Origin of the sequence: Calothrix sp. PCC 6303 (assembly GCF_000317435.1) — a bacterium.
Taxonomy (GTDB): domain Bacteria; phylum Cyanobacteriota; class Cyanobacteriia; order Cyanobacteriales; family Nostocaceae; genus PCC-6303.
The window spans coordinates 4,210,018-4,325,360 of sequence record NC_019751.1 but is presented as its reverse complement, the minus strand read 5'-3'; the positions used below and the strand labels follow the sequence as shown (position 1 = coordinate 4,325,360).

Here is a 115,343-nt window from a genome sequence, read left to right as displayed (position 1 = left end):
GAAATACCACTAAAATATGCCAAGCCAAATAGTGCAAACAGACTCAGAATGATGCGTTTATTTGTAAGTTGCTTCATAGTAGTAAATTTCCAAGTAGGAAACATGATTAGTTGATAAAATATAAATCTTGATTTTTATTTGATTTATTTAACAAAGTCTGAGGGTTTAATTACTCTATCTCTACAGGCAGATTTTTTTGTGTCGGGGAGGCAGGTTTACTGAGTCAGATGATCCTGCAAGCCTGCCTTGTAAAATCCCCGTTAAAAACGTACTCATTACTCATTACTTATTTTTTAAAACCAACCTTGACGTTTCACAAAGTAAGTATCAACAAAGTCTTCATGAGATTTATTTAAGTAAACCATTCCCTCAATCAAGCCAACTAATTGCATAATCAAAAAGGGAATTCCATAGGCGAAAAAAATACCCAATACCGATACAATCATCATGATTGAACCTTCCGGACTGTATCCAAGTACAAATTTATGAATACCGAAACCTCCAAAAATAATTCCGGTATATCCAGATAAAAGCTGTTTTGTTGCGTGACTGGGGGTAATATTTGCCATAGTAGTATATTTACTGAATTAATAAGTTAAAAAACACTAACAAATCTCAATTAAAGCTAACTTATATAAAAGTGATAGTCTTAATTAATCAACTACGTAAATAAATAGCTGATACTAACACTTTATTTGTTAACTTTGCTAAGTGTATTCCAAATTTTTATTTTGGGACTGTGGGTTATCAGTACTCTTTTTGCAACTAATTTGATTCGATGGATAGTCAATTTTAACGTCGCTAAAGTTCAGCAGATACCTTAAATTTGCCTAAATATCACCATTAGGTAATGTCCTATGATGTTTCCCCAAAACTATTTAGTTGCTAGCAAAGTTAACCTAACAGAGAGTATCCTGAAAGATCCAATTGACTAAGTAACGTTAACTAGTGTTCCGCAAATCATATAACTCTGGTGCTTTTATTTCGTTGTAATAAGAATTGAAAATAACCAACAATAATCATGATACCTATACTCAGATATAAAAATTTATATCTAAAAGCATAAATAGGTATGCGAAAAATAATATTTCCCTAAATCTATTATGACCTATTAATCTCTTCTACATATTTATGAGAATAATTTCCGGATTTTTTTAATCTTTCTATTATCTACAAAATACCACGTAGATGAATTCACTAAGCTATTCCGCGCTTGACTTGTATCTAAATGCTACTGACTGCTAATTATATTAGGTAGTAACTGTAGAACTTGCATTTGGATTATCGCTTAATTATTCAATAAAGCCACAAAACAAGAGCAAGATTTATTAGTATGTCAAGACAGGAGGATATAAGGAATAAAGCCGATAGAACAAGCTTTATGTCTATTCAGAATTGTTGGCTTATTTCCACCAACCTGTACTAGTACTAAATCTTCCTGAATCTAATTCTTAACTAAGTTAACTCATAGTTATGCTTTTGACTAGGGTCAATTTGAAAATATTTTCTCAAGTCAATTTACAGGCTTCTTAAAATTATTATTAAAAAGTAATTTTACTTAATAATAATATTATTACTAATGCCATGTTCACCCTAAAGAAGACAACTTTGTAACTATGCCGACTATGTTACATATTTAACGGGAAGACTATGGAAAATAATGTATCCTAAATAACAATTTACTGGGTTGGGAGATATAAATTATCGGTAATTTATTTTTCGTAGCAATATAATAAACATATACTAGGTTTTTTTGTCAATAGTATATGCTTAGTTTTATTTGCTGCTACTTCCCAGGACGAATAAAGCGAGGAGTGTGCCACTATTCCAAAGGCTATGAAGTAACATTGAGGCGAGGAGATTGCGCGATCGCGTGTAGACTACACCTAGGATGCAACCGAGAAAAAACAAGGGAATAATCTCCGAAAGGCTCAGGTGGGCGGCGGCAAACAGCAAGCTACTGAGGACTATGGCACCCCACACAGGTAAGTAACGGGTGAGGGAAGGTAATAAAAAGCCACGGAAGAGGAATTCTTCAAATAATGGTGCTGCAATGGCGGCTGTGAAGAAAAAGATACCCAGTGCGACGGAATCTTGACTTTCTAAAGCAAGTTGTAATAGCGGGTTACTACCACCTTGTCCTTGCCAAATTTTTTGATTCAGCAATGAAACAATTAATACAACGGGGACTGCTACACAGTAACCGCCAATTCCCCACAATATCCATTTTCCATTACCGAAATTCAGACGAAACCAGCCTTCGGGTAATGGTAAAAATCTTTTAATGGAGAAATACAGAACTAATAATGCACCAGCAGATAGAAAAACGTAGTTAATTAAGATATAAAATGCTTCAATGCGGATGTCTCCAGAATGGGGAATTTTCAGGAAAGACACAAGCAGAGAAATTGACAAAGGGACAATTATTTGTCCCATCAAGAAAAAGCCAGCAACAAAAACTTCGAGAATTGTCTCACCATCCCAAGGTGTTGTCCAAGTTAAATCACTATTTTGAGATAAAAGTGATTGCTTTCCTTTAATTAGTCGCTGAATAACGAGGAACAGTAGCAGCAGAATTCCAAATAAACCCGCGAGATTTGGTAAAGCTGCAATTAGGGCAAGTTTAATTGCTGCATCTTGGGCAATTTCTTGTTGTGAAGCTTGAAGTAAGACAAGTTTATCTTGAAGTTGTTGAAGTTGATACAGTTTAGTTAAGGCTGTATAGCGAAACCAACCGTCTAATTTAGCTTGAATAAATTCTTGGGCATTTGGGAGTAATTGTGGTGGTTGACTCCAAAGTCCAGACAGCACATCTGCGGCATCTTGTAAACCTACTTCGATGGTGGTATTTTTCTTGAGGTTGTTCCAAGATGCGATCGCATCTTCCACTTTACCCTGTTGTGCCTGTAGAACCCCTAGGCGTAAATCCAGTTCTCCCAATAATTTTTCTAATTCATCAACCGATTTCTCTAACTGTTGCTGTTTAACATCTGGTTGAGGATTGGCAGAATCTAGTTGTTTTTTCGCAGTAGTCAGGCTATCCTGTGCTGATGTCCGCGCATCTTGATACTGTTTAACGGCAGCTTCTAGTGGTTTTGCCCCTAAAATTGCCTTGCTTGCAGTTTGCAAACTGTTACTTGCTTCATCTTCCCAACTTGCAGCTTGGAGAACAATATCAGTTTGATAAAGTTCCAAACGTCCTTGAACTTGTGGTTTTTGCCAACTGCGAAGTAATGAGTCACTAGCCAGGAATATTGCAATCACCGTTAGCAAAGCTAAAACAAACCGCTTGAATGTCATTTTGAATCCTTAACTATTCCACCTCTTGGGATTATCGCAATAAAATAGCAGAAAAAGAAGAAAGATATACAATTGGCAGTGTTTTCGGGGTTTAGGTGAGGGCAAAAAAGACTAAAAAATTATTAAATTATCAAATAAGCATGAAAATACACTGTTTGCTACCATGAGGGCGAGAAAAAGGAAGTTAATTAATAAATTGTCACAGCGTCACTCGCACTATGACTAAAGCAACCGTTCACACCGTTATTTGTACCGAAGGCTTTATTTTGATTGTCTTTTTCACCGAAACTCAGTCTTGGCAGTTTCGCATCATCAGTCCCGAAGGTGGAGTTTTTGGAGAATGCAAAATTTATCAAACAGCATTAGCAGCACATAAAGCTGCACGGCAATGGGTTGCTGTTCTCAAATAATTTAGAATTAAATCTAGAATTAAATCGGATTCGGTGTTAGAGGACTCCACAAAAAAGATGATCCAATATTTTGGGATATTTTTTTATTTGGAAGTCTCTTAAATATATAGGGTAGAGGTTCCACTGGAACGTCCGGGATTTTCGGTTTTTGTTTTGCCCTGGTTTATTTACCTACCATCCACTCTAAAACTAAACCAACACGACTATCTTTACTTTGTCTGGCGTTTTGCTTTTCAATATCTGTAGATATTCGTAAGTTACGTGTCACAGAATAACCAAATGATAACTTAGTCAATCCAACTTCTGCTGTGGAACCTGGTGCAACCCAACTTTGAGTTAGTGATATATCTGCTGCACCTCCACGGGATAAGGATAACTGTAATTTAGCACCCAAATTTATCCCATTACTGGTGTATTTATCACTTTCTAGGTGATGATAGCCTATTACGGGAGCAAAATTAATATAACTACCCAAAGGGCGTAAATAATATTGTAAATTAGCTCCGTATGCCTGATGTTTTCCATTAAATGTAGTTTGGTAGTTACCATTAACTACAAAATTAGTTTTACCAATAAAAACATCTTCAATCCCTAAATTTAGCCCTCCAGCTTGCCCAGATGATGGAAACTGTGAATAACCGAAACGTAAACGAGTCCGGAAGCTGGGATCATTTTTAATATCTTCTAAAACATTGGGAACTTGATTTTGCCAACGTTGTAATACAGGACTATTTTGAATAATTTCTGGGTTTATATCTAACTTTGTTGATGATGGTGTTTCCCCAAAGCTGGGGCTAGCAGCTAATATGATTAAAGTTGTTATTACATGCTTCAGCACTTGGGAAACCTGAAAATCATAATTATATACCTTATACCAATTTGAAAAAACAATGCGACAGATAGATATTTGTAGAGACGTAGCAGTGCTACGTCTCTACCGTTGGATGTGTTGCAATCATTATTTCAATTGGTATTAGAGATTGTTTTAAAAGTCAAAATATATACTAAAGACCTCTCTCTAAATCTCTCTCCTGCAAGGAGAGACACTTTGGAAGCATTATTTTTCCGTTCCCCTAGTAGTCTGTCAATTTTATTTTGACGGTTATATACACATCCACAATTCCGTAGAGACGTAGCACTGCTACGTCTCTACAACGTGTAAAATAAGCGATCGCTAACCGACCCGAACCCATGAAAAATGGTTCTGCACAATAACATGCAGAACCATCATAATCATTACAAAAATTATTCAAATCTAACGGACGGTACCTTCAGCAGCTTCCGTGTTAATTGGTTTCATCAAATACATCCGTAGCAATTGCCAACCATTAGAGACATAGTAAGGCAATTTTTGGATAAATTTGAGCGGTTTAGGACTATTTGAACCCGCTATGCTGCTCAATTTTTTGTTATTTTCCACACAAACATCCAAGCGTTGGTAAAACTCAGGGTTTTCAACATCTAACATCAGTGGGAAAACTCGTCCAGCATTTTCGTTAGTTTTCTTGATGACATGGATATCATATTCTCTGGCATCAAGTCCCAAAGAAGCGTAGAAATCTTTACGCTGAATATCATTGAGATACATTGTTGCAAACACCGATAATAGGAAGAAGCGACTCCAGAGACGTGCTTTCCAATCGTTCAGCATTTGAGGTTGCGATCGCATAACCGCATCAAAGAAGTCACCATGACGGTTTTCGTCTTGACACCAGTTATCAAACCAGCGGAAAATTGGATAAATCCGGTCTTCCGGATGTGCATTTAAATGGTCGAAAATGGTGATATAACGCCAATAACCAATTTTTTCCGACAAATAAGTCGCATAGAAAATAAACTTGGGTTTAAAGAACGTATAGCTGCGACTCTTAGTTAAAAAGCCCAAATCCAATGACATATTAAAGTCAGATAGTGCTTTGTTCAAAAAGCCAGCATGACGCGCTTCATCCCGCGACATCAAATTAAAGCACTCAGCCAAAACAGGACTCGTATGCTTCAAACGACGACCCAACTCTTTATACAGCAAAAAGCCCGAAAACTCAGCTGTACAGGAACGTTCTAAAAACTCGACGAATAACTGGCGAGTTTCCCCATCAATATGATCCCAGGATTGTTCAAATTGCTCATCTCGAACAAAGTGATGACGGTTATAGTCAACCCGGAACTCTTCAAGAATGGCTAGCAACTCATCCTCATTGACGGAAAGATCCATCTTCGCCATTTCATCAAAGTCAGTGGTATAAAACCGAGGAGTCAGCAGAGTTTCCTTGGCAGGAACTTTCGTCCCTGTACGCATTTCTTCCAAGCCTGGTTTTTTGAGGGAATCTACCATGTTTTAATTGCTCTTACCTTTTTTATTTTTTGAGTTTGCCATAAATCCACATTTGTGTATTTAGGCAACAGGATAAACGCCAATAATTGCATAAGTATAAATCCCAGTTTACCAAGGCTCAGGTATAAAGCAGGAGGGTAAAAACGTTAAGAGTTGCAACAATTTGAAAAATATAGTTCTAAAAAAGATCCCCAACTTCTTCAAGAAGTCGGGGATCTGAACAAATAAAATAAGATTGCGATAGATTTCCCCAAATCCTAATTTCTACCCAACCACTTCTGACCATTTAAACGCCAAACCAAGCGATTCACCAGCATATCTAGTGAAACCTTGCGTTCATCAATCAAAAATGATTCGAGAGTGCTAGGAACCCTGCCTTCATTACAAGAGAAACCTTTTTTCCCTTGAATATCCTCATCCGGGAAATACACATTAAACTGACGGTTGCCATTTTGCCAGCTACCGACAATTTGCCAGCACTCATCAGCATTTTGCATTCCCCGTACAGGAACTTTTTGTTTAGCAAAATTCAATTGTAAATCCCGCACACCCTCACTAGCGATCGCTTGTTGCAACGCAGGGAGATAATCCTGTTGCATAAAGTCTAAAAACGGTTTATCTTCGACAGTCGGAGCCTTTTCCTTCTTCGCAGCTGCTGGTTTAGCACCCGCTTCTGCATCACCTACTGGTTTCTTAGCTGCTGCTGGTTTTTTCTCAGCAGTTGCAGCTTCAGGCACATCTTGTTCTTGATTTTGATTGGTTTCTTCTGCCATAGCTGCTGTTATTCCTTGTGTCTAGCTAATCGAGCGTACTGCCTTACCTTGGGCATTTGTCATCTTACATTGTGACATAACCAAACTAATATCACGATTCAAGCCTACCACTCTCAGCATAGAATCAAGTTATCACTCACCAAATATTCAACCTCAAATTAAACCCCCGTTACAAAACATACTTATTACTCATTACTTGTTTTTTAACCCCGAATCTGCTTCCTTAAGCGGGGATTAACAAAATCGTTTAAACCTTCACCCAGTAGCGATAAACCCACCACCATTAAAGTCATCGCTAATCCGGGAAATAAAGCCGTCCACCAAATTCCCGTGGGTAAAGCTTCCAAAGCTTGTCTCAAATCATATCCCCATTCAGGAACTTCATCAGGAAGTCCCAAACCTAAAAACCCTAAACCACCCAAAACCAAGATTGCATCGGCAGCGTTGAGGGTAAAAAGTACAGGAACACTTTGAATAACATTAAAAAACAGGTATTTTGAAAGTATTTGCCAAGTATTTGCACCCATCGCTTGGGCGGCTTCAATAAAGACTTCGGTTTTCACACTCACTGTATGGTTCCGAACAACCCGATAATATTGGGGAATGTAAGCAATACTAATAGCAAGGGCAGCATTCAATATTCCCTTACCCACAACGAAAGCCAGTGTCACCGAAAGCAACATACCAGGTAAAGTGTAGATGCTGTCCATGATAAACAGGAACATCTTATCGAGTTTGCCACCCAAGTAACCGCTTAACATTCCCAGCGGTACACCCACAACCATACTTAGGGCTGTAGCCAAGAAAACAACCTGTAAAGCAGCCTGCGCGCCAAAGAGCGATCGCGCAAACACATCATACCCTTGTCGGCTGGTACCAAACCAATATTTTCCCGAAGGTGGTTCGTGGATTGGATTAATCAAAGAATCTGTAGGATTTTGAATTATTCCCACCCATTGGAATACCGGGGCAAAAAAAGCAATGAAGATAAAAAATAAAGTTAAAGCCAAACCCACAACCATCATTTTCTGGGAAAGGCTGGAATTCTTATTAATTTGTAGGAATCTGGGGATTGTGCTTTTCGTCGCAGCCATATTTATTTAGTTATCACTTAAGCGTTATGAGTTAAGATTAGTAGATGATAATGGCACCTTTGTCAACTATCGAACTATGGAGTCGTTGACATAACGTGAAGCTTGCGCGACGTAAGCCGTTCCCAGCATTCAATATTCCCTTACCCACAACAGCAAAACTACCCATCAAGCCAAAGAGCGATCGCGCAAACACATCATACACATTTCCTGGTAGGGGTAAACGGCTGTTTACCCCTATTGATATGCCATCCAAACCAGAAACGCGAACAACTTAAGTCGCGCAAGCTTCGCATTTCCAAAAAAATAACCTGGATGGTGATAGAACGCGATCGCATTTGGGGAATACTGAATATCGAATGGTTTTCCTGCATATCTTTGTGCTTCTAGCCATAGGTTTTGCGAAGGAAAAAATAATTTTTCAGGAGAAAATTCTATGGCAGTACAAACATCTGAGTTATTAGAAAAAATTCGCCAACAATTTGATAGCGCTCCTTATCCTCGCATTCCTATAGAAGATTCACCAAAAGAGAATATAAGTCTTTTATATTTCCATTCTTTGATTACACCTTACTATCAAAGAAATCAAAAAGTTATAGATCCAAAAGATAAAGTAATTTTAGATGCTGGATGTGGTTCCGGTTTTAAATCCCTAACCCTAGCATTAGCAAACCCAGGTGCAAAAGTAATTGGTGTTGATATATCAGAGCAATCAGTCAAACTAGCCGAACAGCGTCTTGCGTATCATGGAATTGAAAATGCTGAATTTCGCGTATGTGGAGTTGAAGATTTATCAAGCTTAGGCATGTCTTTCGATTACATCAACTGCGATGAACTTTTATATCTTTTTCCTTCACCAGCAGCAGCATTGAAATCAATGGGTTCGGTATTGAAACCTGAAGGAATAATTCGTAGTAACCTTCATTGTGCATTTCAACGCGCTTATTTATTCCGTGCCCAAGAACTATTCAAAACTATGGGCTTGATGGAAGATAATCCCCGTGAAATGGAAATAGAGATTGCAACGGAAACAATGAAAGCTCTACGAGACGTAGTATTGCTCAAAGCGAGAACATGGGATTCCGGCTACGAAGATGAAAAAGCTGAAGAAAAAATGCTAATGAACTATCTATTCCAAGGAGACAAGGGTTATACAATCCGTGATATGTTCGCAAGCTTCAAAGGTGCCGATTTAGAGTTTGTCAAAATGCTCAATTGGCATAGATGGAATTTACTGGATTTATTTAAAGAATCAGATAACTTACCTGCATACTGGGCAATGAGTTTACCTGAAGTATCAGAGGAAGACAAGCTTTATCTATTTGAACTGCTGCACCCAATACATAGATTAATCGATTTTTGGTGTGGTCATCCCAACCAGGGTCAAAGCTTTATACCAGTTTCAGAATGGGAGGATTCCCACTGGAAGCAAGCAAAAGTATATCTTCATCCTCAACTCAAAACACCTAATTTCCGCGAAGAGTTGGTGAAATCTGTGACAGCGATGAAACCATTTGCCATTGGTCAGTTTTTATCTCTAAATGGGGAGGACTTAATTCTCGATAGTTCAATGGCACATTGTCTTATCCCTCTGCTAGAACAACCTCAGTCTATGACATCCCTGGTAGAACGCTGGAAGCAAATTCGACCTCTAGACCCCATAACCTTGCAACAAACAGAAGATGAGCAAGCTTTTTACTTGATTCGTCAATTCTTATCTAATCTGGAAGCTTCTGGTTATATTCTGCTGGAACAATAATACTAATTTTTGTAGATTTGAGCCTAAAAGTAGAAATTCACAAGGGTTTCTACTTTTTGTGTATTTATTCATCCTGGCAAAGAAAAATATTTTTTTACCGGGTGATATGAAACCGGAATTATCTGGGTAAGTTATTTCTAGAAGCAAATAAATAATCCGACTACAAATTCCAGGGAAACACTAATATGAAAACTGAATTGAAAGCAAAATTACTTCAACATATTTTCCGTAATAAGAAGCAAGATGAAGGTTTTACGTTAATTGAGCTATTAGTTGTAATCATCATTATCGGTATTCTTTCAGCTATTGCATTACCTTCTTTCCTAAACCAAGCTAACAAAGCAAAACAGTCTGAAGCTCAAACTTATGTCGGTTCAATGAACCGCGCACAACAAGCTTACTATGCTGAAAACAATGAATTTGCCAACAATGCTGATTTTAACAAATTGGGGCTTGGCGTAAATACCACTACTACAAATTACAAGTATGTTATTGAGGATGGTGGTGCTGCTAAAGACTTCGTAAGTAATCAAGCACAAACTGTTGATTCCAAGGGTGCTATTAATGCAAAAAGTGCTGTCAAAGCTTACGTTGGTGGTGTTGCAATTACAACAATTGGGACAACAAGTAAAGAAGCAACAACTGTAGCAAGATTGTGTGCTGGTGCAACTCCACCAGTTGCAGAGGCAGCTTTAGTTGGTACTCAAAAGTTTGCTTCTGCTGCTGATGTTGCTTTAACCAGCGCTACAGATGTGAATGCATCCTGCAAAAAACTTGGTAACTACGTCAATGCATCAAAGTAACATAGCTTAGTCACTCTTATACAGGATGTTTAGCAATAGATGCTAAAATTATAATTGAGCTTTTGAAAAGAGGGATAGAGATTTCTGCCCTCTTTTTTGTTATGCTTTGTACGGTAATAGACTAAGTTTTTACCCAAGAGCCAAAAAAGGATATTATCGATACCCAAGTGATAATAGTTCGCAAACGCTTATCCCGTTTGGAACGTTTTGCTATGTATTCTTTTTCGGAACTACTCATTTATTTACTATTTTGTGTAATCATTGCTACTTGCAAACCTCACCTTTTGAGGATACCCATCTCACCATCTGCAACTAACAACACCCAACATTTATAGTTAATACATATATGAAATTAATAAATTATAAATTAAAGTTATAAATGATTGACTGCTGTAGTCTGGAAAAGAAAAACAGCGTGTCTTTAAATTCAAATGGGTGTAGAATCTATAAGATGTGTCGTTTGCTTGCCTATATTGGCTCCCCTACATCTTTAGAAAGGCTTTTGTATGAGCCAGAACATTCGCTGATTGTCCAAAGCTACCAGCCACAGGAAATGCTTTCGGGTGTGGTAAATGCGGATGGTTTTGGCGTGGGTTGGTATCGTCAGGATGGAGAGGCTTTTAGCTATAGAAATATTCTGCCAATTTGGAATGATTTAAATTTGCCAAGTCTTAGTCGCTACATAGAATCTGAGAATATTCTGGCTTATGTTCGTAGTGCAACTTCAGGGCAACCATTAGACTTGAGTAATTCTCAACCTTTTAGATACAAGAACTTACTATTTATTCATAACGGTAGAGTTGAGAAATTTAGACAAAGTTTATACCGTTCAATTCGGAATCTCCTAAGTGATGAAATTTACACTTGGATTAAAGGAAGTACTGATTCAGAGCATATTTTTGGGCTATTTTTAGAACGCTTGCAGAATCATCCTACTAAGGGCTGGGAACAGGTTTTACAGTTAGTTTTGAATGAAATCCATGATTTAGCTGAAACTCATCAAACAGATATTTCAGCGAATTTGGTGATTAGCGATAGTAAGCGCTTATTAGTGTCACGATATGCAACTAAATCTCCTGCACCTTCGCTATATTGGTTAAAAAATCATCCTAGTTTTCCTAACTCGGTAATCATCGCATCGGAACCCCTATTTGCTGGTGATTGGATTGAATGTCCAGAAAATAGTATCATCATCGTTGGGCAAGATGGTGATATTTACAGTGAACAAATATAAGTTAACGGCAAATTTGCAGGCTATTAATCACACTAACTATGATAATGCAACACTCTTGCGATATAACTTCGTGAAAGCATTGCAAGAATGTCGTAGTCAAACATTGGAATTACTGACACAAGTGAATGAGGAGAGTTTTTGCTGTCAAGTTCATTGTGATTTTAGTCCGGTTGGTTGGCATTTTGGACATATTGCCTATGCTGAATCATTATGGTTGCTTGAAGGTTGCGCGGATGAAAATTCATTATTTCCGCAATATCGTCGGTTATTTGCTGCTGATGGTTTGCCCAAAAATCAGCGGATAAAATTACCCAGTATTGAGAATACTCGGTTTTATTTAGATGCTGTAAGAGAGAGGGTTTTAGATTGTTTGGAAGTTGCAGATGTAGAAGCAAATGCCAGATTATGGTGGTTTATACTTCAGCACGAATGTCAACATTGCGAGACGGTTGCATTTATTTTGCAGTTGATGCAGCGAAATTTTCAACAGCTAGAATCAAAACAGTTTTTAATAGGTTGTAAATTAGCTGAGGAAGTGCAGTTTCACGCAAGTATTGCTGACGAAATGATTAAAATTCCATCTGGACAATTTGTCATGGGGAGTGATTCTATTGATGCTTTAGATAATGAAAAGCCTTCCCATTCTCTATATTTGGATAGTTACTTGATTGATAAATATCCAGTAACTTGTGAACAGTATAATTTATTTATGGCAGCAGGTGGTTATGAAAATCCTTTGTGGTGGAGTGGTACAGGATGGGAATGGTTACAATCAGCGAAGGTGAAAGCACCACTTTATTGGGATGCTCAACTAGTTGACAAAAATCATCCCGTGTGTGGAGTAAGCTGGTATGAAGCAGAAGCTTATGCCAAATTTTTGGGTAAGCGTTTACCTACCGAAGCAGAGTGGGAAAAAGCATCAAGTTGGGACGCAGAATTCAACTGTAGTCGAATATATCCATGGGGGAAAACTGAACCTATGGAAGATTTTTGTAATTGTAATGCAGCTATTTCTCAAACCACACCAATTGATACTTATCATAGCGGGAAAAGTCCATATGGCATGTATGATGCATTAGGAAACGTTTGGGAATGGACTGATTCTTGGTTCACTGCTTATCCCGGATTTAAATATTATCCATATAAGGGCTATTCACAGGTATATTTTGATGGACAACATAGAGTTTTGAAGGGTGGTAGCTGGGCAACTCGTAGCTTTACTTTGCGTGCTAGCTTTCGGAATTGGTATCACCCGCATGTGCGACAGATTTTTGCAGGTTTTCGCTGTGCTAAATAATCAGGTTGAATTAGGAATATTTAATTAGGTGTGTGAGGGTACTATGGGGAAAAATCAAGTTGATTTGCAGAACAATATTAATAATAAACGCTTACAAATACAGCGTTTGCACAAACCCACCACATTGGTGACAACTGTGGGAATTGATGTAATCAAGGGGTTAACTCAGGTTCAAAAATCACTTCCGCCAAAATATTTTTATGATGATAAGGGATCACAGTTATTTGAAAAAATTTGTGAGTTGCCAGAGTATTATGTGACGCGGACGGAGACAGCAATTTTCCAAAGTTGTGCCAGTGAAATTGCTAATTTAACTGGTGAATGTGAGTTAATAGAACTCGGTAGTGGTAGCTCAACAAAAACTAGAATTTTATTGGATGCTTATAAAGTAAATAATTTTTCATTGCGCTATCTACCTATTGATGTGAGTGGAGGAATTTTAGAGAGTAGTGCGAACAAATTACTAATAGATTATCCTAATTTGGATGTTCATGCATTAGTAGGGACTTATGAATCAGCACTTTTAGAACTTCCCGAAAAAAAGCTATTTAATCGGATGTTAGCATTTATTGGAAGTACACTGGGTAATTTGACTATTGAAGAATGTGATATATTTTTATCACAAATTACTGATGCTTTGCACAAGGGAGAATATTTTTTATTAGGGATAGATTTGCAAAAACCTAAAGAGATCCTAGAAGCTGCATATAATGATAGTCAAGGTGTGACTGCTGCTTTTAATTTAAATATATTGGAACACTTAAATTATTTATTTGATGGTGATTTTAATTTGAGTGAATTTGAACACTTTGCGTTTTTTAATGAGAAGCAAAGCCAAATTGAGATGCATCTACGCTCTTTGAAACGCCAGGTTGTAAATTTGAAGAAATTAAATATAACTGTGCATTTCGAGCAAAATGAAACAATTTTAACTGAAATATCTAGAAAGTTTAATCTAGATGAGATTCAGAATCAATTGAGATTACATGATTTAGCACCACAAAAAATCTGGACTGACAAGAATGAATGGTTTGGTTTAATACTTTGTCAATATTGAGCTATAAAGTAGGGGTAGTTGTAGAGTAAACTTGAGGAGCAGACTCAGATGACAAATTACCAATCCAGCACAGATGCGAGCTTTATCGCGTCTGAGAAAAATGTCGATGAAATCATTGCTGAAAATTTATCCATCAACCATGTGGAAACTATCGAGAATGTTATTGATTCTCTAGAACAAGATGATAGTGCGATGGTTAGCCACCCTGCTGAAGGTGGATATTTGTGGAAGTTCAAGTATGGTAGTGCTGAAGTATTTGTACAGTTAACGGGTACTAAGGATGAGGATACCATAACTGTTTGGGCTGCGGTGCTGAAATTACCAGCAAAAGATGAACTCGGTTTGATGCGGAGACTTCTAGAAATGAATTGTTCTAGCACTTTTGAATCGCGTTTTGGAATTATTGAAAATCAGGTTGTTGTAATTACGACGCGGAATTTAGCTGAGTTGTCTGCTGGTGAAGTGTCCCGTTTAATTACGATTGTGGCAACTGTTGCTGATGATAACGATGATATTTTACAAGCTGAGTTTGGAACTGTATAACCAGAATTTGAACGTTAGCATCTTGCAGCAAATTTTCACCTATTTTAACCGCATCTGTTGTAGGGGTTTAGCAATGCGCTTTACCCCTACAGTATTAATAAATTTAGTTATCTCAATACCAAAACATCTATGCATTTAGAACCACCGTTATTTCAAGCAATTCATCAACGTCCAATTTTAAAACTACCGAATCATGCTAGGGTTGCAGTCTGGGTAGTGATGAATGTTGAACATTTCACATTTGGTAAACTAGGAACTGCAATTCAACCTCATTTAAATAGTCATCCCGAAATTGCTAATTATGCTTGGAGAGATTACGGCAATCGTGTAGGAATTTGGCGTTTATTAGAGCTTTTTCAGGAGTTAGAAATACCAGTTACTGCCGCAGTTAATGGAGAAATATGTACTTTCTACCCGGAAATTATGACAGCAATGCAAGAACATAACTGGGAAATTATGGCACATGGAATTAATAATTCTACTGGTCATAGTGCTATGGAGAAAGAAGAGGAATGGGTAACAATTCAGCGAACAATTAGTTTATTAAAACAATCCACAGGTAAACATCCTCAAGGTTGGTTAACTCCAGGATTTTCCATCACTGAATCTACATTTGAATTGTTGCATCAAGCAGGTATTGTCTACACTGCTGATTGGGTAAATGATGATCAACCTTACTGGTACCCGGTTAAAGAGCAAAAAATGTTAGCAATTCCTTACACTATTGAAGCAAATGATATTACATTATGTTTGAGTAATCGATTTAGTGGCGAACAATTTTCTCAAGCAATTATAGATCAATTTGATCAGTTATGGCATGATGGCAGAACCAATGCTAGAGTGATGGCAATTGGCTTACATCCTTTTATTGTTGGGCAACCGTTACGATTAAAATATCTAAAGCAGTGTTTGTCCTATATCAAAAATAAATCTCAAACTTGGCTAACTACAGGTGAAGAAATCTATAAGTTATTTACTAAAGATGCCAAAGATTAGGATGAATAAGCTGCTAAATATTAAACCTTAATCCATATGAATACATCCCCAATTAAAACTATTATCATTCCTGTAATTGATGCTAATTCAGAAAATATTCAGCCCTATGGTTATCTTTTGGGTGATGATGTGAGTAAACCAGGATTAGGAATTCCTTTCTATCAAGAAAGGGTGATTGAAGGAGAAAACATCGACTTTACTTATCGTGGAACTGCGACTTTTAGAACCGCGAAAATTTTGCCGGGATATCCAGCTATTATGTGGCTGGAACGTCATTTATATATGACACAAATGTTTATTGCCTTAGGGCAGTCTCCATTTATTATGGTAATGGCACCTCCAAATCAGAATAAAAATGAGGATTTACCTGATTTATCCGAAGTTAAAGCTATACGTTTTCCTCCTGGACATGGACTGTTATTACATCTAGGAACATGGCACGATTTTCCTATTGCTTGTGAGGAACCTGTGGTGATTTTAACTGCTAATTCTGATGAGGTTGTGACGGCATTAAGTCAGATGCAGGAACCTGGGGAAATGAATCAAGGTGATGTTTATAAAATATCTTTGCCGAAGCGTTTAGGTTGTGAATTTGAATTGGATGTTTAGATATATATAATTCGTGACAAGAAATGATGGATTATCATCACAAAGAGAGACGCGATGTATCGCGTCTCTACGGGGTTTAATAAAAATAGGAAAATGCTAATATTATGACTTTAATTCTGACAAATGATGATGGAATTGATGCACCAGGAATTCAAGCTTTAATTCAAGCCGTAGATGGTTATAAAGTAATAATTGCTGCCCCAAAAGATCATCAGTCAGGTTGTGGACATCAGGTGACAACGACAAACGCGATCGCACTTCACAAAAGATCGGAAAATACATATGCTATTGCTGGGACTCCTGCTGATTGCACCAGAATTGCAATCTCACATATATGCAAAGATGTCAAATACGTTTTATCGGGGATCAATGCTGGAGGAAACCTAGGAGTTGATGCTTATATATCCGGTACCGTTGCTGCGGTGCGGGAAGCCGCGATGCATGGTATACCGGGAATCGCTATTTCCCACTATCGTAAGGGGAAACTAGATTATAACTGGGATGCAGCAACACGGTGGACAAAAAAAGTACTTGGTGAGTTGTTCACACATCCCTTGGAAGCAGGGAGTTTTTGGAATGTGAATTTGCCGCATTTACTCCCTGATGCACCCGAACCTGAAATAGTGTTTTGTCAACCTTGCGTTAAACCATTACCCATTAACTTCCGGATTGAGGGCAATAACTTCTATTATGTAGGCGATTACAGCAAACGCGATCGCACTCCTGACAGCGATATTGATGTGTGTTTCTCTGGCAATATCGCAATTACTCAACTGACAGTTTAATTTACTCTGGAGAACTTTGCAGCATCCCCATTAAGCGGTCTAAAGTTTGAGTCAGGTGGGAAAGTTTCTGCATAGAATCATTTTGATTTTCTGCAAGTGTTTGTACCGCATCGCACAACGCCAAAATTTGATATCCTTGCTGCTGAACCTGCTTTCCTTGTTCTTCAATTTGAGTGCTGAGATTGTCAACTCTATCAGCTAGACGTTCTATTGTCTCACTTGTGACTAGTACGGCTTCACCAATTTGTTCAACAATCGACTCTAAGCGACCTACTTTAGCGTCAAAATTTACTACTGCAACCATTTATTTAGCACCTTGCTGATATAGAACCCGCTGTTCATTCGCTGTCTATTTTTCAATAAGTTCATAATTTCTTTAAAATCATACTGCCCTAATAATCAAGGCACAGGATAATTTCATCGCCTTACTGAAATTCAAGTTATTATTTAATACTTTCTTAACATAGAATATAGTGGATATACCTTAGTAAATTCCCTGAGTTTAATAGTATGAGATCATTTCATCACCTCCCCTAGATTACAGCGGCAATAGCAATTGCATTTCAAGCTGGTCTGAAATATAAAGCCTTCGACTGTTGAGCTTTAGGCAACAACGTTAGCCAAAAGTAAGTAGATGGGTATAAATAAACAGAATAGAAACTTAGCTTAAAGCATTAATGCTACTCACTATTAGCTACTGACTAATCACTCGCCACAAAGATAATTTTTCCTACCCACCTACTTAAGTATTTATTAGTTGAATAAACTAAATTAAAGTATTGAAGGTTAAATTAATCTGTTACTAACGGGCATTTTCGAGATTTGTGAGATTTTATCGCATATTTACCGAAACAGATAGTTAATCTAAATACAACTGATTCAAATATACACATTTATCCAAAAAAGTCATCTGCTATAAGATATATTTAAATTACTTTACCCCAAATTTATAAAATATCATCATCAATCTGATCTTGGTAAAGATTCAGTGAATATACTGTTGAGGGTAACTAAATTAATATAATTCGGGTTTATAGTCAGATAAATATTACGTATATATACGTTTTAACTATATATTCGGTTTTAAGATGTATCAACTACAATACAAGACTACAAGTAAAGGTGCAGCATCTAGCGTTTGGAAATCAGAGCTTGCCCCTCATCCCTCAGTAAGTTCTACCTTCAAACGTTCATTGGATATAGTTGGTAGCTTAGTAGGGTTAATGATATTATCGCTCATATATATTCCGATAGCGATCGCAATCAAAATCGATAGCCCTGGTCCAGTTTTTTTTACTCAGGAACGTTACGGATTACAAGGTCGTAAATTTTACATCCGCAAATTTCGATCCATGGTAAGTGATGCCGAAAATTTAAAATCTCTAGTTCAAAATGAAGCGGATGGACTTTTTTTTAAAAATACTAATGATTTTCGCGTTACAAAATTAGGGCGATTTCTAAGAAGTACAAGCTTAGATGAATTGCCTCAATTTTGGAATGTTTTGGTGGGTGAAATGAGTTTAGTGGGAACTCGCCCACCCACCCATGATGAGGTGGTACGCTACACAGAGCGTCATTGGCAACGTTTGAAGGTTAAACCCGGATTGACTGGGGAATGGCAGGTTAATGGACGTTCTCAAATTAAAGACTTTGAAGCGGTTGTTGATTTAGACTTGCTGTATCAGAAAAAATGGTACCCTTTTTACGATGTTTTATTAATAGTGAGAACTATTTACACTATTCTGGCTAGGGTTGGAGCTTGTTAATCAGTTAACAGTTATCATGCCATGCCATGCACCTTGAAGTAAGCGTAAATTTTACCAGGTGCATTAATCCCTGTTTCTGTTCCCTGATTTAATCTTCATACCAACTGGCACGCCAAGCGCCTTCTGCTTCGGCAATTGAACGTTCTCGTTGTTTTTTGAGATATTCGCGGCGAAGCTTCTGTAATCCCGTGAGGATTTCATTAATTTGTCTGCGTTGGGATGAAAGGTTAGAATCTGCAAATTCAATTTCTGCTAAACGGAGATTGATTGCCATAATTTTTGTTAAGCCTGATTCCCGAGATTGTTGCTTATTACCAACTTCAATGACTAAGTTGAGTAAATTTGGTGGTGCTGGTGCGATTTCTGCGGAGTTCTCAGATGCTGCGGTAGCTGCTTCCAAGATTGCTGGGGGCAGCTTTTGAGGTAGAAGATTAGCTTTTTGTAATATCAGGTTAGCTTCGTGGGAAGTTTTCTTGAGGTTGTATTGGGCTGCTAATTCGATACTTTGATACCATTTACTAACTTCTACGGGATTAGATGGGTTAATTTTGGCAAAACGAAGAGGTTTGACGGGGATTATCTTGGGGAGTATCGAGATTTTTGGTAATGCTGGTACTTGCTGTTTAATTCTGGGGTCTACGTCTGGCTTCTCTTCGCTAAGTTCAGTTTCTTCTGTTTCAAAGGGTGATTCTCCGTTAGCGATCGCTATCTCGGCAAAAGCTATAGAATCGGTACTGCCAAGATTAAATATGATTTTTTCACTTAGTGATAATTCATCGAAGGATTCGTCTAATTCATCATCATCTTTTTCTTCTTCTTCTTCTGTTTCTTCATCATCCGTTATTGATGTGGATGATTCTGGTTCTGGCTTTGTATAATCAATCAGTTGTTCTGAGGTTTGGGTACCAAGTTGACGCAGTGCTTTCTGAAGTTTTTGACGTTGGTTAAGGGATAGACGCAAAAAATTTTCAGGATATCCTTGGGTACATAAATGATAACTGGCTAAAATCAGTTGTTGACGTACTGCTTGCCCTAATGTTGTTAAGTAACCTGTACAAGCGGCTTCCAATTCAGACGCGATCGCGCTAATCTTTTCTTCTAAAGCCTCTATATCCCGTTCAATTCGCTCAATTGCTCTCGCCATATTCCTCTAAATTCCTTTAGCTTGATTACTCTAAGGGGTGCTGAGTCTAAAGTAACCAGACTAATACTATTTTTGATTTTTTCATCTCCATAGCAACCTAACATATCTGATGAATATAGTAGTGGACATCTCGGTTAGGACATAAATATTTGTCTAAAAGGGAAAAGGGAACAGATAAATGTCCTAATAAAAATGGCTACAGCTATAAAAACAGGTCAAGCAAAGAGTTTGACCTGTTTTTTGGCTAATTTTCAGTTCAAAAAGTTAGTAGTTAAAAATTAAGATTTACTTTCAACTTCGTAACTACTTTGCGCCTATTTGTGCCGCAACTTCATCTGCAAAACTCATTTCTTGTTTTTCGATGCCTTCACCAAGCACGTAACGGACGAAACGAGCAACTTTTACAGTATCACCAGTTTGAGCATTAGTTTGTTTGATTAACTCTTCGATGGTGATATTTTGGTCACGAATATAAGGCTGATCAATCAAAGTCATCTCTTTCAGACGCTTTTCAATTCGTCCCTGAACAATCTTTTCTTTGATATTATCAGGCTTGCCTGCTAGGTCATCACGACCCATTTCGATATCTTTTTCTTTTTGAGCCATTTCGGCGGGAATTTGATCCACACCAACATACTCAACATTCGGACAAGCAGCTACTTGCATGGCAATATTTCGTGCTAATCCTTTGACTTCTTCATTAGCAGCTGTGGTGTCTTTTTGACATTCCAATTCTACTAATACGCCAACACGACCACCAGTGTGAATATAGCTATCAACTACGCCGTACTTACCTTCTGGTAAAGTGAAGTTGACAAAGCGACGCACTTGCATGTTTTCGCCCAACTGTGCTGATAGTTGCTTGAGTGAATCAGCAACTGTGACGTTATTGTCATCAACATAAGGTTGAGCCAGCAGTGAGTCCACACTATCAGTAGTGGTAGCTTGCTTTGCTATGTTTTGTACTAGTGCTTTGAAGGCTTCGTTACGAGCTACGAAGTCCGTCTGACAGTTCACTTCGGCTAATACACCAACACGACTACCAGGCTGAATCGAAGTATCAACTAAGCCTTCGGCTGCAACTTTTCCCGCAACTTTATCTGCTTTCGCAATCCCTTTTTGCCGCAACCATTCGCTAGCTTTTTCGATATCGCCTTCGTTTTCCTTCAGAGCTTTTTTGCAGTCCATCATTCCTGCACCAGTCTTTTGGCGCAGCTCTTGGACAAGCTTTGCAGATATTTCCGCCATATTGCCTCAATTCCTTTATTAGCTACTTGACTGACATTTCGTTTGAAAATCTGTGAAATCAGACTTGTTAATGGTGATTGCTGCGGGTTGAGCGGAGTCGAAACCCAGCATTTTGAATCTCAGGTATTTTATTTACATGGACATTCTCCACAGCAATCACAACTTAGTCTTTATTCCTCATCGTCAGGTGTTTTGTACTCACTGTAATCAGTGTCATCATATTCTTCATCTGAACCGTCATAATCGTCGTATTCTTCCTCAGGATCCAACTGACCATGACGACCTTCATAAATTGCATCGGCTAGTTTACCAATGATCAATTTAATTGAGCGAATCGCGTCATCGTTAGCAGGAATGGGGATATCTACGACATCTGGATCGCAGTTGGTATCCAACATGGAGACGATAGGAATATTCAGCTTCTGACACTCTTGAACTGCGTTATATTCCCGACGTTGGTCTACTATGACCACTATGTCAGGTATTTTCCGCATTGTTTTGATGCCACCGAGATATTTTTGCAGCTTTGTCATTTCCCGACGCAGCATTGAGGCTTCTTTTTTCGGTAGTAAGTCAAGTGCGCCGTTTTCTTCACGACGTTCTAAGTCCTTGAGGCGATCTACACGGGTTTTAATGGTTGTCCAGTTGGTGAGCATTCCACCTAACCAACGTTGGTTGATGTAATGAGAACCACATCTGGCTGCTTCTTGAGCGATGATACCCGCAGCTTGGCGCTTGGTACCAACAAACAGAAATTTCTTACCAGATTCTGCTTGCGATCGCATATAGTTATAAGCTTCATCCATCAACTGTGCTGTTTGCACTAAGTCGATAATATGTACACCGTTGCGAGAGGTGTAGATATAAGGATTCATTTTGGGGTTCCAGCGTCGGGTCTGATGCCCAAAGTGAACTCCAGACTCCATCATTTGAGCCAATGAAACAACTGGCATATTTTTCTCCTAATTCGGGTTAATCCTCCACCCAAGTGCATTCCCAATAATTAGGAACACCCGAATGCTTGAGTGTGCGGAATTTATGAACCATACTAAGGTAACATAACTTGGCGACTATGAAGGGTGGATTTCCCGAATATTTCCCGAATATTTTCAGGTTGTGGTGGTGTTTCCTGCTTAAATTTATTGCTTAAATTTGTTGCTTAAATACTATCTGGGTCTTCTCCCAGTTCTCGCAATTTTGCAGCGAAACGTTCGGCGCGTTGCTGTTCGGTATCTGCCCGTTGTTGTTCGGCATCTGCCCGTTGTCGCTGTGCTTCTTCCGGCAGTAAAACTACATTGCCTGCTTTATCGTAAAATCTCAGCCAAGTATTGCTGTCATCTTCCACTGTGCCATTCCATACTCCTACCCAAAGTTCCAAAGTCTCGCTCCACAACCACCCTTGCTGATTAGGAACTATTTGCTGGTAGCCATTGCGACTATCTAAACTCCATCCTTGGAGTGAATTTACTTTTAACGGATGGAAGACAAAATAATCTTTGGTTTTAAATACTTTTTCGTAAAGGCGTTTTTTATCTCCCAAATCCTGCGCTTCTGTGGAGTCTGAGAGTAACTCAATAATCACATCTGGGTAGCGTCCATTTTCTTCCCAAACAACCCAACCCAAACGTGTGGGGTCTTTTTCCACATCCAAAACTGCAAAAAAGTCTGGTCCTTTAAAATCCCTATTTTTAGCTTGCTTACTGCTGTAATAAACAAACATGTTGCCACCAATAAAATAATCTTCCCGTTCAGCCCAGTGATGTTTGAGGGAACAGATTAATAAATTCATGGCAACGCGGTGACGATTGCTTTCCAAGGGTTCTCCGTCGTCAAATACTAAGTCTGTTGGTGGCATGGGAGGTTGCCACTCTTCAGGTTCGGTTATTGGATTGGGGGATAATTGGGTGGTTTCTGGTGACATAAAGTCCACTTCTTGAATATACAGGACTTTGATTAATATTTTACAGTATTCATTAATATTTTGACCTGTCTCCGGCACAAATGCAGGGAGATTCTGAACAGTTGCAAAACAAAGCGACTCAAGCCACAGTGTGTAAATGCAGAAATAAGAAAGCGCCTAACTCATGACTTCAAGTCACGAGTATGCGGCTTGTATAAATCAAAAACTCTGAACAAAATCAAGCCTAAAAAACTATGAATTTGTTGCACTACTAAAGCGAATTTTTAAATAATCATCCTCCATTTTAGCTCCTCCTGGTTGCAGTGCAGCTAAAGCCTGGGGCAATACCAAATTGCGGCGATGATTCCCAATGCGAATATTTAATTCATCACCATTTTTGCTGAGTTGAACTTGATTTTTGGGAATACCAGGTAAATACAGTTCTAAACTGTATTGATTATTTTCTTGTACGACTCTGATTGTATTTTCTTTATAATAAACCTGAGCCGGATCTTCGTCATGATAAAGTGTTTCTTTGAGTCTTTCTAAAGCTGCTAAACCACACATTTCTTCCGAAAATAGTGGTACTTCTTTAACTGGTAGCGGATGAAAATTGTCATGAATTTCTTGACGATATTCTTTCTGATTTTCTTTCCAGCGTTGGAAAAATGGATCCTGTACTTCATCTGGAATAATCCGATTAGCAACAACCATATCCGTCGCTACATTATATAAGCTCAAATATGCATGAGCGCGTAGTGATTCTTTAATCACCATTTTTTCTGGATTTGTTACCAAACGAACGGATGTTTGAGTGTTATCTGTTAATACCTTTTCTAACGCCTCGATTTGCTCATAAAATTCATAAGGTGCGTCCATAATTTCCTTATCTGGTAATGAGAAACCCGCAATTGGTCTAAATATTGGCTCTACGAATGGACGCAGTGCAACTGAAATATTTTGAAATGGTTTGTAAAAGCGCCGCATATACCAACCACCAACTTCTGGCAAACTCAACAACCTTAAAGCTGTACCTGTGGGTGCTGAGTCAATGATTAAAACGTCAAATTCACCTTCGTCATAGTGGCGTTTCATCCTGACTAAGCCAAAAATTTCATCCATACCGGGTAAAATTGCTAACTCTTCCGCTTGGACTCCATCCAAACCCCGTGCTTGTAAAACTTGGGTAATATATCGCTTTACAGCACCCCAGTTAGATTCCAATTCCACCAGTGCGTCCAGTTCGGCACCCCACAAATTGGGGCGAATTTGCCGAGGGTCGTGTCCTAATTCTAAATCAAAGCTGTCTGCTAGGGAGTGTGCGGGATCGGTGCTTAGTACTAAGGTTCGGTAGCCTAGTTCCGCGCAACGCAGACCAGTGGCAGCGGCAACGGAGGTTTTACCAACTCCACCTTTGCCCGTCATCAAAATTACACGCATGGATGATTATATCCCTTTTAAGTTTTGTTTACATTTATTTACATTATCGATGGTTTCTCGAAAAATAAATGCTGTTTGGCTAGATTCCAGGGTGAAGTTTGCCAATAATCAATATGGGAAACAATTAAGTTAGCTTCATTGACGCGTAATTCACTCCACCCAGAGATTGAGACTTTTGGTTTCCAAGGTAGAGGAGTATTCCAACTCAGTGTCCACTCTGTTTTAATTGTGTCATCAGATTGATTAATGCTATGTAAATCCATGTGGCAGTGGAGAAACCAGGTTTTGATGAACTGAATCATTTTTTGGTAGCGTTCAATGCCTGTGAATTTATTAAATGGATCTTGGAAATAAACATCTGCTGCGTAAATTGAATAGGTTTGATCGTTGGGAAATTTTTGATAATCTGATTTTAAAGTGTCGATAATATGCATAGGTCAGTAAACAGTGAACAGTGAACAGTTATTAGCTAGAACCGAGCATACTTTACCTTAGATTAGGTACACTACGCTTTGGCTTCGTAGTAGCCGAAGCCCGTTTTCTCTTATTCGTCTTCATTCCAAAGTCTTTGGAGTTGGTAGCGCCATGTAGATAAGGTTTGTTCTCGTGCTTGTGCGGTTTGTTCGATTTCCCCCATCATTCCTTCAGCGTAGAAACGATCAAGGTTTTGCATGGTGGTTTCGAGGGATTGATTTTGGATTTTAGCGGCTTTGATAATTAGACGGATGCGGCTATCGATGAGGTTGCCAAAAATATCATTTAGCCCAACTTCAAAGAGAGAAATTAATTGCGCGATCGCGTTCTTGAAATCATCCACTATTAGTGTACTGTTTTTGTGCTGAAACACTCCCCACAAGGCATTTTCATAGATGGCATAACGAACTTCTCGCGTGTCGTCGAAATTGGCTATTAGTAATTGTTCTAGAAATGGTTGAGCATCTTGAATCGGCATAATTGGCAGCACTACCCGCAACCAATCGTTATCTTCTGATAGTAGTATTAGTAACCGAAAAGTGTCGGTTTCTATTTGCCAGGAACCAGGTGCAATCATACTTGATGCTGCTGCGGTACCAAACAACTGTTGGAGGGTATCCTCAATTTCGCCGGCTCTCATTAGCTCTACTGATAAATCACATCATCTAGGCTATCGCATTATGGAGATTGGGATATTCGGCTGTTTGGGTAAATTTTTGAGTTAATTCCCTTATACCAATTTGAGATAGGAGACGCTCCGGTGGAGCATCTCTATTGTGTTTAACTGAAATTTTCTGTATGTGCTAGTATGCTTTCTTGAATACGCGATCGCTCTAATTCACGACCTATGATTACTAGGTTGGTTTGTCGAGTTTCTCCAGTTTTCCAGGGACGATCGTAAAATTGCTCAAATCTCTGTCCAACTCCTTGAATCACTAAACGCATGGCTTTTTTGGGAACTGCAACAAAACCTTTAATTCGGTAGATTTCTTGTTGCTGTACCAGTTGCTGCAATCGATTAATTAAAATTTGCGGTTCAAATTCCTGTTCTAATGCTATGTGTACTGAATTAATCTCATCATCATGATCGTGTTCTTCCTCAGTATCGTGATGAGAAGGACGAGAATCGATATTATCTTCAACTGCGGCATTAAAACCAAGTAACAAATCTGGGTTAATTTCCCCTAGATGCGAACGTACTATTTTCACGCCGCTTGGTAATTTGTTCTGCAACCACTCATAAATCTTAGCTTGGTTATCTGAATCTACCCGATCCACCTTGCTTAGTAATACCATGTCCGCACAGGCAAGTTGATCTTCAAACAATTCTTCAATTTCCGTTTCGTGATCGATGCTGTCATCAGCTTCTCGCTGTGCAGTTAAAGCTGCCAAATTCCCCACAAACTGACCTGCTGCTAGGGCTTCACAGTCTACCACCGTCACCACACCATCAACAGTTGCCCCGTTGCGAATTTCTAGCCAGCGAAAAGCTTGGATTAGGGGTTTGGGGAGAGCTAAACCCGAAGTTTCAATCACTATATTGTCAATGCGATCGCGTCTTTTCAACAACTCCTGCATTGTCGGCAAAAATTCTTCCTGGACGGTACAGCACAAACAGCCGTTTGTCAATTCAACTATATTATTGTTGATATCATCATCATCGCAAACGCCACAGGAACGTAACAATTCCCCGTCAATTCCCACTTCCCCAAACTCATTCACCAAAACCGCAATACGACGACCCTGATTATTTTGCAACAGATTTCGTACCACTGTTGTTTTGCCAGCACCAAGAAAACCAGTAATCACCGTAACTGGTATTTTTGTACCCATACATCTGTACCTCGCAGATTTATTTACTGATATTCGACTCAAAATTCGGCGGGCATTCTGGCTTACACAGTTTTTGAATTCGGGATTTTAATCACTCTATATTCTCAACAGGCTTACAGCTGCGGGACAGCGACGGACTTGCACCGTGAACTTTCCCCCTTACCTCCAGTGGCTGACCCCCACTAGAACCGGATCTAGATCCTGAGAGTACCATTTATCAGCAAAGCAAAACAAGACATTTGAAGACCAGTGACATACTCCACAGACACCCTTACCCTTCGGGAACAGGTGAGTGTTGGCTTCTCAGTGACTCTTCTATGAAGACATTAACTGAGCTTTAAGACCGTGTGCCCCACGGTTCTTTTGTTTAAGCTAAAAGAGCAAAAAACTAGGTACAAGTCACAAGTATAATACTTCTAACTCATACCCGTAAAAAAACTATCTTCATAAGATTTCTAATTTCTACTACTTAAAGTCGAATGTTGAGTTCGTGAACTACCTACACTGACCTGACGGTACAGTGTAGGCTTCCTGTCCAACAGAAAGCGCAGTAGTGGATTTCTTGCGTCCTCCCTTACTCCGACTTACATCTGGGCAACAAGCTTCTTGATGAAGTTGTTCATGGGGGTTTCCCCCATGACCACACTTCATCGCTTTACCCCCCGTTCCAGAGGTCAAAATTCGTAGTCCCTCATCTCTGATGTTAATAGCTGCGTTCACATCCCGATCATGTTTTGTATGGCAGTTTTCGCAAGTCCAGAATCTTACATCTAGCGGTAAACTACCAACTTGATTCAAGCAGGCATGACAGGTTTTTGAACTGGGAAAGAATCTATCAACTTCCTGATATATTTTCCCTTCCATCTCTGCCTTGTATTTCAGCATTGTGCAAAACATTCCCCATCCAACCTGATGAATAGCTTTAGCTAGACAGTGGTTTTGCATCATGCCTTTGACATTAAGATTTTCCACAACAATAACTTGGTTTTCGTTAACTATCCTACGAGATAGCTTGTGCAGAAAATCCTCACGACAGTTAGTTATTTTTCTATGAACTCTAGCAACTTTTTTCCTAGCCTTAATTCGATTTTGAGAACCTTTCTGTTTTCTAGATAGCTGTTGCTGTTTAAGTTTTAAATTCTTCTGATGTTTGTTGAGTATTCTAGGATTGTCAAACTTAGAACCATCGCTAGTAACTGCAAAGTCAGTCAAACCCAAATCAATACCTATTGCTTTGCCTTGTGTATTTGATTCTGGTTTATCTTTACCGTCATCAAACAGAATAGCCGCAAAATATTGATTGGAACAGTTTTTAGATATGGTTACAGTCTTAACTTTTCCGTCAATCGGTCTATGGATTATTGCTGATACGTTCCCTATTTTGGGCAGACTTAAATAATCATCAGCAATTTTGACGTTTTGAGGATATTGTATTGACTGCTTACTATGTTTAGATTTGAATCTAGGGTATTTAGCTCGCTTTTCAAAGAAATTATTGAAACCTACACCCAAATTTAAGCAGACTTGCTGCAAACATTGTGAATAAGTTGAAGTTAGCCATTCATATTCTTTCTTTAACTGGGGAATTATCTTTTTTACTGCGTAGCCAGATAAGCCCTTACCAGTTTCTTTGTATGTTTGGTTCATCAAATTCAGGCAGTAATTCCAAAGCCAACGACAACAGCCAAAAGCTTGCGCTAGTGACTGCTGTTGCTGGGCATCTGGATATAACCTGACTTTGACAACTTTTAGCATATTAGAGTAAACGACATTTGCTATAAAAGAGTATAACATAATGGTTGCTCGTTTCCTCCATGTTCTGTTCCCTGTTCTTCCTGCGGAAGAATTTGCTCACAGAACTGTCGTCAACTCACGCGCAATTCATCTCAACACTTCCGCGAAGCGGTAAGTGTGAGGCTTCTTCCTGTTCAAGCTAACCTTTCTTTCATCAACTTTGCAGGTGATGGTGTAATACTCGAATTTAAAATTTCTGTATTAAACCGATACCCAACATTCCTAATAGTTTGAATCAAACTAGGTTGACGGGGATCTAACTCTACTTTTTTCCGTAAAGATAAGACATGAGTATCAATTGTTCGGGGATTATCAATCGCATCGGGCCAAGCCCTTCGCAACAATTCTGAACGTGACAAGGGAATTCCTCCTGCCTGCGCTAAAACATACAACAAACTGAATTCCTGCGGTGTTAAATCGATGAATTCCCCCTGAAAGCGAACTCTACGTTGTACCAAGTCAATCTGTAATGTTCCATAATCCAAGTAAGCTGGAGCAACAGGTGTACGCTTGCGACGGATTAAAGCTTCAACCCTAGCCAAAAATTCCTGCATCCCAAATGGTTTGCTCAAATAATCGTCTGCACCTGCCTTTAAACCCCCAACAATATCAGCCTCCGACGTTTTGGCAGATAGCATCAACACAAGCGGCTGCTGACGGTGTAACCAACGGCAAAACTCAATCCCATCACCATCAGACAAATCAGCATCAAGCACAACTAATGTCGGTTGATGACTCAAAAATATCTCCCTTGCTTGGTAGATGCTAGCAGCCTGATATACTCGGTAATCTAGCTGCTGCAAGTGCCAACCTAGCAATGACCTCAGATGAGGATTTCCTTCAATAATTTCAATACAAACTGAACCCACGCTAGCAAGACCCCTTCGCGTCCATGACTTCCAAAGTAACAAAGCCTAGCAGTAAGGTTTTGTAACCGTTGTTACTTCAACCGTGATTAGTTTTACTTTATCTAATCGCAAAACAGATGCAATATTTGTTAAAAGCTTACCCTAAGCCAGATAGATCACATTATTAAGTTTTTGTTATGCTAGGACTAATCAGCTCACCTTAGACATTTAATTTTCGTAAAACTGCAAACTACTTCATCGGAGTATCTTAAATTTCTCAAATTCGATAAATTTGTATGATGTCAGGAAATCACCCATAGACATTTTTTCTCTAATCGGAGTACTGTAATAAACACAACCAGATTGTTCACTGGCTCAATCATAAGAATTGCTTACCAGACCACACATTTTCTGAGTTCTGGAATAGCATGGAGATAAACTGTAGCTGCTTACATGTATTCCTTGTATTCTTTAAACGGAGAGATACCAGCTTTGAACTAATGTCAGGATTCAATAGGACTTCACTTTTTACTCCGAATACTTTATAATTATCGTCCCAAACAGATTTCAACAGCAGTTATGCTCCAAGACACACAATCAATCCGTTTTTATCAAAGATTGACCGATGCCTTCGTCGAGTTATGGAATCGTGGTTATCGCACTGACGACATGCGAATGTATCTGGATGGTTATTTAGCGGCTTTACGTAACAGCAATGCGATTGAAGCTTATCTGATCCATCGTTTAGAGGAGGAGGCTACCCGCTATTTATACGACGTTTCTAATTTTGTCGTGACCCAACCTCAAACAGAAAAGGAAGCAGGCTACTACTAGAATATTTCCTTATCCATTAGTTTATTGCTCTTGCTTTTAACTTCTTGCCGTCCACGATAATAGCACATGTTTGGCAAAAGTCAACTGCCCTAGTGAGCAAAAATTTCAAAATTGTAAAAATAATCTACAAATGATTATCCCCTCAGCAGAGTTTTACGCTTAGAACTAGCTGGGGGGATTTTGAGTTAAATCACAGAAGAGCCGGAGGGAGTTTTTAATCGGGGGAAGGGGTAATTCCTGCTCCGAAGCAGTCGGGGCTAAGTCCTTCTAATATGTTTTGGATTGTTCGGATACCCTCCCCTGGCTCCTACGGTGTATCACAATCCCCCTAAATCCCCCTAGCTCTGAAAGAGCTAGGGGTTGGGGGATCGAAAAGCCTGGGAGGCAACCCGAAAAGACTTGTGTGTACACCGTAGCCCCTGGCTCCTTTGACTAGTTCAAATGGTTGAGCAGTATTTTCCTATGAAGCTAAAGCCACTTCAACAATTTGTTGTAACTCATTTTTTTGATATAGTTCAATCAAAATATCTGAGCCACCAACAAATTCACCGTTGATATAAACTTGAGGAATTGTGGGCCAACTAGAATACTCTTTAATTCCTTGGCGAATTTCTTGGTCATCAAGGATATTCAGGGTTTCAAAAGGTACACCTAAAGTATTTAAAATTTGTACCACATTGTTAGAAAATCCGCACATTGGCATTAATTTGGTTCCCTTCATGAAAACCATAATTTTATTTTGGTGAACCAAGTTGTCGATACGTTCTTTTAGCTCTGGTGTCATGATTTTTTCTGTATTGTGATATTTGCTGAACTTAATTGTAAATCTCCTGTCCTTAGCTTTGAACTGCGGTTTGCCAAGTTTCTGGAGTATAGGTTTTGAGGGCAAGTGCGTGAATTGCCTCGGTTGACATTGCTTCTTGCAAAGATCGGTAAACTATTTGGTGTTGTTGTACTAGTCTTTTGCCCGCAAATTGCGATGAAACTACGGTAACTTGGTAGTGGTCGCCACCACCTGTCAAGTCTTGTACTTGCACTTGAGCATCAGGCATTTCAGCTTTTATCATTGCCTCGACTTGTTGCGGACTGATCATCGAAATCCCCAAAAAAACTTCTTTACTCATTATGAACTATGGGGAGTTTGCAGTAGTCATGGTTGAACCAAGATAACTTAAAAGACAAGTTATGAGTAATAAGTCTGTTTTGTAAGGGCGATTTAGACTAGGCTGTAAAATTTGATGTAAATTCGACACTTTTATTCTATACAATTTTTCTGTCATCGACTGGTTCCTAGGCTCTGTCGGGAACCCTGACTTTGAGGAACCCCGCCTCTTATTCTGACTGGAGACGGAGCCAAAGGATATGCATTCCTTGCCGGAGACTAGGAACGACTTAGAGCAAAGATATTGAGTGAAAATTGAGCCTTTAGAAAAGCACAAAGTCAACAGCCTAGATTTAGACCCCCAAACGTGATTGACAAAATAAAGACGTTCCACCCGAACGTCTTTAGAGGGGGGTTTGTTGTCACTATCCTTATTTTTGGGATGTACTGTTTCCACGGGGGGCTGGCGCATCAACAAATCCTAATTCCAATAGTTGTTGGTATGCTTTTTTACCCAAATCTCTGGTAGGGTTTTGACTTTTGATGGTTTGTACTAGTAGGGGAATTGCTAATTCGTCTTTATTTTGGGCGCGATGAACTAGTGCAAGGTTATATGTGGCTTGATCCCTCATTTGAGCCGCTTCTAGAGCCTTCTTGCGTTGCACATCGGCAACACGGTTATCAATACCAGCAAAGCTGGAGTTAAGTTCTTGGTAAAAATTGGATAGCTGGTTAAAAACAGTACGCGCTTCTTGTAGTTTCTTGACAGCAACATCATATTGTTTGGAATTTGCTGCACTTTCCGCGTCGCTCATCAAGCGTTTACCACCATCGATGCTTAATAGACTGCTGCTATTTTGAGAAGATGGACGTAAAACATTGGGGTCATTAGGGTCGATGGGTTGCTGGGGGTTAGGACTGTTGCTAAGTGATGGAACTTGGGCATGTACGGGTAATAATAAGGCAAAGGTTGCCACTAGTGATAGTGAGACGCTACGAATGAGGACAACCGAGGTAGGGAGGTTCATAGGGTGTTTGAAGGGTGATAAATAGTTATAGGGAAATATAATCTTCGGGTATCTTAACTTTGTTTTGGATTTTGACAAAGTAAGGTCCCATACTAAGTCCCTTTGGTTTAGACTGAAAGTCAATTAAATTGAGTTCCCGCACCTCCTGCAAAATAGCTGACATATTTGTTATGAGCGATCGCATAAATAATCCAATAAGCAATAATCCAATAAACTATCCAAGTACATCTCTAGGCACAGGCACACCTAAAATTAACCTGGGAATGATCTTACAACGGGGCGGGGAAGAATTGGCTTTGGAGAAAGTAAGCGATCGCTTTACTGTTCGTCCGGCTCAAAATATATCATCAAAGGATTTATCATTAGTAAATTGGGGTAATTGGCAACGTCATATTCCTATTGCCAACTTAGAATTATTCACCGTCAGCCCAAATGAGTTGGAAGCCTCAATGGCGATGGCTCGTAATTCCCAAAGTATCACTTTTGCCAGCCATGTTTACCAAATTAAGAACAACCCTGGCAATTTTGTTTATTTGGATGATCAAATTACAATTCAATTTGCGCCAGAGATTGATTCGGCGAAAATCAAGACATTTGCTAGCAGTTTGCATTTGAAATTAGATAAACCTGTTGATGGATTAAATAACACTTTTGTTTTTACTGTTGGTAAAGAAGCGGTTGAAAATCCGATCAAAATCACCAATAGGTTGCAAACACTGCCGGAAGTTTTAGCGGCAGAAGCCAATATTGTGATTCAACAAGAGCCACATTATCAACCCCGTGACCCTTTATTTTCTCAACAATGGTATCTCAGTCATAAAGGGGGGAATCAATTGGCTTTAAATTCCCACATTATGGTGGAAAAAGCTTGGGATTTGACTCGTGGCTTGCGTTCGGTGGTGGTGGCTGTGGTGGATGACTCTTTTGATTTGAATCATCCTGATTTTCAGGGGAGTGGGAAAATTGTCGCCCCTAGGGATTTGAAGGAAAATGATTTTCTACCCCTCCCCAATGAACAAGAAGCCAGTCATGGTACTGCTTGTGCGGGAATAGCGATCGCTGAAGAGAACGGGACGGGTATTGCTGGGGTGGCACCCGGATGTGCTTTGATGCCAATTCGCACCACGGGCTACTTAGATGATGAGTCAATTGAACAAATTTTTGATTGGGCAGTGGAAAAAGGTGCCAGTGTCATTTCTTGCAGTTGGGGAGCCTCGGCGGTGTACTTCCCCCTCTCGATGCGTCAGCGGGCAGCCGTTACTAGGGCAGCAACCAAAGGACGTAGTGGTAAAGGTTGTGTGATTATTTTTGCTGCTGGGAATGCCAATCGCCCGGTGAGTGGGGTTGTTAGTGAGCGGAATTGGGCAAAAAATATTGTTTCTGGTGATACTAAATGGTTAAGTGGTTTCGCTGTACACCCAGATGTGATTACAGTAGCAGCATCCACCAGCTTGAATAAAAAAGCGGCTTATAGTAATTGGGGTGAAAATATTTCTGTATGTGCCCCAAGTAACAATGCACCACCAGGGATGTGGTTTCAAGCAACAGGATATGTCTACACTCAACCGGGGATTGCTGGGGCATTACCAGGATTAGGAGTGTTTACAACCGACCAATTGGGTGCCGCAGGTTACGATTTGGGGAATTTTACCAATACCTTTGGTGGGACTTCCAGCGCCACACCGGTTGTTGCGGGTGTTGCGGGGTTAATTTTATCAGTTAATCCTGATCTGACAGCGCGGCAGGTGAACAATATATTAGAGGAAACAGCAGATAAGATCATTGATACCGAGGCAGATTTGCAGTTAGGGCGACGTGAAGGAACCTATGATGAAAAGGGTCACTCCCAATGGTTTGGTTATGGGAAGGTGAATGCAGCCCGTGCAGTAGAGGCAGCCAAGAAGTTGCGAGCAATTCCGAATGTGGGAAATCGGCAAATCTCCGCCAAAAACATCAATAAAATTGCTATCCCCGACAATAATCGCCAAGGAGTTAAAAGCGCGATCGCATTTTCTGATGCCAGCCTAGTCAAAGATATACAAATTACCGTTAATATCAACCACGATTTTTTAGGTGATTTAGAAATTTATCTCATCGCCCCCAACAAGCAACAGATATTATTGCAAAGTCGGACGTTAGGAAGAAGCAATCAATTGCAGGGTCATTTTAGTACAGCTACAGAACCAGCGCTGATGCAATTGGCTCACCAACCAGCGGCAGGTAGGTGGTATCTCTGGGTTATTGACTATGTACCAGAAGATATAGGTACTTTGAATAGTTGGGAATTAACTTTAGGATTTTAACTATCATATTCTTCTCAAGCCTGATTAATAAATCTTAAAGATGGGCTTAAATCTGGGATTTGTGACCCTGAACTTGGGACTCTTGATCCGGGAAATTTGCCATGTTCGCCAATTCTCGATGACGCAGCTTGACTTGATTAATACTTAATTTTTGCAAAGTCTTGGTTAAATCGTGGGTCAAAAAACGGGCATCCTGTTTGACACAACTCCGGATATATTTGGCAACTGGAATCGGCATCCCAATGTCAATATTGACGTTAGTCCCCCAACTGGGATTCAAGTCACTGTAATTAATGCTAACGGGTAAAATTTGTACTCCCAATCCTGGATGGTCTGATTCTGCCCTCAAAGCCAAACGAGCAATCCCCGGCTTGAGTGGGTGAACTCTCCCTTTGCGGATACCCCCTTCTGGAAAAATCACCAATACTTGACCATTTACAAGTAAATCCACTGCATGACGCAAAGAGGTAATAGATGGATTTTGGGGTTCAACAGCAAAACCACCCAAGCGACTGATAAACCATCCCTGTATTCCTGTACATTCGGTGGCAGTCACCATGAATCGTAAATCTCGCCCGCTAACATACCTACCAGCCGCAAAAGGCACCAATAGGGCATCCCATCTAGATCTATGGGTGGGAGCAAGAATTACAGGACCTGTGGCTGGGATATTATTTTGCCCAGTTACTTCAATTTGCCCAAAAAAATTGGGTAATAGCAACTTAGTTCCCAAGAAATATGCCAGACTACTCAGGCTAGGAGAAATTAGCGAGGTTTTGCAAGCAATGTGAGAGTTGGTATTATTTTTCCCTAGCTTGCGATCGCTTTGATCAGAGGAAGAGCAAAGTTCAATCATAACGGTGGTTGCTAAATGACGGGTGAAGATGTGATGAAAACTCTGATTAGATACACCGTAGATTTTCTTCCTTGAATTTTGTTACACCTACTGGACAGTTTCATCTTTGTCCTTTGAATTTACCGAGTTTGAACGCTGTCGCCGATGTAAAAACCAGTTTTGTAACTGTTGACGGCAACTAGATTCTAAAATACCTCCAACAACACGCAGATGATGGTTAGATACTGAGCTATCTGGGATATTCGCAACAGTCCGCACCGCCCCGGTTTTGGCATCATCTAGTCCATACACGAGATTGGCAAGTCGAGCTTGAACTATAGCCCCCGCGCACATCGGGCAAGGTTCTAGAGTTACATAGAGAGTACACCCATGCAAGCGCCAAGTTTCTAACTTTTGAGCCGCTTTTCTGATAGCGACGATCTCCGCATGAGCCGTAGGATCATGGTCGCGTTCTTTTCTGTTTTCTCCTTCAGCAATCAGATTACCGCCGGAGTCAACTATGACAGCGCCCACAGGAATATCACCTCCATCACCTGCTAATTGGGCTAATTGTAAGGCGTGGCACATCCATTGTCTATGTATAAGATAATCTGAGTATTTTATTAACATTTTCTTATTTTGGTCAATATTTTAGCTGCATCTGGAAATTGCTCAATGAGGGCAGTAGGCAGGTTTTTGGAAGAAGCTTGTGCATGAAAGCAAAAACTTTCCCTTTAGACGCATTTTTATATCAGTAGATTGCTGTTGAAGATTGTCACTGTATATTTAATTAATAAAACTTTATTTATGTTTATAATAATTTACATATATTAAATTTTGTTGTTCTGTGGGTCTAGATTCTGTCGCTAAGGATAATTTTTTAGGTATTCACGGAGTACATAGAGAGAAGATTACTACAATAGTTTTAGAGGTAATTCGATGGAAACCCGCTATGTACATAGAAAAAACCTTGATTCTCAAAATGATGATTTTTAATCAAGTTGGTGAGTTTTTTCATGAATCCAGGATATAAAAAGTTGATCAAGACCAGATAGACAGAGCAATTTGGTTGATTGTTACTCAATTATTAATAAACCGTTACGAGATAGGAGTATCTATGCGACTACGCCGTTTGGTAGACTTGAAAACTGAAACGGCTGTTGGGAAACGGCGCGAAATCAAGCAATTTAGAGGGCAGACTCTGTGGAAAATACTCTTGGGTTAGAAATTATTGAGGTAGTAGAACAAGCAGCGATCGCTTCCTCCCGTTGGATGGGGAAAGGGGAGAAAAATACTGCTGACCAAGTTGCAGTTGAAGCAATGCGTGAGCGGATGAACAAAATCCACATGCGTGGAAGAATTGTAATTGGTGAAGGCGAACGTGACGAAGCACCAATGCTCTACATTGGCGAAGAAGTTGGTATTTGTACTCGCGCTGATGCACAAAACTTTTGTAACCCTAGCGAATTAATTGAAATTGATATCGCAGTTGACCCTTGCGAAGGTACCAATTTGGTGGCTTACGGTCAAAACGGTTCAATGGCAGTATTAGCAATTTCCGAAAAAGGTGGTTTGTTTGCAGCACCTGACTTCTACATGAAGAAACTAGCTGCACCCCCACAAGCCAGAGGTTTGGTAGATATCAATAAATCTGCTACCGAAAACCTGAAAATTCTTTCCGAGTGTTTAAATCGTTCGGTTGAGGAATTGGTAGTTGTGGTGATGGATCGTCCACGTCACACAGAATTAATCCAAGAAATTCGTAACTGTGGCGCTAGAGTACGATTGATCAGCGATGGTGACGTTTCTGCTGCTATTTCCTGTGGTTTTTCTGGAACCAACATTCACTGTTTAATGGGTATTGGTGCGGCTCCTGAAGGTGTCATTTCTGCTGCGGCAATGCGTTGCTTGGGCGGACATTTCCAAGGACAATTAATCTATGATCCTGAAGTTGTCCAAACCGGTTTAATTGGGGAAAGCCGCGAAGGTAACTTGGCTAGATTGAAGGAAATGGGCATTACCGACGGAGACAAAGTTTATAACTGCGATGAATTAGCTTCAGGTGAAACTGTCTTATTTGCAGCTTGTGGTATTACTCCTGGAGTATTAATGGAAGGTGTACGTTTCTTCCATGGTGGAGCCAGAACTCAAAGTTTGGTAATCTCCAGCCAATCACAAACCGCTCGCTTTATCGATACAATTCACATGTTTGATTCACCTCAAACAATTAACCTGCACTAATTCAATTAATCGGGAGTGGGGATGAGGGAATAGGAAATAAAAGGTCAAGAAGAGGAAAAGGGGCAGGAAGCAAGGGGGAAAACGGTAACGGAGAGAAGCTCTCTCAGACTCCGACAAGTGCAAGAACGCCTTGTAAGGGCGTAGCTCTGATTTATGTTCCACTTCGCTGCACGCAAGCGGGAATAGCTCAGTCCCCCCGCTCCCTGTTCATGAATTCCCCCTGCCTCTTCGGTGAGAGAGACTTTGCCGTGAAACGACGAGGAATCTCTTCTGACTTGGTGATTATTCACTTACTCAGACCTTTAGAACCAATTCCCGATTCCCGATTCCCTGCTCCACAAACATTGTTAGAAATTACCATTTAGCAAATGAATATAGTAGTAGTGGGCTTGAGCCACAAAACAGCCCCTGTTGAAGTCCGGGAAAAACTAAGTATTCCAGAGCCTCAATTAGAAAGTGCGATCGCACAACTTCTCAATTATCCTCACATAGAGGAGGTTGCTATCCTTAGCACCTGCAACCGTCTCGAAATTTATATTGTTGCCCACGAAACTGAATTAGGAATTAGGGAAGTAACTCAGTTTCTTGCTGACTACAGTAAGCTGCCTGTACCAGCCTTGCGTAGCCATTTGTTCATGCTGCTTCACCAAGATGCAGTTATGCATATCATGCGGGTTGCTGGTGGTTTAGATAGCCTAGTTTTGGGTGAAGGACAAATTTTGGCACAGGTCAAAAATACCCACAAATTAGGGCAGCAATATGGTGGCATCAAAACTATTTTAAATCGTTTATTTAAACAAGCTCTTACCGCCGGAAAACGAGTCCGCACTGAAACCAGCATCGGTACAGGGGCAGTATCTATTAGTTCGGCTGCTGTCGAATTAGCCCAGATGAAAATCCAAAGCTTTGCAAGTTGTCGGGTGACAATTCTCGGTGCCGGAAAAATGTCACGACTATTGGTACAACACCTCGTATCCAAAGGCGCAACACAAATTTCCATTGTCAACCGTTCCCTAGGACGCGCCCAAGAACTAGCAAAACAATTTGGCGAAGAATTGGTTAAATGTCATCTATTACCAGAAATGATGACAGTAATTGCCGAAAGCCATATAGTATTTACTAGCACCTCTGCTACTGAACCAATTCTGGATCGTGGCAAATTGGAAATGGTATTAGAACCTAGCCAACCTTTGATGCTATTTGACATCTCGGTACCCCGAAATGTTCATACTGATGTCAATGAACTTGAACATGTCAAAGCCTTTAATGTGGATGACTTGAAGGCAGTGGTAGCACAAAACCAAGAAAGCCGACGCAAAATGGCACAGGAAGCCGAAGGACTTTTGGATGAAGAAGTCGCAGCTTTTGATTTGTGGTGGCGAAGTTTAGAAACCGTAACAACCATCAGTTGTTTGCGAAATAAAATTGAAACAATCCGTGAACAAGAATTAGAAAAGGCATTATCACGCTTAGGTTCTGATTTTGGTGACAAACAGCAAGAAGTAATCGAGGCTTTAACTAGGGGAATTGTCAACAAAATTCTACACGACCCCATGGTACAACTACGCGCCCAACAAGACGTAGAAGCACGTCGTCATTGTATGCAAACCTTACAGACGCTGTTTAACTTGGATGTTGAACAAGCAGTTTAGGCTTAGTTTTCATGGTTGTAGAGACGTAGTATTACTACGTCTCTACACAATGCTCAAAATAAAATTCACCTCATTAACGAGTTTTGACCGTCAACACATGAGGCGGTGTAGAATCTGGTGGATAAATTAAGTCTACTTGGATATTCCGCTTACTGTTAGTTGGCATTTTTAACTCTAACAGTGGCTGAAGAACCTGTGCAGTGCGATGCCACAAATGAACATAGCGGGTAATTTTCTTGCCACTATCGTCGGCATAAATTAATCTAACTGTACCTCGGAAAAACGGAAAATCTAGGGAAGGTTGGCGAAAGCGAAGATTCTTTTGAGATAATTTATCTTCCTTTAGAGGTGTCTCTAAAGTAACGCTAACAGTTTGATTTTTGCTAGTGTTATTACTGAGAGGTAAACTTAAATTATATTCCACTCCATAATTACCATGTGCCTCATATGCAGTATCTGGGTAACGTACCAGCATCTTTGCTGTTTGGTTTTGTTCGGTACCTAAACGCCCGCCTCGCAAAGTAACCAAGCCATAAGAAATAGCTTTACCAGGTTGGGGAATATTCAGAATTGAAGCATTTTTATCAGTTAGAGTCGCTTTCCACTGGGAACCTTGGGATACTCCAGCCACACGCCCGTAAATTAGGCTACCACTAACGGCATCAGGGGGAGTCGGTATTTTGTCACGAGGTCCTGCAAAGCTGCCATTCTTCAAGAGATTTTGCCACTCAGCTAAATTGGGAGGGCGTTCGGAACCATCAATATTTTTCTTGGCGAACATTGCCATACTAGCAACGTATATTTTATTACTACTATTCAAATGCATAAAGCTAGAACGACCATTTACTGGTTTTTCTAAACCGCGTACTGGTATGGGAAGATTTATTAACATCCGACTTTGCTGGGGAGGAATTACTAACTTTGCTGGAAAATTAGCTTGTCTTACACCCCGCAACACATCAGCAACTGCCCTTGCACCAGGTCCAGAAAAAGCTTTAGCATCAGAATTTTCCTGATATGGTGGCAAAGTGACAAATGGCGCTTGCGTCATTAGGTAGCTAGCAGCTTGAGGTATCTCGATTGTCACAGGTTGCTTGCTGGGATTATGAACCATAACACCGATGTAAAGCGTTTGTAAGTCTTTTGGGGTGTGTGTATAGTGGTGGGCAAATAAATCGAATTTTCCTTGAAACGGGAAATTTAGATGTGCAGCGGGATTTTTCTTGGCTTGTGGGGGGAAAGTTGAAAGTAAAATTCCTTCAGTTTTGATCCACTCTGGACTGTTGCTGTTAAAAACAGGAATATTATTCAGTTTCCCAGGTAAAGGGCGAACTTCTCCTAACTGGATGACCTCTTGGGGTGCGGGTTTAGTTGGTGTTTGGGCAGAAACTTGTTTTACTTGGCTTGTATATTTGAGGTAGGAAGTAGTTAGGATGGGGAAAACTACTAATCCAGCTATCAATATGGAGATTTTGACTGGAAATTTTGACATTAAGATTATTTTTTTTAAGACTCACAACCAATTAATAAATAGATACAATTGCTTGGGTATGAATTCGGCTATTTGAGCTTAAGATTTTGGGTTACGGAAAAATGAGGGTTTGTGGTGATGAGCGATCGCACTTTTCGATCAACTCTAGTAAACGCGAAGTCAATCTAAATTAATTTATTTATGCAATTTGCACCCTTGTACCCAATCATCCATCAGATTCTCAAACCAATATTTCCTCAATGTCTATGGAGAGGGGATAACAGTTCCAAAAACATCGCTCTTTCCTTTGACGACGGACCTCATCCAGAATATACACCGCAACTTTTAGCAGTTTTAGACCGCTACCAAATTCCCGCTACCTTTTTTTGGCTGGGTATTTGCGTCAACCGCTTCCCACAAGTCGCAAAGCTAGTATCCGATGGCAATCACTGGATCGGCTTACATGGCTATAATCATCATAACTTTCCCCTACTTTCTGCAACCCAATTACAGGATAGTCTCCAACAAACTCAAGCAGCGATTTTCAATGCTTGTCATCTTCTTCCCACACAAGTCCGTGATGTTCGACCCCCAAATGGAACATTTACACCTAAAACTTTAGAATTACTACATCGGTGGAATTATCGACCTGTAATGTGGACTGTTGTACCTGAAGATTGGGTTAGACCAGGTGTAAATACTGTTGTCGAAAGGGTTTTAAATCAAGTGAAAAATGGTTCCATTATTGTTTTGCATGATGGATACTTCGGTGGAGAAGATGTTGCCAAAACTACGGATATTTTAATCCCTCGACTTTTAGAGCGGGGCTACAACTTTGTCACAATTGATGCTATGCATCAACAAGAAGCAGGGAGTAGGGGAAAATAACCCCTACATTCCGGTATATTTACCTTCAAATAGCTGTAATATCAACCTCGCAATTTTGAGTTGGTCTGATTCTTTTCTTTCACGGGTACATCTTCTTGTACCTCATCAGTACCTAACAAATGTTGCACATCACTTAAAGAAGTTAGTTTCGCATTTGCTTCCTCTGGCAACTCACTTATGTACTCAACTAAATCCTCTACTCTACAGTTGAGTGCTTTACAAAACTTTATTACCCGATCGATATGATCAGTTCCGGTTCTTCCGCTTTCCCAGTTCTGAATTGTGCTTTCGGTGACACCCACCAAACGCGACAACTCTAATTGGGTCAATCCCGCCTTTTCACGCAGAAAAGCTATTCTCGGTTTTGCTTTCTGTTTCACAGCTACAGCACTTATATAAGTTGACTATAGCCGTTAATCGTAACACCAAAAAAAAACTAACGCCCAGAAATTTTAACCAAGATCTTGACACCCTTAAGATCTTTGGTTAAAGTATTTAAGTATAAGGCGAAAGCGAGAAATTCGATAACGCCGGATTAAAGAAGACGAAGCGCAAGCGAAATAGTTTCTTAGAAAAAGCGAACTCGTCTGGAATAAGCAAAGTGAAATATGTAGCTCTGATTATTCGCAGCGGGGGAAAAGATAACATTATTATCTCACAAAACCCTTATGTAAAGAGTATTTGAGATATTAACGTTTGAATTTCATGGCTCAAACAAAACCAACTTCAACACACAATTAATGAGGTCTAAATAACATGTTGAAGAAGTCATTTACATTTGGTTTGTTAGCTGCGGGATTGATGGTTGCTCCCACTGCTGCATTTGCAGATCAGTACTCAGGAAGCAACACAGTAATCCAACAATCATCAGTAACATCTGGTTCTGATAACGTGACTGGTCAGTCTGCTGATGCAATCACTATCCAGCGTCAGCTTAAAAGCGGATATCCAGTATGTTTCCCTGGAAACCAAGTTGCTGGTGCTAACGCCGTTATTGGTCAAGGTAGTGTCACTATCGGTGAAGGTAATGTAACCGGACAGTCTGCATCTTCCACCACCGTCCAATCACAGTCTGGTAATTGTGCAGCCTATCCTTACATTTATTTACCTTAGAAATCAATTAATTTGAAATTGAAATCTGGGGTTACATCTAGTTACACCTGGGAATCAATTAAATTCTCTGGTGTGGGGACGTGATATGTTGCGTCCCTACATAAAAATACAGACGTGATGTATTACGTCTTTAGAATAAAAACCGAAATCACACACAACAATTAGGTCTATCTACAATCATGTTGAACAAATCATCTATCTTTGGTGTACTTGCTGCTGTAATTGCGATCGCTCCTTCTGCTGCATTCGCTCAGGATCAAGTTACTGGTAGCAATAGCACAGTTATTCAAAATTCATCCACTGTTGGTGGTGGTAACGTTACCGGACAAAATGCCGATGCTGCTACCTACCAGAACCAATTCAAAAACCAATTCTGCGGTAGTGGAAATCAAGTAGCTGGTTCTAACACAGGTATCGGTCAAGGTAGCGGAACTGCTGGTTTCGGTAATGTGACTGGACAAAGTGGTACTTCCACCACTAGCCAAAATCAATCTAGTGATTGCAGCTATCCTTACTACGGTTACTAATTGGGAAACTGATTTTTTCAGGTAAATTCTACTAAGTTCCTTACTTCTTCATAGAGACGCGATATATCTCGTCTCTACGATAAAACTTCCAAACACACACAACTAATTAGGTCAGGTCTTTAAACATCATGTTAAATAAAGCATCCATCTTCGGTGTACTTGCTGCTGTAATAGCGATCGCTCCTTCTGCTGCATTCGCTCAAGACCAAGTTACTGGTAGCAACAGTACAATTATTCAAAATTCATCCACAGTTGGTGGTGGTAACGTGACTGGACAAAATGCCGATGCTGCTACTTACCAGAACCAATTCAAAAACCAATTCTGCGGTAGTGGAAGTCAAGTAGCAGCTTCTAATACAGGTATCGGTCAAGGTAGCGCAACTGCTGGTTATGGTAACGTAACTGGACAAAATGGTACTTCCACCACCAGCCAAAATCAATCTAACGCTTGCTATTCACCTTACTACGGTTACTAATACTGGATTAAGTAGTTGTGCAAAATTAATTGTACATTCCGGAAACTCGAAGTCCTTAGGTGCGCGGAGCGTGTCAGTTTAGGACTTATGCTTCCTCCGTTGCAATGACAATATATATTTAATTTTGCGTAAGCGCTTATTTGTAGAGACCAGACAAATTTGGTCTCTGCAAAAACAAAAATTTTCTGAATTCAATTCAATCTAAACCACACACAACTCATTAGGTCAAGGTTAAAACATCATGTTGAACAAAGCATCCATCTTCGGTGTACTTGCTGCTGTAATTGCGATCGCACCTTCCGCTGCATTCGCTCAGGATCAAGTTGCGGGTAGCAATAGCACAGTGAATCAAGGTTCTACAACAATAGGTGACTTTAACACCACTGGACAAAGTGGTAGTTCCTCTACATACCAAGACCAATTCAAAAACCAATTCTGCGGTGGTGGAAACCAAGTAGCTGGCTCCAATACAGGTGTTGGTCAAGGTAGTGGAACTTTTGGTTACGGTAACGTAACTGGACAAAGTGGTTCTTCCACAACCGGACAAACCCAAACCAATGCTTGCTCTACACCTTACTACGGTTACTAATTTGATGAAACAGGGAAATCAATTTGATTTTCCTGATTCATGAATAGCTCACAAAAGTCAAAAAAAATCTGGTTAAGCAAGCTGTTTGTATTGAAAAATGTGAATCAATCAAATTCACAGCTTCTGCAACACTAACTTGTAACCAGTAACACACAACTAATTAGGTCTAGAAAGATGAAGAAAAAAATCTACACTTTCAGTTTTCTAATTTCTGCTTTGATTATATCCCCCAGTGCTGCATTTGCCCAACAAGATGCTGGTGCAAATCAGTCCATGAGTCAAACCACTGTAATTTCTGGCGGAGGAAATTCAGTTAATCAAAGTGGTAAACAAATTACTGGACAAACTCAAATCAAAACTGGTTCGGCTTGTGGAAATCAGATTGCTGCTGCAAACCAAGTTTTAAATCAGGGTGCGCTGGTGCTTGGTGACAATAATACTGTTAGTCAAAGTGCTACCCAACAAACGCTTCAACGACAAATTAATGCGGCTCTTGGTTGTTATTAGTTTGTTATCAAAGCTTGATTAATTCTTAAAGATTGAATTTTGGTTTTGCTGATTTCCTTGCTGTGGGGCAAAAAATCAGCTTTCGTCATTATCTTAAGGATGATACAGCCATGCCTAAGCCAAGATTACTATTTTCCCTTGCGATCGCTTCGATAATTATCTTACCAGTTGGCATTGCTGATGCTGGTGGTGTCAATATTCAAACAAGCAATGTGCAGATGACATTGGGAGGAAATGGAGGTGTGTCTATTAAGACTACCCCCAGAACACGTAGTCGAGTTCGAGCAAACAGAAACACACGTAAACTCAATTGCTACGGTGTGAGTCGTCGTAGTCAGAGTCGTAATGGTAGTAATCAAGTTTACAGTTCTACTTCTACAACAACTTGTAATTAATTCTAAATAGGTAAAAATATGAAGTCAAAATTACTTCTGCTTAGTGCTTTTTCTATTTCCGCTATTTCTGCGTTCATCCCAACTTTCAGTCCTTCAGCTAAAGCTGTATGTGTTCTTACTGATGTTGGTGTTCAAGTTGCTATCCATCCTAAAAATACTGTTGCTAACCAAAATAACAATGTTAACCAACAGGCTAGTGATGATTGCTATGGTAATTCAGCTACAACTACCGGAGTGCAAGTTTACCACGGTTCTGGATCTGTAAATCAAAACCGTGATAGTACTCAAATAGTGAACGGGAATGGTAGCAATCCCACAGGTATTAATATGGCACCTATTAAGGTTCCTATTAATGTTCAAGTTGATGTCCCCGCGTATCCAACTCTAAAAAAATAAATAATTTTTTCGTTTTTCTTGCATAGTGACTGAATATTTCCTCCCAATGATACTTGGGAGGTTTTCTATTTTGTGCTATCCAAAGAATAATCAATAAAAATTCTGTATTTAAAATTTAATTGCGATGCGAACTCTACTACTATATACTTGTGCGGTGGTTCTGACTATTTCTATTGCTGCGGTTATCACTAATAATTTGTCTGTTGATTTGGATAGTTCACCAGTAAGTAAACCTGTGAGTGTTGATATACCTAATTTGACAAGGTTTGCTAATCAAAACTCCAATAGTATATCCGGCTCTAACAGTTCTCAAAAAACTGCGATTACTATCAAGGCGGAAAATATGAACCAGCCTCATGTTTTGGTGATTAATTCTAATGGTTCTAAGTTAGAAGGCGAAATTATCATGAATAGTAAGGTAATTCAGAAATTCGATAATAACAACTTAGAGGTTAATTTATCACCTTATTTATCCAAAGGTCAGCAAATTTTAGAAGTGAGGGGAAAGTATGAACCAGCTTCTTCGATAGTCAATTTGGAATTAAATTCTTCGGGCAATAATACAATTCAGCAAAGTAGTGGAACTGGGAAATTAGATTATCAAGTTGCTTTAAATGTGCAGTAAGGGATTTGTATTTTTATAATATATAGGGCTTGCTGTATAGCCCTTTCGGGCATCCAAGAAACGCGTAGCACAGCGTTGGCTGTAAAAGTCTTCTAGTGAGGGTAGGGAACTCTTAACAGTTTTACCCTTATTTTTTCCATTTTTTTTATACTCCAATAAATCTGAATGCAAGTTTTTTAAACCTTAAACCTTTATTTCCTTGCACTTTCCCCGGAGAAAAAATCCCGAAAGTGTTGATAAATAAGTGTTTTATAGTTATTCAGCAAGGATAGAGCGTCTGTTACTATCCATCCCCACCTTATAGAAGCATGGGGAATTCCGCAAATTTCGTTAAAATCGGATTGCTATATATACTAATTGTTTGTGCATGACCAAGACTAATGGTGCGTGACACCGGATTAATATTTATCTTTAGACCTGAGGAGCTTTCATCGTGTCACACACCCTACAAGCTGTTCCCTATTGCCCCTCTAAATAACTTAAGCCTAGTTGAGGGCAACTAGGCTTGGAAAATTTAAGAGCAATCAAACTGTTTTAATACTTAGAAGTAGAAATTGACAAAGTTACTAAAGTTGGACATCTGACAAGTAAACTCAGCATTTGCTGTTTTTCCGCTTTGGGATTTGGTTAGCTACTCCAGTAATGGAAGCTGAACCACTTTGTTTTGTCGCTGATGTTTACTTTGGGTTCGTGATGGCGAGACGCTTAATCATCGATCCCTTTTATTTTTGTTCTTTGCGTCTCTACTATCTAAAATATCACCTATTTTTACTTTGATAACTAACTCTTAATGTATATTTACGAAGTTAGAGGAAGTCTCGTTATTTCAGGGCAAGATCTCTCTGACTAGTCTTAATGTTTCGCAATCAAACTGTTTTTTTGCTCCAATCAGACTTCCAATCCCACATGACTGGGTTTTCGTCAAGATGATCGGTGACAATACGTCCAATTGTGTCTATTTGCAGGAGTTCTGCGTCGGAAAGTTTGACGGTTGCAGCTGCGGCATTAGCGGTGACTTGTTCAGCATAGCGGGCTCCAACAATAGCATGGCTTTGGGGTTGGGCGATTAACCACGCGATCGCTAGTTGGGCTAAAGTACAGTTATGCTGTTGTGCTATTGGTTGTAGTTTCTCTAGTGCTTGGTGAGCGCGTTCAAAATTTTCACCTTGAAATAGCTTATTATCAATTCGGTTATCGTCGGCATCAAATTTGTGTCCAGGTGCAAATTTCCCGGTTAGAAGTCCCTGAGCTAGGGGAGAATAGGCAATGATGGAGATTTGGTTGGCTACACAGTAGGGGACTGCATCCTTTTCTACGTAGCGCCAAAATAGGGAATATGGTGGTTGTAAACTGTCGATGCGCTCATATTTTGCAGCTTCTTCCAGTTGCTGACAAGAAAAATTGGATACACCAATTGCTCTGATTTTACCCTGTTGTTTGAGGTCACTTAATGCTCTCATGGTTTCTTCGATGGGGACATGTTCGCTATTAAATGAGCCAGAGGGCCAATGAATCTGATATAAATCTATGTAGTCAGTTTTGAGATTTTTGAGAGAATTCTCACAAGCTGTCATTACTTGGTCATATTTGAGATGATTAGCGAAAACTTTAGTCGCGTACTCAACATGCGATCGCACATCGGATAAAGCTTCGGCTACAATTTGTTCAGAATGTCCATTCCCATAAACTTCGGCAGTGTCAATGGTGGTAATTCCTGCTTCGTAAGCAGCCCTAATTGCTTTAATTGAGTCAGCATCTTCGATACCCACCCATAATCTTTTACCAGCTTGCCAAGTCCCCATCAAAATTGGGGTAATGTAGATATCGGATATCCCTAAACGTCGCTTTTCCATAGATACTAAACCGCAGAAGTAGAATATACTTTGTTCTAGTTGCTCAATATCACAACAAATAACCTACCTATCCTATCTGAATCTTTGTATTCAGCGTATCCTCAAAAAGTTGGAGATAAGTAAATGAACAGAATTAATTACATATTATTTATTTACCAATCCTGTGCTAGCTAAGGATTTAAGACCAAATTTTTGTGTAATTAATTTTGTTGGACTACTTATCTAAACTCCATCGAACTATGATTAATTAATTTAAGTATTTTGAACTAACCTTGACAAATCAACTTAAATACCTGCCAATAAATAAATACGGCTTGGCATTACATACAACAACACCTGAATTAGGTTTAGCAATTAGTAACTTTCAAGAGCCGATGGTATCCCATGTCTGGAATTTGGAACGTGAGTTATCTAGCCAGATGCACGGCTACCTATCAGAGTTTATCAAGCCGCGAACCTGGAATGATTTGGCTTTTATTGCTGTAGCTAAAGGTCCAGGGGGTTTTACTGGTAGTAGAATTGGTGTGGTTACGGCTAGAACTCTAGGACAACAGTTAGATATCCCCGTATTTACAGTTTCTACTTTAGCCGCAGTTGCTTTTCACGAAGGAAAAAAACAACACCAAAAAAATATAGCTGTGGAAATGCCTGCACAACGAGGTAAATTATTCGGAGGAATCTATCAAGTTACACCCGATGCTGGGGGAGTGAAGGAGTTATTAGCAGATACTTTGTTGACACCGGAAACCTGGAAGGAACAGTTAACTAGTTGGGATAGTAGTTATCATCTGGTGGAAGCAAAATCAAATTTAGCTGCAACGGTTGTAGATATCTTAGAACTAGCTTATTTGGAATGGCAACAAGGTATCTTACCAACTTGGGAACAAGCATTACCTTTTTATGGGCAAAATCCCGTGGACTGAGATGCTTCATATCTCTTTTAATATATATAAATCTTATCTGATACCTCAGAATTTATAATTAATCATCATTGTTAAGTTTGGTAAATAAGTTCCCGAATAGAGTTAAGCTAAATTTTGTGGCTAAATTCAATTCAGTTAAACCTTGTCCATCATTAAAGGTGTGGTCTGAATAATTAGATGCTCCGCATTAACGTTCATGCGGGGAAGCAAATTATGCAGAGTTGTAAGGTATACATAAAATGACTTATCCCAAACTAATATAAGTCCATAAGACTGGCTACCGCTATTCACAACCCTGATATGCAGCTGCATTTTTAAAATAGGTACAGTTTGATTCATTGAATAGTGTTTGTGTTAATGCTTTGACTACTATCAAAGTAATCTCTCCCATAAAGTTTGGCGCAGTTTGTCCAAACTCTTAAGTAATGTGAATGTGTGGCAAGTAGTTTTCTTTACAATGATATAAGGTTCAAAACAAATGCAAAAGAACAGCGAACTTAATATCAACCAGGGTTCTAATCTCAGATGGAAATTAGAAGACAGAAATAATCCCTTTTCCGCAGGACAATTTTTATCGTTTAAAACAGTTGGCAAACCGTTATAAGCGGTTCGCTTTAAGCTAGAAAAGTTAATAGTATCAAAGCTAATTTACGCTTCAATGTGCAGGGTAGTTGTGTATCTACTTGATTGAGTCATATTTGAAGCTGAGTTAGCCGTGTTTTGACATGTCAGACTATCAGTCATTATACAGTGAAAAGAAAACTTCAAAGGATAGTCTGTACTCTGATTAATTGTCGCCAATATATAGGTCAAATTTAGGTCAAATAGGTCTTTTTGTCCTTGTTTGAGCATGGATTTTAGGCGAATCTACTATACCGAATAATGTGCCATCAGATAGAGAACATATATTTTACCTCTGTACTGATGAACCTTTATGCCTATTTTCAGTTAGAGGCGAGGAAAGATATTTTGTAGTTGCCACTAATTAAAAACTACAGATTTTCCTGGCATTAGTTTCATGACTTTTTGAATTAAAGATAAGGATCAGTTAGATGGGTATCCCTCAAGCAACTTTTGCTGCAACAGAAACAGTGTTTCATGTCACAGGATATGAAAAGATTGAGTTTAGTTTAGTTTATGTGAATGGTGCGTTTGATATTAGAAACACCGAGATTGCTGATAGCTATCATAAATTCGGACGTTGTTTATTGGTAGTAGATGCAAATGTTAACCGTTTATATGGAGAGCAAATTAAATCTTATTTCCAATTTTATGATATTAGTTTGACAGTTTTTCCTGTCACGATCACTGAAACAGCTAAGACACTGCAAACTTTTGAGGAGATTGTAGATGCATTCGCAGACTTTGGTTTAATCCGCAAAGAGCCAGTTTTAGTAGTAGGTGGTGGCTTAGTTACAGATGTAGTTGGTTTTGCCTGTGCATCCTATCGTCGCAGTACCAATTATATTCGGATTCCTACAACATTAATTGGTCTAATTGATGCGGGTGTTGCCATCAAAGTAGCAGTCAATCATCGGAAACTAAAAAACCGTTTAGGTGCTTATCATGCACCTCAAAAGGTAATTCTAGATTTTTCCTTTTTGGAAACTTTGCCAGTTGCTCAGATTCGTAACGGGATGGCAGAATTAGTCAAAATTGCTGTAGTGGCAAACTCAGAGGTTTTTGAACTGTTGTATGAGTATGGACATGAGTTACTGCATACACACTTTGGTTATGTAAATGGTTCTGAGAAACTGCAAGAAGTTGCACATCGGTTGAATTATGCAGCTATCAAAACCATGTTGGAGTTGGAAACACCAAATCTGCGGGAACTTGACTTAGATCGAGTAATTGCCTATGGTCATACTTGGAGTCCTACATTGGAACTAGCACCACAAGTTCCCTTGTATCATGGTCATGCAGTGAATGTGGATATGGCATTGTCTGCAACTATTGCCCAAAGACGTGGTTATATTGATGTAGAATCACGCGATCGCATTCTCAATCTAATGAGTAAAATTGGTTTAACTTTGGATCATCCTTTACTGGATGGTGATTTGTTGTGGTACGCGACTCAATCCATTACCCAAACCAGAGATGGGAAATTACGCGCTGCAATGCCAAATCCCATTGGTGAGTGCTTTTTCGTGAATGATTTGACTCGTCAAGAGTTGGATGAAGCTTTGGTGGAACATAGAGTTCTTTGTGCTGAACTTCCCCGTAATGGTGCAGGAATTGATGCTTATATCGGGACTGAAGAATCGGAATTGATTGAAGCATAAGGTTATTTCCAACTGGTAATAAATAGACATCTCCCAGATTGTAGAGACGTAGCAATGCTACATCTCTACAAGGGTTGTGGATAACGCAAATTAATTCCTGGAGATGTCTAATGATTAAAATCCAAAGTCCAAAATCTAGAGTGATAAGACTGTGAATAGTATTGTAGAAATGAGTACCGCTAGACCCGTAACACCTCACGGTATTTTAGTAGAAGAATTGCGAAAAACCTTAGAAATGGCAGAGGCTGCAAGTATTTCTGGAGAGGTTTTAACAAATTTAAAATTGACGTATCAATTAGCTGTAGGTTTAGAGCCATATATAAGTGAATGTACGACCAAGGAATCACCTGCGCTGACAGCATTGGCAAAGAAGACTAGCACAGAAGATTGGCGAAAACGCTTTGGTGATGGGGAAACTGTGCGTCAGTTAGAACAGGAGATGCTTTCGGGACATCTGGAAGGACAGACATTAAAAATGTTCGTGCGGATGACTAAGGCAAAGCGGGTTTTGGAAGTGGGAATGTTTACCGGGTATTCAGCCCTAGCAATGGCGGAAGCATTACCCGATGATGGTAAGCTGGTGGCTTGTGAGGTTGATGCTTACGTTGCTAACTTTGCTCAAAACTGCTTTGCGGATTCCCCCCACGGCAAGAAAATTACTGTGGAAGTCGCACCAGCTTTGGAAACCCTCCATAAATTAGCTGCTACTGGTGAATCTTTTGATTTGATATTTATTGATGCTGATAAAAAGGAGTATGTAGAATACTTCCAAAGAATTTTGGATGGTGGTTTGTTGGCATCCAATGGTTTAATCTGCGTTGATAATACCTTATTGCAAGGGCAACCTTACTTACCACCAGAAAAACAGACTTTGAACGGAGAAGCGATCGCGCTATTCAATTCTACCGTTGCTGAGGACTCCCGTGTGGAACAAGTTTTATTACCTGTGCGGGATGGTTTAACTTTGATTCAAAGGTTGAATTAAATGACACAATCTATGTCTTTTGATTCTACCGTACCAAAACCACAAACTGGCTCTGGGGAAAGGATATCTGGATTATTTAAAACCTTGGGTACTTTGGTTTTGTTGTTTTTAGCATTACCAGTAAATACCTCAATTGTTTTGATATCTTTGCTTTGGGGGATTTTAAATAAACCTGTTGGGAAGCAACTTCAAACCACCGCACCGCAGAATATCTTAATTAGCGGTGGTAAAATGACTAAGGCTCTACAACTTGCGCGATCGCTTCACGCAGCAGGACACCGAGTTGTGTTGGTGGAAAGTCATAAATATTGGTTAACTGGGCATCAATTCTCTAATTGTGTGGATAAATTTTATACTGTTACTGCACCGGAGAAACACCCGCAAGTCTATACACAGCAGCTATTGGATATTGTTAAAAAAGAACTAATTGATGTCTATGTACCCGTATGTAGTCCGGTTGCTAGTTACTATGATTCCTTGGTAAAACCTGCGCTTTCTCAGTATTGTGAAGTGTTCCACTGCGATGCTGAAGTAACGCAGATGTTGGATGATAAACATGCATTTTCGGAAAAAGCGAGAAGTTTTGGTTTATCTGTTCCTAAGTCGTTTAAGATTACCAATCCTGAAGAAGTGATTAATTTTGACTTTTCCCAAGAAAAGCGTAAATATATCCTCAAAAGTATTCCCTACGATTCAGTTAGACGTTTGGATTTGACTAAACTTCCCTGCGAGACTCCAGAGGAAACAGCAGCATTTGTGAGAAGTTTACCAATAAGTCCCGAAAAACCTTGGATTATGCAAGAGTTTATCCCAGGTAAGGAGTTTTGTACCCACAGCACTGTCAGGAATGGGGAATTAAGATTACATTGCTGTTGTGAATCTTCGGCTTTTCAGGTGAATTATGAAAATGTCGATAATCCGCAGATTTTGCAGTGGGTAAAGCACTTTATCAAAGAAATGGGGATTACTGGACAGGTTTCTTTTGATTTTATTCAAACTGTAGATGGAACAGTTTATGCAATTGAATGTAATCCCCGTACCCATTCAGCTATCACGATGTTTTACAATCATCCTGGTGTTGCTGATGCTTATTTGTGTAAAGACGTGATATGTCACGTCTCTACATTTGAACCTTTGCAACCTCTTGTTAGTAGTAAACCAACTTATTGGCTATATCATGAATTTTGGCGATTGACGGAAATCCGTTCTTTGTCGCAGTTTGGAAGTTGCTTACGGAATTTGTTACGTGGTAAAGATGCAATTTTTCAGTTGAATGATCCTTTACCTTTTTTGATGGTTCCACATTGGCAAATTACTTTGTTATTGTTGCAGAATTTGCGACATTTACGAGGTTGGGTGAAGATTGATTTTAATATTGGGAAGTTGGTGGAGTTTGGGGGAGATTAATTTAATTTAAATATTTTAACGCAGAGGAGCGCGGAGGTAAGCGCAGAGTTTCGCAGAGGAATAAAGAGAGGGGAAGAGGGGGGAAATATGTCGGTATTGCGTGTTTTACATTTGGTGGGTTCTGCTGTTGATGAGTTTTACTGCGATTTGTCTAGGCTTTATGCTCAAGATTGTCTTGATTCTACTGCGAATACAGAACTTTACGAGTTTCACATCGCCTACATTTCACCTGGTGGTACATGGCGCTTTCCTAGGGATCTTAGCTCAGATGCGATCGCATCCGCCGAGAAAGTATCGTTATCTGGTGCAATTCAGATTTTAATTTCACTCAAAATTGATGTGATGTTACCACAGATGTTTTGTGTCCCTGGGATGACATTCTATCGGGGTTTGTTTGATTTGCTGAAAATTCCCTACATCGGAAATACTCCTGATGTGATGGCATTAGCTGCTAATAAGGCTAAAACAAAAGCGGTTGTGGCATTTTCTGGTGTTAGTGTACCCCAGGGGGAACTACTTCATCGCGGAGATTCTCCCCATGTTACTACCCCAGCAGTGGTTAAACCTGTGGATGGGGATAATTCTTTGGGGGTAGTTTTGGTGAAAAATCCATCTGATTATGAAAGTGCTTTGAAAACAGCATTTACCCATAGTTCAGAAGTTTTGGTAGAGACATTTATCGAACTTGGTAGGGAAGTTAGATGTGGTGTCATAGTTCAAGATAATCAACTGGTGTGCTTACCACTGGAAGAATACCAGATGGACAAAGAACAGCAACCCATTCGCAGTTATGATGATAAGCTAAAACGAAATGAAAAAGGTGATTTGAGTGCAGTTGCTAAAGGTAATACCAAATCATGGATAGTCGATCCTAGTGATCCGATTACTCAGAGGGTTTGGGATGTTGCGAAGAAATGCCATATAGCTTTAGGTTGTCAGCATTATAGTCTATTTGACTTCCGTATTGACCCCACTGGGAAACCTTGGTTTTTAGAAGCAGGGTTATATTGTTCTTTTGCCCAGATAAGTGTTATCCCCACAATGGCAAAAACATCCGGAATTTCTCTGGAAAAGCTGTTTCACATCATGTTAAATAACTTACTAGTTTATTCTATTTCTAATTAAATAAACGCAAAGTACTGGTTAGGTTATGCGATCGCATAACCTGAGAAACTTGTTATTTGCGTTGGTATAATACGCAAAGCTGATAATTTCAGGTTTAATAGCTGATAACTGATAAAATGCCCAACATAGTATATCTAGTTTTGATCAAATCAGGTGCGAACAGACAAGATTTTCTACAGTTTATTTCAGACTTTCCCTAGTATATTTTTTGCCATCATTGGCAACCAAAATATAGACGCAAACTCCTATCAATTCGTCTCCGTAGAACTTAAAGAAACAGCCTTCCGCATTGATGGGGTATTTATCCCCACACTTGAAACCAGTGAACAACCAGTTTACTTTGCTGAAGTTCAGTTTCAAACCGATAAAACTTTTTATCGACGTTTATTTGCCGAAATATTTCTTTACCTACAACAAAACGAATCGGTTAAGTTTTGGCGTGCTGTTGTAATATACCCAACTCGCAGCATCGAAACTGATGATACACAACCATATAGATTGTATCTCGATAGTCCCCAAGTCCAAAGAATTTATTTGGATGAATTGGGAACAGTTGCCGAAAACTCTCTGCAATTAGCCGTTGTACAATTAATTATCGAGGGTGAACAGACGGCAATTGAGAAGGGAAGAGAATTAATTTTTCAGGGTGACATACTCCACACACTCCCTTTCAGGTGAGTGTGGGCTTCTCAGCGACTCTTCTATGAAGACATTAACTGAGCTTTAAGATCGTGTGTCCCACGATTCTTGATGTTTATAGCAGCGTTTAAATCTCTACAAATACTTGTATGACATACAGGGCAATTATGTATTCGTTGAGATAAACTTTTTTTAACTTTGTGTCCACACATTGAACATTGTTGGCTAGTACCGTTTGGATTTATAGATATTACTTTTAAACCAGCATTTTCGGCTTTGTTTGAAAGTATCGATATAAATTGACCCCATCCCGCATCATTTATACTCTTAGCCAATCTTGTTTTAGCGAGTCCTTTGATATTCAACTTTTCAACAGCTATTGCATCATATTTATCTAGAAGTGACTTAGCTGTTTTGAAGTGAAAATCTTTTCTAGTATCGGCAACTTTTTTATGTTGCTTACCTAGTTTTTTAATCGCTTTTTTACGACGATTAGATCCTTTCTTTCTTCTAGATACTTTGCGCTGTGCTGATTTTAATTTACGTTCAGCTTTACGTAAAAATTTTGGTGCTGAGATTCTTTCGTTATCTGAAGTAACGAAGAAATCAATCAATCCAACATCAATACCAACGATATTGTCAGAATTAAAATCATGTTTGACTGTTGGAACTGTTTTATCATCAAGACTCAATGTAACATAATACCCGTCAGCTTTTTTAGTTACAGAAACCGTTTTAATATCAAAACCATCTGGTATTTGACGATGAACAATTACTTTTACATTTCCTATTTTCGATAGTGTAATGATATTACTGGAAAAATTATGATGTTTAAACTGAGGAAACGTGAATGTTTTGTACTGATTAACTCCTTTAAATCTTGGTCTGCCAGATTTCTTACCATTACTATCCCCTTTTAACCATCTATCAAACGTTATTTCAACTTTCTTAGGCACTTCTTGTAATACTTGAGAGTGAATCTCTTTATACCAAGGTCTATCTAGTTTAAGTTGAGTTAGAGAGGCTTTTTGAGAGTAATAGTTTGGCTTATCTTTCAAATCTGGTAAATGACATACCAACGGACATCTATCTATTGAACATCGGTTTTGCTCGTACCAATCAAATCGTTGAGCAAGTAAATAGTTATATTGATAACGCAACATTTCTAGTGTTTTATCAATTTTTTCAACTTGTTCTTTCGTTGGTTTAATTTTGTATTGGTACGAGATTCGCATTTATTTATCCTCCCTGCTTAAATTAGTGTTGCTATTTTAGCATACACTGATGTGAGAAAAAGTACCACAAGTATTATGAAAAATGATTTTGTTTCAAAAGGTCGTTCCGTCAGTGATTTAAAAGTTCACCTCGTTTTAACAACCAAATACAGACGAAAAGCTTTTACGAATCCCATGTTGGATCGATTACATCTGATTTTTGAAGATTTATTGATTAAATGGGATTGTAAATTGGTTGAATTTAATGGCGAAGATAATCACGTACATTTACTTTTTCAATATCATCCCGACATAGAGTTAAGCAAGTTAGTTAATAATTTAAAATCAGTATCGTCTCGAAAACTACGACAAGAGTTTGCAGAACATCTTGAGAGTTTTTATAGTAAAGATGTTTTTTGGAACGGTTCGTATTTTATCGCTAGTTGCGGAGGGGTAACAGTTTCTACTTTGAGAAAATATATTGAAAATCAAGAAAAACCCGAAATGTAATATTTTGTGTGTCTCGTCGCTATGGATTGTTTCTGTTTTCGCTTTGCTCAAAATCAAAATAATCCATGCAACTCGACTCACTCGCATTCATCCCACGCTCCTAAGAGTGAGACGTGGGGCTTCTGCTGTTTAAGCTAAACGCGAACTAGGGGATGAAAGAAGCAAGAAGGAAATTGTAGAATTAATAGAGACAATATTGTTATATAAGTTTAAGCAGTTGAGTCGAGAGGAACTAGAAACGATGCTAGGAATTGATGAAGAGTTTAAACAAAGTCGGATGTACCAGTCTATCAAACAAGATGGGTTGGAAGAAGGTAAAAAGCAAGGTAAGCTAGAAAGTAAGTTAGAAACAATACCTCGATTACTAGTGCTAGGACTAACTACAGAACAAATTGCCCAAGCTTTAGATTTGACTGTTGAACAGGTCAAAGAGGTGATTTAACAATTTTCAGTTTACTTGAAATACGCTAAAAATGAAATCCAGTGCGAACTACTTCCGTCGCACAAGCTTTCCTTGGGGATATCATAATGGTATTTTGCTAGTCAAAACATAAATTCCTGTAAATAAGCTTTTTCAGGAAACGTTAACAGCGTAACCGTTATAGCATGGTGTTACAAAGTGCCTAAAATTCAAGTTATAGATTTTTCACTATTTACCCAAGGTAATGTTCAAGATAAACAAGCTGTAATTCAACAAATATATGAAGCTTGTCATCAAACTGGATTTATGTATCTACAAAATATCGATATTTGTCCAAAACTCATCAACAGAGTGTTTGAACAAAATAAATCCTTCTTCAATTTACCATTAGCAACGAAACAGCAATTTGCTTGGAATAACGAGTTAAGTAACCAAGGGTATGTAGGTATTGCTAAGGAAAATCTTAATCCTGAACAACCAGGAGATTTTAAAGAAGCTTTTAATATTACTGGATTTGAGAATGGTAGTATCCCCAGTTTATTTGATGCTTCGATTCCCGAATTTTACCAAGCTTGTACGAAACTAGGCAATCAAATCTTAGTAGCGATTGCACTCTCGCTAAAATTACCTTTAGATTTCTTCACCAACCACCACAACCAGGATAATCATACTATGCGATCGCTTTGTTATCCGGTGCCAACAAATTCGTCAAATAACAAACTAGGTGCTGGAGAACACTCAGATTACGGTAGTATTACGCTGCTATTTCAAGATGAAATTTCTGGGTTGGAGATACAGGAAACCTCTGGAGAATGGATAGCAGCACCCGTGATTCCGGGAACTGTGATTGTTAATACTGGTGATTTGATGCAACGCTGGACAAATGATTTATTTCCTTCCACAAAGCATCGGGTAGTGATTCCCCCAGATATCCAGAAACCCCGTTACTCCATTGCCTTCTTTTGTCATCCTAATTATGATACCGTCATACTGCCGTTGGGAGTGGCTGATGCGATCGCATCTTTGCCAAACTGCACAAAGCATAAACCTGCTGCTTATCCACCAGTTTTAGCAGGGGAATATCTATTACAGCGATTAAAAGCAACTTATTAAATCAGTTATCACCATAAAATCCAGAATGTAGAGACGAGACATGTCACCTCTCTCTTTCTATTTTACAAGCATCTAAATTGCTACGCATTATCTGTACAGGTTTTTGCAAGTATATTGGGTAAACCGTAGCTTTGCCAAGGAAAGAGTGTGTTTATTTCCGAAATCCTATCATCTGTGGTGAAGTCTTAGTTATTCTCTGACTAATTAAGTATCTTACTTAAGTCAAGATTAAAACCCTTAATTAAAACACTTAATTAAAATACTTACAATCCAGAAGATTTTATGAAGCCATATCCACGATTTAGTCGTCAATGGTTATTAATGGTTCCCCCATTTTTGGCTACTTATATATTGACTAATATACCAACTTCAGCAGCGACTTTGGCATTATCGCAAAGCGATTTATATTTGACGAATTTCAATCAAAATGTTGCCGCAATTGAACTTGTAAATCAGGCAAATATATCTGGTAAAACCAACGGGGGAACATTTGCGGCTCAAAATAATGCTAATAACAACTATTCTACTTCTCCCCCGGAAGTTTCATCATCTGCTTTTAGTTTGGCATTTGGAAATAATAGCGACTATGCAGGAAAAGCTGAAACTAAAGCGCAGGTAGTTGCTAATTTTGACGTGGATGCTAAGGAATATTTTAACTTCGATTTTACAGTTTCTCTAACCCTACAAACACATATTGATAATCTGCTGCTGGAACATGCGAATGCAAAGGGAGATATTTCTCTCCTATTATTTGACACAACCAATATTCCTGTTGATGATATTCGGAATTTCTTTAGTGTTTTTATCTCTCCTAAAACAGGGAAAGTTAAATATCAACCGTTAGATTTTCTTGCTATTAATGCCAGCTTAAATACTCCTGGCTTTTTAGATTCTATAGATTCTCAACATAGTCAAAATATCACTTTTAATCAACAGCTTCGTAATCCAAATTTTGGTGGCAATGATGAAAATGCATCTATCTTAGTTAAGGGTTCGCTAAAACGGTATTTTGAACAAAAAAGTAATTTAACTCTATTAGCATTACGCAGGAATCAAACTCATGTTTCTATTCCTGAACCGACAAATCAAGTAGCATTAATTTTGTTAGCTATTATTTCTGCCATGGGAGTTTATAAGTTTCGCAAACCAGCTAAAAATAAAGTTAAAATACTCCGTCATCTATGATTAAGGAAATAAGATAACAGCACACTTAGACTGCTTTAATGAGTCTGTCAAGCGTAATTCTGGTATCCATAGCATCAATCCGTGAAACGTATGACTCAGTATGTTTATTTGCGTGAACTAAGTTTCGATAGCATCGAACTATAGTCATTATAGATTCAGTGCGTGTATCAATTAAACCTTGTTGACTTGCAGTGCTAATTAGATCTTTAAAGGACTTATTTTGTCCCAATTTAGCGAACAAAATTCCCTCAAATATTGCTCCACACATGAGCATAAAAGACAACCATGAAGCATTTTCAAACGTAATTTCTGCTTCGCGGTAAAAGTTCCCTAGACGTTCTTGCAAAGAAGGATCAGCAACGAAAGGAAAAAGAAGTTTATAGTCACGAATACCGTGATAATGAATAACTAACTTGCTGTCAAAATCGTTTAGATCATATTCTAGGCAGACAGTTAATTTATCATTCTGAATCGAGTCTTTCTTGCCTGGAAAGCAAGATAAAGCCCCAAATTGGAGTGTAAAGTATTCAATTGCAAAGGCTGGTAGAGTCGGGATAGTGAATTCATAAAGGTGAATACTATCAGACGGATTTTTGTGAACACAAGTTGGATCTGTAGTATCAAGATCAAAGATTGTTGACTTCATTTATTCATCAGCTTAAGAAGTTGGAGATTATTAAAGTACCATTCCTATCGAAGGCTAGCAGTCTAACGTTAAGCTAAACAGACGAAAGCATTCTTTGCAACTTACCAGCAAAGCTATAAGTTGAAATTCTTCCTATAACAACTAAACAAAATTCTTATGATGTCCATTAGATGAAGCATGATCATACTCAATTTTGCCATAATCTAATTTAATCACTCTATCAGCAACAGAGAAATAGCGATCATCATGACTAATGACAATCACGGTTTTACCACTTTTTTTCAGGTTTATTAAAATTTCGTGGTAGAATAATTCTCTAAAAAAAGGATCTTGATCAGAAGCCCATTCATCAAATAAATAAATTGGGCGATTTTCAAGATATGCTGTTAATAAAGCTAGACGTTTTCGCTGTCCCTGAGAAAGAGAAGTTGTTGATAATTGGTTGTTCGTAATTGTAACTTTATTCTCAAGCTTTAGTTCTTTCAAATATTGTTTAGCTTGAGTTTCCATACAATTACTATCTAAACCAAGCAATTTTTCAAACAAGTAAAAATCGGCAAATATAGCAGTAAAGTGTTGTCGATACCATTCACGATTCTCGTCAAATACAACTTTTTTATTTAATTTAATTGTCCCAGATTCAGGTGGATATAATCCAGTAATAATTTTACCGAGACTTGATTTACCGCTACCGTTGCCACCAACAATAAAAACTACTTCACCAGGGTAAAAGGTTAAGTCGATTGGTCCTATTGTAAATGATTTATCTCCTTGTTCGCTTTGATAGCTGTGGGTAACTTGATGCAGTTCTAACTGATGCCAAGTTTGACTAACAGGATGTATAACTAAACTATTTACTTCTGTTTTTGCTGCCAGTTCTAAACCTATATTTTCAATTTTTTGTAGTGCAACATTACCTTTAACTAGTTCCTGTAGTTTTGCCAAAATACTCTGCATTGGCAACAGTAGATATGTCAAAGTTAAAACATATGCTGACAAAACTGGGGGAGAAATATCAACTACCCTTGGTAAAACAACTAATAACAACCCTACAAGAACAAAGAAAAGCAAATTACCTAAACCTGTAGAGATAGAAAAAGTCAACAGTGCGGCAGAATTTTGATTGCGATATCTAGCTGCACTAACTTCTAATTCATCATGCAAAAAATCTTGACGACGACTGGTATTTAATTTTAATTCCTTGATACCGTCAGTTATGGTGTGAAAATGTTTGAAGAGTTGATCTTGTTCTTGCCTAACTGAAGTGAGAAAATATTGGGCACGATTGATTAGTAACTGAATTCCTCCAATTGCCACCATCATAAAACCGATGGTAAAGGTAAATATAAATCCAGAAAGTAAAAATAAATAAACTAAGCAACCAACAATTATCGCAATATCAACACAGATAAAGGGTATGGCATAAATTGTATTAGAAAGTGTAGCGATATCATCGGTAAGAGTCGCCAGTAATCTACTAGCACCAACTTGTTCCAAATGTCGTAGCGGAGAAGCGAGAATCCCTCGACTCAGACGCAATCGCAACCGATATACAGCATTTTGGGAGAGATTGATTAATAAAATCTGGGAGATAATGCCACTGATGATGACAATCACAGCAAGGAGGGGAAATTGCCAAAATAAGTCATCTCCATAATTACCATTAACAACGCTGTTAATTAAAGCTATGAGTCTTGCAGTTGTCGCACCACTAATCAATCCTGCTAAGATTGCGATCGCAACTTGCAACCAAGACGCTTGTAGTAGAAGCCAAATTAGATTCATCGGAATTTTGGTTATTTTTACAGCTAAATACTCACCAATATCGTATCTGCCCTTTCCAGATAGCTGAATCCACGCTCAAGACCGTTGTATTTGCAACCATTCCAAAATATCAAGCTCAGTATCAGAATCTTTACTTACGCAAGGTTTCTTATTAAAAACATGTTACTTTGGGCATCGTCATTGCTTCCATTTAATCGGTTAAATTGGAACTGCCTTAGTGTCCGACCTGTCCTATGCTAAATAAGGGTTATTGTGTTGTAGGGGGAAATGTGTTTTTTAGTGTTGTAATTCCGACATATAATCGCAAACCGATTCTCGAAAAATGTCTGAAAGCTTTAGAATCTCAACAGTTGAGTTCATTAAGTGTCATTACTGATTACGAAATTGTAGTTATTGATGATGGCTCCACCGATGGAACTATAGAATGGTTGCAGCAGTATCAAAGTGAATTCCCCCATGTCCGCACCGTTGAACAAAATCACCAAGGTGCAGCAGCTGCAAGAAATCTAGGTGTGGAAAAAGCACTTGGTGACACAATTATATTTATTGATAGCGATTTAGTTGTAACAGAAACATTTTTGCAATCCCACGCAGATGCATTGGTAGAGGGGCAAAATAAATTAGGTAACGATCAATTTTTTACCTATGGTGCAGTAATTAATACGAGTAATTTTGAAAATCCCACCGCTGAACCCTATAAAATAACTGATTTTTCACGAGCTTTTTTTGCTACTGGAAATGTCGCTATTCCTAAACATTGGTTAGAAAAAGCTGGCTTATTTGATACTGGTTTTAAGCTTTATGGATGGGAAGATTTAGAACTGGGAGTGAGATTAAAAAATCTGGGTCTCAAACTGATTAAATGTCCCCAAGCTGTAGGATATCACTGGCATCCAGCATTTAATATTGAACAAATACCCCAATTAATCGATCAAGAAATTCAACGCGGTAAAATGGGAGTTGTATTCTATCAAAAACATCCAACTTTAGATGTCAGAATGATGATTCAGATGACTTTATTCCACAAAATACTCTGGGGTACTCTGACTCTAAATGGATTTTTGAATGAGCGGACAATGTTACCATTATTAAAATGGTTAATTAGCATCGGGCAATCTCGATTAGCATTAGAATTAGCACGAATATTTTTGAATTGGTACAACGTCAAGGGTGTTTACCAAGCTTACGCGGAGATGAAAAGTTAAAATCTCACCAGAATCATTTTGGTTACAAACTTAATCAAATCTCCAAATTGTCCATACATATTGTTATGGCAAAAACGATTTCACTTGTATAAAATAAAATAAGTGTTCAGATCTCTGAACATCAGAATAAGCGATCGCCTAGTTGAAAATATGTCAATTGGGATATGCTCTGATAGGTTAGCTTTTAGCTAATGGTTAGCATAAAAAGGCTAACAACCATTCGATAATTCATTCCAATTTTGACATGCTCTCAGTATCAAAACTGAAAAGCTTGCTTCACTAGCGGACATGCTTTCCCGGAGGGTAAGGTCTTAGGTGAACTACATAGTGAACTACATATAGATACATCTCCTTGAACAAAGTCTGGGGGTTTTATTCCCCTGCCTAACGACGGCAGCTTTCTTACAAACTTTGCCTCCGTTAAGTTTGCACTTCTGACAAAGTTAAGTGGAGGCAAAGCCCCCACTTACTTTGCGCTGTTTTGTGTCGTGGGCGGCACTGCTCCCGTCGGATGATCCCGCAAAGCTGCCTTGTAAAATACCCGTCACAAAACTTACTTGCGACTTGTTTTAATAACCCCAGAATCATGAACCTTCCAGCAAGCAATTCTTCTAATACATTCCCTGAAATTGTAGGCTATGCCATTGTTGAACAGTTATATCTGGGGTCTCGAACAGTAGTGTATCGAGCGGTGCAGACAACTCAGCAGCGGCTGGTAGTGATCAAGATGCTGCAGCGTGAGTATCCAAGTTCTGATGAGTTGGTGCAGTTTCGTAGCCAGTATACAATTACCAAAAATCTGCCCAGTCGTGGCATTGTCCAACCATTGGGTTTGGAGTCATTAGGGAGTAGTTATGCTCTGGTGATGGAGGATTGGGGTGGTGTTTCCTTAGAAAAATACACTCAGCAGCAGTCATTGGATTTAATGGAGGTGTTGACAATCGCCCTCCAACTCGCTGATATTCTCCAAGATCTGAGCCAGCACCAGGTAGTACATAAAGACATCAAACCCGCTAATATTCTGATTCATCCTGAGTCGAAACAGGTCAAGCTGATGGACTTTAGTATTGCCTCCTTGCTGCCAAAAGAAACCCAGGAAATCGAAAATCCTAACATTTTGGAAGGAACCCTAGCCTATCTGGCACCGGAACAAAGTGGACGGATGAATCGTGGTATTGATTATCGGGCTGATTTCTATGCGTTAGGCGTGACGCTCTATCAGTTATTGAGTGGCACCTTACCCTTTATATCAGAAGATCCCCTAGAACTGTTACATTGCCATATTGCTAAGATCCCTCAACCAGTTAATCAGGTGAATTTAGCTATCCCTGAGATGGTGGCGGCGATCGTGTCTAAACTGATGGCTAAAAATGCGGAAGAACGCTATCAAACCGCAATCGGACTCAAATACGATTTACAACAATGCCTGACACAATGGGAAGAAACAGGGGAAATCCTAGCCTTTGAGTTGGGGCAACGAGATGTAAGCGATCGCTTCCTCATTCCCGAAAAGCTCTACGGTCGCGCAGCCGAAGTCCAAGCTTTATTAGATGCCTTTGACCGTGTTGCAGCGGGTAGTTCCGAACTGACGCTAGTGGCGGGGTTTTCTGGAATTGGTAAAACGGCGATCGTGAATGAAGTCCATAAACCAATCACCCGCCAAAACGGTTATTTTATCAAAGGCAAGTTCGATCAATTCAACCGCAATATTCCCTTCAGTGCCTTTGTGCAAGCCTTTCGGAGTTTAATAGCACAGTTGTTGAGTGACAACGACGCGCAACTGCAAATCTGGAAAACCCAAATTCTGGCAGCCTTGGGAGATAACAGTCAGGTCATCATCGAGGTGATTCCAGAACTCGAATGGGTGATTGGCTCGCAACCACCAGCGGTTGAATTGTCGGGAACTGCGGCTCAGAATCGATTTAATCGTCTATTTCAAAAGTTCATTCAAGTTTTTACGACTCCAGAGCATCCCTTGGTGATGTTTCTGGATGATTTGCAATGGGCGGATTCTGCTTCCTTGAACTTGATCCAGGTCTTGATGGCAGAATCGACTACTGGCTATTTACTACTGCTGGGAGCCTATCGGGATAACGAGGTTTTTGCGGCGCATCCATTGATGTTGACCCTAGATACAGTGTGCAAAGCGGGGGCAACGGTGAATGAGATTACCCTCCAACCCCTCAGCCAGCCCAGCTTAAATCAGTTGATCGCCGATACCCTGCACTGTGCGGAGCAGTTAGCGCAGCCCTTGACCGAACTGGTGATGCAAAAAACTCAGGGCAATCCCTTCTTTGCTACCCAGTTTCTCAAAGCCTTATATCAAGACAAGCTGATCATTTTTGCTGCGGATGCTGGGCATTGGCAGTGTGATATCGTCCGCGTGCAAGATGCTGCTTTGACAGATGACGTGGTGGAATTTATGGCGTTGCAGTTGCAAAAACTGCCCCAAGCAACTCAAGGCATCTTGAAATTAGCGGCTTGTATTGGTTCACAGTTTGATTTGCCAACCTTGGCGATCGTCTGCGAAGAATCGATTACCGAGACGGCAACAGGTCTGTGGGCAGCCCTTCAGGACGGATTTATCGTCCCCCTCGATCGAATTTACAAATTTTTTCAGGTGGATAGTGAGAGCCGGAATGAAAATCCAGGAAACCTCACCCTGCTAGATGCGGATGGTTGTAAGTACCGATTTTTACACGATCGGGTGCAGCAGGCTGCCTACTCCTTGATTCCCCCAGACCGAGCCAATGCAGTTCACCTCCAAATCGGGCGGCTACTATTAGCCCGCATCCCCGTAGCTACTCTCGATCTACAGATATTTCAAATTGTCAATCAACTCAACTATGGAATATCCCTAATTACCGCTGCACCAGAGCGGCAAGAACTGGCTCAACTTAACCAACAAGCTGCTCAACAGGCAAAAGCGGCAACTGCCTATGATGCGGCGCTGAAATATGCTGATACAGGACTAGAACTTTTACCCTCACAGTCTTGGGCAACACAATATCCAATCACCTTAGAACTCTATCAACTAGCGGCTGAAGTTGCCTACCTGAATGGCAATTACAAGCGGACGATCGAGCTACTCGCCATCGGGTTGGCGCAGACTAAACATCAGTTAGATCGGGTCAAATTTTATGAAATTCAAATTTTGGTGTTAGTGGGTCAAAATCAACCCCGTCAAGCGGTGGAGTATGCCCGTAAAGCATTGTCTAACTTTGGTGTATATCTACCCCAAAAACCATCCCCCCTCAAAACGGCATGGGGATTTTTGACGACAGTCTATCGAATGATCGAGAAAAGCCCGCAAGACTTGCTCAAACTGCCCCCAATGTCGGCACCAAAAAAATTAGCAGCTTGTAGTTTGTTTAATAGTGTTGGGGCGGCGACGGCGGCGGGGATGCCGGAAATGCTGCCCTTTATTACTTTTGAGGGTATTGCCTTGTATTTACGCTACGGTAATGTGCCTAAATCTTCCATGGGTTATATTATCTACGCTTATTTAATCTGCGAAAAATTCGGTCAAGTCAATCGAGGGTATGCTATTGGCAAAGCGGCGATCGAACTATGCCATCAATACAATTCTAAGGCGGCGCTGGCACCCACTTTGTTTCTCTGGCATCGTTTCATTGCCTATCGGCAAGAATCTCGACACGAAACCCTTCCTGTGTTACTACAAGCCTATCAAGTGAGCCTGGAAGTTGGTGATGTGGAGTATGCCGCCTATAGTTTAATTACGCACTTTAATGAAGCTTATTGGCTCGGACACAATCTTCAAGATATTCAGCAAGAGGCGATCGCCATTTTGCCAACGGTGCAAGATCTTCAGCAACCGGCAATGACCTTGCTGCATCAACTCACCTGTCAGAAAATAGAAAGCCTAACCACAGTTACTCTAGATCCTTGCCAATTGAACGGTCAATGGTTTGATGAGAATGCGATCGCTGATCGAGATCTCGCCAATAATAATCAAATTTATACCAGTTTCACCAAACTCAATTTAGCCGTACTATTTCATCGTTATCCAGTAGCGATGGCAGAGATTCCTGTCATCGAACAGCGGCTGCAATTGCTTGATGGTACTGCCCTAAAACTGTCATTCTATTTTTATGCAGCACTAGGACGGTTGGGGCAATACCCGCAGCTAACTAAAAAACAACAGCAAGCAACGATCGCCAAAATTCGGGCTAGTCGTCAACACATCGCCAAATTAGCCAAAACAGCCCCAATGAATTATCAGCAGCAAGTATTGTTGCTAGATGCCGAACTGCTGCGGATCTCTGGTAAATGGAGCCAAGCAGCAGACTTATACGATCAGGCGATCGCGGCTGCCCAAACTAATCTTTATCTCCAGGAAGAAGCCCTAGCCAATGAACTAGCTGCAAGATTTTATCTTAACTTGGGCAAAGAAAAAGTCGCTGCTGGCTACATGCAGGAAGCCTACTATTGTTATGCCAAATGGGGAGCCACTGCCAAAACCGCAGATCTAGAAACCTCCTATCCCCAACTATTGCGCCCTATTCTGCAATCTGAGTTTCAGCCCATCAACATGCTGAAAACCTTGGCGAGTATTTCAGCACCCAATTATTCAATTCATTCCTCGGCTAATTCTAGTCGTGGCTCCAATAGTAGTTTTAATACAGTGCTGGATTTTGTCGCTATTCTCAAAGTCTCCCAAAGCCTTGCCGGAACGATCGAACTCGATGAGTTACTATGCCAATTCACTCAAATTATCTTACAAAACTCTGGGGGCGATCGCTGTGCCTTAATGCTGCCCAATCTTGATGGGGAATGGTCTGTAGTTGCTATTGCCACCCCTGAAGCAAATGAAATCTGTGCAGAACCGCTAGAGGGTAATACCAAGCTACCTGTTCAGTTGATTCAGTACGTCAAAAACACCCACGAAACAGTAATTATTCATGATGGCAAAACCGAGTCGCCAATTGCCGACCCATATTTAAATCAGCGACAACCGAAAAGCGTCTTGTGCTTACCAATCCTGAATAAAGGAAAACTGATGGGGATTTTGTACTTAAAAAATCTCAACAGTAGTGGCGTGTTCACCAGCGATCGCCTGTTGCTGCTCAACTTCCTCTGTACCCAAGCTGCCATTGCGCTAGAAAATGCCCAACTTTATCGAGCATCCCGCCAATCTACCGCAGAACTCCAGGTAATATTAGCTCAATTACAACAATCGGAGAACCGATTTAAAGACCTTTTTCATCAATCAGCCTATGCCATTGTATTGTTAGGTCAACAAGGCTTTATTGAGTGTAACCCAGCGGCGTTCAAACTCTTTGGTTATACCCCAGACGAACTGTATAAAATGCATCCCTCTCAAATTTCTCCAGAATTTCAGGCAAACGGTCAATCGTCCTTAGAGGCAGCGAATGAAATGATGGTGATTGCCGCCAAAAATGGTAGTCATCAATTTGAGTGGCTCCATCAACGGGCAAATGGGGAGATTTTTTGGACTGAAGTGATGGTGACGTTAATTCCCTACGCTGAAGAACACATTTTTCATGGGGTGGTGATCGATATTAGCGATCGCAAACAAGCAGAACTACAACTCCAGCAAACCAACGAAGAACTAATCCGCGCCACCCGCCTCAAGGATCAGTTTCTCGCCAACATGAGCCATGAGTTGCGTACTCCCCTCAATGCCATCCTGGGGATGACGGAAGGGTTGACAGAACAGGTGTTTGGTAATGTAAACGACCGTCAACTCAAAGCCTTAGCCACCATCGAACGCAGTGGTTCCCATCTACTCGAACTAATTAACGACATTCTCGATGTTGCCAAAATCGAATCTGGTCACATTGAGCTAGATTTTACACCCACATCCACCACCTCCCTCTGCCAAGCTAGTCTGACCTTTATCAAGCAACAAGCCCATACCAAACAGATTACCCTTGAAACCAAATTCCCCGCAAATCTGCCAGATTTGATGGGAGACGAACGCCGGATTCGCCAGGTCATAATCAACCTTTTGAATAATGCGGTCAAGTTTACCCCAGCGGGTGGACGAATTACCCTAGAAGTAAAAAATACTCGACCAAGTTTCCTGCAAATTAGTATTACCGACACGGGAATTGGTATTTCACCCGCAAACATCAAAAAACTCTTTCAACCCTTCATCCAAATCGATAGTTCCCTCAATCGTCAATATGAGGGTACGGGGTTGGGACTAGCTTTGGTCAAGCGAATCGTCGAACTCCACGGCGGTAGCGTAGGCTTGACTAGTGAGGTGGGTGTAGGTAGTTGTTTCTCGGTGGAGCTACCCTGTGTTAATGCAACAGCACAGAGGTTACAACTGGAGTCTACAACTTCAGCAGACAACCTCGAATCAGCGGTTTGCGCCGTTACCTCGCCCCTGATACTCTTAGCTGAAGACAATAGCGCGAACATTAGCACAATTTCCAGCTATTTAGAAGCCAAGGGTTATCGACTGGTGGTCGCAAATAATGGGCAAGAAGCGATTGATCTAGTTAAATCTGCGCGTCCCGATTTGGTGTTGATGGATATCCAAATGCCGGGGATGGATGGATTTGAGGCGATGCAAGAAATTCGTAGCCATCCGCAATTTGCCGATTTACCGATTATTGCTCTGACTGCCCTGGCTATGACTGGCGATCGGGAAAAATGTATCGCTGCTGGTGCTAATGATTATATTAGTAAGCCGATTAAGCTCAAAAACTTAGCACAGTCGATTCAACAACTATTAGTAACACCTGACTCCGAACAAAACCTGAATTAACTTTGTTTGCCACCAAACATCAAATCCGATTCCTTCACACCCACCCACGTCCCATGAAATTACCGCAGATCAAAGGCTACACCATACTAACCCAAATCTCTGTAAGCGATCGCGCCGCAGTCTATCGGGCTGTGCGGCATGGAGATCGGCGGTCTGTAATCATCAAGGTATTGAGATCGACGCAGCCTAGTCAAAATGAATTAATCCAGCTTTGTAATCAATATACGATTTCCCTCCATTTGCCGATTCCTGGCATCCCAGCACCATTAGGGTTGGAACCTTTTTATAATAGTTATGCTTTTGTCATGGAAGATTGTGGCAGTATTTCCCTCAAAGAGTATCTTAAAACCCATTCTCTTTCTTTGACGCAGATTCTCAATATTGCCATCCAACTGGCTCACATCCTCCACGATCTAGCGCATCATCGGATCATCCATAAGGATATTAAGCCGGCTAATATTTTAATTCATCCCACAACGCATCACGTCAAACTGATTGACTTTGGGATTGCTTCCCGATTACCCAAAGAAACAGCCCAGATCGTCACAATAAATCAGCTAGAAGGGACTCTAGCTTATATTGCCCCCGAACAAACCGGACGGATGAATCGGGGTGTTGATTATCGTGCCGATTTCTACTCCTTGGGGGTAACGCTATATGAATTGCTGACCCACCAATTACCGTTCCCATCTGATGACCCGATAAAATTGGTATATTGTCATTTAGCACAACAACCAACCGCTATTAGCCAGCTTTGTCCTAACTTGCCACTGGTATTATCAGATATTGTCAGCAAATTGATGGCAAAAAATGCCGAAGATCGTTACCAAACTGCTTTAGGACTCAAGTACGATCTGGAACTGTGTTTGAGTCAGTGGCAACAAGGCGAACAGATCGATCGATTTGCGATCGCCACCCAAGATCTGAGCGATCAATTTTCCATCCCCGAAAAACTTTACGGTAGAGAGGCTGAAGTTCAAACCCTACTCAATACTTTTGAGCGAGTTGCCCAGGGTAACTCCGAACTGTTGTTGGTGTCTGGATTTTCCGGTGTTGGTAAAACTGCTGTTATTAATGAAGTTCATAAACCGATTACCAAGCAGCAGGGTTTTTTCATTAGCGGTAAATTTGACCAATTCAATCGTAATATTCCCTTTGCGGCATTTGTGCAAGCCTTTCGTCAGTTGATGGGCAATTTACTGACTTCATCTGATGCCCAACTTCAGATCTGGAAAAGCAAAATTTTGGCAGCTTTGGGAGACAATGCCCAAGTGATGATTGAAGTCATTCCCGAACTGCAATCAATCATCGGGATTCAGCCACCCGCACCAGAACTAACCGGGGATGCAGCCCAAAATCGGTTTAATTTATTGTTTCCCAAATTTGTGCGGTTGTTCGCTCAACCGGAACATCCGTTAGTGATCTTTTTAGATGACTTACAGTGGGCAGATTTGACATCACTGAAATTGATGCAGTTACTCATCGCTGGAGAATCTTCAAGTAGTTATTTATTGATGATCGGGGCTTACCGTAATAATGAAGTCTCCCCCAACCACCCATTGATGTTGACAATCGAGCAGGCGATCGCGTCAAGGACAACGGTAAGTCAGATCGAAATCCCTGCACTGACACAAACTAACATCAATCGACTAGTTGCCGATACATTACTATGCACGACAGCTTTGGCACTACCGTTGACAGAGTTGGTATATCGTCATACCAACGGTAATCCTTTTTTTACGACCCAGTTGCTCAAACGACTGCACCAAGATGGGGCAATTTCACTCGATCGACCAGCAAACTGTTGGCTTTTTGATCCACTCCAGGTGTCGATCGACGCTCTCACTGATGATGTGCTAAATCTGATGGTTCAGCAGTTAGCTCGACTCCCTAAATCCACCCAAGAACTATTGCAATTAGCCGCCTGTATTGGCAATAAATTCGACCTTCAAACGTTGACCATCGTTGGCGAACAAAAGTCAGATTTAGTGGCGAAAAATCTTCTCCCAGCATTACAAGAAGGGCTAATTTTACCGATTGGTGAAACCGCTAAATTATTCTCATCCAGTGAATCAATGCCACTTGATGACGCTCTAACTATATCCTATAAATTTTTGCACGATCGCGTGCAACAAGCAGCTTATTCACTAATCACAGAAGACGAAAAACAATCTATTCATCACTCAATTGGGCTATTATTGTTCCGCAATACTTTACCAGAGGAACGAGAAGCAAGATTATTTGAGATTGTCAATCATTTGAATATTGGTAGCGATCGGATCGCACATCCCCAAGAGCGGAAACAATTGGCAGAATTAAATCTAACCGCAGGACGTAAAGCCAAAACAGCAACCGCTTATGAATCGGCGATCGCCTATTTTACAATGGGGATAGAATTGACTCCCGCACCTGGATGGGAGCAACATTACCCGCTCATGCTAGCACTTCATCAAGAAATTGTGGAGGCAAGTTATCTCAATGCTAACTTTGAGCAAGTGGAGCAGTTGGCACGCCCAGTGCTGCAACAAGCCAAAACCTTACTCGATACAATTAAAGTTCGGCAAACCCAAATTGCGGTAGCCAAAGCCCAAGGTCAATTTTTGGCAGCAATTCAGATTGGCTTAAAAGTATTAAATAATCTAGGAATTGAATTTCCATCACAACCAACGCAGGCGGATATCGATCAAGCATTTGGGCAGACGCGCTTACTGTGGAATCACACTGCGCCGATCGGGTTATTGGATTTGCCATTGATGAGCGATCCGAGGCTACTCGCTACAATGGAAATCCTGACATCCTTGTCTCCGGCTGCTTATATAGCAGCACCTGTCTTAATGCCACTACTGATGTTTAAACAAGTTGAATTATCGATTCAATTTGGAAATTGTCCTGTCTCTATTCATTCATACCATGACTACGGCTTAATTTTGTGCGGCATCATCGGCGATATTGACAATGGTTATAATTTTGGTGAACTATCATTAAGCCTGCTAGAAAAATTTCAACTACCAGCCGCCAAATGTCGAAGTTGGTGTGTCGTTCACTACTTCATTAAACATTGGAAAAAATCTCTCTGTGAGATTCTTCCGCGCTTGCAAGAAGCGAGTCTCAGTGGTCTAGACTCTGGGGATTTAGAAACAGCCCATATGAGTACATATTTTTATTGTCAATATGCTTATTTTGTAGGGCAAGAATTAAACAAACTCAGTCAAACGATGGATGCCCATCTGAGAACAATGTTTAAAGTCCGGCACACAGGGTTTATATCTGCTCATCAGATTGCCCAACAAACTACGCTTAACTTACTAGGGCAATGCAACCCTCCTTATATCCTATCAGGACAAGTCTTTAACTCAGAAATATCTGTTCCACAATTAAAATCTATTAATCAACGCGCCGCATTATTTCAGGTTTATTTCAACCAAATGGTTCTCTATTATCTATTTGGTAAAGCTCCAGAAGCTGCCGAATCGTCTGCTCAAGCGGTTGAATATTTAGATGGGGTTGTGGCATCATTTTCTGTTCCTATCTACTTTTGGTTTGATGCGTTGGTTCAACTAGCCGAGTATGAGACGGCTTCACTATCACGCCAGCAAGATATTCTAATACATGTGCAACAGCTTCAGGATAAACTAAACTATTGGGCAACAATGGCTCCAACTAATCATCAGCATCGATGTGAATTAGTGGTAGCAGAACAAAATCGGGTACTCGGAAACAAAATTGATGCGATGGAAGCTTACGATCGATCGATCCTTTGTGCCAAAACCAATGGTTTTATTCAGGATGAAGCTTTGGCTAATGAACTAGCTGCCAAATTTTATTTGGAATGGAATAAACCAAAAATTGCCACTGTTTATATGCAGGAAGCCTATAATTGCTATCAGCAGTGGGGCGCGAAAGCCAAAACCGATGACTTGGAACAGTGTTACTCAGATTCATTGAATTTAGATATAAGACAATCGCTCCAATTAGATATAAATCAAGTCACAAATATTGACGATATCGATCGGCTAATTATAACGAGTAATTCTAATAGTTCTACTGGTAATCCAGAAGTAGATTTGGCGGCAATTCTTCAAGCTTCCCAAAGTTTATCAAGAACAATGGAACTCCAAGATATTTTGCAGCAATTGACCCAAATTATTTTACATAATTCTGGCGCAGATTATTGTGTCCTGATGCTTCCCAATAACGATGGCAACTGGTATTTAGAAGCGATCGCAATTCCTGAAGCCACTACAGTTTGTCAAGTTCCTTTGGCAGAAAACGACCAGATTCCGCTCAGGTTAATTCAGTATGTCAAAAATAGTCACATGGCGGTGGTGATCGACGATCTCGATACTGATTTACCTGTGATTGATGAATATCTTCAGCACCACCACCCTAAGAGTCTTCTCTGTTTACCATTACTCAACCAAGGTAAACTGACGGGGATTTTCTATTTACACAATCAATTAACTAGTAGGGTGTTTACACCAGATCGGCTCCAAGTCCTCAATTCCATCTGTACCCAAGCAGCTATTTCTCTCAAAAATGTGTATTTATACCAAACATTACGACAAAGCGAAAATAAGTTTCGGGAATTGGTGGAAAATATCAGCGATTTGATTTACTCGATTACACCTGAAGGGAACTTTAGTTATCTCTCTCCTCAGTTCTACGATTTATTTGGTTATGAAGTTGATTTATTTCTCCATCAATCTTTGGGAGTACTGATCCATCCTGAAGATCTGCCCCACATCATCTCTGCTAATCAGCAGTTATTCAACACAGGTGAAAAGCAAACAGGACTAGAATTTAGGATGAAACATCAAGCGGGTTACTGGGTATGGGTGACATGCAACAATGCCCCGATGTTTGATCCTTTAGGCAATATTATTGGGTTTTATGGCATTCTTCGTGATATCAGCGATCGCAAACAAGCTGAATTGCAACTCCAGCAAACCAACGAAGAACTTATCCGTGCCACCCGCCTCAAGGATGAATTTTTAGCCAACATGAGTCACGAACTCCGTACCCCGCTCAATGCCATCCTGGGCATGACTGAGGCATTAACCGAAGAGGTGTTTGGTGCTGTCAATGAGCGTCAACTCAAATCGCTAGAGACGATCGAGGGCAGTGCTTCCCATCTGCTGGAAGTGATTAGCGATATTCTCGATGTCGCCAAAATTGAATCCGGACATCTTGAGCTTAAGTGTGCGCCTACTTCTGTTAACCACATCTGCCAATCTAGTATAACTTTTATTAAGCAGCAAGCTCACATCAAACGGATTACCATTGAAACCAAATTCCCACCAAATCTCCCAGATTGGATGGGAGACGAACGGCGTATTCGCCAGGCGATGATCAACCTCCTCAATAATGCTGTCAAGTTTACCCCAGAGGGTGGAAGGATTACCCTAGAGGTGAAGAATTCAGAACCGGGTTTCTTACAAGTTAGCATTACCGATACCGGAATTGGCATTTCACCGCAAAATATCAAAAAACTATTTCAACCCTTTATTCAAATCGATAGTTCCCTCAATCGTCAATATGACGGTACGGGGTTGGGACTAGCTTTGGTCAAGCGAATCGTTGAACTCCACGGCGGTAGCGTAGGCTTGACTAGTGAGGTGGGTGTAGGTAGTTGTTTCTCCTTCAAGTTACCCTGTGTTGATGCAACAGCACAGAGCTTGTCACTGGAGTCCACAACTTTAGCAGAAACCCTCGAATCAGAAGCCCCTGCCGTTACCTCACCCCTGGTTCTATTAGCCGAGGACAATGAGGCTAATATTAGTACAATTTATAGTTATCTAGAAGCCAAGGGTTATCGAATAGTGGTCGCAAATAATGGGCAAGAAGCGATTGATCTAGTTCAATCTGCGCGTCCCGATTTGGTGTTAATGGATATCCAAATGCCGGGGATGGATGGGTTGGAGGCGATGCAAGAAATTCGTCGCAATCCGCAGTTTGCCGATTTACCGATTATTGCTTTGACTGCCCTGGCTATGACTGGCGATCGGGAAAAATGTATCGCTGCTGGTGCTAATGATTATATTAGTAAGCCGATTAAGCTCAAAAACTTAGCCCAGACAATTCAAGCGGCGTTAGTCGATTGATCTACCAATTCCCTGAACTAACTGATACTTATTTGCTCATCACCGCTTTTACCAACGCTTACAAATCCATGAAGATCTCCCCCCCTTTCAGCAAGCCAACCCTACCAGTCAAGTTCGGGATGAATTCGATTGGCATTCGACTATTTTTAGCCGTAATGACCGGCGCGATGGTCAGCTTGGGTGGGCTGGGCGGATTGTTTTATGGGGAATTGAAAACCACTCGAATATCACAATTGCACGCTGAGACAGATATAGAAGCTAGAGAGTTGGATGCCGCCTTGATCAAAAGTGAAGCTTATTTAAAGAGTCTTGCTGCCGCCACAACCTTCGTACATCTCCGTGGAGTGAGATCGCCTGAAAAATATGAACAGTTAGTGCAATCGTTCATGGCAGCTCGCCCCAAATTAATTACTGGATTTGGCATCATGCAACTTCCCTATGGCTTGGTCGATCGGCAGTGGTTTGGTCCTTATATAGAAGAAACCATGCCAAATCGCGGCACGAAACTCTCTGCTGATAGTCGATTCAGTCTTGTTGAACTCTGGCAGACAGATAAGTATCCTGAATTGCAATACTATCAGGACGCAGTTAAGGTCAATGATTACTTCTGGTCGAAACCTTATCTCAATCCTGTATATCCGATTCCCTTAATGACCTTTTCTGGACCAATTCTCGATCAAAATGGTCGAACAATCGCCATTATGAATGGTGATATTAATCTCAAGGATTTAGAGCAATCTCACGATAGATCAAAACTAGCCGATAGCCTGGGTTACTCTGCACTGATCGCCCAAGGCGGAGAAATCTTGAGTTATTCTCTCGATCCCAGTCTTGCTAGCAAACTTGCTCATGTGCGATCGCTTCCGGCTATCAACTCTGTGTGGGGTGAAATTCAAAGCCAACTGGCTCAGGGTCAAACCAAAGGTTTTCTGGAAGTTAATAGTACATATTTCGTGTATCAACAAATACCCAGTAGCGGATGGATTGAGATCCACTCCATCCCTGTTCATGCGGTTGTTATGCCAGCTTTGCAAGGAGCACTAGGTGCAACTCTAATGGCTGCGATCTTTTTAGCTGTGACGATTTTGCTGTTTATGCGGAGCCTCAATCAACGGTTACAACCGATTTTGGATGCTTGTAATGAGACATCGATCGAGCCAAGTGAATACCAACCAGCTAAAGATGAAATTGATCATTTATCCAATGTTTTTTTTAGTATGCTCAAACAGCAACAGCAGCTTGTCGATCAACTCCAAATTACTAATACAGAACTCATCGAGTCTCAGCAGTTGAAAAATAATTTCCTGGCTAACATGAGTCATGAGTTGCGTACCCCCCTCAATGCCATCCTGGGGATGACGGAAGGGTTGACAGAACAGGTGTTTGGTAATGTAAACGACCGTCAACTCAAAGCCTTAGCCACCATCGAGCGCAGTGGTTCCCATCTACTCGAACTAATTAACGATATTCTGGATGTTGCCAAAATCGAATCTGGTCACATTGAGCTAGATTTTACACCCACATCCACCACCTCCCTCTGCCAAGCTAGTCTGACCTTTATCAAGCAACAAGCCCATACCAAACAGATTACCCTTGAAACCAAATTCCCCCCAAATCTGCCAGATTTGATGGGAGACGAACGCCGGATTCGCCAGGTCATAATCAACCTTTTGAATAATGCGGTCAAGTTTACCCCAGCGGGTGGAAGGATTACCCTAGAAGTAAAAAATACTCGACCAAGTTTCTTGAAAATTAGTATTACCGACACGGGAATTGGTATTTCACCCGCAAACATCAAAAAACTCTTTCAACCCTTCATCCAAATCGATAGTTCCCTCAATCGTCAATATGACGGTACGGGGTTAGGACTAGCTTTGGTCAAGCGAATCGTCGAACTCCACGGCGGTAGCGTCGGCTTGACTAGTGAGGTGGGTGTAGGTAGTTGTTTCTCGGTGGAGCTACCCTGTGTTGATGCAACAGCACAAGTGTTGCAATTGCAACTGGAGTCTACAACTTCAGCAGACACCCTCGAATCAGGGGTTTGCGCCGTTACCTCGCCCCTGATACTGTTAGCTGAAGACAATAGCGCAAACATTAGCACAATTTCCAGCTATTTAAAAGCCAAGGGTTATCGACTGGTGGTCGCAAATAATGGGCAAGAAGCGATTGATCTGGTTCAATCTGCGCGTCCCGATTTGGTGTTGATGGATATCCAAATGCCGGGGATGGATGGATTTGAAGCGATGCAAGAAATTCGTAGCCATCCGCAGTTTGCCGATTTACCGATTATTGCTCTGACTGCCCTGGCTATGACTGGCGATCGGGAAAAATGTATCGCTGCTGGTGCTAATGATTATATTAGCAAACCGATTAAGCTCAAAAACTTAGCACAGTCGATTCAAATAGTGTTAGCAGATCGATCTGCGAATTCCCTAAACTAACTAATACTTAGGGGTTGCTGTATAGCCCTTTCGGGCATCCAAGAAACGCGCAGCGCAGCGTTAGCTGTAAAAGTCTTCTAGTGGGGGTCGGGTAAGGGGAACAGGCAACAGTTTTACCTTTATTTTTCTGTTTTTCCGTATTCCAATAAATCTGAATGCAAGTTTTTTAAGCCTCAAACCCTTATTTATTTGCACTTTCCGTAGATAAAAATGCTTAAAGCATTGATAAATAAATGTTTTATAGTTATTCTGTAAGCCCTATTTATTTGCTCATTACCAGCATAAGAAGTTCAGAATCGAGTTAGCCAAATCCAACGCACTCAAAAAGCATAGCACCACATGTTGAACCTAGAATCCGCCATCCTACGCCATCCATCTGTAGTATCATCAGATACAATAGTGCTGTCGGCAGTTGAGAAAATGAGTGGGATCAAAGATTCTATGCCAGATGACAAGCCAGCAAGCTGTGTGGTGGTGCTAGAAGCTGAGAAAGTGCTAAGTGTATTCACAGAGCGTGATGTTATCCGATTGGTGGCGCAACAACAACCGATCGCCCAACTCACCATGCGGGAAGTGTTAACCCAGCCGCCGATCACACTCCCCGAATCAGCCCTAGAGGATTTGGCGGCAACGATCGATTTTTTACAACAGCAGCAAATTACCCACTTACCGATCGTTAATGAGCAGCAGCAACTTAGGGGACTTGTCACCTACGATGGCTTGAAGAAATTACAAGCTGAATGTACCCGAACAGCAAATAATTCAGAATTAACCAGTGAAATTAGCTATGCTTCCCTAGTAGCTGCCACGCCTGTGGGAATATTGCATACAAACCTAGAAGGGATTTGTACCTACGCCAACGATCGCTACTGTGAAATTATAGGCATTGAGCCAACCACACTGATGGGTCAGCCCTGGTATCAGGGATACAGTCCTGAAGATATGGAGCGAATCACCCAAGAATTTGAGCAATCTCTGCGTGAAAATCGACCGATGCGAATTGAGTACCGTATTCAACGTCCCGATGGCGCAGAGCGTTGGGTGTTTGGGCAATCGGTAATGGAGCGGGATGCGACGGGTCAACCGATCGGCTACGTGGGCACGATTACGGACATTAGCGATCGCAAACGCACTGAATTCCTACTAGAAAGTCAAAACACCATTCTCGAACAGATTGCCAAAGCAGAACCCATCAGAAGGATTCTGACAAATTTATTACGAGATATTGAAAGCTACATCTCTGGAAGCAGTTGCTCGATTATGCTTTGTCGAGATGGTTGGCTATGTGATACAGTCGCACCCAGTTTACCCCAGGAATATGTCGCCTCCATCGCCCAGATACCAATCGGCGATGGTAGCGGGACTTGCGGCACAGCAGCTTATCGACGGGAGATGGTAATTGCCAACGACATTGAGCAAGATCCCCTCTGGCAGGATTATAGGCATCTGGCATTACCACACGGCTTACGGGCTTCTTGGTCTGTGCCAATTTTGGGCAGCGACGAAAATTTATTAGGAGTCTTTGCAATTTATTATCGTCAGCCACAAGAACCATTATTCCTAGACATAGAAACGGTGGGCAAAGCTGCAAATCTTGCGGGTATTGCCATTGAGCGTGAACAAGCAACCCAAGCTCTGCAACATCTGAATGAGGAATTGGAAAGTCGGATTCAGCAACGCACCCAAGAGCTTCAGGAACGCGAGCAATTTTTGCAAACCGTGCTGGACACCTTCCCCCTATCCATTTTCTGGAAAGACCGCAATTCGGTCTATCTTGGCTGTAACCGTCATTTTTTGCGGGATGCCAATGTAACCAGTGTTGAGATGGTGATTGGTAAAACCGACTATGAAATGCCTTGGGGGGAAACGGAAGCTGAACTGTATCGCCAAGACGATCGCACGGTAATCAGCACTGAGACAGCCAAACTCGGCATCGTGGAACCGCAGTACCAAGCCGATGGACAACAAATTTGGTTAGAAACCAATAAGTTGCCATTACGCAATTTGCAGGGTGAAGTAGTTGGGGTACTGGGAACCTATCAGGATATTAGCGATCGCAAAAACATTGAGAAGCAGCTAATTCTCCAACAAAATCATCTAGAAGCCCTCCTGAATAATCTGCCCCACATTGCCTGGATCAAAGATGAACAAAGTCGGTTTATCGCAGTAAATCAACCCTTTGCTCAAGTTTGTGGCTCAACACCTGAAGCACTAGTGGGCAAAACCGACTATGACATTTGGCCCGCCGAACTGGCTCAAGGCTACCGAGATGATGATTTCCAAGTTCTCCAATCCCGCCAGCGCAAAGTGGTTGAAGAGCGAATTGCCCTAGCCGATGGTGAAATGGGCTGGTTAGAGACGACAAAGACACCGTTTCGGGATGCAGATGGTAATTTAGCAGGCACGGTGGGTATTGCAGCTGATATTACTAATCGCAAAACTGCCGAACTCGCCCTCATAGAAAGTGAGCGTCGCTATGCTAGTCTCGCCGCAGCTTCGCCTGTCGCTATTTACCGCATGGATGACCAACTAAATTGTACTTACGTCAACGAGTGTTGGAGTACAATGACCGGTAGACCAATGGAATCAGCTTTAGGGCGGGGATGGATTGAGGCGATCCACCCTGACGATCGCCCCAATCTCGCCCAAACCTGGGCTGAAGTTAATAAACAAGGACGACCCGATCAAATCACTTTAAACACTTGGACTGGTCGGCATTTGCGTCCTGATGGGACGATTAATTGGTTCTACGTTCAGACCGCCCGCGAATTTGACGATTCAGGTCATGTTATTGGTCATGTAGGCACTTTAACTGATATTACCGATCGCAAAATCGCCGAACTCGCCCTAGCAGAAAGTCAAGCCCAATTCCATCGCATGACTGAAAGCATACCGGGGATGATTTATCAGTACGTTCTTCATCCTGATGGAACAGATGAGTTGACCTATGTGAGTTCCCATATTCGACAAATCTTTGAAGTTGAACCCGAAGATGCGGTCTCAGATAGCACCCAAGTATGGGGTAAAATTCACCCTGATGACGTTCCTTGGCTGTGGGAGAAGATCCAAACCTGTGCAGAAAACCTAGAACCGTTCATCTGCGAATATCGTTTACTTTTACCACGGCACGGGCTGCGCTGGGTACACAATTCATCTAGTATCGAAAGACTGGATAATGGCGATGTGGTATGGGATGGGGTAGTCTTAGACTGTACCGAAAGTAAACAAGCCGAACAACAATTAAACTCCCTATCCGAACGGCTAGAACTTGCACTTAAAGGTGCAAAGGTCGGGATTTGGGAGTGGGATGTTATGGGCGATCGCCTCATTTGGGACGATCGCATGTACAGCCTCTATGGGATTGCACCAGAGGACTTTTCTGGACATTACGATGATTGGATCAAGCGGGTTCACCCAGACGACCGCAAACGGGTATTGATGGAGCAAGACCAGGCATTGAAGGGCGATCGCAATACTGATTCGGAATTTCGGGTGATTCATCCCGATGGCACGATTCGATTTCTCAGTTCCAGTGCCTTAGTGCAGAAAAATGATCGGGGCGAAATCCAGCGAGCGATCGGGCTAAATTTCGATATCACCGATCGTAAGCAAGCGGAAATCGAATTACAAAATAGTCAGTCCCAATTTCGCCGTCTCACAGAAAATGTCCCCGGCATAATTTATCAATTTGTTTTGCACCCCGATGGTCGGGATACTGTGACCTACATTAGCCCTCAAGTTGTCGAGATTGGTGAAGTTAGCGTCGAACTGGTGATGCAAGATTCAGCATACCTATGGGAGAAAATTCATCCCGATGATATCCCAATCATCCAAGCCAAAATCATGGAATCGGCTCAAAGCCTTAGCCCATTTTTATCTGAGCATAGACTGGTGACTTCCAGTGGACAAAAGTTTGTCAAGGTGATCTCCATGCCCTACCGCCAAGACGATGGAGCCGTGGTTTGGGATGGGATCATCGTTGATATTACCGATCGTAAAGCCGCTGAACTTCAACTGCAACAAACCAACGAAGAACTTATCCGTGCGACCCGCCTCAAAGACGAATTTCTTGCCAATATGAGCCATGAATTACGCACCCCTCTAAATGCGATTTTGGGTATGACGGAAGGACTTCAAGATCAAGTTTTTGGTGGGTTGAATGATCGCCAACTAAAAGCACTCAAAACCGTTGAAAAAAGCAGCAATCATCTGCTGGCACTAATTAACGACATCCTTGATGTCGCCAAAATTGAAGCAGGTCAAATCGGGCTAGATTGCCTAGCTACAAATATCACCAACCTTTGTCATTCCAGCCTTGCCTTTATCAAACAGCAAGCCTACAACAAACGCATTCAACTCGACTTAAAAATTCCTCCCCACCTGCCAGATATCAGTATCGACGAAAGGCGCATACGGCAAGTTTTAATTAATCTCCTCAACAATGCCGTAAAATTTACACCCGATGGCGGACAAATCACCTTGCAGGTTGACTATATCCAACAACAAATCAACACCGTTAGCGATCGCTATAGTGAAGGAGATACTTTAGAAATTAGTGTTATTGATACAGGTATTGGGATTGCGCCCGAAGATATCAATAAATTATTCCAGCCCTTTGTGCAAATCGATAGTTCCCTCAATCGTCGCTACGAGGGGACAGGATTAGGTTTAGCCCTAGTTAAGCAATTGGTTGAACTGCATGGTGGACAAGTCCATTTAACCAGTGAGGTTGGGGTGGGAAGTTGCTTTAGGGTTATTTTGCCTGCAAACCCGACGGCGATCGCTCCATCAAACACCACAACACAGGCAGAAATGCAGGAGAGCGATCGCATCAGTCTACCTGTAATTTTACTGGTGGAAGATAATGAAGCCAATATCAGTACAATTACGAGTTATTTAACTGCAAAAGGGTATCAAATATTTGTTGCTAATGATGGTCAGATGGCTCTTGATCTCCTTCAAGATGTCGATCCCGACTTGATTTTGATGGATATTCAAATGCCGGGAATGGACGGCATAGAAGCCATTCAGCAAATTCGTCAGCAGCCCAATTTCCAAAAAACTCCCATCATCGCCCTAACTGCTCTGGCGATGATGGGCGATCGGGATCGTTGTCTAGCCGCAGGAGCGGATGAATATCTGACCAAACCCGTCATTCTCAAGCAGTTGGCTGCTCAAATTAATCAGTGGATGAAAAATAATACCAATTTGAAAAAACAATGCGACAGATAGATATTTGTAGAGACGTAGCAGTGCTACGTCTCTACTGTTTGATGTGTTGCAATCATTATTTGAATTGGTATAAGTAATGAGTAATGGAGAGAAGTTGGCGCTTAGATCTTCTTCACGTCAAACTAAACCCTAAAAGGGCAGGCTACGACTTTCTGGAATGCCCGTAGGTAGGGCTATACGGAAGATTTAGACACCGACACAAAACGCGCTGTCGTCCTTGATTGTTGGGAATTAACCCTCCAAACTTTGTTAACAGGAAGGAATCAACGAAACAGTATAATTCATCTTATCTGGAAACCGCAGCACAGCTTAATTGTTGCGCTGGGGTAGAAGATTTATCAGCAACTAATTCAATTTTTCCTTGGGCATTACGATACCAACCAGTAGCTTGAACAAGGGTTTCTGGAGTTTGGGGAATTTTGGCTTGTACTGGTTGTGTTTTCCGATATGCAGAAATATCACGGATATCCGACCAAGTGCGTAGGCTATATAGTCCACCGGAGGTATCGCTCCTCACATCAAGACTTGGATTTTGCGGGATTCCACCCCTTCCCGTTGCCACAAAACTACTACCTTGATTCTCAGAACAACCACTAACTATTTGTTGTGACGAATCGGTGACATTTTCTGGCAGTTCAATTAACCCGGAGTTGGGATCAATACCAACGTTATTTATTTGTACCGTTCCATTCACATTATATTTGGAACTAGCGGTGATATCGTTACTAGAAACTTCTATAGGATTGAGGAGGTTACGGTATTCTAAACCTATAATTCCCTGAGTTGCAATTTGAATATTCCCACCTCGACCTTTCACCGCATTGGCAATAATATCGCTATTTTCTAAACCAATAATATTAGGCGCATTAATCGTGATATTACCACCATTACCAGTACCACCCGCTTCTGCACTGATGAAACTGCCACGACGCATCAGCAAAACATCACGCACTTGCAGATCAATATTGCCTCCTTCAACTGCATTGCTTTCAGAACGAAGTTTACTAGCTAGATCCAAATTGATACGATTACTTTGAATCAGCATATTACCAGCATCTCCCGAACCTAGTCCGCTAACTACAATTTCGCCGCGATCGCTAAGACTCAAATCCTGGGTGGTAACATATACTGAACCCGCAGTACCAGGACCTGTAGAAGAGGCAGACAAACCACTTGGACCAGTCGCATCAAGGGTATAACGCAGTTGACCACTTGGTACTTGACTTACACCTGCAATATTGATGATATTAGCTTGAATCGAAATATTTCCAGCTTGACCGTAGGTTTCAGTTGAAGTCGAAATTCGCCCTCCGTCCAGTAAGTTAAGCTTGGCAGTATTCAGAAAAATATTACCACCTTGTCCTTTACCTAAACTAATCAGTTTGGTCGTAACTACATCATAGTTACCGTTTGTGGATGCAAAAAATCGTGTTGAAACTCCTGCGGAAGAACTCCCAGCTAATGTTACTTCGTTAGCATTAACGATGATATCCCCCGAAATACCTTCACCATAAGTACCAGTCCGAATACCAGGACCATTCAATACCTCTAGTTTTTCGACATTGAGAATAATATCTCCACCCCTACCTGTTGCATTTTCACGGATGCTAGTACTCATTCCTGTCAAAAAAGCAGGTTCATTTGTTGCCGTTTCACCTGTCACATTTAAGTTCTTTGCTGTAACGATGATATTACCACCATCACCTGTTCCTCTGGCACTAGAGCGAAGTTCAGCCCCATTACGAATATTAACTTGTGTGGCATCAACTGTGACATTACCACCCCCACCTTTGGAACCATTCATCGTATTCGATGCGATGGTACTTGCACTAAATCGCAGTCTTGTAGGCACATGGATTGCTTCCCCAATCACATTAACAGTTGTACTCTTGACGGCAATATTACCCGAATCTCCAATTCCATGAGTACGGGTGTTAATTTGGGCACCATTTAAAATATTGACAATAGGTGCTTCGATTGTGATATCACCACCTCGTCCTGTAGCATTTACTTGGGAGTCAGCAGCAATGCCTGTGTTGGAAAGAGCTGCTCTACCAATTATTTCAAGGGAATCTGAGGCTTTGACTAGAATACCTTGTCCTGAACTTGTACCTGAAGTGTGGGAAGTGATAGTTGAAGAATCAGACAGGGTTATTTTTTGTCCTTGAAGAACAATTGCACCACCTTGCTTTCCACTTGCATCAATTTTAGCTGCGTTACTAAAGTTCATATTTTGGAACTGAGTCACCGCATTGTAATCTAAGTTAAATCCAGCAGTGTTTGTAGACAGCCCCACAATATTATTTGCAGCGACGCTCCCTAATTCAACTCTGCTATCGCTAGCAGTAATCGTACTCTTGTCAAAAGTTAAGTTATTTCCCACCAATGCAAATGTATTTTTTGCTGGAATTGCTAATTTTGCACCATTAACGTTAATGGAACTAGACTTACTGCCAATTTGCAAGCCAACTGGCACACTTATGGTGAGTAAAGGTGAATCCACTGGATTTGTAGCACTAAACTTGGAACCATCTGCAAATAATAAACTTTCGGCAGTAGTGCCAACAAAGGAACCACCAATATTTAAGCTGGCATTTTGTCCAAATATAATTCCACTGGGATTGAGCAAAAATAAATTTGCGCTACCGTTTGCCTTAATTAAACCGTCAATATTGGAAACACTACCACCAGTCACACGACTAAAAATATTCTGTATATCTGAAGCGTTGTTGAAGAATGCAGAACCTTTGCTGGGAATAGAAAATTGGCTGAAACTGTGAAATAAATTATTACCAACTCTATTCCCGTCAGTGATGGTGAAGTTGTTACCATTTTCTAAGACGGTTGTTTTCAAAGTTGCATCGGGAATTACTTGAGCGTTAACCGAAGTGCTGTAAATCCCACAGGCTAATACTCCACTAATTAAACTAAATCCAGCCCAAGTTACTTTCATCACTCCATCTCCGTTTTCACCTATGTATATAGGTTTCCCAGTAAAGTATTTTTTATAACGTAATCAATTTTGAGAAATTGCAGCACAGGTTAATTGTTGTACTTGGTTAGAAGATTTATCTACAACTAATTCAATTTTTCCCTGTGCATTACGATACCAAGCAGTGGCTTGAACGAGGGTTTCTGGTAATTTAGGAATTTGGGCTTGTACTGACTGAGTTGTGCGGAATGCCGAGATGTCACGGATATCCGACCAAGTGCGTAGGCTATATAGCCCAGCGGAGGTATCGCTCCTCACATCAAGACTTGGATTTTGCGGTATTCCCCCTTTTCCTGTGGCGACAAAACTACTACCTTGATTTGTAGAACAACCACTAGCTATTTGTTGCGATGGATCGGTGACATTTTCAGGTAACTCAATTAAACCAGAATTGGGGTCAACGCCAACATTATTAATTCGGATTGTGCCATTAACATTAAATTCGGAACTAGCAGTAATATCGTTAGTAAGGTCTTTCGTAGGGGTGAGGGTATCGCGGAATTCTAAACCAATAATATCTTGAGTTCTAATTTCAATATTGCCACCCTTGCCTTTAAATGCATTGGCAATCATATCGCTGTTTTCTAACCCCAAAATTATGGGAGCATTAATAGTGATGTTGCCACCGTTCCTAGTTCCTTTAGCTTCTGTCGAAATGAGGCTGTTGTTTCGTAAAATCAAGTCAGATTTGAGATTTAGGTTGATGTTACCACCTTCCCCAGAAGCAGTATTAGCAATTATTTGACCCTTGTTGTCGAGTCGTAAAGAATTGGCATTGATATTTAAAATTCCGCCATTTCCCGATCCTTCATTATTAACAGCAACTCTTGCTCCATTATCTATTAGCAATGTAGGAGTGTTAATGGTTAAACTGCTAGCATTTCCAGTAGGGAGATCAGGAAGTCTAAATGTTTGGCGAAAAGTTATTGGAAAAATTGGAGCTGATGCGGTAATACTGCTTGGTCGTTCACCATTTGGACTACGACCCCTAACTTCTATTGATTTGGAAGCATTAATGGTTATTTTGTCACCAGCACCACTACTGAAGGTTGAAGTAGTAACACTTGCTCCATTCTCTACAATCAGTCTGGATGTATTGAGATTCAAAGAACCACCATTACCTTTGCCAAATACAGTTGATCCAATATTAGAAGGAGATAAATTTCTTGACTCTACACCCTTAACTTCTATAGTTCCAGCAACATTCAGATTGACGTTGCCACTATCACCTTGTGCAAAATTGGTAGTATTAATTAAGCCGCCATCTGTAATTTTTATATTCGATGCAGTGATGTTCACATTGCCAGATTTTTTCGGGCTAAAGTTAGTGGTCAAAACTCCACTATTAAGAACCGGATTTAGCTGTGCTACACGATTAATTTGAATATCTCTGGCAACATTTACATTAATATTACCTCCAGAGTCAAAACCATAAGTTCTTCCCAGGACAAAACCTCCGTCATTTAGATGTAAATCTCCGGCATAAATATCAATATCAGCACCTTTCCCTAAACCTAGATTTTCAGTCATCAAGCGACTAGAAATAACTCCTGTAACAATTCCTAAATCTGGCGCTATTCTCACATCTCCAGAAAGGTCTAAAACACCTTTTGCATCAACGCTAATAATATTAGGTTCTTGGCTTCCCACAGTTTGAATCAAGGCAGCAGAACCATCTTTCAGACTAATATTGTTCCCTTGTAATTGAATTCCACGACTAGTTAATCCACTTGCATCTAGTAAAGACTGATTTACAAGTTGAATATCTCCAAAACTCTCAATATTTGTATAATCCAATTGAAAATCTGAGGATGTGGAATTAATATTAACTGTGCCTGCTTTGACTGCACCTACTTCAACTCTGCCATTTTCAGCAGTTAAAACCCCACCTGACAAAGTGACATTTTGCCCAACTAATGCGATCGCTTGTCCGGAATTCACTTCTAAGGTTGATTGGTTATTATCCCGAATTACAGGGGTGAATCCTCCTCCTGTCAATTGATGTCCCTTTCCTTGTAATTGAATGTTTCCTGAATTTGTGCCCATTTGTAAGCCAATAGGCACGCTCATCGTCAACAACGGTGTACCCGTGGGATTCACCGCACTAAATTCAATCCCATCGGCAAACTTGATACTATTCGCGGTTGTTCCCACAAAGGAACCACCTATATTCAAGGAGGCATTTTGTCCAAATATCATTCCACTCGGATTGAGCAAAAATAAATTTGCGCTACCGTTTGCCTTAATTAAACCGTCAATATTGGAAACACTACCACCAGTCACACGACTAAAAATATTTTGAATGTCTGAAGCGTTGTTAAAGAATGCAGAACCTTTGCTGGGTATTGAAAATTGACTGAAACTGTGAAATAGATTATTACCAACCCGATTTCCCTCAGTGATGGTGAAGTTATTACCATTTTCTAAGACGGTTGTTTTTAAAGTTCCATCGGGAATTACTTGAGCGTTAACCGAAGTGCTGTAAATCCCACAGGCTAATACTCCACTAATTAAACTAAACCCAGCCCAAGTTACTTTCATCACCCCATCTCCGTTTTCACCTATGTATATAGGTTTCCCAGTAAAGTATTTTTTATAACGTAATCAATTTTGAGGAATAGCAGCACAGGTTAATTGTTGTTGCATTTGAGTCGAAGATTTATCTGCAACTAATTGAATTTTCCCTTGGGCATTACGATACCAACCAGTGGCTTGAACAAGGGTTTCTGGTAATTGAGGAATTTGTGCCTGTACTGGTTGTGTTTTCTGATATGCAGAAATATCACGGACATCAGACCAAGTGCGTAGACTATATAGCCCAGATGAGGTATCGCTCTTCACATCTTGATTAGGATTTTGCGGTATTCCCCCTCTTCCCGTAGCCACAAAACTACTACCTTGATTCCCTGAACAAGCACTGGCTATTTGTTGTGATGAATCGCTGAGATTTGCTGGTAGTTCAATTAAACCGGAGTTGGGGTCAACAGCAACATTATTAATTTCTACATTGCCGTTGATACTAAATTGAGAACTAGCTGTAATATCGTTCGTAAGGTCTTCTCTGGGGGTGAGAGTATCGCGGAATTCTAAACCAATAATATCTTGAGTTGTAATGTCAATATTGCCACCTTTACCTTTGAATGCATTGGCAATAATATCGCTATTTTCTAAGCCAACAAGAATTGGTGTATTGATATTAATATTACCTCCATTACCGTTACCCGCCGATGTTGCACTAATCAAGCTATTATGGCGTAGCAACAATACATCGCTGACTTGTGAGGTAATATTGCCTCCCTCACCAGATGCTGTTTGAGCTTGAATACTACCTTGAGTATCTAAGAATATTTTATTGGCAGATATTTTTATGTCACCACCGTTACCTGTACCTTGGTTGGTTACACTAACTGCACCACCATTGCTCAGTGTTAGAGTCGGGGTGTTTATATTCACAGTTCCCGCATTCGCTGAAAGAACCTTGGGCAAATTGAATAACTGTTGGAGTAATGCTGGAGGGGAAAGGACGGCTGAGTTAATACTGCTATTATTAGTTTGGCTGCGTCCGTCAATTAGAATGGATTCCGTCGCATTAATGTTTAAATTTCCAGCTTCACCAATCAAGAAGGATGTAGTAGCAACCGCTCCTCCATTGAGCAGTTGTAATCGCTTTGTATCCAAAGTTAAGGTTTGGGCATTACCTGTACCATAAGTGATTGCACTAATGTTGCTATAGAGTCCTGCCGGGTTGTCTCCTGTAACAGTGGTACTCTGACTGCGAATAGTTACTTGCCCCGTGGAACCAGTTGCAAATGTGACTGAAGAGATGGCTGCTCCCCCAGAAACGACTAAATTATTACTGTTAATAGAGAGATTGCCTGCTGATTTACCAGTTCGGGTAGTTGTAGTCAGAGCTGTTACTCCAGTGGGATTGATGGAAGAGAAACCAGATAACTCGACTGTCCCAGCATCAATCTGAATGTCGCCACTGGCAGCGAATCCGAAAGCATTGTTGTTGACTCCTGCACCTTGGGAGACAGTTAAGTGAGGAGTGATGATATGGATGGGTGAACCTGTACCAGTATTCAAGCCCTCAGAGCGGATGCCACTACGAATTTGGGCGTTGGCTGTTGTCCCCACAATATCAATCCCTTCTGAAGCTTGTAAAAAAACTTCACCCCCAGCGACATTTCCCAGATTTTTGGAATATATAATTGAACCATCGCTGATTTGAATGTGTTTTCCCTGCAACTGTACGGAACCAGCATTTAATGCCCCTACAGTTGGTAATGCTCCTATAGTGAGCAACGATTTTTGAGTGAGTTGGATATCTGCAAAGCTTTGTCCGCTCTCATAACCTAACTGATAACCTTGGGAGATAGGATTCAAACTAACCATTCCGACTCCGCTTAAGCTTCCCAATTCTACCCGTCCTTGAGGTGCGTTCAAGGTTGCCCCGGTGAGATTTAAGTTGCCCCCTACCAGTGCCAAGGTTTTTCCTGGTTTTACTCTCAATTCTGAAGCACTTGGGTTTTGAGTGATGGGGGCAATAGTGCTGACAGATGTTAGAGCATGACCTCTTCCTTGAACTGCGATCGCACCTGGATTACTGCCCATTTGTAAGCCAATAGGAACACTCATCGTTAGTAACGGTGTTGAACTGGGATTAGTTGCACTAAATTCCACTCCATCAGCAAATTTAATACTATTCGCCGTTGTCCCCACAAATGACCCACCAATATTTAAGCTAGCATTTTGTCCAAAGATAATTCCACTGGGATTGAGCAAAAATAGATTAGCGCTACCATTTGCCTGAATTAAACCATCAATATTAGAAATGCTGCCACCAGTGACACGACTAAAAATATTTTGAATGTCTGAAGCGTTGTTGAAGAATGCAGAACCTTTACTGGGAATAGAAAATTGACTGAAACTGTGAAATAAATTATTACCAACTCGATTCCCGTCAGTGATGGTGAAGTTATTACCATTTTCTAAGACGGTTGTTTTCAAAGTTGCATCGGGAATTACTTGAGCGTTAACCGAAGTGCTGTAAATCCCACAGGCTAATACTCCACTAATTAAACTAAACCCAGCCCAAGTTACTTTCATCACCCCATCTCCGTTTTCACCTATGTATATAGGTTTCCCAGTAAAGTATTTTTTATAACATAATCAATTTTGAGGAATAGCAGCACAGGTTAATTGTTGTTGCATTTGAGTCGAAGATTTATCTGCAACTAATTGAATTTTCCCTTGGGCATTACGATACCAACCAGTGGCTTGAACGAGGGTTTCTGGTAATTGAGGAATTTGTGCCTGTACTGCTTGTGTTTTCTGATATGCAGAAATATCACGGACATCAGACCAAGTGCGTAGACTATATAGCCCAGATGAGGTATCGCTCTTCACATCTTGATTAGGATTTTGCGGTATTCCCCCTCTTCCCGTAGCCACAAAACTACTACCTTGCTTGGCAGAACAACCACTGGCTATTTGTTGCGAGGGGTCGGTTATATTTACTGGCAATTCTACTAAGCCGGAGTTGGGGTCAACACCAACATTATTAATTTCTACATTGCCGTTGATACTAAATTGAGAACTCGCTGTAATATCATTCGTCAGGTTTTCCCTGGGGGTGAGAGTATCACGGAATTTTAGACCAATAATACCTTGAGTAGTGATATCAATCTTCCCACCATATCCTTGAACGGCATTAGCAATGATATCGCTATTTTCTAATCCTACTGTCACTGGTGATTTAATTGACAAATTTCCGCCATTCCCTATTCCCCTAGCTGTGGTGGAAATAAGGCTATCATGACGCATCAACAGATAATTTTGTAAGTTTAATCTGACATCCCCACCATCACCAGAAGTAGTTGATGCGCTGATACTACCTTGGTTATCGAGAAAAATTGAGTTAGCATTAATTTCCAAGTCTCCCGCACTGTTAGGTCCATCATTTTTGACAGTAACAAATGCTCCGTCTGTGACTCGTAACAAAGGGGTATTGATGGTGAGAGAGCCTGCTTTACCACTAGGAACGGCAGGAAGCCTCAGGGTCGCTTGAGTGACTGGATCGAGAATTTCGGCACTTGAGGCAATGCGTGCAGCAAGGATCGATCTACCAGCTTTACCTTTAACATCTACCGATTCTGAAGCATTAACTATCACACTACCTGCTGCACCCGAAGCCACTGTGCTAGACCCTAATATGCCACTGTCTCGAATCAATAATCTAGATGTATTGATTAAAGTGCTACCGGAATCTCCTGTGTTACTAGCCGATGAAATTATTGAACTTGATAATGTGGTGAAAGGGTTATTGCCAGCTATTTCGATGAGGTCTTTTGCATCTACCTGCACAACTCCAGCTTGTCCTGTACCTACGGATAAAGAACTTAGACTACCACCATTCAGAATTCTCATGTTGCCAGTTGAGACGTTAATATTACCTGCTTTGCCAGAGTTTAAAGTGATGGAGGTAATTGAACTTGAAACGACTGGATTGGTGTGAATAAATCCATCAACTTCGATCGCACCTGTGACATTAGCTGTAATATTACCACCAGCTATTGGTGTAAAAGTCCAGTTATGGATATTTGCCCCATCTTTCAGGAATAACTGCTCGGCAGAAAGATTGATATCTCCTGTTGGTGTGATGCCTAAGTTGTCGATTTGGATAAAACTGTTTAATTTGCCATCGGATGTATTGCCACTGAGGCTAATAGTTCCAGTGGCTTTGACAGTAATGCCCTGGGAAGGTTGTTTAAACCCAAAGTTTTGCAGCAATGCAGCAGAACCTTCTCTGAAGCTAATATTCCGTCCTTGTAATTGAATCGAGCCACCGCTACCACTAGCATCTAACAAAGATTGTTGTGCTAAATTAATGGGGTGCGACTCTTTTAGTAGTACAAGGTATGGTATAAGAGTAATAGGAGACAAGTCAACCAGAGTAATGTTTCAGTGCAAAAATGAAACAGATGCATCCTTGCTTGTCAAAAGATAAAAACGGGAATAAGTACGGACGTATGCAAGCATCTAGATCAAATCCAGGGATGTTTTGGGAAGAAGCACGAGAACTATTTGAAGAAATAGTTGGTTGGCTGGACTCAGATAGTATTTGTGGGTTGGAGCATGGAGAAATAGAAAGTAAGTTGCTTGATAATGGATATGAACTACTTAGAAGGCTGTTACAAGGATACTTTGATAAGCGTAGCCAAGACGAAACGGATTCTGAGTGGGTAGGAAAAGACCAAGCCAAGCGAACGCACAAGAAAAAATTGTCAAGGAAATTAACAACAATATTTGGCACAGTAATCGCAAACCGAATCGGTTACGGAGGTAGAAAGATAAACACCCTATTTCCATTAGATGCAGAGCTAAACCTACCAGCAGAACAATATTCTCACGGATTAAGACAACGAGTAGCAGTGGAAGTAGCTCGTTCAGGATTTAGGGAAACAGTGGATATTATCGAAAAAACAACAGCAGCCAAAATTGGTAAACGGCAAGCAGAAGAACTAGCGTACCAGAGCGCTGTCGATTTTGATGATTTCTACACATATCAACAGGCAGAAGCGGTACAAGTTGAGGAAATAGGAGAAATTGTTTGTAATCAGTGCAGATGGGAAAGGTGTGATTGTGAGCCATCGACACGGGCTGTGCCCAGTGTCGAAGTGGCGGTGCGTACAGAGGATTTACGTCCCCAAACCCAAAACGAGCGCAAGCTTCCAGCAAGAAGTTAGATAAGCGTTTAACCAAAGGAGAAAAGCCAATGCCAAACGAATGGCAACGGTAGCTTCAGTTTACACAATCAACCCGTTTGTTCGTACAGTTGAGCAAATAGTTAACCCATCCGATGAGGATAAGAAAATAAAGCGTCCTAAACCTATTGGAAAAAGGGTTTGGGCTTCTGTTGCCAAGGAACCAGAAGTCGTCATTAAAGAGGCTTTCGATGAGGCATTGCATCGTGATCCAGATCGGCTAAAAACGCTTTTGTGCCTTGGTCGATGGTAATAAGCAACAATTATCGTTGATGAAGAAATTTACCAAAAAACATCACCTCGAACTGACTATTGTCCTGGATATTATCCATGTGATTGAGTATTTGTGGAAAGCAGCATTTGTATTTTATTCCAGTACGGATAAACAAGCCGAAGCCTGGGTTACGAAACGTTTGAAGTCTATCCTTGAGGGGAAATCCAGTGATGTTGCTTCTGGGATGCGAACAAGCGCGACAAAACGTAAACTCACACCCCAAGAACGCAAACCTGTGGATAACTGTGCCAGATATTTGCTCAACAACCGCGAATATCTCAAATACCATGATTATTTAAAAGCTGGGTTGCCAATTGCTACCGGAGTTATCGAAGGTGCTTGCCGTCATCTGATTAAAGATCGGATGGATATTACTGGTGCCAGATGGAGTCTAGCTGGTGCCGAGGCTGTTTTACGGCTTCGTTCTTTGTATATTAGCGGGGATTGGCATAAGTATTGGCGCTTCCATTTACACCAAGAGCATAAACGCAATCATCTTGCTCTGTATCAAGGTGCAATTCCCTTGATGAAGCGAGTTGCTAAAGCCCGTTGCCCTATTACCCCTTCACCCCTTCCAATACCTGTCTAAACTACATTTCCTATCTTACTAAAAGATCCGCACCCAAATTAATGTCTTGGAATTGCTTGATTGCTGAATAATCTGCGACTAATCCCATGGAAGTGGAGTTGAGTCTGACTAACCCATCGCTAACACTACCCACTTCCAGATGCCCACCGCCATTCGTTGTCACAATACCACCAGAAAGATTCACACCTGAGCCAATTAGTGCCAGAGTATTACCTGCGTTGACTTGTAGCCCGATGGGATTGTTGCGGCGATCGGCAGGAGCAAAAAAATCAGCAGTTATACTATGCCCAGTCCCTTGTACAGTTATATTTCCTGTGTTTTGTCCCAACTGTAAACCGATGGGAATACTTATAGTCAGCAATGGTATCGCACTGGGATTAGTTGCACTAAATTCCACTCCATCGGCAAACTTAATACTATTCGCCGTTGTTCCTACAAATGACCCACCAATATTCAAGCTGGCATTTTGTCCAAATATAATCCCACTGGGATTGAGCAAAAATAAATTTGCGCTACCGTTTGCCTGAATTAAACCATCAATATTAGAAATGCTGCCACCAGTGACACGACTAAAAATATTTTGAATGTCTGAAGTGTTGTTGAAGAATGCAGAACCTTTGCTGGGAATAGAAAATTGCCTGAAACTGTGAAATAAATTATTACCAACCCGATTTCCCTCAGTGATGGTGAAGTTGTTACCATTTTCTAAGACGGTTGTTTTCAAAGTTGCATCGGGAATTACTTGAGCGTTAACCGAAGTGCTGTAAATCCCACAGGCTAATACTCCACTAATTAAACCAAAGCTAGCCCAAGTTACTTTCATCAGCCCATCTCCGTTTTGTCCTATGTATATAGGTTTCCCGAAAAGGCATTTTTTATAACATTAGGACTTACGCACTGTACAAACTAGTCATGGTATGATTTAACCGAAATAGCTTCTTTCAGACTTTGACCAATTATGTTTTTACCAATAAATTAACCGTGAGGTAGGAGTTTAGCAATGCTCAACCCCTACGAGAAATATGGTTTTTCCGCAATATATATTTGTTTTCTGTCAATGCGTAAGTTCTAAACATAATCAATTTTGAGGAATTGCAGCACAGGTTAATTGTTGTACTTGGTTAGAAGATTTATCGGCAACTAACTCAATTTTTCCCTGTACATTACGATACCAACCAGTAGCTTGAACGAGGGTTTCTGGTAATTGAGGAATTTCTGCTTGTATTGGTTGTGTTTTTCGATATGTGGAGATGTCACGGGTATCAGACCAAGTGCGTAGGCTATATAGCCCAGCGGAGGTATCGCTCCTCACATCTTGACTAGGATTTTGCGGTATTCCTCCTCTTCCTGTTGCTACAAAACTACTACCTTGATTGGCAGAACAACCACTAGCAATTTGTTGGGATGGATCGGTAACATTCGACGGTAATTCGACTAAACCAGAATTGGGGTCAACACCAATATTATTGATTTGCACCGTACCACTAACACCAAATTGAGAACTTGCAGTAATATCACTTTTCTCCGTGGTTTGCGGACGGAATTTTAACCCTAAGATACCTTGAGTATTAATCTGGATATTTCCACCACTTCCTCGCACCGCATTGGCAACGATATCGCTATCTTCATCAGGAAGCGCTACCACAACTCCAGCAGTAATATCAATATTTCCCCCTGTGGAAGTACCAGTGGCATTAGTTGTAATATTACTGCCACGACGTAACAGCAAAACATCATTTGCTTGGAGGTTAATGTTGCCTTGGCTGCCTCCTTTGACTTCCGAACGCAGACTGGCTTTATTATCGAGGTAAATATTATTGGCTGTAATATTCAAATTACCTGCATCCCCAGTTCCCGTATTGCTCACGGTAACTTCCGCAGAATCGCGTACTTTTACTGTATCAGATGTAATATTTACCGTTCCGGCGTTAAAGTTAGTTGTCGAAGATGCTGCGATCGCACTGGGTAATTGACTACCATTAACTGAATTTTTGGAAGTTCCTTGGACATCTATGTTTTGGATATCGAGGTTAATATTACCAGCATTTCCCTGACCGAAACTACCACTTACGATCAGTCCACCATCAAAAACCCGCAGGTTATCTGCCGTCATCTGAATATTACCACCTTGACCAACTCCATCTTTACCCACAGCAACAGTGATACCACTAACTGTACCGCTCAAACTATCAATAACCGGGTCGCTGACTTCGACATTTTTTGCCTGAATCTTGATATTTCCAGCCTCACCACTTCCTGCTAAAGCACTAGAAATTGTCCCACCATCAGAGAGAGTCAAGTGTCCAGTATTGATCGAAATATTACCACCTTGACCTCTTGCAAGAGGTTGAATTGAACTGATAACAGCACTGGTTATTCCACCGGATGTAACTCCGGATATTTCTAGACTTTCAGAGGCTTTAATTGCAATCTCTCCTGACTTACCACTAGCATTACTAAGTACATCAGCAGAAATACGACCACCTTCAAGTAAACTAATTCGATCTGCATCGATCGAAATTTTGCCACTCTCGTTATTCTCTCCAACTTGAATTAAAGTAGTAATTGCACTAGGTTGAATAGTACCGATAAAATCGGGAAAAGGATTGTATCCTCTAACTTCGACATTTGAAGCTTTAATATTAATATTTCCAGTGCGAGAATTATTGCCTATTATGGGTTGTCCAGTCAGAAAGTCAAAACCGAATGTCATAATCGACTGAAGCCAAGCTCCATTCGCTAGTCGCAAATCCTTTGTTTCCATAGTCACATCCCCAGCCCTACCTCCATCACCAAATACACTGGTGAAAAGTCCTGGAGTTGTGTAGTGCGTTGCTTCTGATACTCCCAACAAGTCTACAAATTCGGTCGTCTTAACCGTAATTCCTCCCCCTTTCCCAAAAGAGCCAGTCGCAGAAGAAATCCCCGAACCTTCTTGCAGAGTCAAACCTCGACCGCGAATATTAACCGCTCCTCCATTTAACCCAGTAGTATCAATTAGAGAGGATTGACGTAAAGACACGTTTCCCCAATCAGCAACAACAGGACTCGTTAATTGCAACCCGGTTTGATTATTCAACCCGACTTCACCATTCCGCAGTGCCCACAATTCAAGTTGAACATCTCGAAGCGATAGAGTTGCCGCATTAATGTCAATCTCGCTACCCACAAGCGCTACAGCTTTAGCCTGGAATGATTGCCACGGTCGAAAAAAGAAGTTGGGGGCTGGTGTTCCTTGGACTTTTATCGCTCCAGCATTGGCTCCCAGTTGTAGTCCAACAGGTACACTCATTGTCAATAATGGAGGTGTTGTTGTGTCAGAGGCACTAAACTTGACCCCATCAGCAAATTTGATACTTTCGGCTGTCGTACCAACAAATGAACCGCCAATATTTAAACTGGCATTGGGACCAAACATAATCCCCGCAGGATTGAGCAAAAATAGATTAGCGCTACCATTGGCTTGAATTAAACCATCAATATTGGAAACATTACCACCTGTAACACGACTAAAAATATTCTGTATATCTGAAGCGTTGTTAAAAAATGCAGAACCTTTGCTGGGTATTGAAAACTGACTGAAACTGTGAAATAAATTATTACCAACCCGATTTCCCTCAGTAATGGTGAAGTTATTACCATTTTCTAAGACGGTTGTTTTCAAAGTTCCATCGGGAATTACTTGAGCATTAACCGAAGTGCTGCAAATCTCACAGGCTAATACTCCACTAATTAAACCAAAGCTAGCCCAAGTTACTTTCATCACCCCATCTCCGTTTTGTCCTATGTATATAGGTTTCCCGAAAAGGCGTTTTTTATAACATAATCAATTTTGAGGAATTACAGCACAGCTTAATTGTTGTACTTGCTTAAAAGATTTATCAGCAACTAACTCAATTTTTCCCTGGGCATTACGATACCAACCAGTAGCTTGAACAAGGGTTTCTAGAGATTTAGGAATTTCGGCTTGTACTGCCTGGGTTTTGCGATATGCAGAGATGTCCGAATATCCAGACCCAGTGCATAGACGTAGCCCATCCTAGACATCGCTATTTCCCTTATAATTAGAATTGAACAGTAATCGCAGCAAACATACAGTCAAATTTATGATTTCGCAAGAACAAATTACGATCGAAGTCTCGTCTGAGGTTGCACAAGCATATCGTAATGCTACAGAACAAGAACGAAAAGAATTGCAACTCAAAATTGCAACTATTATACAGTCTGAATTTCAAACAAACAGACAATCAAACATCGCAAATCTCAGAAACACAATGGATATAGCAAGTCGAGAAGCACAAAGTAAAGGGTTAACACCTGAAATCCTGGAATCGGTTTTACGTGATGACTAATCAGCGACGATTTGTTTTTGATACGAATGTGATAATTAGTGCATTTTTATTTAGTGAAAGCAAGCCTCGTCAAGCATTGGATATAGCTCAGGATATTGGTATTCTCATATTATCTAATTCTGCCTTTGCAGAGCTATAAGAAGTTTTATCTCGTCGAAAATTTGATAAGTATCTGACATTGGAAAGACGGCAGGAATTTCTAGAAAATTTTACAAAGACAGTTGATTTTATTGATGTGGAAGAGCAAATTGACAAATGTCGAGACCCAAAAGATGATAAATATTTAGAATTGGCAGTCAGTGGAAAAGCTGAGTCTATTATCACTGGAGATAATGATTTGCTGGTATTAAATCCATTTCGAGGTATTGAAATTATTACTGTTCAAGAGTTTTTGGCGAGAAACTAAGCACTAAAATTTATTTTTTCTTGCTTAATCCCAATTATTATTGAGGTTATAAAATCCTTTGATGCTCAATCTCCCGGATTTTTGACCCTTGTATGACATCCAACAACCTATTTGTATTTTTAAGCGATCGCACTCCCTGCATAATTGCGATCGCAACCTCATTCTGTGAAAATTAACTTTTGGGAACCACAGCACAAGTGAGGTTTTGCTGTATGCTCTTCGCGCAGCGTTAGCTGTAAAAGTCTTCTAGTAGGGGTAGGGAACTAGGCTGTTGACTCTGTACCTTTTTTGGGATTTCGTTCATGCAAAAAACGTGGATAGTCACGATGGCTGAAACTTGTATTTCGGTAAGGTTTTAACGAAAGATTAAACGCCATAAACAAAAGTACCAAAAATCGCCCAATTTTCAACAAAGTCAACAGCTTCGGAGAATCCCCACGTCTAGGCTGCTGCTGTTTCAGCTAAAACGGCGAATAGCTAACTGAAAAATACAGCCCATTTTCTTGGAGACTATTCTTTTCTCCCTCAACTGCCTTGAGTGGTATACCCCAATCTAAGCGTGCTGTGAAAGTGTCACCTTGTTTCCATACCAGTCCTAATCCTGTACCTACGAGCATACTTGGTGACGGATTTTTCCCGTTTTGATTCCAGCCTTTGCCAACATCAATAAAGGGTGTTAATTGTAACACTCCTCCCATTTTGGCGGCACGAAAAATTGGCAACCGAAATTCTGCGGACAATAACATGCCGTTATCTGTAAGTAACGCGTCTTGACGATAGCCGCGTACACTTTGTCCACCTAAACCAAATTGCTCTAAGGGTACTAGAGAGTCTGCTGCTGCTTGCAAATCACCCTTGACTAAAAATAGAGTGTCTGGCTTTAATTGTCGTACCCATTGTGCTTGTCCTCTCCAGCTAAAAAAGCGGCTATCTGGGGCATTATCATTAACGTTGGCATCGAACCAATCTACTCCCAGACTAAATTGCGATCGCGCTGCGAAAACTTGCTTGTTACTACGTTGAGTATATTCTTGAGTAAACCGTAGGGCGGAAATTTTGGTCTTGCCATCCGCATCTGCACCAGGTGACAAGGGAAAACCTCCAATGTTGTCGATACCTAATTCTGTTTGGCTCTCTTGACGAGAGAAAGATAACCCCACAGCTAATTCCTGGGTTGGTTTCTGTATTAGTGGTTGTCGATAACTAAAGTCGTAAGATTTGCTATTTGATTGAATATCAAGGACAGTGAACGGTTTTTCAATGACATTATTCCATCCCTGGTTATAACCAAAGGATACACTTCCATTACGGGCATTCACTGGTAGGGTGTAATTGAGATTGACAGCATTACTACCATCACTATTGGCATAGCCTACACTTAGTGTATCGCCCAATCCCAGTAAATTGGCTTCTTGTAGATCTATACCTCGACGAAAACTACCCACACTAGGCGATCGTCCGTTATCTAAGGTAGTAGTTAATTTAAAAGTATCAGCTTCTTTGACTTCAACTTGTAAACTATTGGTTCCTGGACGGACTCCTGTTTGCAATTCGGCTGATAGGTTTTGGATACGGGGATCGAGTCGGATAAGTTGGAGTTTTTCCATTAAATGCGGCACATTCAAGGGTTTTCCTGCACCAAGTTGAATGCGCGATCTAATATATTTGGTGTTTAACCGTCGGTTGCCGACAATTTTGATTTCTTGAAGACTACCTTCAATTACCTGAATTTTGATTATTCCAGATTCTACTGTCTGCGGTGTAATTAAAGCACCTGTTGTCACATAACCTTTATCTGTGTAGAGCTTGGTGACAGCATCTTTAACTTGTAGCAACTCTGCAAATGTTAATTCTCGCCCTACAAAAGGGGATGTCACAGGAATAAAATCTTCTGGTTTAAATACTGTACTGCCAACAACTTCAACGCGATCGACCTTAAATTTAACATTCGGATCATCAACTGCGGGAATTTGGTTTTCTTGTGGTTGTGAAGGTGGAACTAATGGTTCTTGCTGTGACGGTTGTGGCAGTACATCCGATGGTAAGGGAGTTACAGGAGTGCGATCGCTTGGTAAAGAATTGGGATTAGAAGTTTGAGCGATCGCTTCCCCGCAGAATCCTTGCTGATGGTTGCATAGCAAAACCGCAACAATTAAACCAAATGTTATAAATTTTACATCAGGAAGAATATCTAAATAATTATTTTTTTTTTGCTCAAAGACTGAATTCATAATAGAGTTTTTAATAATAAATTGCTTCACCTGATAATCTTCTCCTTATCTGTAATTTACACGGAGGATTTAATGCTAGTAAATCTCGTCTAGCTTGATAACTGTAGTTTTCTGCAAATATTTTGAGTAGGCGCAGCCAGCCCTAATGGCTTATGCTATTCTGCAACAAGCTGCTTTATGTCTACCTTACGACCCTCCGGGAAGCCGCTACGCGTCTACGCAATGATGCAACAAAAAATCAAAACTCAAGATTTGAAAATAGATGAGGTTTAATTATTATTTATTTCGCATTCATCTAGTTAATTATTGTTATTTAAACATCTAGAATTATGATTTGATTTATTTGATTTATGTTGGCGTAGCCTGCGCTTGTGATTGTAAAATTAGGTATTTTACGATGCAAGTAGTCATACTGATATGGGTGCTTTAAAGAATAAATTTCGTTACACCTTAAATACTTAAATAGTACTGGGTTAAACTCCGCTGTTCTGAGATGCCGTGAGGCTATACAGACCCTGCTATATTTTCAATAATCAAATCATATTCCTATGGTATGTAATTATAACTATCAATATAGTGACTGTCTTTTTTTACAAATGGAACTAGAGAAAATACTGATTTATCTTCCAATCTTAAACATTTTCCACTATTTGGGTCAGAGAACTCCACAAAAAAGATGATCCAATATTGTGGAATAGGCAGCGTTCGATGGTTCCTGAGCCTGTCGGAACGAAGTGTACCGGAGGTAAAGTAGCGCTCACGCCGAAGTCTTGCCTGTTTTTGTATTAGTAACAGGCAGAGCCTAGGAACCACTCGATGACACAAAGATTGTATGAAAGAAAAGTGTCGAAATTACATCTAAGTCAACAGCAATATGCCTAAACCTTGCCGAACCTAGTTCCTAGGCTCTGTTTAACAAACTATGTTCCTAGCAGATATTTTCGATAAGAAATTTTGGTAGATCCGGTTGCAAGTTGGGCAATATAAGTTTACTGATTGTTTAAGCACTTGTATTGTGACTTATTTTTTAAAAGCTGTTATGAATCTTGGTTAATTATTTATGGCTTTCCGAATTAAACAAACTCGTTGGTTGTATGTCAGCCTCAGTGTATTAAGTTTGTGTTTAGCATTTACCATTGCATCTATCGAAGCATCTCCGGCAAATGTTTCCTCTGTCACAACACCTGTTATTTCTAGTTCCCAAGTTAGCAATGGGCTAGAGCAAGGGCGAAAACTTTACCAATCTGGACATTTTGCGGAAGCTGCGACAGCTTGGCAAACGGCAGTCCAACAGTATAATAGTCAAGGCGATCGCATAAATGAAGCTTTAAGTCTAAGTTACCTCTCACTGGCACAACAAGAGCTTAATCAATGGGAATCTGCGAATAACTCAATTGACCAAAGTTTAAAAATTTTACAAACAGTTAAACCTGCTGCCAGTGCAATTGTCTGGGCACAAATACTGAATAGCCAAGCAAATTTACAGATGCATACAGGTAGATCTGAAAGTGCGATCGCAACTTGGCAACAGGCGCAAAAATATTATGAGCAAGCTGGTGATACTACTGGAAGCATAGGTAGTCAAATAAACCAAGCACAAGCGTTACAAAGTTTAGGATTTTATCGTCGTTCTCGTCAACAATTAGAAGCATTAACCCAAAAATTGGCAACCATGCCAGACTCAGAAGTCAAAGTAGGTGGATTGCGATCGCTTGGTTTAGCTTTGCAGGCAATTGGGGATGCCAAAAGTCAGCAATTATTGGAACAAAGTTTAGTTACAGCAAATAAAATTCAATCGAAAACCCAGTTAAGCTCTATTTTTGCAAGTCTGGGAAAAAATGCTTCACATTTAAAAGATCCAGAAGCAGCATTAAATTACTTTGAAGATGCCGAAAAAGCTGCTACTAATCCCAATGAAGTATTACAAGCACGTTTAGCTCAGTTCAAGTTATTGCTGGATTATGACAAACTGGAATACGCTATACCCATCGCACCTCGATTGCTACAACAGTTAACACAACTGCCTCCCAGCCACGATTCTCTTTATACAGCAATAAATTTTGCAGCGACTGTAAATAAATTGTCAAAACCTGACCAAGTTGTACCAAGCAAAGACTTAGCACAACTTATGGCAGCTACAGTTAAGTCTGCTAATCTAATTCAGGACGCTCCCGCAGAAGCCCATGCGCTGTATCAATGGGGACAAATATATAATTACACTTCTGAGTGGAATGAGGCAAAAAAATTAGCTGATAAATCCCTGAATATTGCCCGTCAACTCCAAGCTGACGATATTATCGCTCAATCAGCATGGCAGGTAGGGAAGTTATATAAACAACAAGGTAATAGAGCAGAAGCAATTTCAGCCTATATAGAAGCTGTTAAGTCATTAAAGGCATTGCGTTCTGATTTGGTTGCCGTTAATTCCGATGTTCAATTTTCTTTTAAAGAAAGTGTGGAACCTGTTTACCGTGAGTTAGTGGGTTTACTCCTGGATGAGCAACCAAGTCAAGCAGATTTGATGCAAGCTCGTGAATTGATAGAATCTCTCCAAGTTGCTGAACTGGATAACTTTTTTCGGGAAGCATGTTTAGATAAAGCGCAGCAAATTGATAAAGTTGACCCCACCGCAGCAGTTATTTACCCGATTATTCTCCCCGATCGTTTAACAACAATTGTTTCTCAATCTGGTAAACCATTACGTTATTACGTCATCCCCAAACCTCAAGCAGAAATTGAAAAAACCCTTAGTAATTTGTTAACTGCACTCAATCCTGTTTCTGATTCTAAAGATAGGGAACGATTTACCCAAAAAATTTATGATTGGTTGATTCGTCCCGCAGAACAGGATGGAACTTTTAAAGAAACTAAAACACTAGTATTTGTGTTGGATGGAAAACTGCGAAATATACCAATGGCAGCTTTGTATGACGGTAAGCAATATTTGATTGAGAAATATGCAGTTGCCCTTTCTCCAGGATTGCAACTTATGGCTGCTCACTCATTTCAGCAAAATAAAATTAATGCGATTGTTGCTGGTATTAGCGAATCTCGTTCTGGTTTTGCGGCATTGCCTGCGGTGGAATCAGAAGTCAAGCAAATCTCCAAGTCTGTACCATCTTACTTATTACTCAACCAAAAGTTTACCAGTACAGCGTTAGGCGATCGCGTCAAATCTGGGAATGCTGATATTGTTCACTTGGCAACCCACGGACAATTTAGTTCTCGTCTCGAAGATACCTACTTACTTACGTGGGACGGACAAGTTAATGTGAAAGAATTGTCAGAACTCCTCAAAAATCGCAGCGGAGATTCATCAAAAGCGATCGAATTACTGGTACTGAGTGCTTGTGATACAGCAACTGGAGATGATCGCGCTGTCTTAGGACTAGCTGGTTTAGCTGTTAAATCTGGTGCCCGTTCCACTGTTGCCACACTTTGGCCTGTCAAAGATAAAGCAGCAGAAATGCTCATGACTAGCTTCTATCAACAACTACGGCAACCTCAAACTACTAAAGCAGAAGCTCTACGTCAGGCACAAATAGGTCTAATTCGCAAATCTGATTTCCGCGATCCGTTCTTTTGGTCTGCCTTTGTTTTAGTTGGAAACTGGATTTAGGTAAGTAATATTACGTGTGTATCTTGTTAGTAAAAAGGCAATCTTTTTGTAGCATTTCTGTTAAAAGTCGCTTATAACAGCTAATATGATCCCTATTCAGATTGGGCTGAAAATTAGAAGAAAAGAGATTTTTAAGACTAATTAGTTCAGCATATTTATAGATCAGGATTTTAGTAAAAATGGGTGAAACATCATGAAACATCGATCTTTAGTTAGTACCTTGAGCGTTATCGCTCTGGTTGCTAGCAGTGCATGGAGTAGTGCCTATGCTGTCACATTTACACCACCTCCAAAAAATAGCACTCTTAGCAGCGCAACTGGTGGAGCTTCTCGCGGCAATTTTTTTATTCCTAAAAAAGGGAATGGCGCTCCTAGTCAAACAATTGGGGGAGCTTCTCGCGGCAATTTTTTCATTCCCAAAAAAGGGAATGGCGCTCCTAGCCAAACAGTCGGAGGATCTTCTCGCGGTAATCTTTTTACTCCAGACAAGAAGAATAGCGCTCCTCAGCAGGCTAGTGCTGGCTCATCTCGTGTTGGTAATTATTACTTGAATCCTTCAAGTGCTGCGGTAACAAGTCCAGCAGCATTGATTGGGTTGATGCCACAAAGTTACTACGGAACAACTATATCCGAACGTCCCACTGTAATGGTCTATCTTCCTGCTTCTAATGCGGAAGAAGCTGTTTTTAGTATTAAGGATGAAGCTGGTAATATGCACCACCAGATAACAGTTCCTGTTTCTGGAAAATCCGGCGTTATTGCTGTCAAATTGCCAGATGATGCACCCAGTTTAGCCGTTGACAAAAATTACCAATGGTTTCTAGCGTTGAAGGTAGATGGACAACTAAGTCCAAGTACACCTTACGTTGATGGATGGATTCAACGCATCCAACCCAGTGCAGAGTTGAGCAAAGCTATGCAACAGCAAGATCCTCTCAAACAAGCAGAGGCTTTGGGAAAAAACAGCGTGTGGTACGACTGTGTAGCAACATTAGCTTCCCTTCATGCTAGCCAACCTAACAATCCGATTCTCATCAAACAGTGGGAAGAACTTCTTTCCTCAGTTAGTTTGAAAGGGATTGTCACGGCTCCCCTAGTCGCATCTACAAACTAGATGATTTTTTGCAATGCTTTAAATAGGCTGTAAATCAAATCCAAAACTTTTGTAGAAACGTAGTACTTCTACGTCTCTACATACTTATTTCATTAAAGATGTTGGTGGGAAAATTCTTCACCAATACTAACCAATATCTATCAAATGCACGGCATGTGGCAGAAAATTCGAGATTTTATTCAAAATACTAAGAGCATTTTAATTATTACTCCCAGTGTTGCTTTGACAGTAATTGTGGGACAATCTTTAGGACTTTTTAATCTGCCTGAGTGGAAACTCCGCGATCAATGGGTGCGACTCAAATCGCAACAACAAATAGCTGATGAAATTGTCATTGTTACTATCGACGAAGCTGATATCCAATCAGTGGGTAAATGGCCCGTACCAGATTGGTCATTGGCACAGCTACTGCAAAAAATCCGAATTCAACAACCCCGCGCTATTGGTTTAGATCTGTATCGTGATTTGCCAGAAGGAACTGGATATGAGAAGTTGGTGCAAATTTTCCGCACTACTCCCAATTTAATTGGGGTGGAGAAAATCACTGGTGAGCGGGTCAATCCTCCGCCAGAATTGAAAAAAAATAACCAGGTGGGATTAGCTGATTTGGTGTTAGATGGCGATCGCCATGTGCGTCGAGCCTTACTGACAGCTGAAGATGTTAAGGAAGGAGGTGTAATTAAAGCGGGATTAGCAACTCATGTGGCGCTAAAATATCTTGAAGCTGAGAAGATTACTTTAGAGTCAGTTAATGAAAAACAGCAAAAGTTTCGATTGGGTAAGGCTATTTATGAACCGCTAAAAGATCAAGAAGCTGGTTATGGTGATAATGATATTGGAGGTTATCAAGTTCTCCTCAACTGGCATGGTTCAGAAACCGCATTTCGTCAAGTTTCCATGCGCGATGTGTTGGCAGGAAAAGTACCCGCAGATTTAATGCGCGATCGCATGGTGCTTATAGGCTCTATTGCTTCTAGTACTAATGACTTTTTTAGTACCCCTTTCAGTTCCTCCTTCACGTCTGATCAAAAAGCAACACCCGGTGTGGTTATACATGCCAATATTGCTCTTCAATTGGTACGGGGGGCAAAAATGGAGAAAATAAACCTTCGCGGCATTTATGGCATCCATTCATTGCTGTGGATTTTTGCTTGGTCTGTTATTGGCTCTGCTGGTAGTTGGCGGTTAGCTACTATAAAGATTAAATATAAGATTCCTGGCGGTAAGATTCTCTGGACAACTGTGGCTCTGAGTGTGGCGTTGGTGGGGGGTTCCTATTGGATATTTTTGAATGGGGTTCTAATTCCTGTAATACCAGCTTTGGTTGTATTTATTGGCAGTGTGATTGCAACAACCAACGTCTACAAACAACAACAACTAGAATATGCAAACCGTGTATTGGAAATTACAAATGAGCTACTGTTAGATTACTCCAAAACCTTGGAAACTAAGGTGGAAGAAAGAACTCACGAACTACTACAAGCAAAACAAGCTGCCGATACTGCCAATCAAGCTAAAAGTGAGTTTCTTGCTAATATGAGCCACGAACTACGTACACCCTTAAATGGGATACTCGGTTTTGCTCAAGTTTTGGAAGCTTCTCCCAACTTGACTGAGAAAAATCAGGAAGGAGTTAGCGTTATCTATCAATGCGGTTCCCACCTGTTAATGTTGATTAATGATATTCTTGACCTTTCAAAAATTGAAGCCCGCAAACTTGAATTAGTTTACAGTAGCTTACATTTGCCAACTTTTTTACACGGTGTGACAGAAATTTGTGGGATTCGTGCCCAACAGAAAGGAATTGACTTTAAAATCTTAATTAGCGATCGCTTACCCACCACAATTGAAGCAGATGAAAAGCGACTGCGACAAGTTTTAATTAATTTGCTTGGCAATGCGATTAAGTTTACTGATCGCGGTGCTGTCACTTTTAAAGTTGAGCTATTAGAAACTATCCAAGAATCAAATCAATTCCCCCTTGCTAAACTTCGCTTCCAAATAGAAGATACAGGGGTTGGAATGTCACCTGAGCATATAGAAAAAATATTTTTGCCTTTTGAACAGGTAGGTGAACTGGGACAGCGTTCTGAAGGTACTGGTTTAGGATTAACCATCAGTCAAAGAATAGCTGTATTGATGGATAGTCAAATTCAAGTACAAAGTATCTCAGGTGAAGGTAGCGTTTTTTGGCTAGATGTGACGGTTCCGGCACTACTTTCCCCTGATTGGCATTTAGAAAAAAATCCTTCAAAGCAGGGGCAAATTATTGGCATTCAAGGTAATGCACCTAGGATTCTGATTGTTGATGATGAGCATCATCATCGTTTGATGTTAACTAGCTTGTTGGAGGAAATAGGTTGTGTGGTTCAAGAAGCTGCTGATGGTAAGCAGGGATTGCAAGTAGCCAGCGAAGTTAAACCCGACGTGATTTTACTCGATTTAGCCATGCCTAATATGGATGGATTTGAGTTTATGGTTCACTTACAAGCGAATTCTCAAACTAGTAATATTCCAATTATTGTTTCTAGTGCCAATGTCTTTGAAGAAAATCGTCAACAAAGTTTACAGGCAGGTGCCGCAGCTTTTATACCCAAACCACTTCAAAGAGCCGAACTGTTGGATGCATTACGTTCGTTGCTAAAAGTTGACTGGAGTTACACAGAATCTCACACAAAACCTGCCCCGCAACCCACAACACAAAAGGAACAAATTGCTGCCAATGATCAATTAGTTCTGCCATCTCCAGAGATTTTACAACAACTGTATCATTTGGCAATGATGGGAGATATCCCGACTATTGAAGAAATCTTAAAAATCCAAATAGAGAACAATAAGCAACTTGTTCCCTTTGCTGCTGAGTTAACTAAACTTACTATTAATTTTCAAACTGTAAAAATACGTAATTTTATCAAGTCTTTAGTGGCTGAGGAAACAGTAAAATGATTGCAAGCGTTGTTGTTAAACCAATATTTATTCTTGTAGTTGATGATAATCCTAACAATTTGAAAGTGCTGTCAGAAGCCATCCAGGGACATAGTTGGAAAGTACTGATGGCAACAGATGGAGAGTCAGCAATTGAACAAGCGGAATACGCTCATCCAGATTTAATTATCTTAGATGTGATGATGCCTGGTATTGATGGTTTTGAAACTTGTCGGAGATTAAAAGCTAACTTGAATACTCAGCATATTCCAGTTATTTTTATGACAGCCTTATCTGATGCTTTGGATAAAGTTAAAGGGTTAGAAATTGGGGCTGTTGATTATATTACCAAACCTTTTCAGCAGGAAGAGGTTATTGCCAGATTAAAACTACATCTAAAAATTTCCCATCTTACCCGTACCCTGGAACAACGAGTGCAAGAACGCACCACAGAGTTGACTGAATCTCTACAGCAGTTACAGCAAACTCAATTGCAGATGATTCAAAGCGAGAAAATGTCCGCATTGGGTAATTTGGTGGCAGGGATTGCTCACGAAATGAATAATCCCCTTGGGTTTATTGCTGCGACTCTCAAACAAGCAAAACCAAATATCGGTGATATTATTGATCATTTGAAACTGTATCAGGAAAGCTTACCAAATCCCGGTGAAGAAATTATCAATCACGCGGAAGAAGTTGATTTAGATTATTCTATAGAAGACTTACCTAAAATGATTGATTCCATGATGATGGCTTGCGATCGCATTAAGACTATCAGCACCAGTTTACGGACTTTTTCTCGGGCAGATCGAGATTATAAGCAGCCATTCAATATCCATGAAGGGATTGATAGTACAATTTTAATCCTCAAACATCGCCTGAAAGCAAACGAACTACGTCCAGCAATTGATGTTTTTACAGAGTATGGAAATATACCTCAAGTTGATTGTTTTCCGGGTCAATTAAACCAAGTATTTATGAATATTCTGGCAAATGCAATTGATGCTCTAGACGACTCTAACTCAGGTAAAACCTTCGAGGATATTACAGCTAATCCCAATCAAATTAGAATTACAACACTGGTTGCCGATCAAACAGTACAAATTATCATTGCAGATAATGGTATAGGTATGACCCAGGAAGTCAAACAACGTATATTTGACAACTTGTTTACAACCAAAGGTGTAAATAAAGGTACAGGTTTAGGGCTTGCCATCGCTCAACAAATTATCATCGATAAACACGATGGGCAGATAGATTGTTTGTCAGCGTCAGGAGAGGGAACCAAGTTTATTATTACTCTGCCAATTTAACTTTGCTCAAGAAAAGAAACCGTTTGAGATTTAGAATCCCCTCTAACTGACACAAGCGATCGCAATTAATTAGCCAATACCTAATAATCCCATGACTGAGCGCCCAATATTACTAGGTTGCATAGATTCTGTTGCTGCGGTGGGTTCATAACCACAGTGAACCATACAATCAGCACATTTGGGATTTCCGCTAGCACGTCCGTAATTATTCCAGTTGGTATGATCTAATAATTCTTGGAAGCTGTTGTAATGTCCTTCATTTAATAAATAACAGGGTTTCTGCCAACCTAAAACACTGTAACTTGGACTTCCCCAAGGAGTGCATTCATAATCTTGTTCTCCGGTGAGGAAATCTAAAAATAGGGGACTGTTAGCAAAATTCCACTTTTTGTCACCTGCTCTAAATGGTGCAAGAATTTCACGGAAGAGAGCGCGTGTTTGTTCACGTTTGAGAAAATGATCTTGATCTGGTGCCCATTCGTAACTGTATCCTGGGGAAATGGTCATCCCATCTACGCCCAAATCACTGAGGAAATCAAAGAATTCCTGCATCTGTTGGGGATTAGCACCTTGAAATATAGTGGTATTAGTAGCAACGCGAAAACCTCGTGCTTTAGCGGCTTTAATAGCTTTGACAGCGGTATCAAACACACCTCTTCTATCTACACAGGTATCGTGCCAATCCCGTAACCCATCAAGATGAACGCTGAAACTAAAATATTGGGATGCCTGAAACTTGTCTAAGCTTTTTTCTAACAATAAGCCGTTGGTGCAGAGATAAATAAACTTTTTCCGAGCAATTAAGCCCTTGACAATTTCGTCTATTTGTGGGTGCATCAAAGGTTCCCCACCGGGGATAGAAACTATGGGAGCGCCACATTCTTCAACTGCGGCAAAACATTGTTCGGGGGTAAGATTTTGTTTAAGAATTTCGGGTGCATGTTGGATTTTTCCGCAACCAGAACAAGCAAGGTTGCAGCGGAATAGTGGTTCCAACATCAAAATTAGAGGGAAGCGTTTACGTCCTTTTAGGCGTTGGGTGACTAAATACTGACCAACTGCGATCGCTTCTGGTAGATGGATTCCCATTTTACGTGACGACTCCTCACACTGCTTGGAACATGAATCTTAGAATATCAGCTTTTTCCCAGTCTAGCGATCGCAAAGATTTTTATTGTATTTGGCAGTGAGTGGCTTTTGAAAATAATTCAGTGGGATATTATAAAAGAGCGATCGCTCACCGTATAGACTACCCCTGTTAAGTAGTAGTGCAAAATTAATCATACATTCAGAAACGCTCAAACCTTTGGGATTGCTACCCTGCGGGAAGTCTCTGTCTACGTTCCAAGTCCTTCGGACACGCTTTGCGTTTCTTGTATGCCGTTAGGCTTTACGCAATGACAATATATAATATTTAATTTTGCGTAGCCACTTAACAGGGGTACCGTATAAACTAGCTGTATCTGTCCATCGGTGAGAGGTTAAGATAATCTTAATTTTTGTCAATTAGAAATTATGCTGAAAATTCAAGAAAACAGAGGTATTAAGTTAACTCTTGTACCGGAATTATAGCTCAAGAATGAATGATGCGTATCCAGATTACGCGATCGCCTGCTCAAAAATTGTGCTTCCAACAGAGCTTTTCAGCCATATTTTGAGTAATCTTGCTTCTTGACAAATGGTATCTGACCTTAACCACTCACGAATGGTATCTGTCAAAAGTATCTAACCTGCCACAAAAGGTCTCACGCTCCAATTGGGATTGATCACGTCAAGGAGTTGATAGCTTTGTACAAGTCTGAAGGCATTCATTTCCCAGATATCTCCCTTCCCTGTCAGCTTATTGTACCAGAGGATATCAGGTGTACCGTCTTGGTTGAAGTCATCAGTACCAGCAATTTGCCAGTTCGCATCAGGTCGCTGGGTAATGAATTGTCCGGATTTCAGGGTGAAGTCATTCTTCATCTCCCAAATAGCGTTCTCGCCACTTGCCTTGTTGCGCCAGACGATATCAGCAATGCCGTCGCCGTTGAAGTCATCAGTACCAGTAATCTCCCAGTTCGCATCAGGCACCTGGGTGATGAAGTATCCGGATTGCAGGGTGAAGTCATTCTTTATTTGCCAAACAGCATTCTCCCCGTTGCCACTGTTGCGCCACAGCAGATTGGGCAAGCTCTTGGTAACAGAGGTGTTGAGGGTAACAGGTGTGCCACTTGAAATTGCCGTTGTACCACCGTTGCTTGTAGTGTTGATGGTCACTCGTGTGGTGCCATTCGTAAACCCATTGCTATAGGAGTTATCAAGGGCGCGTACTGTTAAGCCAGGGGGTGTGCCGTTATAGCCAGTTACCGGTACAAAGCGCACCAGTGTACTAACAGAGAGCGCCAGGGCGGTAGCACCATCGGCAACTGCACCCACGCTTGCCCAGTTAGTGCCGTCAGTCGAGTATTCCCATCGACCTTCTGTAGTGGTGTTGGCAGTGTTGCCAACGATCGCCAACCCACTGAGACTGGCACTTGTATCAGGGTCAGTGAACAGACTACCAAAGAGGCTAGTGAGGCTGCTACCGCTAGAGTTGGTGGTGTTTTGGGTAACGGCTGTTAGCGTGGCATTGCCCGTCAAAGTTGGGGCATCGTTGACGTTGGTGAAGGTGCCGATCGCCACGGTGCTGCTACCGCTGTTGAGCGAACCATCATTGACAATTAGGCTATAGCTGGGTGCCGTTTCACCGCCACCGTGGACAAAGCGCACTGCCCCAGAATTAATCTGTGCCTGGGTAAAGCTGGTGATGGCAACACCCGAAGTCGCTACCAACTCAAACTGTCCACCGCTAATACTGCTGGCAGTATAGGTGAGTTGGGCTGGGGTGGTGTCGGGGTCGGTGGCGTTGATATTGGTGTTGGAGAGAACCACACTGCCACCTTCGCTGACGCTCAACGCGTTGGTGCTGATGGTCGGGGCATCGTTGACGTTGGTGAAGGTACCGATCGCCACGGTGCTGCTACCGCTGTTGAGCGAACCATCATTGACAATCAGGCTATAGCTGGGTGCCGTTTCACCGCCACCGTGGACAAAGCGCACTGCCCCAGAATTAATCTGTGCCTGGGTAAAGCTGGTGATGGCAACACCCGAAGTCGCTACCAACTCAAACTGTCCACCGGTGATACTGCTGGCAGTGTAGGTGAGTTCCGTAGAGATGTTATCAGGATCGGTGGCGTTGATATTGCTGCTGGAAAGAACCACACTGCCACCTTCGCTGAGGCTCAATGAGTTGGTGCTGATGGTCGGTGCATCATTGACGGGCGTAACGCTAATAGAGGCAGTATCAGATTGCGAGGAAACACCCGCATTCGTTGTGGTGTTTACATTCGCCTGTCCATTTGTGCCATCAAAGCCATTCCATGCTTTAAAAGTGACAGCATCCGAGATTGAGCCATTCACATTCGTATCAGGTTTGAAGTACACATAGGTGTTGCTATCAGCAGCTAAAAGCAGACTAGCAGTTATTGAGGGAGAG

85 protein-coding genes, 4 pseudogenes and 1 riboswitch (2 of these 90 only partly in view) are annotated in these 115,343 nt (G+C 40.7%); of the genes and pseudogenes, 48 read left to right on the top strand and 41 right to left on the bottom strand.

From position 1 onward, the window contains the following. From CAL6303_RS30415 to CAL6303_RS17690, 3 genes are all read right to left on the bottom strand, one after another. On the bottom strand, nucleotides 1–77 hold the beginning of the coding sequence (locus tag CAL6303_RS30415) for a hypothetical protein (RefSeq protein WP_158333165.1). 100 nt of this gene lie to the left of the window's left edge; 77 of the gene's 177 nt are visible here — the first part of the coding sequence; the start codon lies at nucleotides 75–77; its stop codon lies beyond the left edge, outside the window. 216 nt (nucleotides 78–293) lie between these two features. Continuing rightward, a complete protein-coding gene (locus CAL6303_RS17695; RefSeq protein ID WP_015199188.1) occupies nucleotides 294–569 on the bottom strand; it encodes a TM2 domain-containing protein in 276 nt (91 codons plus the stop codon). 1,207 nt (nucleotides 570–1,776) lie between these two features. Then, entirely contained in the window at nucleotides 1,777–3,300 is a 1,524-nt protein-coding gene (locus CAL6303_RS17690; RefSeq protein WP_015199187.1) for a CPBP family intramembrane glutamic endopeptidase, read from the bottom strand. 218 nt (nucleotides 3,301–3,518) lie between these two features. Here CAL6303_RS17690 and CAL6303_RS17685 point away from each other — a divergent pair, with 218 nt between their 5' ends. Further along, nucleotides 3,519–3,710 (top strand): hypothetical protein, encoded by a 192-nt coding sequence (locus CAL6303_RS17685; RefSeq protein WP_015199186.1) that lies wholly within the window; start codon nucleotides 3,519–3,521, stop codon nucleotides 3,708–3,710. Between the two features lie 163 nt (nucleotides 3,711–3,873). On the opposite strand, the gene CAL6303_RS17680 is transcribed toward CAL6303_RS17685, so the two are convergent. The 6 genes from CAL6303_RS17680 to CAL6303_RS29995 all read right to left on the bottom strand — a co-directional run bounded on the left by CAL6303_RS17680 (nucleotide 3,874) and on the right by CAL6303_RS29995 (nucleotide 8,162). Beyond that, a complete protein-coding gene (locus CAL6303_RS17680) occupies nucleotides 3,874–4,548 on the bottom strand; it encodes a hypothetical protein (protein ID WP_015199185.1) in 675 nt (224 codons plus the stop codon). Nucleotides 4,549–4,783: 235 nt separating this feature from the next. Next, nucleotides 4,784–4,963 carry a hypothetical protein gene (locus CAL6303_RS30000; protein WP_144051062.1) on the bottom strand — a complete coding sequence of 60 codons (180 nt, stop codon included), beginning with the start codon at nucleotides 4,961–4,963 and terminating at the stop codon, nucleotides 4,784–4,786. Between the two features lie 2 nt (nucleotides 4,964–4,965). After that, the gene (gene acsF / locus CAL6303_RS17675; RefSeq protein ID WP_015199184.1) at nucleotides 4,966–6,042 is read right to left on the bottom strand and encodes a magnesium-protoporphyrin IX monomethyl ester (oxidative) cyclase; all 1,077 of its coding nucleotides are present in this window, start codon (nucleotides 6,040–6,042) and stop codon (nucleotides 4,966–4,968) included. A 257-nt stretch (nucleotides 6,043–6,299) separates the two neighbouring features. After that, the gene (locus CAL6303_RS17670; RefSeq protein ID WP_015199183.1) at nucleotides 6,300–6,815 is read right to left on the bottom strand and encodes a DUF2996 domain-containing protein; all 516 of its coding nucleotides are present in this window, start codon (nucleotides 6,813–6,815) and stop codon (nucleotides 6,300–6,302) included. Nucleotides 6,816–7,018: 203 nt separating this feature from the next. Next, nucleotides 7,019–7,909, bottom strand: a complete 891-nt coding sequence (locus tag CAL6303_RS17665) for an ABC transporter permease (RefSeq protein WP_015199182.1) — start codon at nucleotides 7,907–7,909, stop codon at nucleotides 7,019–7,021. Nucleotides 7,910–7,946: 37 nt separating this feature from the next. Then, nucleotides 7,947–8,162, bottom strand: coding sequence for a hypothetical protein (locus CAL6303_RS29995; protein ID WP_144051061.1), 216 nt, complete (start codon nucleotides 8,160–8,162; stop codon nucleotides 7,947–7,949). A 180-nt stretch (nucleotides 8,163–8,342) separates the two neighbouring features. Between CAL6303_RS29995 and CAL6303_RS17660 the strand changes: the two genes are divergently transcribed. The 9 genes from CAL6303_RS17660 to surE all read left to right on the top strand — a co-directional run bounded on the left by CAL6303_RS17660 (nucleotide 8,343) and on the right by surE (nucleotide 16,989). After that, nucleotides 8,343–9,665 (top strand): class I SAM-dependent methyltransferase, encoded by a 1,323-nt coding sequence (locus CAL6303_RS17660; RefSeq protein WP_015199181.1) that lies wholly within the window; start codon nucleotides 8,343–8,345, stop codon nucleotides 9,663–9,665. Between the two features lie 185 nt (nucleotides 9,666–9,850). Then, a complete protein-coding gene (locus tag CAL6303_RS17655) occupies nucleotides 9,851–10,468 on the top strand; it encodes a type IV pilin-like G/H family protein (RefSeq protein WP_015199180.1) in 618 nt (205 codons plus the stop codon). A 451-nt stretch (nucleotides 10,469–10,919) separates the two neighbouring features. Further along, a complete protein-coding gene (gene egtC, locus CAL6303_RS17650) occupies nucleotides 10,920–11,702 on the top strand; it encodes an ergothioneine biosynthesis protein EgtC (protein WP_041739733.1) in 783 nt (260 codons plus the stop codon). Then, nucleotides 11,674–12,999 carry an ergothioneine biosynthesis protein EgtB gene (locus CAL6303_RS17645; RefSeq protein WP_015199178.1) on the top strand — a complete coding sequence of 442 codons (1,326 nt, stop codon included), beginning with the start codon at nucleotides 11,674–11,676 and terminating at the stop codon, nucleotides 12,997–12,999. The genes egtC and CAL6303_RS17645 overlap by 29 nt, the downstream gene beginning before the upstream one ends. Nucleotides 13,000–13,042: 43 nt before the next feature. After that, nucleotides 13,043–14,056, top strand: coding sequence for an L-histidine N(alpha)-methyltransferase (egtD, locus tag CAL6303_RS17640; protein WP_015199177.1), 1,014 nt, complete (start codon nucleotides 13,043–13,045; stop codon nucleotides 14,054–14,056). Between the two features lie 48 nt (nucleotides 14,057–14,104). Then, nucleotides 14,105–14,599 carry a YbjN domain-containing protein gene (locus CAL6303_RS17635; RefSeq protein ID WP_015199176.1) on the top strand — a complete coding sequence of 165 codons (495 nt, stop codon included), beginning with the start codon at nucleotides 14,105–14,107 and terminating at the stop codon, nucleotides 14,597–14,599. 129 nt (nucleotides 14,600–14,728) lie between these two features. After that, a complete protein-coding gene (locus CAL6303_RS17630) occupies nucleotides 14,729–15,595 on the top strand; it encodes a polysaccharide deacetylase family protein (protein WP_015199175.1) in 867 nt (288 codons plus the stop codon). A 36-nt stretch (nucleotides 15,596–15,631) separates the two neighbouring features. Further along, on the top strand, nucleotides 15,632–16,204 hold the full coding sequence (locus CAL6303_RS17625) for an ureidoglycolate lyase (protein ID WP_015199174.1): 573 nt from the start codon (nucleotides 15,632–15,634) through the stop codon (nucleotides 16,202–16,204). Between the two features lie 104 nt (nucleotides 16,205–16,308). Beyond that, on the top strand, nucleotides 16,309–16,989 hold the full coding sequence (surE, locus tag CAL6303_RS17620; RefSeq protein ID WP_015199173.1) for a 5'/3'-nucleotidase SurE: 681 nt from the start codon (nucleotides 16,309–16,311) through the stop codon (nucleotides 16,987–16,989). A gap of 1 nt (nucleotide 16,990) precedes the next feature. Here the strand turns inward: surE and CAL6303_RS17615 are convergent, their stop codons facing one another. After that, nucleotides 16,991–17,293, bottom strand: a complete 303-nt coding sequence (locus tag CAL6303_RS17615; protein ID WP_015199172.1) for a hypothetical protein — start codon at nucleotides 17,291–17,293, stop codon at nucleotides 16,991–16,993. Between the two features lie 784 nt (nucleotides 17,294–18,077). Here CAL6303_RS17615 and CAL6303_RS17610 point away from each other — a divergent pair. Beyond that, complete coding sequence (locus CAL6303_RS17610; RefSeq protein ID WP_015199171.1) at nucleotides 18,078–18,755, top strand: sugar transferase; 678 nt, start codon at nucleotides 18,078–18,080, stop codon at nucleotides 18,753–18,755. 88 nt (nucleotides 18,756–18,843) lie between these two features. On the opposite strand, the gene CAL6303_RS17605 is transcribed toward CAL6303_RS17610, so the two are convergent. The 10 genes from CAL6303_RS17605 to CAL6303_RS17560 all read right to left on the bottom strand — a co-directional run bounded on the left by CAL6303_RS17605 (nucleotide 18,844) and on the right by CAL6303_RS17560 (nucleotide 29,457). Beyond that, nucleotides 18,844–19,899, bottom strand: coding sequence for a hypothetical protein (locus CAL6303_RS17605; protein ID WP_015199170.1), 1,056 nt, complete (start codon nucleotides 19,897–19,899; stop codon nucleotides 18,844–18,846). Nucleotides 19,900–20,202: 303 nt separating this feature from the next. After that, a complete protein-coding gene (gene tsf / locus CAL6303_RS17600; RefSeq protein WP_015199169.1) occupies nucleotides 20,203–21,147 on the bottom strand; it encodes a translation elongation factor Ts in 945 nt (314 codons plus the stop codon). 170 nt (nucleotides 21,148–21,317) lie between these two features. Then, the gene (rpsB, locus tag CAL6303_RS17595) at nucleotides 21,318–22,100 is read right to left on the bottom strand and encodes a 30S ribosomal protein S2 (protein WP_015199168.1); all 783 of its coding nucleotides are present in this window, start codon (nucleotides 22,098–22,100) and stop codon (nucleotides 21,318–21,320) included. A gap of 206 nt (nucleotides 22,101–22,306) precedes the next feature. Then, nucleotides 22,307–23,068 (bottom strand): Uma2 family endonuclease, encoded by a 762-nt coding sequence (locus tag CAL6303_RS17590; protein ID WP_041740740.1) that lies wholly within the window; start codon nucleotides 23,066–23,068, stop codon nucleotides 22,307–22,309. A 231-nt stretch (nucleotides 23,069–23,299) separates the two neighbouring features. Further along, nucleotides 23,300–24,487: a TRC40/GET3/ArsA family transport-energizing ATPase gene (locus tag CAL6303_RS17585; RefSeq protein ID WP_015199166.1), complete on the bottom strand. Its 1,188-nt coding sequence runs from the start codon at nucleotides 24,485–24,487 to the stop codon at nucleotides 23,300–23,302. Nucleotides 24,488–24,525: 38 nt separating this feature from the next. Next, nucleotides 24,526–24,921, bottom strand: coding sequence for a DUF2358 domain-containing protein (locus CAL6303_RS17580; protein ID WP_015199165.1), 396 nt, complete (start codon nucleotides 24,919–24,921; stop codon nucleotides 24,526–24,528). Between the two features lie 110 nt (nucleotides 24,922–25,031). Beyond that, nucleotides 25,032–25,601, bottom strand: coding sequence for a hypothetical protein (locus CAL6303_RS17575; RefSeq protein ID WP_015199164.1), 570 nt, complete (start codon nucleotides 25,599–25,601; stop codon nucleotides 25,032–25,034). 140 nt (nucleotides 25,602–25,741) lie between these two features. Continuing rightward, complete coding sequence (gene cobW / locus CAL6303_RS17570; RefSeq protein ID WP_015199163.1) at nucleotides 25,742–26,794, bottom strand: cobalamin biosynthesis protein CobW; 1,053 nt, start codon at nucleotides 26,792–26,794, stop codon at nucleotides 25,742–25,744. A gap of 29 nt (nucleotides 26,795–26,823) precedes the next feature. Next, nucleotides 26,824–27,002, bottom strand: a riboswitch (cobalamin riboswitch). Between the two features lie 287 nt (nucleotides 27,003–27,289). Continuing rightward, on the bottom strand, nucleotides 27,290–28,549 hold the full coding sequence (locus CAL6303_RS17565; RefSeq protein WP_041740739.1) for an RNA-guided endonuclease InsQ/TnpB family protein: 1,260 nt from the start codon (nucleotides 28,547–28,549) through the stop codon (nucleotides 27,290–27,292). Nucleotides 28,550–28,722: 173 nt separating this feature from the next. Continuing rightward, a complete protein-coding gene (locus tag CAL6303_RS17560; protein WP_015199161.1) occupies nucleotides 28,723–29,457 on the bottom strand; it encodes a response regulator transcription factor in 735 nt (244 codons plus the stop codon). 558 nt (nucleotides 29,458–30,015) lie between these two features. Between CAL6303_RS17560 and CAL6303_RS17555 the strand changes: the two genes are divergently transcribed. Further along, on the top strand, nucleotides 30,016–30,270 hold the full coding sequence (locus tag CAL6303_RS17555) for a DUF6761 family protein (RefSeq protein ID WP_015199160.1): 255 nt from the start codon (nucleotides 30,016–30,018) through the stop codon (nucleotides 30,268–30,270). 460 nt (nucleotides 30,271–30,730) lie between these two features. Here the strand turns inward: CAL6303_RS17555 and grxD are convergent, their stop codons facing one another. From grxD to CAL6303_RS30410, 4 genes are all read right to left on the bottom strand, one after another. Next, nucleotides 30,731–31,054: a Grx4 family monothiol glutaredoxin gene (gene grxD, locus CAL6303_RS17550; protein WP_015199159.1), complete on the bottom strand. Its 324-nt coding sequence runs from the start codon at nucleotides 31,052–31,054 to the stop codon at nucleotides 30,731–30,733. A gap of 52 nt (nucleotides 31,055–31,106) precedes the next feature. Then, nucleotides 31,107–31,364 (bottom strand): BolA family protein, encoded by a 258-nt coding sequence (locus CAL6303_RS17545; RefSeq protein ID WP_041740738.1) that lies wholly within the window; start codon nucleotides 31,362–31,364, stop codon nucleotides 31,107–31,109. A gap of 439 nt (nucleotides 31,365–31,803) precedes the next feature. Beyond that, entirely contained in the window at nucleotides 31,804–32,400 is a 597-nt protein-coding gene (locus CAL6303_RS17540) for a hypothetical protein (protein ID WP_015199156.1), read from the bottom strand. A 25-nt stretch (nucleotides 32,401–32,425) separates the two neighbouring features. Continuing rightward, nucleotides 32,426–32,563, bottom strand: coding sequence for a hypothetical protein (locus CAL6303_RS30410; protein WP_015199155.1), 138 nt, complete (start codon nucleotides 32,561–32,563; stop codon nucleotides 32,426–32,428). 7 nt (nucleotides 32,564–32,570) lie between these two features. Here CAL6303_RS30410 and CAL6303_RS17535 point away from each other — a divergent pair, with 7 nt between their 5' ends. Beyond that, a complete protein-coding gene (locus CAL6303_RS17535; protein WP_015199154.1) occupies nucleotides 32,571–34,703 on the top strand; it encodes a S8 family serine peptidase in 2,133 nt (710 codons plus the stop codon). Nucleotides 34,704–34,749: 46 nt separating this feature from the next. Here CAL6303_RS17535 and CAL6303_RS17530 read toward each other — a convergent pair whose 3' ends face one another. Together CAL6303_RS17530 and tadA are read right to left on the bottom strand one after the other, a co-directional pair. Then, on the bottom strand, nucleotides 34,750–35,559 hold the full coding sequence (locus tag CAL6303_RS17530) for a lysophospholipid acyltransferase family protein (protein WP_015199153.1): 810 nt from the start codon (nucleotides 35,557–35,559) through the stop codon (nucleotides 34,750–34,752). Between the two features lie 87 nt (nucleotides 35,560–35,646). Further along, nucleotides 35,647–36,168, bottom strand: coding sequence for a tRNA adenosine(34) deaminase TadA (gene tadA, locus CAL6303_RS17525; protein ID WP_083866326.1), 522 nt, complete (start codon nucleotides 36,166–36,168; stop codon nucleotides 35,647–35,649). Nucleotides 36,169–36,741: 573 nt separating this feature from the next. Here tadA and glpX point away from each other — a divergent pair. After that, nucleotides 36,742–37,779, top strand: coding sequence for a class II fructose-bisphosphatase (gene glpX, locus CAL6303_RS17515; RefSeq protein ID WP_015199149.1), 1,038 nt, complete (start codon nucleotides 36,742–36,744; stop codon nucleotides 37,777–37,779). 368 nt (nucleotides 37,780–38,147) lie between these two features. After that, entirely contained in the window at nucleotides 38,148–39,431 is a 1,284-nt protein-coding gene (locus CAL6303_RS17510) for a glutamyl-tRNA reductase (protein WP_015199148.1), read from the top strand. A 73-nt stretch (nucleotides 39,432–39,504) separates the two neighbouring features. On the opposite strand, the gene CAL6303_RS17505 is transcribed toward CAL6303_RS17510, so the two are convergent. Beyond that, nucleotides 39,505–40,923, bottom strand: coding sequence for a DUF3370 domain-containing protein (locus tag CAL6303_RS17505; RefSeq protein WP_015199147.1), 1,419 nt, complete (start codon nucleotides 40,921–40,923; stop codon nucleotides 39,505–39,507). Between the two features lie 180 nt (nucleotides 40,924–41,103). On the opposite strand from CAL6303_RS17505, the gene CAL6303_RS17500 reads away from it, so the two are divergent. Beyond that, entirely contained in the window at nucleotides 41,104–41,790 is a 687-nt protein-coding gene (locus tag CAL6303_RS17500; RefSeq protein ID WP_015199146.1) for a polysaccharide deacetylase family protein, read from the top strand. 41 nt (nucleotides 41,791–41,831) lie between these two features. Here the strand turns inward: CAL6303_RS17500 and CAL6303_RS17495 are convergent, their stop codons facing one another. Next, entirely contained in the window at nucleotides 41,832–42,170 is a 339-nt protein-coding gene (locus CAL6303_RS17495) for a helix-turn-helix transcriptional regulator (protein ID WP_015199145.1), read from the bottom strand. A gap of 376 nt (nucleotides 42,171–42,546) precedes the next feature. Between CAL6303_RS17495 and CAL6303_RS28600 the strand changes: the two genes are divergently transcribed. From CAL6303_RS28600 to CAL6303_RS17455, 8 genes are all read left to right on the top strand, one after another. Further along, nucleotides 42,547–42,903 carry a hypothetical protein gene (locus CAL6303_RS28600; RefSeq protein WP_015199144.1) on the top strand — a complete coding sequence of 119 codons (357 nt, stop codon included), beginning with the start codon at nucleotides 42,547–42,549 and terminating at the stop codon, nucleotides 42,901–42,903. A 179-nt stretch (nucleotides 42,904–43,082) separates the two neighbouring features. Then, nucleotides 43,083–43,430 (top strand): hypothetical protein, encoded by a 348-nt coding sequence (locus tag CAL6303_RS17485; protein ID WP_015199143.1) that lies wholly within the window; start codon nucleotides 43,083–43,085, stop codon nucleotides 43,428–43,430. 128 nt (nucleotides 43,431–43,558) lie between these two features. After that, complete coding sequence (locus tag CAL6303_RS17480; RefSeq protein WP_015199142.1) at nucleotides 43,559–43,906, top strand: hypothetical protein; 348 nt, start codon at nucleotides 43,559–43,561, stop codon at nucleotides 43,904–43,906. 241 nt (nucleotides 43,907–44,147) lie between these two features. After that, on the top strand, nucleotides 44,148–44,495 hold the full coding sequence (locus tag CAL6303_RS17475; RefSeq protein WP_015199141.1) for a hypothetical protein: 348 nt from the start codon (nucleotides 44,148–44,150) through the stop codon (nucleotides 44,493–44,495). A gap of 174 nt (nucleotides 44,496–44,669) precedes the next feature. Beyond that, entirely contained in the window at nucleotides 44,670–45,002 is a 333-nt protein-coding gene (locus CAL6303_RS17470) for a hypothetical protein (RefSeq protein WP_015199140.1), read from the top strand. A 110-nt stretch (nucleotides 45,003–45,112) separates the two neighbouring features. Next, complete coding sequence (locus CAL6303_RS17465; RefSeq protein WP_015199139.1) at nucleotides 45,113–45,397, top strand: hypothetical protein; 285 nt, start codon at nucleotides 45,113–45,115, stop codon at nucleotides 45,395–45,397. Nucleotides 45,398–45,415: 18 nt separating this feature from the next. Continuing rightward, on the top strand, nucleotides 45,416–45,793 hold the full coding sequence (locus tag CAL6303_RS17460; protein WP_015199138.1) for a hypothetical protein: 378 nt from the start codon (nucleotides 45,416–45,418) through the stop codon (nucleotides 45,791–45,793). Between the two features lie 124 nt (nucleotides 45,794–45,917). After that, nucleotides 45,918–46,418, top strand: coding sequence for a hypothetical protein (locus CAL6303_RS17455; RefSeq protein ID WP_015199137.1), 501 nt, complete (start codon nucleotides 45,918–45,920; stop codon nucleotides 46,416–46,418). Between the two features lie 866 nt (nucleotides 46,419–47,284). On the opposite strand, the gene CAL6303_RS17450 is transcribed toward CAL6303_RS17455, so the two are convergent. After that, nucleotides 47,285–48,271, bottom strand: coding sequence for an aldo/keto reductase (locus tag CAL6303_RS17450; RefSeq protein ID WP_015199136.1), 987 nt, complete (start codon nucleotides 48,269–48,271; stop codon nucleotides 47,285–47,287). A 272-nt stretch (nucleotides 48,272–48,543) separates the two neighbouring features. Here CAL6303_RS17450 and tsaB point away from each other — a divergent pair, with 272 nt between their 5' ends. From tsaB to CAL6303_RS17420, 7 genes are all read left to right on the top strand, one after another. Further along, nucleotides 48,544–49,194 (top strand): tRNA (adenosine(37)-N6)-threonylcarbamoyltransferase complex dimerization subunit type 1 TsaB, encoded by a 651-nt coding sequence (gene tsaB, locus CAL6303_RS17445; protein ID WP_015199135.1) that lies wholly within the window; start codon nucleotides 48,544–48,546, stop codon nucleotides 49,192–49,194. A gap of 478 nt (nucleotides 49,195–49,672) precedes the next feature. Beyond that, nucleotides 49,673–49,798, top strand: coding sequence for a hypothetical protein (locus CAL6303_RS31495; RefSeq protein ID WP_255348425.1), 126 nt, complete (start codon nucleotides 49,673–49,675; stop codon nucleotides 49,796–49,798). A 448-nt stretch (nucleotides 49,799–50,246) separates the two neighbouring features. Further along, nucleotides 50,247–51,476 (top strand): sedoheptulose 7-phosphate cyclase, encoded by a 1,230-nt coding sequence (locus tag CAL6303_RS17440; RefSeq protein ID WP_015199132.1) that lies wholly within the window; start codon nucleotides 50,247–50,249, stop codon nucleotides 51,474–51,476. Nucleotides 51,477–51,627: 151 nt separating this feature from the next. Next, a complete protein-coding gene (locus tag CAL6303_RS17435) occupies nucleotides 51,628–52,461 on the top strand; it encodes an O-methyltransferase (protein ID WP_015199131.1) in 834 nt (277 codons plus the stop codon). Next, nucleotides 52,462–53,868 (top strand): ATP-grasp domain-containing protein, encoded by a 1,407-nt coding sequence (locus tag CAL6303_RS17430; RefSeq protein WP_015199130.1) that lies wholly within the window; start codon nucleotides 52,462–52,464, stop codon nucleotides 53,866–53,868. A gap of 87 nt (nucleotides 53,869–53,955) precedes the next feature. Beyond that, nucleotides 53,956–54,993, top strand: a complete 1,038-nt coding sequence (locus CAL6303_RS17425) for a D-alanine--D-alanine ligase (RefSeq protein ID WP_015199129.1) — start codon at nucleotides 53,956–53,958, stop codon at nucleotides 54,991–54,993. A gap of 153 nt (nucleotides 54,994–55,146) precedes the next feature. Beyond that, the gene (locus CAL6303_RS17420; protein WP_083866325.1) at nucleotides 55,147–55,671 is read left to right on the top strand and encodes an Rpn family recombination-promoting nuclease/putative transposase; all 525 of its coding nucleotides are present in this window, start codon (nucleotides 55,147–55,149) and stop codon (nucleotides 55,669–55,671) included. Nucleotides 55,672–55,694: 23 nt separating this feature from the next. On the opposite strand, the gene CAL6303_RS17415 is transcribed toward CAL6303_RS17420, so the two are convergent. Then, the gene (locus CAL6303_RS17415; RefSeq protein ID WP_015199128.1) at nucleotides 55,695–56,867 is read right to left on the bottom strand and encodes an RNA-guided endonuclease InsQ/TnpB family protein; all 1,173 of its coding nucleotides are present in this window, start codon (nucleotides 56,865–56,867) and stop codon (nucleotides 55,695–55,697) included. Nucleotides 56,868–56,942: 75 nt separating this feature from the next. On the opposite strand from CAL6303_RS17415, the gene tnpA reads away from it, so the two are divergent. The 4 genes and pseudogenes from tnpA to CAL6303_RS17395 all read left to right on the top strand — a co-directional run bounded on the left by tnpA (nucleotide 56,943) and on the right by CAL6303_RS17395 (nucleotide 60,075). Then, the gene (tnpA, locus tag CAL6303_RS17410) at nucleotides 56,943–57,356 is read left to right on the top strand and encodes an IS200/IS605 family transposase (RefSeq protein WP_015199127.1); all 414 of its coding nucleotides are present in this window, start codon (nucleotides 56,943–56,945) and stop codon (nucleotides 57,354–57,356) included. Nucleotides 57,357–57,504: 148 nt separating this feature from the next. After that, a pseudogene (locus CAL6303_RS31230) lies at nucleotides 57,505–57,798 on the top strand (Rpn family recombination-promoting nuclease/putative transposase); the annotation flags it as partial. Nucleotides 57,799–57,975: 177 nt separating this feature from the next. Then, complete coding sequence (locus tag CAL6303_RS17400; protein WP_015199126.1) at nucleotides 57,976–58,890, top strand: isopenicillin N synthase family dioxygenase; 915 nt, start codon at nucleotides 57,976–57,978, stop codon at nucleotides 58,888–58,890. Nucleotides 58,891–59,172: 282 nt separating this feature from the next. Next, nucleotides 59,173–60,075, top strand: a complete 903-nt coding sequence (locus CAL6303_RS17395) for a hypothetical protein (RefSeq protein ID WP_015199125.1) — start codon at nucleotides 59,173–59,175, stop codon at nucleotides 60,073–60,075. Between the two features lie 25 nt (nucleotides 60,076–60,100). Here CAL6303_RS17395 and CAL6303_RS17390 read toward each other — a convergent pair whose 3' ends face one another. Next, complete coding sequence (locus CAL6303_RS17390) at nucleotides 60,101–60,721, bottom strand: hypothetical protein (protein ID WP_015199124.1); 621 nt, start codon at nucleotides 60,719–60,721, stop codon at nucleotides 60,101–60,103. A gap of 141 nt (nucleotides 60,722–60,862) precedes the next feature. Continuing rightward, nucleotides 60,863–62,506 carry a cyclic peptide export ABC transporter gene (locus CAL6303_RS17385; protein WP_015199123.1) on the bottom strand — a complete coding sequence of 548 codons (1,644 nt, stop codon included), beginning with the start codon at nucleotides 62,504–62,506 and terminating at the stop codon, nucleotides 60,863–60,865. A gap of 233 nt (nucleotides 62,507–62,739) precedes the next feature. Here CAL6303_RS17385 and CAL6303_RS17380 point away from each other — a divergent pair, with 233 nt between their 5' ends. The 5 genes from CAL6303_RS17380 to CAL6303_RS28595 all read left to right on the top strand — a co-directional run bounded on the left by CAL6303_RS17380 (nucleotide 62,740) and on the right by CAL6303_RS28595 (nucleotide 84,245). Then, a complete protein-coding gene (locus CAL6303_RS17380) occupies nucleotides 62,740–63,711 on the top strand; it encodes a glycosyltransferase family 2 protein (protein WP_015199122.1) in 972 nt (323 codons plus the stop codon). Nucleotides 63,712–64,297: 586 nt separating this feature from the next. Beyond that, nucleotides 64,298–70,471, top strand: coding sequence for an AAA family ATPase (locus CAL6303_RS17375; protein ID WP_015199121.1), 6,174 nt, complete (start codon nucleotides 64,298–64,300; stop codon nucleotides 70,469–70,471). 53 nt (nucleotides 70,472–70,524) lie between these two features. Further along, the gene (locus tag CAL6303_RS17370) at nucleotides 70,525–76,572 is read left to right on the top strand and encodes an AAA family ATPase (protein ID WP_015199120.1); all 6,048 of its coding nucleotides are present in this window, start codon (nucleotides 70,525–70,527) and stop codon (nucleotides 76,570–76,572) included. Nucleotides 76,573–76,640: 68 nt separating this feature from the next. Beyond that, complete coding sequence (locus CAL6303_RS31225; protein WP_015199119.1) at nucleotides 76,641–79,013, top strand: hybrid sensor histidine kinase/response regulator; 2,373 nt, start codon at nucleotides 76,641–76,643, stop codon at nucleotides 79,011–79,013. 339 nt (nucleotides 79,014–79,352) lie between these two features. After that, nucleotides 79,353–84,245 carry a PAS domain S-box protein gene (locus CAL6303_RS28595; RefSeq protein ID WP_015199118.1) on the top strand — a complete coding sequence of 1,631 codons (4,893 nt, stop codon included), beginning with the start codon at nucleotides 79,353–79,355 and terminating at the stop codon, nucleotides 84,243–84,245. A 286-nt stretch (nucleotides 84,246–84,531) separates the two neighbouring features. Here CAL6303_RS28595 and CAL6303_RS17355 read toward each other — a convergent pair whose 3' ends face one another. From CAL6303_RS17355 to CAL6303_RS17340, 4 genes are all read right to left on the bottom strand, one after another. Further along, entirely contained in the window at nucleotides 84,532–87,198 is a 2,667-nt protein-coding gene (locus CAL6303_RS17355; RefSeq protein WP_015199117.1) for a filamentous hemagglutinin N-terminal domain-containing protein, read from the bottom strand. A 63-nt stretch (nucleotides 87,199–87,261) separates the two neighbouring features. Then, complete coding sequence (locus CAL6303_RS17350; RefSeq protein ID WP_015199116.1) at nucleotides 87,262–89,778, bottom strand: filamentous hemagglutinin N-terminal domain-containing protein; 2,517 nt, start codon at nucleotides 89,776–89,778, stop codon at nucleotides 87,262–87,264. A gap of 63 nt (nucleotides 89,779–89,841) precedes the next feature. Beyond that, entirely contained in the window at nucleotides 89,842–92,346 is a 2,505-nt protein-coding gene (locus CAL6303_RS17345; protein ID WP_015199115.1) for a filamentous hemagglutinin N-terminal domain-containing protein, read from the bottom strand. A 63-nt stretch (nucleotides 92,347–92,409) separates the two neighbouring features. Further along, on the bottom strand, nucleotides 92,410–94,182 hold the full coding sequence (locus tag CAL6303_RS17340) for a beta strand repeat-containing protein (RefSeq protein ID WP_015199114.1): 1,773 nt from the start codon (nucleotides 94,180–94,182) through the stop codon (nucleotides 92,410–92,412). Nucleotides 94,183–94,211: 29 nt separating this feature from the next. Here CAL6303_RS17340 and CAL6303_RS17335 point away from each other — a divergent pair. Beyond that, nucleotides 94,212–95,866, top strand: a pseudogene (locus CAL6303_RS17335) (ISKra4-like element ISCasp2 family transposase). 34 nt (nucleotides 95,867–95,900) lie between these two features. Here CAL6303_RS17335 and CAL6303_RS17330 read toward each other — a convergent pair. Both CAL6303_RS17330 and CAL6303_RS17325 read right to left on the bottom strand, forming a co-directional pair. Beyond that, nucleotides 95,901–96,689 (bottom strand): annotated as a pseudogene (locus tag CAL6303_RS17330) (filamentous hemagglutinin N-terminal domain-containing protein); the annotation flags it as partial. Nucleotides 96,690–96,944: 255 nt separating this feature from the next. After that, entirely contained in the window at nucleotides 96,945–99,629 is a 2,685-nt protein-coding gene (locus CAL6303_RS17325; protein ID WP_015199112.1) for a beta strand repeat-containing protein, read from the bottom strand. Between the two features lie 343 nt (nucleotides 99,630–99,972). Between CAL6303_RS17325 and CAL6303_RS17320 the strand changes: the two genes are divergently transcribed. From CAL6303_RS17320 to CAL6303_RS31215, 3 genes and pseudogenes are all read left to right on the top strand, one after another. Further along, nucleotides 99,973–100,218, top strand: a complete 246-nt coding sequence (locus CAL6303_RS17320) for a hypothetical protein (protein WP_015199111.1) — start codon at nucleotides 99,973–99,975, stop codon at nucleotides 100,216–100,218. Continuing rightward, nucleotides 100,211–100,357: a PIN domain-containing protein gene (locus CAL6303_RS31220; protein ID WP_238993710.1), complete on the top strand. Its 147-nt coding sequence runs from the start codon at nucleotides 100,211–100,213 to the stop codon at nucleotides 100,355–100,357. The genes CAL6303_RS17320 and CAL6303_RS31220 overlap by 8 nt, the downstream gene beginning before the upstream one ends. 15 nt (nucleotides 100,358–100,372) lie before the next feature. Further along, nucleotides 100,373–100,624 (top strand): annotated as a pseudogene (locus CAL6303_RS31215) (putative toxin-antitoxin system toxin component, PIN family); the annotation flags it as partial. 461 nt (nucleotides 100,625–101,085) lie between these two features. On the opposite strand, the gene CAL6303_RS17310 reads toward CAL6303_RS31215, so the two are convergent. Next, on the bottom strand, nucleotides 101,086–102,855 hold the full coding sequence (locus CAL6303_RS17310) for a ShlB/FhaC/HecB family hemolysin secretion/activation protein (RefSeq protein WP_051036692.1): 1,770 nt from the start codon (nucleotides 102,853–102,855) through the stop codon (nucleotides 101,086–101,088). Nucleotides 102,856–103,915: 1,060 nt separating this feature from the next. Here CAL6303_RS17310 and CAL6303_RS17305 point away from each other — a divergent pair. The 4 genes from CAL6303_RS17305 (at nucleotide 103,916) to CAL6303_RS17290 (ending at nucleotide 111,826) form a co-directional block, all read left to right on the top strand. Continuing rightward, on the top strand, nucleotides 103,916–106,474 hold the full coding sequence (locus tag CAL6303_RS17305; RefSeq protein ID WP_015199109.1) for a CHAT domain-containing protein: 2,559 nt from the start codon (nucleotides 103,916–103,918) through the stop codon (nucleotides 106,472–106,474). 193 nt (nucleotides 106,475–106,667) lie between these two features. Further along, a complete protein-coding gene (locus tag CAL6303_RS17300; protein WP_015199108.1) occupies nucleotides 106,668–107,588 on the top strand; it encodes a DUF928 domain-containing protein in 921 nt (306 codons plus the stop codon). Between the two features lie 153 nt (nucleotides 107,589–107,741). Continuing rightward, nucleotides 107,742–110,534 carry a CHASE2 domain-containing protein gene (locus CAL6303_RS17295; protein ID WP_041739722.1) on the top strand — a complete coding sequence of 931 codons (2,793 nt, stop codon included), beginning with the start codon at nucleotides 107,742–107,744 and terminating at the stop codon, nucleotides 110,532–110,534. Continuing rightward, complete coding sequence (locus CAL6303_RS17290; RefSeq protein ID WP_015199106.1) at nucleotides 110,531–111,826, top strand: sensor histidine kinase; 1,296 nt, start codon at nucleotides 110,531–110,533, stop codon at nucleotides 111,824–111,826. Before CAL6303_RS17295 ends, CAL6303_RS17290 begins: the two co-directional genes overlap by 4 nt. 69 nt (nucleotides 111,827–111,895) lie before the next feature. On the opposite strand, the gene hpnH is transcribed toward CAL6303_RS17290, so the two are convergent. After that, entirely contained in the window at nucleotides 111,896–112,915 is a 1,020-nt protein-coding gene (hpnH, locus tag CAL6303_RS17285; RefSeq protein WP_015199105.1) for an adenosyl-hopene transferase HpnH, read from the bottom strand. A 636-nt stretch (nucleotides 112,916–113,551) separates the two neighbouring features. Then, nucleotides 113,552–115,343, bottom strand: the 3' portion of a protein-coding gene (locus CAL6303_RS17280; protein ID WP_015199104.1) for a DUF4347 domain-containing protein. It continues 1,364 nt past the right edge of the window; 1,792 of the gene's 3,156 nt are visible here — the last part of the coding sequence; the start codon falls outside the window, past its right edge; the stop codon is at nucleotides 113,552–113,554.

Coding starts and splice junctions, on each gene's coding strand:
- CAL6303_RS17695 (WP_015199188.1), bottom strand. CDS start 569: ATGGCAAATATTACCCCCAGTCACGCAACAAAACAGCTTTTATCTGGA.
- CAL6303_RS17690 (WP_015199187.1), bottom strand. CDS start 3,300: ATGACATTCAAGCGGTTTGTTTTAGCTTTGCTAACGGTGATTGCAATA.
- CAL6303_RS17685 (WP_015199186.1), top strand. CDS start 3,519: ATGACTAAAGCAACCGTTCACACCGTTATTTGTACCGAAGGCTTTATT.
- acsF (WP_015199184.1), bottom strand. CDS start 6,042: ATGGTAGATTCCCTCAAAAAACCAGGCTTGGAAGAAATGCGTACAGGG.
- CAL6303_RS17670 (WP_015199183.1), bottom strand. CDS start 6,815: ATGGCAGAAGAAACCAATCAAAATCAAGAACAAGATGTGCCTGAAGCT.
- CAL6303_RS17665 (WP_015199182.1), bottom strand. CDS start 7,909: ATGGCTGCGACGAAAAGCACAATCCCCAGATTCCTACAAATTAATAAG.
- CAL6303_RS17660 (WP_015199181.1), top strand. CDS start 8,343: ATGGCAGTACAAACATCTGAGTTATTAGAAAAAATTCGCCAACAATTT.
- CAL6303_RS17655 (WP_015199180.1), top strand. CDS start 9,851: ATGAAAACTGAATTGAAAGCAAAATTACTTCAACATATTTTCCGTAAT.
- egtC (WP_041739733.1), top strand. CDS start 10,920: ATGTGTCGTTTGCTTGCCTATATTGGCTCCCCTACATCTTTAGAAAGG.
- CAL6303_RS17645 (WP_015199178.1), top strand. CDS start 11,674: ATGGTGATATTTACAGTGAACAAATATAAGTTAACGGCAAATTTGCAG.
- egtD (WP_015199177.1), top strand. CDS start 13,043: ATGGGGAAAAATCAAGTTGATTTGCAGAACAATATTAATAATAAACGC.
- CAL6303_RS17635 (WP_015199176.1), top strand. CDS start 14,105: ATGACAAATTACCAATCCAGCACAGATGCGAGCTTTATCGCGTCTGAG.
- CAL6303_RS17630 (WP_015199175.1), top strand. CDS start 14,729: ATGCATTTAGAACCACCGTTATTTCAAGCAATTCATCAACGTCCAATT.
- CAL6303_RS17625 (WP_015199174.1), top strand. CDS start 15,632: ATGAATACATCCCCAATTAAAACTATTATCATTCCTGTAATTGATGCT.
- surE (WP_015199173.1), top strand. CDS start 16,309: ATGACTTTAATTCTGACAAATGATGATGGAATTGATGCACCAGGAATT.
- CAL6303_RS17615 (WP_015199172.1), bottom strand. CDS start 17,293: ATGGTTGCAGTAGTAAATTTTGACGCTAAAGTAGGTCGCTTAGAGTCG.
- CAL6303_RS17610 (WP_015199171.1), top strand. CDS start 18,078: ATGTATCAACTACAATACAAGACTACAAGTAAAGGTGCAGCATCTAGC.
- CAL6303_RS17605 (WP_015199170.1), bottom strand. CDS start 19,899: ATGGCGAGAGCAATTGAGCGAATTGAACGGGATATAGAGGCTTTAGAA.
- tsf (WP_015199169.1), bottom strand. CDS start 21,147: ATGGCGGAAATATCTGCAAAGCTTGTCCAAGAGCTGCGCCAAAAGACT.
- rpsB (WP_015199168.1), bottom strand. CDS start 22,100: ATGCCAGTTGTTTCATTGGCTCAAATGATGGAGTCTGGAGTTCACTTT.
- CAL6303_RS17590 (WP_041740740.1), bottom strand. CDS start 23,068: ATGTCACCAGAAACCACCCAATTATCCCCCAATCCAATAACCGAACCT.
- CAL6303_RS17585 (WP_015199166.1), bottom strand. CDS start 24,487: ATGCGTGTAATTTTGATGACGGGCAAAGGTGGAGTTGGTAAAACCTCC.
- CAL6303_RS17580 (WP_015199165.1), bottom strand. CDS start 24,921: ATGCATATTATCGACACTTTAAAATCAGATTATCAAAAATTTCCCAAC.
- CAL6303_RS17575 (WP_015199164.1), bottom strand. CDS start 25,601: ATGAGAGCCGGCGAAATTGAGGATACCCTCCAACAGTTGTTTGGTACC.
- cobW (WP_015199163.1), bottom strand. CDS start 26,794: ATGGGTACAAAAATACCAGTTACGGTGATTACTGGTTTTCTTGGTGCT.
- CAL6303_RS17565 (WP_041740739.1), bottom strand. CDS start 28,549: ATGCTAAAAGTTGTCAAAGTCAGGTTATATCCAGATGCCCAGCAACAG.
- CAL6303_RS17555 (WP_015199160.1), top strand. CDS start 30,016: ATGCTCCAAGACACACAATCAATCCGTTTTTATCAAAGATTGACCGAT.
- grxD (WP_015199159.1), bottom strand. CDS start 31,054: ATGACACCAGAGCTAAAAGAACGTATCGACAACTTGGTTCACCAAAAT.
- CAL6303_RS17545 (WP_041740738.1), bottom strand. CDS start 31,364: ATGATCAGTCCGCAACAAGTCGAGGCAATGATAAAAGCTGAAATGCCT.
- CAL6303_RS17540 (WP_015199156.1), bottom strand. CDS start 32,400: ATGAACCTCCCTACCTCGGTTGTCCTCATTCGTAGCGTCTCACTATCA.
- CAL6303_RS30410 (WP_015199155.1), bottom strand. CDS start 32,563: ATGTCAGCTATTTTGCAGGAGGTGCGGGAACTCAATTTAATTGACTTT.
- CAL6303_RS17535 (WP_015199154.1), top strand. CDS start 32,571: ATGAGCGATCGCATAAATAATCCAATAAGCAATAATCCAATAAACTAT.
- CAL6303_RS17530 (WP_015199153.1), bottom strand. CDS start 35,559: ATGATTGAACTTTGCTCTTCCTCTGATCAAAGCGATCGCAAGCTAGGG.
- tadA (WP_083866326.1), bottom strand. CDS start 36,168: ATGTTAATAAAATACTCAGATTATCTTATACATAGACAATGGATGTGC.
- CAL6303_RS17510 (WP_015199148.1), top strand. CDS start 38,148: ATGAATATAGTAGTAGTGGGCTTGAGCCACAAAACAGCCCCTGTTGAA.
- CAL6303_RS17505 (WP_015199147.1), bottom strand. CDS start 40,923: ATGTCAAAATTTCCAGTCAAAATCTCCATATTGATAGCTGGATTAGTA.
- CAL6303_RS17500 (WP_015199146.1), top strand. CDS start 41,104: ATGCAATTTGCACCCTTGTACCCAATCATCCATCAGATTCTCAAACCA.
- CAL6303_RS28600 (WP_015199144.1), top strand. CDS start 42,547: ATGTTGAAGAAGTCATTTACATTTGGTTTGTTAGCTGCGGGATTGATG.
- CAL6303_RS17485 (WP_015199143.1), top strand. CDS start 43,083: ATGTTGAACAAATCATCTATCTTTGGTGTACTTGCTGCTGTAATTGCG.
- CAL6303_RS17480 (WP_015199142.1), top strand. CDS start 43,559: ATGTTAAATAAAGCATCCATCTTCGGTGTACTTGCTGCTGTAATAGCG.
- CAL6303_RS17475 (WP_015199141.1), top strand. CDS start 44,148: ATGTTGAACAAAGCATCCATCTTCGGTGTACTTGCTGCTGTAATTGCG.
- CAL6303_RS17470 (WP_015199140.1), top strand. CDS start 44,670: ATGAAGAAAAAAATCTACACTTTCAGTTTTCTAATTTCTGCTTTGATT.
- CAL6303_RS17465 (WP_015199139.1), top strand. CDS start 45,113: ATGCCTAAGCCAAGATTACTATTTTCCCTTGCGATCGCTTCGATAATT.
- CAL6303_RS17460 (WP_015199138.1), top strand. CDS start 45,416: ATGAAGTCAAAATTACTTCTGCTTAGTGCTTTTTCTATTTCCGCTATT.
- CAL6303_RS17455 (WP_015199137.1), top strand. CDS start 45,918: ATGCGAACTCTACTACTATATACTTGTGCGGTGGTTCTGACTATTTCT.
- CAL6303_RS17450 (WP_015199136.1), bottom strand. CDS start 48,271: ATGGAAAAGCGACGTTTAGGGATATCCGATATCTACATTACCCCAATT.
- CAL6303_RS31495 (WP_255348425.1), top strand. CDS start 49,673: ATGCAAAAGAACAGCGAACTTAATATCAACCAGGGTTCTAATCTCAGA.
- CAL6303_RS17440 (WP_015199132.1), top strand. CDS start 50,247: ATGGGTATCCCTCAAGCAACTTTTGCTGCAACAGAAACAGTGTTTCAT.
- CAL6303_RS17430 (WP_015199130.1), top strand. CDS start 52,462: ATGACACAATCTATGTCTTTTGATTCTACCGTACCAAAACCACAAACT.
- CAL6303_RS17425 (WP_015199129.1), top strand. CDS start 53,956: ATGTCGGTATTGCGTGTTTTACATTTGGTGGGTTCTGCTGTTGATGAG.
- CAL6303_RS17415 (WP_015199128.1), bottom strand. CDS start 56,867: ATGCGAATCTCGTACCAATACAAAATTAAACCAACGAAAGAACAAGTT.
- tnpA (WP_015199127.1), top strand. CDS start 56,943: ATGAAAAATGATTTTGTTTCAAAAGGTCGTTCCGTCAGTGATTTAAAA.
- CAL6303_RS17395 (WP_015199125.1), top strand. CDS start 59,173: ATGAAGCCATATCCACGATTTAGTCGTCAATGGTTATTAATGGTTCCC.
- CAL6303_RS17390 (WP_015199124.1), bottom strand. CDS start 60,721: ATGAAGTCAACAATCTTTGATCTTGATACTACAGATCCAACTTGTGTT.
- CAL6303_RS17385 (WP_015199123.1), bottom strand. CDS start 62,506: ATGAATCTAATTTGGCTTCTACTACAAGCGTCTTGGTTGCAAGTTGCG.
- CAL6303_RS17380 (WP_015199122.1), top strand. CDS start 62,740: ATGCTAAATAAGGGTTATTGTGTTGTAGGGGGAAATGTGTTTTTTAGT.
- CAL6303_RS17375 (WP_015199121.1), top strand. CDS start 64,298: ATGAACCTTCCAGCAAGCAATTCTTCTAATACATTCCCTGAAATTGTA.
- CAL6303_RS17370 (WP_015199120.1), top strand. CDS start 70,525: ATGAAATTACCGCAGATCAAAGGCTACACCATACTAACCCAAATCTCT.
- CAL6303_RS31225 (WP_015199119.1), top strand. CDS start 76,641: ATGAAGATCTCCCCCCCTTTCAGCAAGCCAACCCTACCAGTCAAGTTC.
- CAL6303_RS28595 (WP_015199118.1), top strand. CDS start 79,353: ATGTTGAACCTAGAATCCGCCATCCTACGCCATCCATCTGTAGTATCA.
- CAL6303_RS17355 (WP_015199117.1), bottom strand. CDS start 87,198: ATGAAAGTAACTTGGGCTGGATTTAGTTTAATTAGTGGAGTATTAGCC.
- CAL6303_RS17350 (WP_015199116.1), bottom strand. CDS start 89,778: ATGAAAGTAACTTGGGCTGGGTTTAGTTTAATTAGTGGAGTATTAGCC.
- CAL6303_RS17345 (WP_015199115.1), bottom strand. CDS start 92,346: ATGAAAGTAACTTGGGCTGGGTTTAGTTTAATTAGTGGAGTATTAGCC.
- CAL6303_RS17325 (WP_015199112.1), bottom strand. CDS start 99,629: ATGAAAGTAACTTGGGCTAGCTTTGGTTTAATTAGTGGAGTATTAGCC.
- CAL6303_RS17320 (WP_015199111.1), top strand. CDS start 99,973: ATGATTTCGCAAGAACAAATTACGATCGAAGTCTCGTCTGAGGTTGCA.
- CAL6303_RS31220 (WP_238993710.1), top strand. CDS start 100,211: ATGACTAATCAGCGACGATTTGTTTTTGATACGAATGTGATAATTAGT.
- CAL6303_RS17310 (WP_051036692.1), bottom strand. CDS start 102,855: ATGAATTCAGTCTTTGAGCAAAAAAAAAATAATTATTTAGATATTCTT.
- CAL6303_RS17305 (WP_015199109.1), top strand. CDS start 103,916: ATGGCTTTCCGAATTAAACAAACTCGTTGGTTGTATGTCAGCCTCAGT.
- CAL6303_RS17300 (WP_015199108.1), top strand. CDS start 106,668: ATGAAACATCGATCTTTAGTTAGTACCTTGAGCGTTATCGCTCTGGTT.
- CAL6303_RS17295 (WP_041739722.1), top strand. CDS start 107,742: ATGTGGCAGAAAATTCGAGATTTTATTCAAAATACTAAGAGCATTTTA.
- CAL6303_RS17290 (WP_015199106.1), top strand. CDS start 110,531: ATGATTGCAAGCGTTGTTGTTAAACCAATATTTATTCTTGTAGTTGAT.
- hpnH (WP_015199105.1), bottom strand. CDS start 112,915: ATGGGAATCCATCTACCAGAAGCGATCGCAGTTGGTCAGTATTTAGTC.